A 112,693-nucleotide genomic window follows, 5' to 3' on the forward strand; every position below is an offset into this window, starting at 1 on the left:
GACGGCGCGGTACCCGGTGTCGGCGAAGAGCGCGCGGCTGTGCCGTTGCTCCGCGCCGGCGTCGAGCCGCACGCGGGCGTAGCCGAGCTCCCGCGCCGCGTCCTCCAGCGCCGCCAGGAGCGCCCGGCCCACTCCGCGCGACCGGGCACCGGGGACGACGTACATCCGCTTGATCTCGGCGACGTCCGGCCCCAGCGGACGCACCCCGCCGATCGCCACGGCCTCCCCGTCGTCGTACCCGACGAGGAAGCGGCCCCGGGGCGGCGCCATCTCCTCCGGCGTCGTCACCGACCCCGGGCGCGCGGAGCGCCCGGGGTACTGGGTGTCGAGCAGGGCGTTGAGCTCGGCGAGCAGCTCACGTCCCGGGGAGCGGTCGGAACGCCCGGCCCGGAACTCCAGGGTCACGGCTCAGGAGACCCCGAGCTTCTCGGCCGCCATCCGCGTGCCCTCCACGCGGTTGGTGATCTTCTGGAACGCGACGTCGCGGGCGTAGTCGGGCGACCCGTGGTTCGGCTTCTCGTCGATCGAGAAGGGCGAGAACCCGCAGTCGTCGGTGGACCCGAGCTGCTCCTTCGGGATGAAGTCCGCGGCGCGGACCAGGCGGCCGGCGACCTCGTCGGCGCTCTCCACCCGCGGGTTGCCCGGGTTGATCACGCCGATGTAGGCCATCTGCGTCACGCCGTCGGCGTCGGTGCGCAGGTTCTTCCCGATCGAGGAGTACACCGGGTCCTTCTCCCGCTCGCTCGCGAGCTGGATGAGGAAGTAGCCGGCGTTGATCTTGAACATCTCGGGCAGCAGGTTGTTGTAGGGCACGTCGGCGGAGTGCACCGAGTCGCGGTCGCCGCCGGGGCAGGTGTGGATGCCGATGGACGTCCGCTCCTCGGCGCTGAACCGCGCCATGACGCGGTTGTTGAGCTCGATGAAGTGCGGCAGCAGCCCGGCGCCGGTCCAGGGGTTGCGCGGGTCCTCGCGGGTGGCGAGGCGGCCCTCGGTGAAGTCGACCGACACGCGGGCCGCGCCGGCGGCGAAGGCCTCGCGGATGTCCTTCTCGCACTCGTCGATGAGCTTGGCCTCGAAGTCCTCGCGGCTGTAGCCCTCCACCGGCTCCTTGAGCGGGTAGAGCAGCGCCAACATCGAGGGCGCGATCACCGCCTGCTTCATCGGCGCCTTCGCCTTGCCGATCGACTTCTTCAGCGAGTCCGCGGCGTAGTTCTGGTACTCGAACGGGCCCTTCACCAGCTTGGGCAGCTGGCGGCCGTGGCCGTCGGCGAAGATCGCGAAGAACTGGCCGCCCGGGCCGAGCGAGGGCGCCAGGCCGGTGCCGGCCAGCGTGTCGGTGATCGGGTAGGTGGCGAACGAGGACCAGCGCTGCTCGCCGTCGGAGATGATCGGCGCGCCGGTCGCCTCGTAGCGGTCGATGGTGTCCTGGACCGCGGCCTCCTGCTCGGTCTCGAGGGCCGACTTGTCGATCTTCCCCTCGTCGTAGGCGGCGTAGGCGTCCTGGAGCTTCTGCGGGCGGGGCATCGAGCCGACCGGTTCTGTGGGGATGCCGGTGGCGGTGCGGGGGTCGTAGGTGGCCATGGTGACTGGCTCCGAATCTCTGGTGAATCGGGCGAACACCCGGGGATCCGACGCTATGGCGTGACCCAGATCACGTCAACGCGGTGGCACAGCGCAGAGGGACCGGCGGGCCGGAGGGCGGGGTCACGAACATGTTCGTCACGAACATGTTCGTGCTAGGGTCGAGGCATCGTTCCCCGACCTCCGGAGATCACCATGACCGTCGCCGCACGCCCCGTGATCGTCGTCGTCGGCGCCGGACTCGGCGGCCTGGCCTGCGTCGGCGTGCTGCAGCGTCACGGCGTCGAGGTCGTCGTCCTCGAGCGGGACGAGGGACCCCGTGCCCGCCCGCAGGGCGGGATGCTGGACCTGCACGAGGAGTCGGGGCAGGCGGCGCTGCGCGCCGTGGGGCTGGAGGACGCCTTCCGTGCGTCGGTGCTGCCCGGCGGCGAGGCGATGCGCGTTCTCGACCCGCGGGGCCGGGTCCTGGTCGACGAGGACGACGACGGCGACCGCCCGGAGATCCCGCGCGAGACGCTGCGGGACCTGCTGCTCGCCGCCCTCCCGGCCGGCACGGTGCGGTGGGGGTGCACGGTCCGGACCGTGCACCCGCTCGCCGGCGGCCGTCACGAGATCACGCTCGCCGGTGGCGAGGTGCTCGTCAGCGACCTCCTCGTCGGCGCGGACGGCGCGTGGTCACGGGTCCGGCCGCTGCTTTCCGACGCCCTCCCCGCCTACAGCGGTGTCACCTTCGCGATCACGCGGCTGCGGGACGTCGAGGTCCGGCACCCGGGCGCCGCGGCCGTCGTCGGTGGTGGCCTGATGTTCGCGCTCGGCGAGGGTCAGGGTCTCATCGCCCACCGCGAGCCCGGGGCGACGCTCGAGGTGTACGCCGCGCTGCGGCTCGCCGACCCCGGAGAGATGGCGGGCCTCGTCGTCGACGGCCTGCTCGGGCGCTTCGCCGGCTGGGCGCCCGAGCTGCGGGCGCTGATCGCCGAGGCCGACGAGCGGTTCGTGCCGCGGGCGATCCACGCCCTGCCGGTGGGGCACACGTGGGAGCGGAGGCCGGGGGTGACGCTGCTCGGGGACGCCGCGCACGTGATGTCGCCGTTCGCGGGGGAGGGGGCGAACCTCGCCATGCAGGACGGCGCCGAGCTCGCGCGGCTCCTGCTGGAGCACGGGATCACCGGTGCCGAGGGCCGCGAGCGGGCCGTGACGGCACACGAGGCCGCGATGGTGGCGCGGGCCGCCCCCGCGGCCGCGGAGTCGGCCGCGAACCTCGACGTGGCGTTCGGCCCGGACGGCGCCCGGGCCCTGCACGAGGTCATGCTCGCCCACCAGCCCTGACCGGGTGGCTAGCGTGGGCCCGTGACCGGTGCACGAGCGACCCCGGTGAGCCGGCGCGACCGTCCCGCCAAGCCCGCGCTGACGCGTGAGGGCGTGATCGCCACGGCAACGGCCCTCGTCCGCGAGGAGGGCGCGGGACGGCTGACGATGCGTCGGCTGGCCCAGCGTCTCGACACCGGGCCCGCGTCGCTCTACGTCTACGTCCGCGACACCGCCGAACTGCAGGCCGCGGTCCTGGGCGAGTTCCTCGGTGCCGTGGACCTCACGCCGGCGGCGACGGCCGGGGAGTGGACCGGGCGGGTGCGGCGGATCGTCGACTCGTACACCGGCGTCCTCCTCGCCCACCCCAGCCTCGCCCGCGTAGCGGTGGTGACCCGCCCCAGCGGGCCGCACTATCTCGCGCTGATCGAGAGCCTGCTGGTGGTGCTCGGCGAGGGCGGGATGCCGGACGACCGCGCCGCCTGGACCGTCGACCTGCTGCTGCTCGTGGCGACGGCCTCGGCCGCCGAGCACGGCACGCGCCGGGAGGAGGACGGCGCGGAGGAGGCGGCGGACGACGCGCTCGCCGAGAGCCTCCGCGGAGCGCCCGCCGACCGGTACCCGCGCCTGGCGGCGCTGGCCGGTGAGCTCCTGTCCGGCGAGGGGCCGGACCGCGCCGGCTGGTTCGTCGATCTGGTGCTCGTCGGCGCCGCAGGGACACCGCGCCCGTAGCCGTCAGTCCGCCGGACGACCCAGCAACGGGCGGACGAGCCCGCGGATCGCGTCCGACGGCGGCAGGCCGAGCTCGGCGCGCAGCAGCGTCCGGAAGGTCTCGTACTGGGTCAGGGCCTCCGCGCCGTTGCCCTCGGCGAGGTGCACCTCGATGACGCGCCGGTGGGCGCTCTCGCGCAGCGGCTCCTGCGCCACCGCCTCGAGGCCGGCGCGCAGCGCGTCGGCGAACCGGCCGGCCGCGCACGCCCGCGCGCAGCGGTCCTCGAGCGCGTGCAGGCGCAGCTGGCGGTGACGCTCGCGCTCGACGAGCACCCAGTCGTCGCCCCACCCGGGCAGGAGCTCGCCGCGCGGCATCGGGGCGTCGACCACGCCCCCGTCGTCGGCCGGGGCGTCGTCGTCGAGGGCGTAGAGGTCCACGTCCGCGTCCCGGTGCAGCGACACGTTCGTCGCGTCGGCCTCCACGAGCGCGGCGCGCTGCGGGGCGGGGACCTTCCAGAGCGTCGAGCGCAGCCGGGTCAGGGCCTGCCGGTCGGTGACGTCCGGCCACAGGGTTCCGGCGAGCTGGTGCCGGCGGACGGGTCGCCGGGCGAGGGCCAGGAACGCGAGGACCCGCTCGGCGGTGGGCGTCAACCGCACGTCCTCGTCGCCGACGCGGCACGCGAACCGGCCGACGAGATACAGGTGTGCCGCCCGAGGGGGCATCGGCACGTCGAGCGCCATTCGCCGCCGTTCCCGCCGGACCTCCCACAACGGGTCCGGCTGTTCGAGGAAGTGGCCGGCCCGCACGGGACCGGGGAGGGCGGCGCGACTGTCGGCCTCAACGCGCACGGCTCACGGTAGGGACACCTCACCCGACCGGCGACTCGGACGGACGTACCGGGCGGGCAGGAGTCGGGTGCCCACCGGAGACGTGATCGAGACACCGGGGAGACGGTGCGGGGACGGTGCGGGGACGGCGGGGCGACGCAGCGGGGTCGGTCCCGGCGACGCCGAGGGGCACGGCCGGGGGACGGGGGGCTCGCAAGGTGCGGCAGGCACCGATCGACCCGCGAGAGGATCCCCGTGTTCTTCCATGTGCAGCGCCTGATCAACGAGATCGTCCCCGACGAGCCGGACCCGGCGGCCGCGAACGCCCTGCAGGAGGGGCTGGGCGGTCAGTTCGGCGAGATGCGCACGATGATGCAGTACCTGTTCCAGAGCTTCAATTTCCGCGGCGCCACGGCCAAGCCGTTCCGCGACCTGCTCTACGGCGTGGGCACCGAGGAGATCGGCCACGTCGAGCTCATCGCCACGACCATCGCCCGTCTCGTCGACGGCTCGCCCCGCTACCAGGGCAACCCCACCCACCTCGACGAGCCCGGCGAGGGCGGCGCGACGCCGCTGTCGGTGGCGCTCGGCGGCGGCAACATCCACCACTGGCTGGTCGGCGCCCAGGGCGCACTGCCGGTGGACGCGCAGGGTGACCCGTGGACGGGCAAGTACGTCTACGACAGCGGCAACCTGCCGCTGAACCTGCTCTACAACCTCATGCTCGAGTCGACCGGGCGCCTGCAGAAGTGCCGGCTCTACGAGATGACGGCCAACAAGACGGCGCGGTCGACGATCGCGTACCTGATCGTGCGCGACCAGGCCCACGAGAACGCGTACGCGAAGGCCCTCGAGGCGCTCGGCGTGGAGTGGAACAAGCTCCTGCCGATCCCGAAGACCAACGCGGAGCGCTTCCCCGAGGTCAAGACGCTGCTGGAGCAGGGCCTGCACTCCAAGCAGTACACGTTCAACATCGACCAGCTCAACGAGGCCGCCAAGGTCTTCAACGGCCCCTCGCCGTCGAAGGACGGCACGGAGCTCTCCACCGAGCAGGCCCCCGAGGGCGCGCCCATGGAGATCGCGGTCGAGCGTCCGGAGGAGTTCGGGCCCGGGCTGGACAGCGAGCTCATGGAGCTCGTCCAGGCCACCGCGGACATGGAGATGTCCACCCCCGCCGGCCAGTACGGGCCGACCGGCAGCTGATCAGCAGCTGACGTCCCCCGTCACCGGCCCGTCGCCGGGCGGCCCGAGCCCCTCGTGGGCCCGGGTCGCCCGGACCGGCCGCCCTCCCGGAGAGGTCGATGACCGTCGCCCCACCGCACGTGACGCCCGCCCCGGACGTCGGGACCCCGACCACCGACGCGAGCCCGGTCACCGATGCCACCCGGACCCCGGCCCCGGCCCCCGGTCGGGTCCGCCGGCTGCTCCCGCTGCTCGGACCCGCGGTCGTCGCGGCCACCGCGTACGTCGACCCCGGCAACTTCGCGACGAACACCCTCGCCGGCGCGTCCCACGGCACCCTGCTGCTCTGGGTGGTCGTCACGGCGAACCTCATGGCCGTCCTCGTCCAGTACCTCTCCGCGAAGCTCGGCGTGGCGACCGGCCGCAACCTGCCCCAGCTGTGCCGCGAGCACTACCCGCGCCCGGTGACCCGGATGCTGTGGGTGCAGGCCGAGGCCGTCGCGATCGCCACGGACCTCGCCGAGGTGGTCGGCGGCGCGATCGCGCTGAACCTGCTGTTCGGCGTACCCCTGCTGCCCGGTGGCATCGCCGTCGGTGTCGTCGCGTGGGCGCTGCTCGCGGTGCACCAGCGCCGTCCCCGGCGCTTCGAGCTGCTCGTCGTCGCCCTCTTCGTCGGCGTCGTCGTCTGCCTCCTCACGACCCTCGGGCAGACCTCGCCCGACCCCGCCCTCGTCGCCGGCGGCCTCGTGCCGGGTCTCGACGGCACCGGCAGCCTCGTGCTCGCGACCGGCATCCTCGGCGCGACCGTGATGCCGCACGTCATCTACCTGCACTCCGACCTCACCCGCACCGCCCGCCGGCGCGCGGGCGGGACGCGGGCCGCGCTGCGGGGCCAGCGCGTCGACCTCGCCGTCGGGATGGGCACCGCGGGCGTGCTGAACGCGGTGATGCTCGTCGTCGCCGCGACGGTGTTCTTCCGCCCGGGGGTCGAGGCCCCCGAGGACCTCGAGGGGGTGCACGCGGGACTCGGCACCCTCGCGGGGCCGCTCGCGGCCGGGGCCTTCGCCGTCGCGCTGCTGCTGTCCGGCCTCGTCTCGTCGGGCGTCGGGACCTACGCCGGGCAGGTGATCATGGACGGGTTCCTGCGCCGTCGGGTGCCGCTCTGGGTGCGCCGCGCGGTGACGCTCGGGCCTGCGCTGCTCCTGCTCGGCGTCGGTACCGACCCGACGCTCGTGCTGCTGATCTCTCAGGTCGTCCTGTCGTTCGGGATCCCGTTCGCCCTCGTCCCGGTGCTCGAGCTCGGCAGGCGTCGCGCCCTCATGGGCGCGCTCACCACCCGCCCCGCGGTCACGGCCGTCGCCGGGGTCCTCGCCGTGGTGGTGATCGGCGTCAACGCCCACCTCGTCGTCACCGTCCTCGCCTCGGGGCTGTCGTGACGCCCCTGGTGTCGGGAGAACCGTCGGGAGAGCCGTCGGGGATGTCCCCGGGCGTGCCGCCGGGCGCCGCGCTGATGGTGCGCGTGTGGTTCGACGAGGGCGAGCTGCGGGTGCGCCTCACCGCCACCGACGACCTCGAGGGCCCGGCACGCACCCTCGGCGTCGCCGGCGACGTGGACGGCGCGTGCGACCTCGTCCGGACGTGGCTGACAGCCGTCGCGGCGGCCGGGCGCGGAGCGTGACTCCGCCGGTCGGCGTTCTCCCAGCTCAGCGGGGGTGCGGTCGGCGGAGGGGGCGGGTGATGGCCGACTCAGCGTCAGGGGCACGGCAGGATGGGTACCGATATGCCATGACCGGCATGCCGGAGGAGGCGACGATGCACACCGACGAGACGCGTACCGACGCCGAGGGTGGGACCACGATGGGCCACGACGCGACCGACGGCGGGACGACCACCGCCACGATGCCCGAGCTCGTGGGCCTGCCGGCCGCCGAGGCCCACGACCGCGCCCTGGACGCCGGCGTGCTCGCCGTCGGCCGCAACGCGGTGCACACGGGCGCCGGGCGCGCCCACGTGGCCGATCAGGAGCCTGCGGCGGGCGAGGAGCTCGAGCGCGGCGCCGAGGTCGGCATCTGGATCGCGGGCGGCGCCGCACGGCCCGCCACGGGTCCCGACCCGGACGACGGCCCCGAGGGCGGCGGCGGTGGCGGCGGTGTCCGCCCCGAGCCGAGCCCCGTCGGACCCGCCGGGGGCGGGTTCAACGGCTGACCGTCCCCTGGTGGGGTCGACCACTTGCTGCGCTCGACCAGGGGATCGGCGGCCTACGATTCAATCGTGTACCACGTATCTCTGAGCTACCGCGGTCGGCGCGCGCTGGGAGCCTTCGTGCGGCCCGGGGAGCTCGACCTCATCCGTGCCCTGCGGGCCCAGGGTCGCGCCGGCACGGTGTCGGTGCTCGACTCGCGGGCGCGGCCGATCGTGGTCCACGTCGAGCGACTCCTCTGCGACCCCGAGGTCCTCGGCTACGGTGCCGATCCGCTGGGTGACGCCGTCGCCCCGCAGGCTCCGCTCGTGCGGAGCTGATCGAGGAGACGACCCCGGGGGCGCCCGTGCACGCCGACGACGTGATCGAGGGCGTGCGCGGGTCCGTCGAGGCGGGCCTCGTGCCCGGGGCGATCGTCGGGGTCCGCCACCGCGGTGGGACGAGCCTCGCGGCGGTCGGGACCACCCGTCCCGGCGGGGACACCCCGCTGCGTCCCGACGCGGTGGTCCGGCTCAGCTCGAACACGAAGCCCCTGGTCGCGGCGCTGGCGATGCAGCTGCTCGCCGACGGTGCCTTCGCGCTCGACGAGCCCGTCGACCGTCTGCTGCCCGAGCTCGCCGATCGCCGGGTGCTCCGGAGCCTCGACGTCTCGCCCAGCGATCCCGCCCGCGACACCGTGCCCGCGGAGCGCCCGATCACCGTCGAGGACCTGCTGACGATGCGCATGGGCTTCGGCTTCGTCACCGAGGGCCCGTGTCCCACCCTCGACCGGGCGGCGGCCCTCGGGCTCGGCTTCGGCCCGCCCGACCCGCACGGTCCGCCCGCTCCCGACGAGTGGATCGCGCGGCTCGCGACCCTGCCCCTGCTCGACCAGCCGGGTCGTGCCTGGCGCTACGAGCTGTCCGCCGCGGTGCTCGGCGTCCTCGTGGCCCGCGCCGGTGGTCGTCCGCTCGGCGACCTGCTCGCCGACCGGCTCCTCGCCCCGCTCGGCGCCGACGCGACCGGGTTCGTCGCCGACCCGGCCCGTCTCGTCCCGGCGTTCGCGCGCGACGAGGACGGGGTGCTCGTCGACTTCGACGGCGTCACCGACAGTCGCTGGCTCACCCCGCCGGCGTTCCCCGACGGGCGGGGCGGGCTGGTCGGCACGGCCGAGGACCTGCTGCGCTTCGCGGGCATGCTCCTCGACGGCGGTGCCGGGATCCTCGATCCCGCCGCGGTCGCGGCGATGACGACCGACCGCCTCACGCCGGAACAGCGCGCCGCGCCCGCGGCCGCCCCGTTCCTCGACGGCGGCGGCTGGGGATTCGGGGTCGGGGTCGTGGACTCGCCCGCCGGGCCCCGCTACGGCTGGGCCGGGGGGCTCGGCACGCTCTGGTACTCCTGGCCGCGTCACGACCTGGCGGCGGTCCTGGTCACGCAGGTCTTCCCGCCCACGGGCCCGGTGTTCGAGGCCTTGACGCGGACGATCGAGGAGGGGCTGGCGCGGTAGGTCGAGGCGCGTCGTTCTCGTGGTCAGTGCGCGCCGACGAGGGCCGGCCACGGCCGGGGGTTGCGCCACGGCACCGGGTCCGGGCGCGCGGGACGCCAGCCCCAGGGGCCCGTGCCGCGGCGGGTGGCGGGCGAGGGGCGCCCGTCGCCGCCGTCGCGCGGGACGGGGGAGGGGCGGCGCGGCGCCCGGGGTACGGGGACGTCGTCGACGACGGGTTCCGGGACGGCCGGGACGGCCGGGTCCTCCGCGGGCTCCTCGGCGGGCTCCTCGGCGGGCTCCTCGGCGGCTTCCGGGATGAGCTCCTCGACGAGCTCCTCCGCCGGGGCGGGTTCCGGAGCGGGCGTGGGCTCCGGGACAGGCGTGGGCTCCGGTACCGCCTGTGGGGCGGGCGCCGGCATCGGCATCCGGGCCTGCAGGCGTTTCGGCTCGGTTCGGCGCCCGGGGTGGCGCTCGGGCTCGGATCGGCGGGGAGCCGGGATCGGGGCGTAGGTCGTGCCCGGGGCCGCGCGGCCGGGGGCGCTCCGGCGGGCCGGGAGGTCGTCCTCGGCCTCGACCACGCCGAGCGGGCCGGCCGAGGCCGCGGGCGCCGCGGCCGGCACGACCACGGTGCGGGCGACCTCGCGTCGCCCGCCCGGGACGGCGCCGCGTCCGTGACGGTTGCGCAGGCGCCGGCGCGTCTCGGCGGCCGAGGGGCCCCGCGTGCCGTCGAGCGCCGCCGCGAACGCGAAGACCAGCCCGTTCGCGAGCCCCAGGGCGAGGAGCCCGAGACCCATGAGGCCACCGGGCTCGATGAGGTCGCCCGGGTCGGGCCGCTCGAGCTGGCCGCCGTAGGGCAGCGGGAGCGTCGCCGGCTCCGCACCGGCGGGCGTCCGTCGCGGCGCGTCCTCGGTGACCGCGTCCGCGAGGAGGACGAGCAGCGTCCCGACGCACACGCCCATCCCGAGCACCGTGAGGAAACCCGCGGCGAGTCTGCGCAAGCGTGAGCCACGGTCGGAAGCTCGCTCGCCGAGCGGCACGGCGTACGCCATCGATCCCCCCTGGACAGGTCGTTGCCCAGGCTCTACCCCGTGATCCACAGCCCGCGATCCCTCAGCCTCTAGTTCACCCTGATGGTGGCTCGATGCTCGGCGTGTCTCTCGGCGTGTCCATTCGCGCGCACGGAGTGGCCGATCGTCGTGCCGTCACCTGCGACCGTTCGAGTGACCTCGTCAGGCTGCGACCGCGGCCGCGCGGGCCTCGGCGATCTCGAGGAAGTGCGGGTTGTGCATGACACCGAGGACGTTGCCGAACGGGTCGACCACCGACGCGGTGACGAACCCGCCGTCGCCGTGCTCGGTGAGCGGCTGGTACTCCGTGGCCCCGAGCGCGAGCAGGCGCGCGATCGTGCCGGGCAGGTCGTCGACGTGCCAGTGGACGACCGCGCCTGCGGGGCCCGTCGCGTCGCGCGACCCCGACGGGGCGAAGCGGCGGTCGATGATCCCGAACTCGTCGGCGTCGTCCCCGACGCGGAACTCGACGTACGCGGGCGCGGCCGGGGCGGGCGGCATCGCGTAGTAGGCCTCGGCGTCGAACACCTGCGCGTACCAGTCGCGCGCGGCGACGACGTCGTCGGCGAACACGTTCACGGTGGCGAATCCACGGAACACGGCTTCTCCTCGGGGTGCGATGCGGTGGTGTGACCGCCCAATGAACGTAGCCGGTCACACAGTGACCGGTCAACGCACTTTGCTGGTAACTTCTTCGTCGTGGACCCACGACTGGCCGTTCTCGGCCGCACGCCGCCCCCGGCGCCGCTGGGCCTCGTCACCGACCTTCTCGACACCTGGTTCGGGCGTACCGCCGACGGCGTGGGGGAGGACGGCCTGCGGACCCCGGCCGACCTCGCCACCTGGTGCCGGGCTCGCGGCACGGCGGTCGCCGATGACGCGGTGGGGTGCGACGATCTCGACCTGGCGCGGACGGTCCGGGCCGGTCTGCGCGCGGAGCTCGCGCGGCACACCGATCCCGAGCTGCCCGTGGACGCCGAGGCCGTGGAGCGGTTCGACCACGCCGTGGCGGGGCTACGGCTGCGCGTGCGGGCCGACCCGTTCCGCCTGGAGCCCGACGAGGAGCGCGTCGTCCGGAGACTGCTGGCGACGGTCGTCGCGGCTCCCCTGGCGGTGGACGAGCGCACGTGGGCGCGCCTCAAGGCCTGCCGCGACCCGCTGTGCCGCACCGCGTTCTACGACGGCTCCCGCAACGGCTCGGGAGTCTGGTGCTCGATGAGCGCCTGCGGCGCGGCGGCCAAGCAGCGCGCCTTCGTCGAGCGGCGGCGGGTCAAGCGGGCGGGGGAGCGGGCCGAGTCGTCGGAGGTTCGAGGCTGAGGGCACCCGGTGACCGGGCGAAGGGCACCTTCGGACGGATCGCTGGTCGATTCTCTCCCTTTGCGAATCCGGGGTCGCTGTTTCTCCGTGAACCGGCCCTTCGGTGTCGGGGGTCGGTTCTAGAATCGAACACATGAGCGAAGGTGGTGTCGGGCTGGTCGAGCGGGAGGCGCTCGACGCTGCTCGCGCGGAGCAGACCGCGGCTCACCAGGCCTACTACCGGCGCCTGGAGCGGATCGCTCACCTGGACCGGCTCGGCGTCGCGCACCTGACCGGTGATCGGAGCACGGCGCGGCTGCTGCAGGAGAACTGGCGGGTCGACCCGGCGACCGCCGGCCGGTGGTGCGACGAGGCCGAGGACCTCGCTCCGCGGATGACGCTGCAGGGCCAGCCGCTGCCGCCGCGGTTGCCGTGCACCGCGACGGTGCTGGCCTCGGGGGAAATCTCCCCGGAGCACGTGGCGATCATCCGCCGCACCATGACCAAGATCGACAGGATGGAGCACGTCGACCCCGCCGAGGTCCCGGCCGCGGATGCCTACCTGGCGAAGAAGGCGACGCTGTTCCCGCCGGCGACGCTGCGCCGGCTCGCCGAGGCGCTGCTGGCCAGGCTCGATCCCGACGGTGCGGCGCCGGATGAGGACGCCGACCTGTTCGACGACCTGAAGATGACCTCGGGCCAGGACGGCACGTTGGAGATGCGGATCCGGATCCACGACGCCGTCGACGCCGAGTCGATCCGCGAAGGCATCCAGGTGCTCGCCACCCCCACCGGGGCCGATGACCACCGCTCGTTGGGGAACCGGCAGGCCTGCGCGTTCAAGGAAGTGTTCGCCGACGCCCTCGGACCGAACGGGCTGGTCACCGACACCCGCCAGAACGAGGCCGAGGACGCCGAGCCGGATACCGGCACAGACCCCGAGCCGGCGGGCGAGCCCGACCTCGAGGACGCGCCGCTCGAGGACGCGTTGATCCCCGAACCCCGCCGCCCCGAACCCGCCGCGCCCGCAGCAGAGACCGCCCGCGGGCCCGGGCGGGCGCTGCTGACGATCACGATGGACCACCGCTGGCTCCAGCTCGCGACCGGGCACGGCACGCTGGACTCCGGCGCCCTGGCCGACCCGGCCACCGTCCGCCGCTGGGCCTGCGACGCCGACATCGTCCCCCTCGTCCTGGGCTCCAAGTCCGAGCCGCTGGACATCGGGCGCCGCTCCCGGTTGATCCCCGACGCGATGCGCCGAGCGCTGAACTTCCGCGACGGCGGCTGCGCCTTCCCCGGCTGCACCCGCCGACCCCGGCGTTGCCACGCCCACCACATCGACCACTGGGGCAACGGCGGACCGACCTCCCTCGACAACCTCACCCTGCTGTGCCGACACCACCACCAGGTCATCCACCACGGGCACTGGCGAATCGACATGATCGACGGCCTCCCGTGGTTCACCCCGCCACCCTGGATCGACCCCGACCGACAACCCAGACCCGGCGGACGATCTGCCATGGTCACAGCGTGATCGGCGCGCCCAACAGCTCGCGGCACGGCCCGAGGCCGCCGACCTCGGCCGTCCACGTGGGGCGCCGCCACGTCTCCGGCGTGAGCCGGCTGCGCAGCAGCACCGCCGCGCGGCCACGCCGGACGTGGTGCTCGACGCCGTCGGGCACGTAGCCGAGGCGTTCCGACACCCGACGGGAGGCGACGTTGTCGGCAAAGGCACTCGTCCGCGCCGTGCGGGCGCCGAGGTGGTCGAAGGCAAGACCGATGACCGCGTGGCGCATCTCGGTGCCGAGGCCTCGACCCTGCACCGAGCGGGTCAGCCACGAGCCGCTGCGGACCTCGCCGAGGACGGCGAAGTCGGTCGCGGCGAGCGTCTGCATGCCGATGACGCGGCCGGCGTCGCGGACGAGGAAGTTGACCGACCAGCGGGTCGGTCCGATCTCCGCACGACAGCGCCAGGCGTACTGCATGATCCCCCGGGCGAAGCCAGGATCGCCGGCGTCGTCGGTCCACGGCTCGAGGAACGGCATCTCGTCGGCCGGGTGCACCCCGTCGAGCGCGCGGTCGGCGAGCGCGGCGAGCCCGGCGTCGTCGTCCGGACGCAGCTCGAGCCGGGGGGTGCGCACGACGAGCTCCGCGAGGGGCCAGTGCCGGACGGGATCGGCCGGGTCGGTCGCGGACATCCCGCCCATCCTGACCGTCCGGGGGACACGGGTGTGGCTTTCTCGCGCGAGGTCTGGCATCACGGGGACTCGTGCCTGATCACGTGTGGCCCGGCGAGGTCGTCCGCGACGCCCTCGGTCTCGTGCTCGGACCCGACGAGGGGGCCGTGCCGGTGCAGGACGTGGTCGGGCTCGCCCTGCGCCGCAACCCGCGGCGGGCCCACCTGCCCGTGTCCCGGGTGCTCGGCAAGCATCTCCCCACCGAACCACGGCGGACGCGGGCCGCGGGCGACGACCTCGCCGACACGATCCGGCGATGTCTCGCGGAGACCGCGACGCCTGCGGGGGGCGCACCCGTCGTGCTCGGGTACGCCGAGAACGCCACCGCCCTGGCCCACCTCGTCGCCGACGGGCTGGACGCCGACCACGTCGTGCACACGACGCGGCGGGTCGTCGCGGGAGCGTCCGTGCTCGTCGCCCTCGACGAGCAGCACAGCCACGCGCCGCAGCACGTGCTCGTGCCCGACGACCCGGGGCGCTGGACCCCCGACCGACCGCTGGTCCTCGTCGACGACGAGCTGACCACGGGCCGGACCGCCGCGACGACCCTGCGCCTCCTGCACCGCCTGCTCCCGCGCCGGCGCTACCTCGTCGCCACCCTGGCCGATCTGCGCGCGCACTCCGACGACGCCGTCGAGCGGGTCGCCCACGAGCTCGGCGTGCGGATCGACGTCGTCGCCTCCGCGCGGTCCCGGCTCGACCTGCCGGCCGACGTCCTCGACCGCGCCGCCCGCCTGCTCCGCACCTGGGAGGACGGCATCGCCCGGCCGGAGGGGCGGGCCGAGACGGTGACCGTGCACCTCCCGCTCGACGGCGCGGCCGAGGGCGCGCGACACGGGCTCGACCGCGACGGACGAGCCGCGCTGGAACGCGCGGTCCCCGGAGCCGCCGCCACCCTCGCCGACGCCCTCGGCCCCCGCCCCGGCCGCGTGCTCGTCCTGGGCTGCGAGGAGCTCCACTACCTGCCCCTGCGCCTCGCCGAGGCCCTGGCGGCGGACGGCGTGGACGTCCACCTCGGCGTGACCACCCGCTCGCCGCTCGTGGCCCACGACGTCCCCGGCTACCCGGTGCGCTCCGGCCTCGCGTTCGCCGCCCACGACGTCGCGCTCGGACACGCGCCGGAGCGCTACGTCTACGGGCTCGGCGCCCCCGGGCGGGGGCGCTACGACGCCGTCGTCCTCGTGGTCGACGCCGCCGCCCGGACGCCGGTGCTGCGTCGTCCCGACGGCCTGCTGTCCCGCCTCGGCGCGGTGACGACGCGCATCGTCGAGGCCGTGGTGCCGTGCCGGGGCCCCGGGCCGGGAGGACCACCGGTCCGCCCGCGCGCGGCCTCCGCGCGCCGCGGCCCGGAGTTCGGCTCGTTCGCCCGTGACGAGGTGGGCTGGCTGCTCAGCGACCTGTCGGCGGTCGCCCTCGAGACGCCGACGGCCGAGCGGGAGGCGGCGCTCGGCAGCGGCCGGCTCCACTACTCGGAGAGCCTGCCGCAGGAGCCCGCGCCCGCCCCGGCGTACGAGCGGGTGGTCGCCCGGGCGCTCGAGCGGTCCGCCGCACCGGTGGCCGAGGCCGTCGGTGTCCTCGCCGACCGCGTGCTCGCGCTCCGCGGGCGTGGGGCGGTGCTGGTGTCGCTGGCGCGGGCGGGCACGCCGGTCGGGGTGCTGGTGCGCCGGTGGGCCGCGCGGGTCCGGGGCGTCGTGCTGCCGCACTACGCGATGAGCGTGCTGCGCGGGCGGGGCCTCGACCGCGCGGCCCTCGACGCACTCGTCGCGGCGCACGACCCGGCCGCGCTCGTCCTCGTCGACGCCTGGACCGGCGCGGGCGGCATCGTCGACGAGGTGGCCGCCGACCTCGCCCGCTACGCCCGGGAGACCGGCGTCGTCGTCGACCCGACCGTCGCGGTCCTCGCCGACCCCGCCCACCGGGCCACGCTGTTCGGCTCTCGCGACGATCTCCTGGTGCCGCAGGCGTGCCTCAACGCGACGGTCGGCGGCCTCGTCTCGCGCACGGTCGACCGCCCGGACCTGCTGCCGCCCGGCAGCTACCAGGGCGCCAAGTCCTACCCCGGGCTCGCCGGCGTCGACCGGACCGCGACCTTCCTCGACGCCGTGAGCGCGCACTTCCCGACCGGGCGGCCCCCCGCCGCGACCCTGCCCTCCGACCCGGGCACAGACGGCCGGGGACCCCGGTACCTGGCCGCGCTCGCCGTCGACCTCGGGGTGACCGACCCGCGCCGGCTCCGTCCCGGCATCGGCGAGACGACCCGGGCGCTGCTGCGTCGCGACCCCGGAGCGGTCCACCTCGCTCCGGACGCCGGGCCGGACCTCGACCCCGTGCGCCACCTGTGCGCCGAGCGCGCCGTCCCGATCCGTCCCCTGCCCGACCCGGTCGACGACCTCCGCTCGCCCTACCGCTGTGTCGGCGTCCTGCGGCCGTGGCGGGCGGGGTGAGCACGCTCGTCGCCACCGACCTCGACCGCACCCTCGTGCACTCGGCCCGCGCGGCCGGGCCCGACGTGCCGGGCGACGTCCTGTGCCTCGAAGGCCGGCGGGGCGTGCCGACCGCGATGCTCACCCGCCGGACCGCCGCGACGCTGGGCGAGCTCGCCCGCCGCGCGACGTGGGTCCCCGCCACCACACGTTCGGTCGCCGAGTTCCGGCGCCTCGGCCTCGGGTCGGCGGTCGGGACCACCCCGCGCTACGCGGCCTGCGCGAGCGGCGGTGTGCTGCTGGTCGACGGTGCGCCCGACCCGGAGTGGGAGGCGCGGGTCCGGCACCTGCTCGCCGACGGTGCGCCCGTCGCCGAGGCCGCCGATCTGTTCGCCCGCCACCTCGCGCGCCTCGACCCCGCGACGACGGGACCGGTGCGCGACGCCGACGACGTCCTGCTCGTCGCCCGCGTCGCCGACCCGGACGCGGGCTGGCTCGACGAGCTCGCCGCGGACTGCGGCGCGCGGGGGTGGCGGGTCGCGACCCACGGCGCGAAGGTCCACCTCCTGCCAGCAGGCCTGGACAAGAGCGTCGCGGTGGCCGAGGTCGGGGAGCGGGTGGCGGCCGCGCGACTGCTGGCCGCCGGCGACTCGCCCCTCGACGCGGAGCTGCTCCTCGCCGCGGACGCCGGCGTCCAGCCCGCCGACGGGGCCCTGCACGGCGCGGGCTGGCACGCCCCGCACGTCGCCGTGACGCGCGGCGTCGGGCTGGCGGCGGGGGAGGAGATCGCCGCCTGGCTCCTGGCGCGGGCAGCCCAGGTGTGACCGAGGCGGGACCTCAGGCGAAGTGCGTGCGCGGCCGCTCCTGCGCGACGCCGTCGACGCTGACGTCGACCCGCTCGTCGTAGAACGCGATCAGGCCCGCGATCCGGGCGACGGCGGCCGCGGGGTGGTCGTAGGACCAGGCGAGGTCGTCGTACCGGCCGACGGGGGTGCGCACCGACCAGTACCGGCTGGTCACGCCCTTGTACGGGCAGGCGGTCGAGGTCGGCGAGAACTCGAGACGCGTCATGTCCACGGCCATCGGGTCGAGGTAGGCGCGGGTCGGCAGCGCGGTCTCGAAGAGCAGCACCGGCGCGTCCGACTCGGCGAGCAGCACGCCGTCGAGCTCCACCCGCACCCGCCGCCGGGAGCGCAGCGCGTCCACGCGCGCGTACGGGTTGCGCGGGTGGACGTGGACCTCCTCGTCCTCCTCGAACCACGCGTCGAACGCCGACCAGGTCAGCGCCAGCATCCCGTCGACCTCCCGGTGCTCCGGGTCCGCCGCGAGCGCCGCCGGGGCGACGTCCGCGGCCGGCACGAGCCACCGCGGGTACCAGGGGTGCTCCCAGACGTAGTGCGCCTCGAGGGTGTCGACGACGACCTGCCCGTCCAGCCGCGCCCGCACCCGTCGCGGGCACGGCTCGACGTGGCCGACGTCCACCGCCGGGCCGGGGTAGCCGGTCACCGTCGCACCGCCAGGCTCGTCCCCGGGAAGCGCGCCTCCACGATGCCGCCCGGGGCCAGCGGGACCGCGCGGGTCAGTCCGCCCGTGATCACCAGATCGCCCTCCTCCAGCGCCTCGCCGCGCGCGGCGAGCCGGCCCGCCAGCCAGGCGACCGCGGTGTGCGGGTGCCCCATCGCCGCGTCCCCGCGGCCGGTCGCCTCGAGCGTCCCGTCCCGCCACAGCTCGACGGGCATCGCGGCGAGGTCGGTGTCGGATTCACCGTCCAGGAGGTCCCCGACGACGACCCCCGCGGCCGAGGAGCCGTCAGCGGTGTTGGTCGCGAGGGTGAAACGGTAGTCGCGCCACACGGAGTCGACGACCTCGAGCACCGCCCGTGCGCCGGCCGGGCGGCCGTCGGCACCGATGACGATCCCGATCTCGGGCTCCACGCGCGGCTGGACGAGGTCGGGCGGCACCGCCGTCCCGGGCGGGACGACCATCGAGTCCAGGAGCGGGCCGAGGTTGGGGGAGTCCACGCCCATCTGCTCGCGCATCACCGACGACGTGTAGCCGAGCTTCCACCCGATCCGCCGCGCGCCACGGCCCTCCCGGAGGCCGGTCAGCGCGCGCTGGACCGCGTAGGCGGTCGGCAGGTCCAGCTCGTCGGGGGACGGGGCGTCGAGCAGCTCGCCGGCCCGGTGGGCGTCGTCGAGCCACGCCGCCCACGCGTGGACGTCCACGGCCCGGACGGGATCGGTGTGCGGCGCCACCGGCCGATCGTCGCACCGCAGCGCCGGATCGTGCGGCGAGTGCGGCGAGCCGGTCGCACGACCACCGTCCCCTCACCCGCCCGGGCGACGATCTCCGGTCGTGCACGGCCGATCGTGAGAGGCTTCCCCGGTGAGCACCCCGGGCCGACGTTCCGGCCCGGACGAGGGGCGGTCGCCGGGTCTGGACGACGAGGCCGACCGCTGGCTCATCGGCAAGGTCCGGGCCGGCGACCGGGGCGCCTACGAGGAGCTCGTCCGCCGGCACCGCGACCGGATCTACCGGATCGCGCTGCGCATGCTCGGCAGCTCCGCCGACGCCGACGACGTCGCCCAGGACGTCGTCATCCAGCTCTGGACGGCCCTGTCGGGCTTCACCGGCGGCGCCGCCTTCACCACCTGGCTCTACCGCGTCGTCGTCAACCGGTGCCTGAACCACCGCCGTGGCCAGCGGCCCCACCAGGAGCTCCCGGATGCCGACCACGCCGCCGACCACCCCTCGGTGCCGGGCCCCGAGCGACAGGTCCTGGCCGGTGAGGAACTGCAGGCCGGGCTCCGGGCGATCGCCACCCTGCCCGAGGACCAGCGCGTACCGCTCGTGCTCGTCCAGCTGGAGGGGCTGTCCTACCGGGAGGCCGCGACGGTGACGAAGACGACCGAGGCCACCGTCCGGGGGCGGCTCGCCCGTGCCCGCGCGACGCTGATGTCCGAGATGAAGGACTGGACATGACCCAGGAGCGCACCCCCACCGGTGCCACGATGCCGGCCTCGGGCCGTCTGCCCTGCGGACGGGACACCGACGCCCTCGTCGCGCAGGTCGCCGACGGCGCGGGCGACCAGCGCGACGCCCACCAACGCACCTGCCCGCACTGCCAGGCGGCGCTCGCCGAGTTCGACCGGCTCTGGGCCCCGGTGCGCGCGGTGTCCGACCACCGCCCGCGCGCCCCCGAGGGCCTGCTCGACGAGGCGCTGCGCAGCATCCGCGGCGTCGCGGCCGACCCCGAGTTCGGCCGCATCGAGAGCGACCGCGGCCGCACGCGGGTCAGCGCGCGGGTCGTCGTGGCCCTGGCGCGCCACCTCGCCTCCCGGGTCCCGGGTGTGCGCGTGGCGCTGAGCCGCCTCGTCGCCGCCGGCGAGGGTCCGGAGACGAGCGTGATCGACGGGCCCGGGCCGGAGGTGACGGCGGGCGTCGTCGGCGGCTCCACGGTCGTCGCGATCACGCTCGCCGCCGACTACGGGCAGGACCTCGAGGCGCTCGGGACGCGCATCCGGGCCGTCGTGGCCGACGGCATCCGCGCCGTCACCGGCCTCGAGCCCGTCGCGGTGCAGGTGCACGTCGACGACGTGCTGCTCTAGCCGATCAGATCTGGTCCGAGGGGCCCGCACCCGGGTTGTGGCACCGGTCGCCCACCGGACCGAGCACCGGCTTCACGTCCACCACCGGCGTGCCGTCGATCGCCTCCAGGTCGGACACCCGCAGCACGTCCCCGTCGACCGCGAGGACGCGGACGTGGTGCAGCCCGAGGGGGTTCGGGCGGTCGGGGGAGCGGGTGGCGAACACCCCGGTCACGGGGAGGGAGGGGTCGCTGCGCGGGTGCACGGCGAGCACGTCCCGGTCGGCGCGGTCCAGCCAGGTGATCAGCAGGATCTCCTGGCCGACGACGAGGTCGCGCAGCGCCGGCACGAGGTCGGGCGCGAACCGCACGAAGGCCTCGGGGCCGCCCTCGTCGCCCTGGCACGGGGCCTCGCGGCGGTCGGTGAGGGTCGAGGAGACCCGGCCGAGCACGCGCAGGACGGGCGCCGTCCCGTCCTGTTCCACAGCGTCACCGCTCACCCGAGCACCGTAGGCCGGACGGCCCGCGATCCGTACCCTGCGCAGGTGCCCCGCCCGACCTCACCCCGCGCGGAGGCGACGGCTGCGACGCGGGCGGGACTGGTCGAGGCGGCCACCGAGCTCTTCGCCGCCCGGGGCTTCGCCGAGACGTCGATCGACGACGTCGCCGCCGTGGCTGGCATGACCAAGGGCGCGGTGTACCACCACTTCGCGGGCAAGGCGGCGCTCTTCGAGGCCGTGTTCTCGGCCCAGGAGACGGCGGTGCACGAGCGGCTGGGCGCGGCCCTCGACGGCGCGCCCGACCAGCTCACCGGCGCCCGCGCCGCGCTCACGACGTTCCTCGAGGCCTGCACCGAGCCCACGTACGGCCCGATCGTCTTCCGCGACGGGCCGCTGGCGCTCGGGTGGCAGCGCTGGCAGGAGTGCGAGCGGGACTACGCCTACGCGCTGATCGCGCGGGTGCTCGACGGGCTCGCGCGCGAGGGTCACCTGGCCCGCGCGCCGGGGGCGTCCTACCCGGCGGTCGTGCTCGGGATGCTCTCCAGCGCCGGCCAGCTGCTCGGCCAGGCGCCACCCGAGCAGCACGCGGCGCTGCGCGAGGAGCTGCTCGGCTTCTTCGACCAGGTGCTGGCCGGCCTGACCGGCGGCCGGCCCTGACGAGGGCCGGTCCTGAGGGCGTCCGGCCCTGACGACATCTACGGGTGCGGCTCGCGCTCCTGGCGCAGGGCCACCGTCGTCCCCGCCGCCGTGTGCCGGATCGCCACGCTGTCGACGCTGCGGTGCATGAGCACGAAGCCGCGTCCCCGCGTCGCGTGCGATCCCGGCTCCGCGGGCACGGATCCCTCGGACCAGTGCCCGTTGTCGGTCACCCGGACGTTCACCGCGTCGGCCTCGGCCCACAGCGTCAGCTCGACGGTGCCCTCGGCGTCCTCCGGGTAGGCGTGCTCGACGGCGTTCTCCACGGCCTCCGACACCGCGGTCAGCACCCGTTCCCGGGCCTCCTGCTCCAGGTCCAGGCCGGCCAGCCAGTCCCGTGCCTCGTGGCGCATCCGTTGTGCCTCGTCGGCCCGCGCGGGATGCACCACCCGCGCGAACTCCACCGCATCCGTCATCTCGCGTCCCCCGCCCGAGTCGTCTCCTGCGAACCGCAGGCAACCGTTCGATCACCACGTGTCATCGCGGCTCGGCATGCCCACCGTGACGGGCCGATCACTCCGAGGTCGACCGTCGATCTCGCGAGCGGTGCGTGCCGCGCGATCGGCGGGTGAACGGTCGGGAATGCCCGGCTCCGGGACGCCGACCGGGGGAAACACACGCTCGGCATCCGGGCGTACGGATCGCGCCCATCCGGGCTCAGGGCTTCAGGAGCGCGTCCGAGATGATCTTCCGCTGGATCTCCGAGGTGCCCTCGAAGATGGTCGTGAGGCGCGCGTCGCGCCAGTAGCGCTCGACGGAGTGCTCGGTGGTGTAGCCGTTGCCGCCGAAGATCTGCAGGGCGTCGCTCGTGACGCGTTCCGCGGTCTCCGAGGCGAACAGCTTGGCCGACGACGCCGCCACGTCACCTCCGGGCGCGCCCTCGTCGAGCAGCCACGCGGCCTGGCACCACAGCGTCCGGGCGGCGTCGACGGCCGCGGCCATGTCGGCGAGCTTGTGCCGCAGCGCCTGCTGGTCGGCGATCGGGTGGCCGAACTGCTCGCGGCGGCGGCTGTAGGCCACGGCGTCCTCGAGGGCGCCGCGCGCCAGCCCCACGGCCCGGGCCGCGGTCTGCACCCGCGCGGTGCCCAGCCACCGGAGGCTGTCCTTGAAGCCCTGGCCCTCGTCCTGGCCGGTGTCCTGCAGCGCGTCGGCCGCCAGGCGCAGGCCGTCGAGCTGCAGCTCCCAGGTCGTCAGGCCGAAGTAGCCGATCTTGTCGATGGGCGTGCCGGTCACGCCGTCGGGGAAGCTCCCGCGCTCCTTGGGGACGAGGAAGAGCTCGAGCCCGTCGGAGCGGCTCTCGCCCTCGCGCGGCGGGCGGGTGCGGGCGAGCAGGTGCAGGAAGTCGGCGGACAGGGCGTGGCCCACCCAGCGCTTCGTGCCGTCGACGACCCAGCCGTCACCGTCGCGCCGCGCGGTGCACTCCACGCCCGCGAGGTCCGACCCCGCGTGCGGCTCGGAGAAGGCGATCGCCCCGATGTAGCGGCCGGCGGCGCTGGCGCGCAACAGCTCGGCGCGGCGCTCCGGATCGGGCGAGGCGCAGCCGGTGCCGTTGCCGCGGGCGATGATGCTGCCGACGCTCATCCAGGCGCGGGCGAGCTCCTCGGAGACCAGGCAGTACTCGACCACCCCGAGGCCCAGCCCGCCGTGCTCGGCGTCGACGAGGATCCCGAAGAACCCCAGCTCGCCCATCCGGTCGAGCAGCGACTGCGGGATGTCCTCGCGGCGCGGGTCGAGCTCGTCGGCGACCGGCAGGACCTCCTCCATCGCGAACGCCCGCGCGGTGTCCTGCAGGGCGCGGCGCTCCGGGGTGAGCAGCGGCGCCGCCACCGGCGCCTCGGTGCGCACCTCGTCGAGACCCCGGCGCTTCCAGGTGGGCCGCTCGCTCACGCCCACACCCGTCGCCCTATCGGTGTGCTGCATGGGATACGCACAGCGTCCAGAGCGCGGCCCGGGCCTGGGGGCTCTCGCCGCCGCGCGGCAGGTAGTGCGTCGGACGGGGGGCGCGGTCGTGCCAGAACACCCCGGTGCTGTGTCCGGGCTCGGCGGCCGCCTGCAGCCACACGACGGTGTCGGCGCCCTGGGCCTCGGTGCGCAGCAGGGGACCGGTGACGCGGTGGAAGCCGGGCATGGAGCTCGCGACGCCGGGGGTGTCGGCCCAGCCCGGGTGCATGCTGTGCACGACCGTGCCGTCACCGGCCAGGTCGTCGGCGAGCAGCTCGGCGAGCACCACCTGCATCCGCTTGGTGCGGGCGTAGGCGGCGCCGCCGGAGTACGTGCCCCGGCGGAACTCCGGGTCGTCGATGTGCAGGGCGGCGGTGTACATCCCGCCGGAGGAGACGAACACGACCCGCGACGGGGCGGTGGGGCTCGCGCCGGCGCGCAGCACGGGGCGCAGCTCGCGGGTGAGCAGGAAGGGCCCGAGGACGTGCGTCGCGAGCGCCGTCTCGTGGCCCTCGGCGGTCTCGGTGCGCTCGGGGGGCATGACGCCGGCGTTGTGGACGAGGCCGTGCACCGCGGCCTCGCGGTCGCGCACCTCCGCCGCGTAGCGCCGGACGTCGGCCAGGGAGGACACGTCGCACGCGGCGACGTCGACGGCGGCGCCGGGGTGGTCGGCGCGCACCGCGGCGGCCGTCTCCTCGCCCCGCTCGGGGTTCCGCACCACCATCTCCACGCGCGCGCCGAGGGCGACGAGGCCGCGGACCGTGGCCGCGCCGAGGCCGCCGCCGGCACCGGTCACGAGGATCGTGCGCCCGGAGAGGCACCCGGTCGGCAGCGTCGACCAGCCCGCCCGCCGGACGGTGTACCCCAGTCGGGAGTAACCAGGCACCACCAATCGGTCCAGCGCGGCGTCGACGAGGCGGGGGAGTTGCACGACGCGCAGGTTACGCAGGTGAACCGTGCACGGCCCGGAAGGTCACGAACCTCTCAGGGGGGACAGACCGTCCCCGCCTGGGGCAGGACGCCGTCGCGCAGGTAGCCACCCACGGCGTCGCGGATGCAGGGCGTGGCCGGGTAGGCGCCGTGGCCGGCCCCGAGCCAGGTGACGAGCGTGGCCGAGCCCAGCTGCGTCGTGACCCGCTCCGAGCCCGCGAGCGGGGTCACCGGGTCGCCGCGGGTGCCGACGACCAACGACGGCGGACCGGTCGCGGGGCCCACCTCGGGCGCCTCGGTGGGCACCGGCCACGACCCGCACAGCAGGGCGTCGTGGGCGAAGTACGCCCCGAAGAGCGGGTCGGCGGCGCGGGCCCGTTCGGCGTCCGTGGCGACCTGGTCGGGCGTCGGGCGCTCGACGGTGTCGTTGCAGGTGAGCAGCACGCCGGCGTCGAAGCCACCGCCGTCGACCTCGAGCGGCGCGAGCAGGCCGAGGATTCCCGCCGGATCGCCCTGACCCGCCGCCGCGATTGCCGTCGCGAGCCCGGGCCACCGCGCCGGCTCCGCGAGGCCCGTGACCAGCGCCCGCGTGACCGTGCCGTCCGTGACGCGCCGGCCGTCCGCGCCGGTCAGGGGCGCCGCGTGCAGGTTCGTGAGGATGCCGCTGACGACGCTCACCGGGTCCGGTCCGAGCGGACAGTCCGGTCGCGCGGTGCAGTCGGAGGCGAACGCGGTGAGCGCCTCGCGGGCGGCGGCGGCACGCTCGCGGGCGCGCTGGGAGAACGTCGTGGTGGGGTCGGCGACGCCGTCGAGCACCGTGCGGCCCACCGACGCCGGGTACCGGCGCGCCCAGGTGGCGAGGACGCCTGCGCCGTCGCCGACCCCGACGACGTGCAGCCGGTCGACCCCGAGCGTGATCCGGACCTCCTCGAGGTCCTCGGCGTCGACGCCGGTGCGGTAGTCGGTCAGGGCGTTCTCGAGCACCTGGGTGCAGGTGCGCGCCGCGGTGGTCGCGGCCTCGCGCAGTGGGGCGAGGGACACCGGGTCGGCGGCGAGCGGGTCGGCGTCGACGAGGGCCTCGCGCGTGCTGGGCGTGATGCAGTCGACCGGCTCGGAGTTGCCGGTGCCGCGCAGGTCCACCCCGTAGAACGCGGTCCCCGCGAGCATCGGGGCGGGCGCGGTCGCGGCGAGCCGCACGGCCCGTTCGGAGCCGGTCGGCCCGCCGGCGTCGCCGACCACCGCGACCGGGACCGGCCCGCCCGGGGGCACGGGACCGACCGTCACCTGCAGGACGCCGACCTCGGCGCGCGACGAGCCCCCGCCGCGGCCGCCGACCGGCACGCTCTGGCACCCGAAGCGCAGGTCCCGCCCGCCGAGGGCGGCGGCGCCCATCGAGCTCCGGATCTCGGAGGTGCAGTCGGTGAACCCGGCGGGCGCCGCGGGTGCGGGCAGCAGCGGGGGGAGCAGGGACGGCGGCGGTCCGGGCAGCGCGGTCTCCGGGGCGGGCACCGGCGTCATCGGGTCGTCCACCCGGGTGGCGACGGGCGGGCGCTGCGACGGCCCCACCGCGCACGCCCCGAGCAGCAGGGCGGCGGCGAGCACCACGAGGACGATCTTGGGCGCGCGAGCGACGGCAGCCCGGGTCGTCGGACGGGGCACGCAGCGCTCCTCGCGATCTGATCTCCGGATCGGACCCCGGGAGTCTGACCCCCGGGGGCGGTGCCCGGTGTGAGGGGGCGACCTGCGCGGCATGATGCCCTCGTGGACCTGCCCGTCATGCCGCCCGTGTCCCCGATGCTGGCCAAGGCCGTGGCGGAGATCCCCGCCGGGCAGCGGTACGAGCCGAAATGGGACGGCTTCCGGTCGGTGATCTTCCGTGACGGCGACGAGGTCGAGATCGGCAGCCGCAACGAGAAGCCGATGACGCGCTACTTCCCGGAGCTCGTCGAGGCGTTCACCGCGGCGCTGCCGCCGCGCTGCGTCATCGACGGCGAGATCGTCGTCGTCGACGCCCAGGGGACAGGGCTCGACTTCGAGGCGCTGCTGCAGCGGGTGCACCCCGCCGCCTCGCGGGTGCGCAAGCTGGCCGTCGAGACCCCGGCGCACTTCGTCGCGTTTGACCTGCTCGCGATCGGCGACGACGACCTCACCGGGCGGCCCTTCACCGAGCGCCGCGAGCGCCTGGCGGAGGTCGTCGGCGGGCTCGAGCGCCCCGACGTGCACCTCACCCCGATGACCGAGGACATCGACACCGCCCGGGACTGGTTCGAGCGCTTCGAGGGCGCGGGCCTGGACGGCCTGATCGCGAAGAAGGCCGATCTGACCTACCAGCCCGACAAGCGGGTCATGAGCAAGATCAAGCACGAGCGCACCGCCGACTGCGTCGTCGCGGGCTACCGGGTGCACAAGTCGGGGCCCGACGCCGTCGGCTCGCTGCTGCTCGGGCTGCACACCGAGGACGGGTCGCTGCAGAGCATCGGCGTGATCGGGGCCTTCCCCATGGCGAAGCGCCGCGAGCTCTTCGCCGAGCTCCAGCCGCTCGTGACCTCCTTCGAGGGCCACCCCTGGGCGTGGGCCGCCCAGGAGGAGGGCACGCGCACGCCGCGCGAGGCCGAGCACAGCCGGTGGAACGCGCAGAAGGACCTGTCGTTCGTGCCGCTGCGCCCCGAGCGTGTGGTGGAGGTCAAGTACGACCACATGGAGGGTGTCCGCTTCCGCCACACCGCGCAGTTCAAGCGCTGGCGCCCCGACCGCGACCCGGCGTCGTGCACGTTCGAGCAGCTCGAGCGCCCGGTGCGGTTCGACCTCGCGGAAGTCTTGACGGCCCGCTGAGCTACTGCACCCGCGCCGGTGTCGGCGCCGAGGTGGCGTCGAGCTCGAGGCGCACGGCCGTGGGCAGGGCGGACACCGCGAAGGCCTCGCGGGCCCGGGCGAGCACCCGGCCGTCGAGGTCGGCCCACACGTCGCGGACGTCGGTGCCCTCGACGAGCGTGAGGGACAGGCGCAGCGCCGGCTTCTGCGGCGTGCCGACGAGGCGGGCGCGGGCGCGGCTCACGCCGTCGATGAGCTCGGCGTCGTGCCGGACGGCGTCGCAGATCGCGGCGTGCTCGACGGTGAGGCGCTCACCGGGCAGCTCGGAGAGCGAGACGTCCGGGCGCGGCTCGGGGCGCAGCGAGCGCAGCGTCCACCACAGGCCGATCAGGAAGAGCACGACGCCGATGCCGATGGCGATCCACCGGGCGGCGGTGGCGTGCGTGGACACCCACTCGACGATCATCGGGTCGATCACCGGGCGCTGGGCGCGGAAGCTCCCGAACACCCCGAAGCCGACCAGCAGGGCGAGCACCGACGCGGCGACGAGCACGAGGCCGAGGACCGTGGTCAGGGTGCGGTCGCCGCCGGCCGAGCGGGCGACGGCGGCACGCGAGCGGCGGCTCACTTGACCCCCTTGGTGGTGGTGACCGACACCGCGACGCGCGGGCGCCGGGCGAGCGGCAGGCGGGCCAGCGTCGTCTCGACGAGCTCGCGCACGGTGTCGCGCACCTCCGCGGCGGGGTCGAGGGTGGCGGCCTTGACGGTGACCTTCTTGGCCGACGCCACGACGGAGGCCGACACGACCTCGTCGTGGGCCCGCACCTCGTGGCCGACGGCCCGGGCGATCGAGCGCGGCGACGTCGTCACCGTGACCTCGGGGACCGGGTCGGCCAGGAAGACGTCGTGGCGGCGGGCGACGAGCCCGAGGATCAGCACGAACAGGCCGATGACGCCGATGACGATCGCGGCGGCGCGGACGCCGCCCGACTGCCAGGTCAGGCCCTCGGCGGCGGTCAGCCACGTCGGCCACGGCACGATCAGCGGGCTGGAGGCCGGCGAGACCCAGAGCGTCACCGTCTCGACCACCACCGCCAGGCCGACGACGGCCAGCAGGAGGCCGAGCAGCGGCGCGAGCACGCGCAGGAGCAGGCGCACTTCTCACTCCGTCCGGGAGGTCGGGGCCCGGGGGGTCGCCCGGGCGGCGGGGTCGGTGAGGGCGGAGACGCCGATGTCCAGCGAGCGGACGCGGTAGGGCGTGAGGGCCTGCACGCGCTCTCGGACGTGGTCGCGCACCGCGGCGGCGCTCTCGGTGATGCGGGCCGGGTAGGCCAGCGGCACCTCCAGGCGCAGGTCGACCTGCTCGCCGTACCCGGACACCTTCGCGCTGGCGCCGGACTCGCCGAGGTCCAGGCCGGCCAGGCGGCGCTGCGTGCGCACGGTCCCGGCGGTGTGGTCCGCGGCGTACTCCGCGATCTTGCGGACGACGGAGAGCGCGACGTCCAGGCGTCCGCGCTCCGCGGCCTCCTCGTCGTCGGCCAGGGCGCCGGCCGGAGAGCCGGCCGGAGAGCCGGTGCGGGCCACGGCGGTGCCGGGCGCCGGGTCCGTGCCCCGCGTCGTCTCGGTGAGGGGCACCGTCCCGGCGCGCGACACCGGGGTGGTGGGGGCGTCACCCCGCGCCTGGTCCGGCGTCGTGCCCGGGGCCGCCGGACCGTCGGTCGGGGTGCTCATCGGTCGCGGCCGCGCCCGACGAACTGGTTGACGTCGAGCTCGCCGTCGAGCACGCGGCCCACGACGAAGCCCAGGACCCCGAGCACGAGGGCGATGAAGAAGCCCTGCAGGCCGCCGGCGGCGGCCGCCACGCCCAGGATGAGGCCGACGAACATGCCGGCACGGGTGGCGCTCATGACCACTACCTCCACGGTGTGCGCCGCCCCGCGCTGCGCGGGGCGGGAACGATCTAGAGCACGCGGGCGGACCCGCGGCGGGGGTCGTACCGGCGTGCGAGGCGACGGCCCATCCGCCCGAGGCGGGCGAGCCGGCGGTCGGACACGGCGACGATCGGCGCGTCGAAGCGGGGATCGTCGTCCCCGCCCGGCGCCTGCCGCAGCCTCGCCCGGAACGCGGCGAGGCCCTCGCGGAAGGCGACCGGGTCACCGCCGACGTCGGGGTGGTGCATGCGCACGAAGGCGCGCAGCTCCGCCCGGACGCCGACGGACGACGGGACGTTCATTCCGGCAGCTCCACGTCGGTGACGATCACGTCGACCCGCCGGGACCCGTGGGCCCGGGCGACGATGCGTCGCAGCTCGGCCGCCGTCCTCTCGACCGGGGCGCCGAAGTGCAGCACCACGGCGATCCGGTCGGGCTCGTCGCCCTCGCCCAGCACGATGCCGGGGAGGCGACGTCCGGGCAGGTAGCTCGCCACCGTCCCGTACGGACCGCCCGAGAGGGCCGCGACGCCCGGGTGGGCGAGCAGCTCCTCGGCGATCCGTTCGGGCAGCGGCCCGAGACCGGGTGCCTCGGGGGTCCCCGGGGCGACGGCGGTACCGCTCGGGTGGGCGGTCCGCCGGGGGTCGGGAGTGCTCACTCGACGCGGGTGCTGGGCTGCGCCGGCGCCTGCTGCCCCGAGTCGTCGTCGCTGTCGTCGCCCGGCATGTGGATGTCGTTGACGGCGATGTTGACCTCGATGACCTCGAGGCCCGTCATCTGCTCGACGGCGGCGATGACGTTGCGGCGCACCGCGCGGGCCAGCTCGACGATGCCCGCGCCGTACTCCACGACGATGTCGAGGTCGATCGCGGCCTGCTTCTCGCCGACCTCGACCTGCACGCCGGCGGCCTGCGAGGTGCCGCTGCCGCCGGGGATGCGCTCGCGGATCGCGCCGAAGGCGCGGGAGACCCCGCCGCCCATCGAGTAGACGCCGGAGACGTCGCGCGCGGCGATGCCGGAGATCTTCTGCACCACGCCGGAGGCGATGGTGGTCTTGCCCTGCCCCGTGTCGTCGGCGAGGCGGGCCGGGGTGCTGCTGGTCCCGGTCCGACCGCTCGACACGGCTGCGGCCTCGGAGCCGGTGGCGGTGCTGGGGCTCTGCGTCATGGTGGGGCGCTCCCTGGTGCGCGTCGCTGGGAAGGATCTCTGGAGGGATCTCCGAGGAGATCTCTACGAACCGGAGGACCCGATGGTCTGCCGATCCGATACCCGTGGGACCCACCAGCGGCCGGGTCGTCATGGATCGTCACCCGAAAGAACCACAAAGGTGACCGGCGTCTCCTACGGACGAGGACCGCCGACCTGGTAGCGCAGGAGCAGCCCGTCGTCGTGGGCGACGACCGACGCCAGGTGCAGCGGGCGGGGACCACCCGATCCGGCGCCGGCGACGATGCGCCCGGCGGTCCCGCCCTCGAGCTGCGGCGCGAGGCTCAGACAGAGCTCGTCGACGCAGCCCGCGTCCAGCAGCGCGCCGAACAGCGCCGGCCCGCCCTCGCACAGCACCCGGGACAGGCCCCGGTCCGCGAGGGCGGCGACCACCGCGGCGGGGGTGGAGTCCGGGGCGCCGCCGACGTCAACCACCTCGGCCCCCGCCCCGGTCAGGGCACTGCGCGCGCTCTCCGGCGCGGGGCCGGTGAGCAGCACGAGGGGGGCGATGGCGGTGTCGGTGAACAGGGGCGACGCCGGGTCCAGGTCCCCGCGGGTGCTGACGACGGCGATCGGCGGCACCGGCGCCCGGCCGCGCGCCCGCCGCCGGGCCTCGCGCTCGGGGGAGGTGCGCGCGCCCCGGTAGCCCTCGGCGCGCACGCTGCCCGCCCCGACCAGGATCACGTCGGCGAGCTCGCGCAGCAGGCCGAACACCGTCCGGTCCCCGGGGGCCTCGAGCCCGGAGGAGACGCCGTCGACGGCGACGGCCCCGTCCGCGCTGGCGACGAAGTTGACGCGCAGCACGCCCTCGGGGTGGGCGTAGAGCTCGGCGAGGTCGTCGCGGTCCAGCTCGCGCTCGGGCGCGGCTCGGGGGCTCGTGCCCTCGAGCGGCCAGACCAGCCTCACCGGGTCCGCCTCACTGGGTCTTCCTCACTGGGTCTTCCTCACTGGGCCTTCTGCCTCAGCTCGTCGATCGCCCGCGAGGCCTCCGACTTGTTCAGTCCCTTCGGCGGCTCCTCGCCCGCCTGCTGGGCCAGGGTCTCGAGGTAGCTGGCCTGCGGACCGGTCATGGGCTCGTCGCCGGTGACCCAGTCGGTGGTGGGGCGCTCCTGGCGCGAGAGGTCGGGCTGCCCGTCCCCGCCGTCGCCGTTGCCGTCGCCACCGGACGGGGTCACCGAGCCCTGCAGCCGCTCGATCTCGTCGGAGGCCTGCGCCTTGGCCAGTCCGGTCGGCGGCTCCTCGCCGGCCTGGTGGGCGAGCGTCTCGAGGTAGCTGGCCTGGGGACCGGTCATGGGCTCGTCGCCGGTGACCCAGTTCGCGTTGTCCTTCTCGGCGGAGGAGGTGGTGGACGGGTCGGTGCCCTGCTGCTTGACCTCGTGCGGGTCGGTCACGGAACTCTCCTCGGTGAAAGTGGAGCCATCGAACACGCGTTCGACCTCCATCGGTTACCCCGTCGCGACACGCGAACACCTCGGGCGCGTGTCCCACTAGGGTCCGGATCATGACCGGCCCCGCCGAACGGGACGAGCTGCGCCCGGTGTTCTCCCGCCCCGCCGAGCTCGCCGGTCAGCCGCGCGACCGGCTGGGCGACGACGAGATCCTGCCCGCCACCGCGTACCAGATCGTCCACGACGAGACGATGCTCGACGGCAACGCCCGCCTGAACCTGGCGACGTTCGTGGGCACGTGGATGGACGACCACGCCGGGCGGCTCTACGCCGAGTCCGCCGACAAGAACATGATCGACAAGGACGAGTACCCGAGCACCGCGGCCATCGAGGAGCGGTGCTGGCGGATCCTCGCCGACCTCTGGCGGGCGCCGTCGCCCGAGGCGGCGATCGGGACCTCGACCACCGGGTCGTCCGAGGCCTGCATGCTCGGCGGCCTCGCGTTCAAGCGTCGCTGGCAGCACGCGCGCCGGGCGGCCGGCGCGTCGACGGAACGCCCCAACCTGGTGATGAGCTCGGCGGTCCAGGTGTGCTGGGAGAAGTTCTGCAACTACTTCGACGTCGAGCCGCGCTACGTCCCGATCACCGATGAGCACCCCGTGCTCGACGGCCACGACCTCGCGTCCCACGTCGACGAGAACACCATCGGCGTCGTCGCGATCATGGGCGTCACCTACACCGGCATGTACGAGCCGGTGGAGCAGATCGCCGCCGCGCTCGACCGCATCCAGGCCGACACCGGCCTCGACGTCCCGATCCACATCGACGGGGCGTCCGGCGCGATGGTCGCGCCCTTCCTGCAGCCCGAGCTGCGGTGGGACTTCCGGCTCGAGCGTGTGCACTCGATCAGCACCTCGGGCCACAAGTACGGCCTCGTCTACCCGGGCGTCGGCTGGGTGGTCTGGCGCGAGCGCCGGTGGCTGCCCGAGGACCTCGTCTTCGACGTCAGCTACCTCGGCGGGAGCATGCCGACCTTCGCGCTGAACTTCTCGCGACCCGGCGCCCAGGTGGTGCTGCAGTACTACCTGTTCCTGCGGCTCGGCCGGGCCGGGTTCACCGAGGTCCAGCGCGGCTCCCAGGCCGTCGCCCGCCACCTCGCCGCCGGCATCGCGTCGATCGGGGCGTTCGAGCTGTGGAACGACGGCTCGGACATCCCGGTGTTCGCGTGGCGGCTGAAGCCGGGGCACACGGACAGGTGGACGCTGCGCCACCTCTCCGACCGGCTGCGGATGCGCGGCTGGCTGGTGCCGGCCTACCCGCTGCCCGACGCCCTGTCCGACCGCACGGTGCAGCGGATCGTGGTCCGCAACGGCCTGTCCGGCGACCTCGCCGACCGCCTGCTGGATGACATCACCACCGCGACCGCCTACCTCGACCGGCTCTCGTCGCCCATGCCGGCGGAGGGCCAGCAGCCCTCGTTCCACCACTGATCCCGACCCGGAGCCAGCCCCCGATCGGCCCCTGATCGGCCCCGACGCACCCGTGATCGGGTGTCACCCGGACGGGGGCAGCGTCGTACCCCTCGGTAACGCCCCTTGGCGTCCCGGTGTGTCGCCCGGCAGACTGACCGGCGTGTCGGGATCGATCACGAGGGCAGCGCGCTCAGGAGGTCACCAGGCCTCGCCGCGCTCTCCGGGCGACGTCGCCGCGGCCGGGATGCCCGGCCGCGACCCCTACGGCGCCACGGACAGGCGTTCCAGACGCTGAACGGCGTCACGGGGCAGCCGACGACGTAGCGTCGTAGGCACCGTGACGACGTTGTGACGGTCGGTTGCTGCCACGTGGCGATGAGCACTCTTTCGGAGGCGTCCACCCCGTGCGCTGCGGCGGCGGCGGAGGTTAACGTCAGGTTGCCCCTCCGGTCGTCCACCGCCGACCGGTGCGCCGGGCTGTCTCCGGGGTGAGCGTCACGCTCCCCACCCATGTCCACCCCCGCCGGGCGACCGGCGACCACCACCTGCACGCGAGAACGATGGGAGGGGCCACGTGGCTGAGACCGGACGCGTTGCGCAGCGGACGGGGACCCTCGCGAAGGGTCGTCCGGCCGAGGGCCTCTACGACCCGGCCTTCGAACACGATGCCTGCGGCGTCGCCTTCGTCGCCGACATCGCGGGCCGTCGCGACCACCGGACGGTCAGCCGTGGCCTCACGGCCCTCATCAACCTCGAGCACCGGGGTGCCCGCGGCGCCGAGCCCAACACCGGTGACGGCGCGGGAATCCTGATCCAGGTCCCGGACGGGCTCTACCGCCCCCTGCTGGCCGAGGCGGGCGTCGAGCTCCCGCCCGCCGGGCGCTACGCGGTGGGCAACGCCTTCCTGCCCGCGGACGCCGACCCGGCCGACCTCGAGGTGATCGTCGCGCACGTCGCCGCGGAGGAGGGCCTCGAGGTCCTCGCGTGGCGCGAGCTGCCCGTCGACCCCGACGGCGCCGGCATCGGCCCGACGGCGCGGGCGGTCATGCCGCGCTTCCGCCAGCTCTTCGTGGGCCTGCCGCCCGAGGTGGACCACGTCGTCGACACCCCGAACGCCGGCGACGACGACGCGGGCATCGTCCTGACCCTCGAGCGCCGCGCCTTCGCCCTGCGCAAGCGCGTCGAGCACGAGTCGCGCACCGCGGGCGTCGAGACCTACTTCCCGAGCCTGTCCGGGCGCACCGTCGTCTACAAGGGGATGCTCGCCGAGGAGCAGGTCGAGCCGTTCTTCGCCGACCTCGCCGACGAGCGCACCACCAGCTCGATCGCGCTGGTGCACAGCCGCTTCTCCACCAACACGTTCCCGGCGTGGAGCCTCGCGCACCCGTACCGCTACCTCGCGCACAACGGCGAGATCAACACACTGCGCGGCAACCGCAACTGGATGGCCGCGCGCGAGTCGATGCTCGCCACCGGTGCCTTCGGCGAGGCCGGGTCCGACCGTGATCTGGGCATCGACCGGCTGTTCCCGATCGTCACCCCGGACGCCAGCGACTCGGCGACCTTCGACGAGGTGCTCGAGCTGCTGCACCTCGGCGGGCGCACGCTGCCGCACGCCGTGCTGATGATGATCCCCGAGGCGTGGGAGAACCACGCCGAGATGGACACCGCGCGCCGCGCCTTCTACCGCTACCACTCGACGCTGATGGAGGCCTGGGACGGCCCGGCGCTCGCGGCGTTCACCGACGGCTCGGTGATCGGCGCGGTGCTCGACCGCAACGGCCTGCGTCCCGCCCGCTACTGGGTCACCGAGGACGGGCTGGTCGTCCTGGGTTCCGAGGTCGGCGTGCTGGACATCGACCCGGCGACGATCGTGCGCAAGGGCCGCCTCGAGCCCGGTCGCATGTTCCTCGTCGACACCGTCGGGCGCCGGATCGTCGACGACGACGAGATCAAGGGTGAGCTCGCCGCCGAGCACCCCTACGACGAGTGGCTGCACGCCGGGATGGTCGAGCTCGCCGACCTGCCGTCGCGGTCGCGCGACAAGTTCGACCGCCACGTCCTCGTGCGCCGCCAGCAGACCTTCGGCTACACCGGCGAGGAGGTCTCGCTGCTGCTGCGCCCGATGGCGCAGGGCGGGGCCGAGGCCACGGGCTCGATGGGCAACGACGCCCCGCTCGCCCCGTTCTCGTCGCGCAGCCGCGTGCTGTTCGACTACTTCATCCAGCTCTTCGCGCAGGTCACCAACCCGCCGCTGGACGCCTACCGCGAGGAGCTCGTCACCTCGTTGCAGGTGCACCTCGGGTCGGAGACCAACCTGCTCGACGCCTCGCCCGCGTCGTGCCGTCGCGTCGTGCTGCCGATGCCCGTGGTGGACGACGACGAGCTCGCGCAGCTCGCCGGCATCAACGACGACGGCGACATGCCCGGCTTCGCGCCGTACCTCGTCTCCGGGCTCTACGACGTCGCGGGCGGCGGGGACGCGCTGCGCGCCCGGCTCACCGAGATCCGCCAGGAGGTCTCCGCGGCCGTCGAGGACGGCGCCCGCGTGATCATCCTGACGGACCGCCACTCCGACGCCGACCACGCGCCGATCCCGTCGCTGCTGCTCACCGGCGCGGTGCACCACCACCTCGTCCGCGAGAAGACCCGCACGCGCGTCGACCTCGTCGTCGAGGCCGGCGACGTCCGCGAGACCCACCACGTCGCGCTGCTGCTGGGCTACGGCGCGAGCGCGGTGAACCCCTACCTCGCGCTGGACACCGTCGACGACCTCATCGACCGCGGCGTGATCACCGGTGTCACGTCCGGCACCGCGACCCGCAACGTGGTCGAGGCGCTGGCCAAGGGCGTGCGCAAGGTGATGAGCAAGATGGGCGTCTCGACGGTCGCGTCGTACGTCGGCGCCCAGATCTTCGAGGCCATCGGGCTGGGCACCGAGGTCGTCGAGGACTGCTTCGCCGGCACCACCTCGCGCCTCGGCGGTGTGGGCTACGACGTCCTCGCCGAGGAGGTCGCGATCCGCCACCGCCAGGCCTGGCCGGCCGACGGCGTGCGCCCCGACCACCGCGAGCTCGCCGTCGGCGGCGAGTACCAGTGGCGCCGCGAGGGCGAGCTGCACGTGTTCAACCCGCACACGGTGTTCAAGCTCCAGCACTCCACGCGCACCCAGAACTACGACACGTTCAAGGAGTACACCCGCGCCGTCGACGAGCAGAGCTCGCGCCTGATGACGCTGCGCGGGCTGTTCGGCTTCAAGGACGGCGCCGACACCGGCCGCACCCCGGTCCCGATCGACGAGGTCGAGCCGATCTCCGAGATCGTCAAGCGCTTCAACACCGGCGCCATTTCCTACGGGTCGATCTCGCAGGAGATGCACGAGGTCCTCGCGATCGCGATGAACCGTCTCGGCGGGCGCTCGAACACCGGCGAGGGCGGCGAGGACCCCGGTCGCTTCACCCGCGACGCCAACGGCGACTCGCGGCGTTCGGCGGTCAAGCAGGTCGCGTCCGGGCGCTTCGGCGTCACGAGCGAGTACCTCGTGAACTCCGACGACATCCAGATCAAGATCGCGCAGGGCGCCAAGCCCGGCGAGGGCGGCCAGCTGCCCGGTCACAAGGTCTACCCGTGGATCGCGAAGACCCGGTTCTCCACGCCGGGCGTCGGGCTGATCTCGCCGCCGCCGCACCACGACATCTACTCGATCGAGGACATCGCCCAGCTCATCCACGACCTCAAGAACGCCAACCCGCGGGCGCGCGTGCACGTCAAGCTCGTCTCGCAGGTGGGTGTCGGCACGGTCGCGGCGGGGGTGTCCAAGGCGCACGCCGACGTCGTCCTGATCTCCGGGCACGACGGCGGCACCGGCGCCTCGCCGCTAAGCTCGATCAAGCACGCGGGCGGGCCATGGGAGCTCGGCCTCGCCGAGACCCAGCAGACGCTGCTGGCCAACGGCCTGCGCGACCGGATCGTCGTGCAGACCGACGGCCAGCTCAAGACCGGCCGCGACGTGGTCATCGCCGCGCTGCTCGGTGCCGAGGAGTTCGGCTTCGCGACGGCGCCGCTGGTGGTCTCGGGCTGCATCATGATGCGCGTCTGCCACCTCGACACCTGCCCGGTCGGCGTCGCGACGCAGAACCCGGTGCTGCGCCAGAAGTTCGACGGCAAGGCCGAGTACGTCGTGGCGTTCATGGAGTTCATCGCCCAGGAGGTGCGCGAGCACCTGGCGGCGCTGGGCTTCCGGAGCATCGAAGAGGCCATCGGGCACACCGACGTCCTCGACACCCGCGCCGCGGAGTCGCACTGGAAGGCCGAGGGGCTCGACCTCTCGCCGGTCCTGCACCGCCCCGACGTGCCGGCGGCCACCGTGCTGCACCAGGCGGTGCCCCAGGACCACGGCCTGGAGAAGGCGCTCGACCACACCCTGATCCAGCTCGCCGAGGGCGCGATCGCCGACGGCACGCCGGTGCGCCTGGAGCTGCCGGTGCGCAACGTCAACCGCACCGTCGGCACCATGCTCGGCTCCGAGGTCACCCGGCGCTGGGGCGGCGCGGGCCTGCCCGACGACACCATCGACATCACGTTCACGGGGTCCGGCGGGCAGTCGTTCGGGGCGTTCCTGCCGCGCGGCGTGACCATGCGCCTCATCGGCGACACCAACGACTACTTCGGCAAGGGCCTCTCGGGCGGGCGGCTCTCGGTGCGCCCGCACCCCGACGCCCCGTTCGTCGCCGAGCAGAACATCGTGGCCGGCAACGTCATCCTCTACGGCGCCACCGCCGGCGAGGCCTACCTGCGCGGCAAGGTCGGCGAGCGCTTCTGCGTCCGGAACTCCGGCGCGGTCGCCGTCGTCGAGGGCGTCGGCGACCACGGCTGCGAGTACATGACCGGCGGGCGTGCGGTGATCCTCGGGCCGACCGGGCGGAACTTCGCCGCGGGCATGTCCGGCGGGATCGCCTACGTGCTCGACCTCGTCGAGGGCCGGGTGAACCACCAGATGGTGGAGCTCGAGGTCGTCGGCGAGGAGGACCTGGCCGAGCTGCGGACGATGGTGGAGCGGCACTACGCGCTCACCGACTCGGCCGTGGCGCACGCCCTGCTGACCGACTGGGACGCCGCCGGGCCGCGCTTCACCAAGGTGATGCCGACCGACTTCAAGCGGGTCCTCGAGGCCACCGCCGACGCCGAGCGCAACGGCCGCGACGTCAACGAAGCGATCATGGAGGCCGCTCGTGGCTGACCCCCGTGGATTCATGACCACCGGCCGGGAGCTCCCGCGTCGCCGGCCGGTCGACATCCGGATCCGTGACTGGCACGAGGTCTACGAGGAGCTCAACCCGACGACGCTGCGCAAGCAGGCCGGGCGCTGCATGGACTGCGGCATCCCGTTCTGTCACCAGGGCTGCCCGCTCGGGAACATGATCCCCGAGTGGAACGACCTGGTGTGGCGCGACGACTGGGCCGAGGCCATCGAGCGCCTGCACGCCACCAACAACTTCCCGGAGTTCACCGGCACGCTCTGCCCGGCCCCGTGCGAGTCGGCCTGCGTGCTCGGCATCAACTCCGACCCGGTGACGATCAAGCAGGTCGAGATCGAGATCATCGACCGCGCCTGGGACGAGGGGTTCGTCCGCCCGCAGCCGCCCGAGATCAAGACCGGGAAGTCGGTCGCCGTCGTCGGCTCCGGGCCCGCCGGGCTCGCCGCCGCGCAGCAGCTCACGCGCGTCGGGCACGACGTCACCGTCTACGAGCGCGCCGACCGCATCGGTGGGCTCCTGCGCTACGGCATCCCCGAGTTCAAGATGGAGAAGAAGCGCCTCGACCGCCGTCTCGAGCAGATGGTCGCCGAGGGGACGCGGTTCTTCGCGGGCGTCGAGGTCGGGGGCCCGGCCGAGGGCGACCTCTCGGTCGAGAAGCTGCGCGCCGACCACGACGCCGTCGTGCTCGCCGTGGGCGCCACCGCCTGGCGGGATCTCCCGATCACCGGTCGCGAGCTCACCGGCATCCACCAGGCGATGGAGTACCTGCCGCCGTCGAACAAGGTCCAGCAGGGCGACTACGAGCGCTCGTTCATCGACGTCGAGGGCAATCACGTCGTGGTCATCGGCGGTGGCGACACCGGCGCCGACTGCGTGGGCACCGCCCACCGCCAGGGCGCCGCGTCGGTCACCCAGCTCGAGATCATGCCGATCCCGCCGTCCGAGCGGCCGAACACCAACCCGTGGCCGACCTACCCGATGATCTTCCGGGTGTCGTCGGCCCACGAGGAGGGCGGCGAGCGCCTGTTCTCGGTGAACACCGACGAGTTCCTGGGCGACGAGCACGGCCACGTGCGCTCGCTGCGGCTGGTCGACGTCGAGCGCGTCGACGGGCGCTTCGTCCCCGTCGGGAACAGCGAGCGGGAGATCCCGGCCGACTTCGTCTTCCTCGCGATGGGCTTCCTCGGCCCGCAGAAGGAGGGCCTGCTCGACAGCCTCGGCGTCGAGTACGACGACCGGGGCAACGTGCGTCGCGGCGACGACTACCAGAGCTCGGTGCCCGGCGTGTTCGCCGCGGGCGACGCCGGGCGCGGCCAGTCGCTGATCGTGTGGGCGATCGCCGAGGGGCGCTCCGCCGCCGCCGGCGTCGACGCCATGCTCACCGGCCGCGACGTCCTGCCCCGCCCGATCGACCCGACCGACCGCCCGCTGGTCTGACCCTCAGGCCACGACGAGCGCCGGGGCAGCCCGGGTTCCGCAGCGAACGCGCGGTTCGCTGCTTCTACGCGCACGAACTCCCCGTTCGCGGCGGGCGGGGACGGCTGCGGGGACGGCTCCCGAGGCGATCCGGGCGATCACGGCGGGGTCCTTGAGCAGACCGCAGTGACCGAGGCCGTCGACGACGACGGGCTCGGCGCCCTCCGGCACGGCGCTGTGCACGTCGACGACGACGTCGGCGCGCGAGGCGACGGCCAGCCACGGGACGCCGGCCGGCACGGCGGGGGAGCCGGCGCGCAGGTCGCGCACGGCGCCGACGGGGAACAGGTGCGCCCAGCGGGTGCCCCGCAGCGGCGCGGCGACAGTGACGACGCGGGTGACGACGCCGTCGAGGCGCCCGCCGGCGAGGCTCGCGGCCACGATCACGCCGCCGAGGCTGTGGCCGACGAGCGTGACCGACCGGGCGCCGCTGCGCCGCGCCATGTCCGTGACCTCGTCCGCGAGCTGCGCGCCCAGGGTCTCCACGCTCGAGGTCCACGTGTAGCGGTGGGTGACGACGGCGACGCCGGGCCCGCCGAGCGCGGGGATCGTCGCGTCCCAGCAGTCCGGGCCCGCACCGAAGCCGTGCACCAGGACGACGAGGGAGCGGGCCGCGGCGACGGGGGTCGCGGGCGTCGGGCTCTCGGTGCCCACGGCCGCGAGCAGCAGGGTGCTGGACACGGCGGTGACCACCCGCAGCGCCGCGCGGACCTCGCGGAGATGGCCGCGGAGGTGATCGTGTACCGACGGACCCATGACCCACCTCCGTGTCCAGGAGCCGGGTCCTTCGCCCGGCATCTCTCCTGGTCACGATCGTGATCGGCGGCGGGCCACGCGTCGGGAGGGCCTACCCCTCTTCGGGGTGGGGTCCTCCCTAGAACCTCGCGACGACCGGCGCGGTCAGGCGGGTCGCGGCGTCCGCGTCGCGGCGATGGCCGGGATGGTGACGCGCAGGCGGTGCGGGGCGACCTGCCAGTAGCGGCGCTCGGGGTCGGCCCGGCGCCAACGCTCGGCGAGCTCGGTGACGCGCTGCTCGTCGGCCGGGGCCGGACGGGACCGCCAGCGGCGCGAGCGTCCGCAGACCAGCGTGTCGAGGGCGGCCCAGGCCTCGTCGGCCGAGCCGTGGACGCTGACCGCCGCGGGGCCCTCGCCGTCGCCGAACAGCACCGTGTAGGCACTGACCGCGTCGTAGGTCACCTGAGCTCCTCCCGGAGCCGTCCGACGGCACCGCGGACGCGGGACCGGTGTGGGGCGGCTCCGCTCCATACAAGCCGTCCGGGGTCGCCCCGACGAGCGGGACGGGCGGTGTCGCGCCGAGCTGAACCGATTCCGCGTCGGGTGGTCCGCCCACCCGTGTGTCCCCCGTCCGGACGTGCCGCCTGCCGCAGCGGGAGCACAGGGGACCAGGGCGGGGTTTGCGGCGCCGTCAGACAGCGGTCGTGCGCAGCAGGTGCATCGTGATGAGGCGATCGCCCATGAGCCGTCCGATGATCCGGTCCTGCTCGGCGGCCTGCTGCCACGCCGGGTGGTCGCGGTGGTGGCGCGCGATGTACTCCTCGACGCGGTCCGCCCGCTCGCTCCAGGCGATCGGGGCGCCCGGCAGGCGGGCGGCGTCGACCTCGTCGTCCACCCGGAACCCGGCGTCGACGATCTGGCCCTCCAGCTCCTCGTGGGTGGGGAAGTCGTTGCCCTCGGGCTCCTCGGGCAGGGGCCGGCCGGCGTGGAGCAGCACGAGCAGCCCGAGACGCCCGCCCGGCACGAGGACGCGGCGGAGCTCGGCGAGCATCCGGGCGCGCTCGGCGGTGACGCAGAGGACGCCGAGCGACCAGGCCACGTCGACACTCGCCGTCACGATCGGCAGGTCCTCGGACGCCGCCGCGGCCACCGGGAAACCGAACAGGCGGCGCGCCGACTGCGCCGCGTGCACCATCGGCTCGGTCAGCACGGGGCGGCCCGACCAGCGGCCCTCGAGGTGCTCGGACAGCCACGCGGCGGGTCCGCCGAGCCCGGCACCGGAGTCGAGGAAGCGCTGGTCGCCGTGGAGGTCCAGCCCGCCCGCGATCCACGCGAGGTCGGCGGGCGAGCCGCTGCCCCGGCAGCCCGCGGGGATCGCGTGGTCGTGTCCGAGCGCGCGCACGGCCTCCTCGGTCCAGGCCGCGACCGTGTCGAACTCGGCCTCCATCGCGGAGTCGCGCGCCGACCCGAGGACGTCGTCGCTGCTCACGAGCGCCGCCCCGCGAGCCGGGACGCGATCTCGGCCTTGACCTCGGTGCCGACGCGCCAGCCCCGCGCGGAGGCGCGGCCCGAGAGGTTCACGCCGACCACCCCGGGGACCGCGAGCATCGCCTCGGCCTCGGCGACCGCGGCGTCGATCCCGGCGGCGAGCGGATCGGGAGCGTTCAGCACGGCGGCGACCGCCTCGGGATCGAGGGCGAGGCCTGGGAACGCGGACAGCACGGCGGCGGTGTCCTCGTCGGTGTAGACGGCGACGCCCGCGATCACCGGCAGGTCGGCGCCGGCGTCGCGTGCCTCGGCGAGGAAGGACGCGAGGTCCTCCGGCGACCCGACGTGGTTGGCGACGGCGAGGGTGGCGCCGGCCCGCTGCTTCTCCGCGAGCGCCTCGGCGCGGCGCACGGCGGGCGGGGCGGCCGGGACGACGGCGACGGCCGCAGGGACGCCCGCGGTGGCGGCGAGGTGCGCGAGGCGGGTGCTGTCGAGGTCGAACACCTGGGTGATCTCGGGCCGCACGTCCGGGCCCCGCGCGTCACCGGTGACGCAGAGGACCCCGGCGACCCCGAGCTCGGCGAGCCCCGCGAGCTCCTGCTCGAGCACGGCGCGGTTGCGGTCGCGGCAGGTCAGGGTGATCCACGGGGCGCCGCCGGCGGCGAGGATCTCCGAAGCGATCATGGTCGGCGGGAAGTCGGGGGAGTGCTGGTCCTCGCCGATGAGCAGGCCGTCGGACACCGGCGCCAGCGTCTCGAGGATCGCGCGCGTGGCCCGCAGGTCGTAGGGCGGGGCGGTGAGGTCGGTGAGCACGACCGGCGCCGGGTCCGGGGCCGGGGCGGCGGGGACGGGCTCCGGCCACGACCGGATCGCGGCCGGCCCGGACGGGTCGCACCACGGGCACGGGAGGCCGGCGTCCAGCTCGCAGGACCCGTCGCCGCGGACCCCGCCGCAGGGGCCGAAGACCATCCGTTTCGGACAGCCCGGGGTGGGCGGGTCGATCAGCGTCGGGGTCATCGCGGTCGATGTACCGCCGCATGACCCGGGACAAACCCGCGGCGCGGGAGGACACACGGGCCGGGAGATCCCTGCGCCGTCTCAGCGGAGGTAGATCACCCCGGCGGCGACGAGGGCGGCGAGCACGAGCAGGGCGACGACGGTGATCACGACGGTCCGGGTGCGCCGCGAGCCGGCCTGCGGTTCGGCGCCTCCCGGCATGCGCGTCACCATCGTCGGCGCGTCGGGGGGCTGCGGTCCGGGCGCCGGGGCTCCCGTCGGGATCGGACGGGACCCGACGGGACCGGGGGGGCGGGGCGGACCGGCCCGGAGGTCGGGCGGGGGACGCTGTCCGGGAGGGGGTCCGGAGACGGGCGAGCCGGGCGGGGGCATCGGCGGACGGGCGCCGGGGCGCGCGGGGCCACCACGGTCCGGGCCGGCGTGTCCGCCCGGACCGGGACGCGGGTGGTAGCCGCTGTCGACGCCGCCCGGGGGCCGGGCCGGTCCGCCGGGTCGTCCGGGCGGCGGCGCCCCCGGGCCTGCGGGGATCCAGGGCCCGCGGCCCGGTCCCGGCCGCGGCGGGGCCGGCGCCGGGGCCGGGGCCTGCAGTGCCGCACGGACGGCGGCCGGGTCACGGGGCAGCGCGCGCGTGGCGGCCATCGGGTCGGGGGAGTGCACGACGGTGGGGTTCGGGGCGTCGGTGACCGGCAGGGCGGCCGGGGACGGCGGCGGGCTCGTGGGCCGGGTCCTCCCGTCGGCACCGACGGGGCGGGCCGCGGCGAGGCCCCCGACCGCCGCCGACCCGCGGGCCGCGACGACGGCGGCGCCCAGGGCGACCGCGTGCTTGGGGTGGCTGTCGACGACGGTGCGGCAGCCCAGCGCCTCGCCGACCATGCGGGCGACGAGCGGGATGCGGGAGGACCCGCCGACGAGCAGCACCGCCGTGAGCGCGTCCGCGCCGACGCCCGCGGACTCCAGCGCCCGGCGCAGCGCATCCACCGTCGAGGTCAGCGGCGCGCGGATCATCGCCTCGAACTCGTCGCGGGTCACGGTCACCTCCTCCTGCCGCGTGGGCAGCAGGACCGGGACGTTCGCGCGGTCGTCGACCGACAGCGTCTCCTTGGCCACGACGCAGTCCTGCCGGACGCGGGCGGCGGCGGCGCGGGCCCGGGAGTCGTGCGCGTCCAGCTCGCTCACCGCACCGCCGCAGGCCTGGTCGACGCGGCCGACGACGGCCTCGTCGAAGTCGACGCCGCCGAGGTGCTCCATGCCCTCCGGCACGCCGAGGATCTCGACGCCCGCCGCGCGCCCGCGCAGGACCGCGGCGTCGAAGGTGCCCCCGCCGAGGTCGTAGACGCCGAGCAGCTCGCCCTCGGCCAGACCGCGTGTGACGCCGAAGTGCACGCCGGCCGCCTCGGGCTCGGTGAGCATCGGCGGGTCCTCGAGACCGGCCTCAGCGGCGACGTCCTCGAACAGCCCGCGCCGGTAGGGACCCCAGTTCGCCGGGTGGGTCAGGACGACCCGCGACGGCGGCTCGCCCTCCTCGGCGGTGATCCTCGCGAGGACGTCGCGCAGCATGGCGGCGAGGAGCTCGCCGGCCGGGCGGGCCTCACCGCCCAGCGCGACCGGCGTCGGGTCGCCCAGCCGGCGCTTGACCCCCCACGCGACGTCGCCGGGACGGCTGCCCGCCTGCCGCGCCGCGGCGTCGCCGACGGCGAGCGACCCGTCGTCGCGGCGCAGGACGACGGAGGGTTCGGTGACCGTGCGGTCACCGAGCGGCACCATCTCGACCCGCTGCCCGTCCCGGGAGATCGCCGCGGCCACGAAGGTCGTGCCGAGATCGATCCCGAGGCTGTACGACACGTCCCCTCCTCCGGCAATCTTGACGGATAGTAACGTCGCGGCCCGTTCACCGGCGACGGATCGACGGTCGGTGACCAGCATGGGGGTCGGGATGGGCACGCGCCGTGATCGGCGACGACGGGGGACGGGGCGTCGTCCCCGCGTCCGTGCGGGGTCCTCCCTCTGGCGCAGCACCCGGTCGCGGGACGAGGCTTCCCCGATGACCCCGGGGCGTGACGACGCTCGCCGGAGCGCGGAGCGGTGGCGCGACCGGCAGACCCTCGAACGACGGCTGCACGACGGACCGGCGCAGCGCCTCTCGGCCCTCGCCCTGCGTCTCGGGGTGCTCCGCGCGGGCGCGCCGGGCCGGAACGGTGACGACGCCTGGCGCCGGGGCCTGGACGTGTTCCAGTCCGAGCTCGAGAGCGCGCTCCAGGAGCTGCGCGAGGTCGCCGGCGCGCTCTACCCCCCGCTGCTCGACGAGGCCGGCCTCGGGCCAGCGCTGCGCGAGCTGGTCACCGCCACCGGGGCGGTCGCCCGCGTCGACGTCGCCGACGTCCGGTGCGGGACCGCCGCCGAGGGCGCGGCCTACTTCGCGGTGGCCGCGTGCCTGGCCGCCGCCGACGACCCCACCCCGGGCCGCCCGGAGATCGGTATCCGCGTGCGCGTGGAGAACGACGACCTGGTCCTCACCCTGACCGGGGTCGACCCCGACCAGCGCCGGCCGGTGCTCGACGAGGCCGCCCCCCTGGGCGGCTGCGCGGAGCTCACCGGACCGGCCGAGATCACCGCGAGGTTCCCGTGCGCGTAGCCGTGGCCGAGGACGGCGCCCTGTTCCGCCAGGGGCTCGTCCTGCTGCTCGAGGCGGCGGGGCACGAGGTCGTGGCCTGCGAGGCGGGCGGCGACCCGCTGGTCGCGCAGCTCTCGACGATCCCCGCCGACGTCGCCCTGCTCGACATCCGCATGCCCCCCGAGCCGGACGGCGGGCTCGTCACCGCGGAGCGGCTGCGGGACGCGCACCCGGACATGGGCCTGCTCTTCCTGTCGCACTACGCCGAGTCGCACTACCTCATGCGCATCCTCGAGATCGGGACCGACCGCATCGGCTACCGCCTCAAGGAGAAGGTGGGCAGCGTCGACGTCCTCTCCGACACGCTGACCCGCATCGCCGACGGCGAGATCGTCATCGAGCCGGAGCTGGCCAAGCGGCTCGTCGAACGCCCCCGCAGCGAGAAGCGGGACCTCGTCGCGTCGCTCTCGGAGCGCGAGCGCGACGTGCTCAAACTGATGGCCGAGGGCCGGTCCAACAACGGGATCGCCTCGACGCTGTTCGTCAGCGCCAAGGCCGTCGAGAAGCACGTCGCCAACATCTTCGACAAGCTCGGCCTGCACGCCGACACCTCGGCGCACCACCGTCGGGTGCAGGCCGTCCTGACCTACCTGCGCTCGCAGCGCGGCGACGCCTGATCACCATGCGCACGGCCGGACGACTTGCGCGGCCGGTGCTGCTCGGCGGCGTCGTCGCGGTCGTGCTGGCGGTCGTCGCGGCGCTGGGGGCCCTGCTCGCCGGCCCGGCGCTCGCCACCGTGGTCGGCCCGTTCGTCGCCGCGGCGGTCGCCGTCCCGGCGGCGCGGGCGGCCCGGCCCTGGGCGGACCGCGTCGCCGGGCGTCTCGGCCGGCGCCCGGCGCCCACGCCGTACACCGTGCTCGCCGACACCGCCGCCCGTGTCCGGGAGGGCTCGCTGACCGACGCCCTGCCGGGCCTCGCGCGCGTGCTGGGCGAGGGCACCGGCGCCGAGCGGGCGGTCGTGTGGCTGGTGGTCGGCGACGTCCTGGTCGCCGAGGCCGCGTTCCCGCCGGACCAGGAAACGGGCGAACGGGTCGCCTCGCTGGGCGCGCTGCTGGCCCGCCCGGGCGTCGACCACGCCGTCCCGGTGCTCGACGGCGAGCGCCTGCGGGCGGTGCTGACCATCGGCAAGGCCGGGCGCCCGGTCACCGCCGGCGACCGGCGCCTGGTGCGCGACGTCGCGGGCGGCGCCCACCTGGTGCTGCAGGGCGTCGCGCGGGGCGCCGAGCTCGCCGCCCGGGTCCGCCGCGTCGACGAGCTGGCGGCCGAGACCGCCGCGTCGCGCCGGCGGCTGGAGGTCGCGCGCGAGGTCGAGCGCCGGCGCCTGGTCACCGAGCTGCAGGGCGCGACGGCCGATCGTCTCGCGGCGTTCCGGCAGTCGATCACCGACGCCGCCGAGGCGCTGGAGGACGCCGAGGACGAGGACGGCCCCGAGATGGCGCGCCACCACGTCGGGGAGGCCCGCGAACGGCTGACGGAGCTGATCGACCGCTTCCGCGTCATCGCCCGCGGCGTCCACCCCGCCGTCCTGCGCGAGCAGGGCCCGCGCTCGGCGCTGGAGGAGGTGATCGCCGACCTGCCGCGGCCGGTGCACCTCTCCGGCCGGCCGGCCGAGCGGCTCCCGTGGGAGATCGAGTCCGGGCTGTACTACGCCGCCGCGTCGGCGATCTCGCTGCTCGCGGCGCGGGGCGGGCGCCCGCCGCTGGAGGTGCACCTCGACCGGCACGGCGACGTCGTCGAGGTCCGGGTGACCGATGACGACCCCGACGACGCCGAGGAGCTGCGCGAGGCCCTCGCCGACGACGTCGACCGCCTCGCCGCGCTCGGCGGCGCACTGGACCTCGTCGACCACGGCGGGCGCCTCGAGCTCCGGGCGTGGCTGCCGGACCGGTTGCGGCCGGTCGTCCTGGACACCGGGGAGCGGCGCCGCGGGGCGGAGCCCGACCGGGGTGGGGGTGTCGCATGACGGGGACCCTCGCGCCGCCGACCTCCCCGGCCCCCGACGACGCCCGCGGGGAGGCCGGAGCCACCTCCCGGTGGACGGTGCCGGCGTGGTGGGTGGCCCTGGTCGCCTGTTCCGCGCTGACGCTCGTCTGGCTCGCCCTCGGGGCGCTGGTGGCGCTCGCCGCGACCGTGCCCGCCGTGGGCGACGCGGTCGGCGCCGCCGCGAGCGCGGGCAACGCCTGGGCCGGTGGCGTCGTCGCGGCGGGCGAGCTCGGCGAGCCGGCCGGGCAGGCGGTGCTGGACTACCTCGCGAGCGCGGTGAACCTCGTCGTCGCCGTCGTGCTCTGGCGGCGCGGCGGGCGCACCTGGACCATCCGTCTGCTGATCCTCGCCATGATCGGGTCGGCGGGCGCGTTCAACCTCCAGGCGCACGCCGCGACGCTCGTCGTCCGGCGCGGCTCCGGGCTCGAGATCGGCGAGCTGCACCAGATCCTGCTGCACGGCGTCGCGAGCGCGGCCTACGTCGGCGCGCTGCTGCTGTTCCCGGCCGGCGTGGCGGCCGTCCGCGGCGGCCAGCGCCTGCTGGTCGCGCTCGCGGGGATCGCGCTGTTCGTCGCGGGCATGGGCACCGCGTTCCTCCCGCACACGGTGAGCTGCGTGGTGTTCTTCGGGTTCGGGGTGCCGCTGGTCGGCGCGCTGGGCGTGTCCCGCCACCTGCGCACCGGATCGAGCCCCGAGCGTCGCGACCAGGCACGGCTGCTGATCACCGTGCTCACCGGCGTGCTGGCGACGGCCACCGTGCTCGCCCTGGTCACCGTCGTCATGGCCCTGCTCGGCCAGCCCGGGCTCACTCTCGACGACCCGACGGCGCGCCACGACGGGGGAGGCGGGGCACCGACGGCGCTGCTCTTCTGGTTCGCCCGGCTGTCGGCGGCGGCGCTCGCGCTCGCCGTCCTGGCCGCCTACCGCCCGTGGGTGCGCTCCGCCGCCGACCGCCTGCACCGCGCGCTGACCACCGTCGTCGTGGTGGTCGCGGTCGGCGGGGCCGTCGCGCTGGTCCTCGCGATCGCGCGCGGGGGACCGGTCGCATGGGTGGCCGGCGCGGTCGTGGGCGCGCTGGTCTACCTCGCGGTGTCGGCGCGTGCCGACCGGCTCGTCGAACGCCTGCTGCACGGACGCCGCCCGACCCCGTACCGCGTCCTGCTCGAGATCGCCGAGCTCACCCGCACCGCCGCGCCGGGCACCGAGCTCGACCGCCTGCCCGAGGCGATCGGCCGGCACCTCGGCGCGCGGACCGTCGAGCTCACCGCACATCGCCCCGGCCTGCGCGACCGGGTGTTCCGGTGGCGACGCGAGGACGCCGGCGAGGCGGACGCGTCGGTGGTCTTCCCGATCCGCCACCGCGAGGACGAGGTCGGCGTGCTGGCCGTCGACGGCGAGGCGGTCGCGGGCGGCAGCGAGCGACGGCAGCTGCTCGCGGACGTCGCGGACAGCCTCGGCGCCGTGCTCCAGGCCCACCGCGTCGAGATCGAGCTCGAGCGCCAGCTGCGCGCGGCGGTGGCGCACGGGGAGCAGATCGCGACCTCGCGGCGAGCCGCCGTGGCCGAGATGGACGGCGAGCGCCGGGCCCTCGAGCGCAACCTGCACGACGGCGCCCAGCACCACCTGGTGTCGCTGCGACTCGCGCTCGGGCTCGCCGAGCACCAGGTCGGCGCGGGGCAGCTCGACGCCGCCCGGGACCGGCTCGCCCACATCCTCGAGCAGATCGACACCGCCGAGGCGGTGCTCGCCGAGACCGCCACCGGCGTCTCGTCGGTGACCCTCGCCGAGCGCGGGGTCGTCGAGACCCTGCGTCTCGAGACGGCGGGCGCGGACAGCACCGTCGCCGTCGACGCCGCGGGCGTCCCGCCCGGACGCCGCTACGGCACCGACGTCGAGGCGGCCGTCTACTTCTGCTGCCTCGAGGCGGTGAACAACGCCCGCAAGCACGCGCCGGGCGCCGCGATCACGATCACGTTCGCCGAGGTCGACGGCGTCCTGCGCTTCTCCGTGCGCGACGACGGCCCGGGATTCGCGATCGACCCGTCCGCCGCCGGCCACCAGCGGGGCATGCGCAACGTCGCCACCCGCATCACCGCGGTCGGCGGCACCGTCGCGCTCGACTCCGCCCCGGGGCGGGGGACGACGGTCGCCGGCTCGATCCCGCTGGCCGACGCGACCCCGAACGCGACCCCGGACCCCGACCCCGCCACCGGACCGATCACCCTGCCCGCGCCCGCCCCCGAGGTGGGAGCGAGGGACGCCCCGGCTGCGTCCGACGCAGCGAGGGACGCCCTCGCTCCCGAGACCCCGGACGCGGCGCCGGAGAGCAGCGCCTTCCTCGACACGGTGCGCGACCTGCTCGACGGGCTCGAGGTGCCCCCGCCGACCGCTCCGCGGATGCGGGAGATCGTGGCCGAGCTGCACACCGCGCCGGAGCCCGGCACCCCACGCCTGCCCGCCCCCCTGCGCGCCCGCCGCGCCCTCGACGGCCTCGAGGCCCTCGCGCGCCGGGGCACCGGGGGCCGGGACTGGTCGTGGCAGGTGCTCTACGCCGTCGAGCGCGCCCGGCTGGCGGGCGCCCGGGAGCTCGCCGAGGGCGAGCTCGCCGACGCGTTGCGTCGCGGGACGGTGGTGCTCCCGGCGGGCGAGCAGGCCGCCGCGGAACGGCTCACGGGCGCCGCCGGGACGTCCGCCGCCGCCCGTCTCGGGCTGGCGGACGACGCGGGGCCCGAGGACCTGCGCCGCGCCGCGCAGGAGCAGATCGCCACGTGGAAGGCCCGCGCCGGGCACCCCGCGTCGTCCCGCGCGGTGCGCGAGGCCGCGCTCGTCCTCGCGGGGGTGTGCGAGGCCGTGCTCGCGGAGACGGCCCCCGCCAGCGCCCGGGACTAGCCCGTGTTCCGCATCCCCGCCGAGATCCCGTTGACCGTCAGCAGCAGGGCCCGCTGCAGGTCCGGGTCGGGCTCGTCGACCTTGCGGCGCTCCGCGAGCGTGTGCACCTGCAGGTGGTGCAGCGGCTCGAGGTAGCCCTCGCGGATGTCCAGCGTGCGGCGCAGCAGCGGGTTGCCGCCGAGCAGCTCGTCACCGGGGGTGAGCTTGAGGACCTCGCGCTCGGTCGTCCGGTGCTCCGCCTTGATGATCTCGAAGACCTCCTGCAGCTCGGGGTCGACGAGCTCGGAGACGTAGAACCCGGCGATGCGCATGTCGGTCTTGGCCAGCGTCATCTCGACGTTGGAGATGAGGTTGGCGAAGAAGGCCCAGTCCCGCATCTCGTCGATGACCTCGGAGTAGCCGGCGTCGTGCGCGGCCTTCAGACCGCTGCCGAGCCCGAACCAGCCGGGCACGATCATGCGGGTCTGGGTCCAGCCGAACACCCACGGGATCGCGCGCAGGTCCGCCAGGGACGTCTGGCCGCCGGCACCGGGGCGCTTGCCCGGCCGGGAGCCCACGTTGAGCATCGAGAGCTCGTCGACCGGCGTGGCCTGGGTGAAGAAGTCCGGCAGGCCCTCGTGCTCGATGAGCTTCGTGTAGGCGTCCTGGGCGGCGTCGGAGATGACGTCCATCGCCTCGTCCCAGCGCTTGAGCGTCGCCGCCTCCACCCGCGAGGTCTGGTGCAGCAGCGTCGCGTCCAGCACCGCCGAGAGCATGATCTCGAGGTTGTCCTTCGCGAGCGCGGGCAGCGAGTACTTGTCGGAGATGACCTCGCCCTGCTCGGTCACCTTCATCACCGCGTCGACCACGCCGTGCGGCTGGGCCGCGATCGCCTCGCCGGCCGGGCCGCCGCCGCGCCCGACCGAACCCCCGCGGCCGTGGAACAGGCGCAGCCGCACGCCGTGCTTGGCGGCGACGTCGCGCAGCTGGCGCTGGGCCGTGTGGATCGACCACTGCGACGTGGTCAGACCGGCGCCCTTGTTGGAGTCGGAGTAGCCCAGCATCATCTCCTGGACGTCGCCCCGAGCCGCCACGAGCGCCCGGTACGACGGGTCGGAAAGCATCCCGTCGAGCAGGTCCCCGGAGATCTTCAGCTCGGTCGCGGTCTCGAAGAGCGGGACGATGTCGATCGACGCGGCGGCCTCGACGGAGTCGCCCTCCCCGCCGGTGATCTCGACCAGGCCCGCCTCCCGCGCGAGCACCGCGACGGCGAGGATGTCGTCGACGTTCTGCGCCATCGAGATGACGTAGGTGTGCAGGGCCTCCTCGCCGTAGGTCTCCTGCACCGTGCGGATGCAGTCGAAGACCTCGAGCGTCTCCTTGAACGAGTCGTCGCCGATCTGCTGCCAGTTGCGCCGCGGGGTCAGCGCCCGGCGCCCCGCCAGCTCCTTCGAGAGCACCTCGGTGCGCCCGGCGTGGTCGAGCTCGCCGTACGGGGTGTCCAGCTCGCCGAGGCGGTCGAACAGCGACTGCAGCGCCGTGTGGTGGAAGTTCGTGTGCTCGCGGACGTCGACGCTGGCCAGGTGCAGCCCGACGGCGTTCGCCGAGCGCATGACGTCGCGCAGGCCGCCGTCGGCGATCCGCTCGCCCTGGTGGGCGCGCAGCGAGCGGTCCATGACGACGAGGTCGCGCAGGTACTCGTCGGCCCCGAGGTAGTCGCGCCCCGGCTGGTGCGGGGTGCCCTCGACGTAGCGGCGCCGGGTGTTCTCCAGCCGCGCGTGGACGTAGGAGCACTTGAGCCGGTAGGGCTCCTCGGCGTTGAGCCGCACGAACCGGTCGTAGACCTCCGGCAGCGCGCGGCGGTCGCGGGCGAGGCTGCGCCGCAGGTCCTCGCTGACCCCCACCAGCCGCGTCGACACCGACAGCTCCTGGACGAGGTCCTCGAGCAGCTCGGACTGGATGCGCACGCCGCGCTCGCCGTAGATCCGCATCGTCTCGAGCGTCAGCTCGGCGGTGACGTTGGGGTTGCCGTCGCGGTCGCCGCCGACCCAGCAGCCCAGGACGAGGGGCCGCGAGCCCTCGGGCAGGTGCAGGCCCACGCGGGCGAGCTGCTCATCGAGCTCGTTGAGCACCTCGGGCACGGAGCGGCGTCCGAGCTGGTCGAGGTAGTAGGACACCGAGCGGGCCTCGTCGAGCACCGTCGGACGCTCGGGGCGGATCTCGTCGGTCTGCCAGATGAGGTCGACGAGGCGGTGCAGCCGGACCTCGGCCTGCTCCTCGGGCAGGCCGCGGGCCAGGACGTCCGCGATCGCCCGGAGCTTGCCGAGCACCGACTGGCGCTGCGCCTCCGTCGGGTGCGCGGTGAACGTCGGCTTGACCTCGAGGCGCGACAGCGCCGTGTCGAGCTCGTTCGGGTCGGCGTCGGCGACGAGCCGGTCCACGACCTCGTGCAGGGGGCCGCGGCCGTCCGCGTGCACCGCGGCGCGCTCCTCGGCACGGTGCAGCTGCTCGGCGAGGTTGGCGAGGTGGAAGTACGTCGCGAACGCCCGCCCGAGCACCGCGGCGGTGCCCGGGTCGAGCTCGCCGAGCAGGTCACGGATCTCGGTGTCGCCCCGGCCCCCGGAAGGATCATGGCTCGGGACCTCGCGCACCAGCCGGCGGACCTTCTCGACCAGCTCCAGCATGTCGTCGCCGTGCTGGGCCGCGACCGTGCGTCCGAGCAGCGTGGAGAGCAGGCGGATGTCCGCGCGCAGCGCGGAGTGCTCGGATTCGGAGGCGACGGTGCCCTCGGTGGAGACGCGGTCGGCTCGCGCGGAGCGCTGTCCGGTGTCGCTCATCGATCGTCCTCCTGATCGGCGTTCCCTCCTGGTGGGTCCGCGACGGTGGGGACGCCGACAGATTGTGCCCCCGATCGGCCGCGCCGACACCCCGAGGGTCACCCCGCGCCGGCGACCTCCGGGAGGAGCCCCAGACCGGTGAGGAGACCGTGGTGGTCCCACAGCGTCCGGTACTCGGTGATCCGCTCCTTGCGCACGGCGACCACCGAGATCGCGAGGACCTCGACGTGCCGGCCGGTGGGGGCGACGCCGGGCAGCAGCCACGGCAGCTCGCGGTCGTGGGTGAAGGCGACGCGTGCCTCGTCGACCACCCGGAACCGGTCGCCGGTGCGGGAGACGCGGGTGGTGGTGAGGTCGGCGGGGCGGTGGGGGAGGACGTCGTCGGCGAGGTGGCGGCGCAGGGCGTCCGCGCCGCGCGCGCCGGTGCCCGCCGGCAGCGTCGAGAACGCCACGTCCGGGGCGACCCGTGCCATCGCGGCCTCGAGGTCGCCGTCGCCGAAGACGGCGGTGGCGAAGGCGTCGCGGGCCCGCTCGACCGCGACCATGAGGTCCTGGACGGCCTTGGTCACCTCCCGATCGTCGCACCCGGACCGCGGGTCCGGCAGCGGATGGCTCAGGTCGGGACGGTTCAGGTGAGGGGTTCAGGTGAGGGCCTCGAGCCGCCGGGCGAGCAGGTCGCGCTCCACGTCGTTCGCCGTGAGCATCGCCGCCTCCCCGAGCGCGACCCGGGCCTCGTCGGACCGCCCGGCCCGGCGCAGCAGCTCCCCGCGGGCCGCGGCGAGGTAGCCGTACCCGGCGAGCCGGGGCTCGTCGGCGAGGGCGTCCAGCGCGGCGAGGCCGGCATCGGGGCCGTCGGCGAACCCCAGGGCGACCGCCCGGTTGAGCGCCACGACGGGCGACGGCCAGCGCGCGGCGAGCACGTCGTAGAGCCCGACGATCTCGACCCAGTCGGTGTCGTCAGCCTCCCGCGCGTCGGCGTGGACGGCGGCGATGGCGGCGAGCACGGCGTAGCGGCTCACGGGCCGCGCCGGCAACGCCTCGAGGACCAGGGACCGGCCCTCGGCGATCATCGCGGCGTCCCAGCGGGACCGGTCCTGGTCGGCGAGCAGGACGAGCTCGCCGTCGGGGCCCGTGCGCGTCCCGCGACGTGCGTCGGTGAGCAGGACGAGCGCGAGCAGCCCGGCGACGGCGGGGTCGTCGGGGAACCGCGAGCGCAGCAGGCGCGCCAGGTCGTGGGCCCGGTCGAGCAGGTCGTCGCGGACGAGCGTCGCCCCGGTCGGCGCCGTGTGGCCGGTGGTGAGCACGAGGTGCACCACGCTGAGCACCCCGCCGAGACGGCGCGGCATCTCGTCCACGCCCGGGACGCGGAACGGCACCCCGGCCGCCGCGATCTTCTTCTTCGCCCGGGTGAGCCGGGCGGCCATCGTCGGCTCGGTGACGAGGAACCCGCGCGCGATCTCGGGCGTCGAGAGCCCGCCGAGCAGGCGCAGGGTCAGCGCGACCCGTGCCTCCGGGGTCAGCGCGGGATGGCAGCACGTGAACAGCAGCGCGAGCAGGTCGTCGGGCGGCGCTCCGAGGGGTTCCGGGGCCGCCTCGTCGACCACCAGAAGCGGCAGCGCCCGCTCGGCCACGGCCGCCCGGCGGTGGAGGTCGAGCGCGCGACGCCGGGCCGCGGTGGTCAGCCACGCACCCGGTCGCGCCGGGACACCGTCGCCCCACGCGACCAGCGCCTGGGCGTAGGCCTCCTGCACGCACTCCTCGGCGAGGTCGAGGTCGCGCGTGACGCGCACCGTCGCGGCGAGCACGGAGGCCCACTCGCGACGGTGCGCGTCGGCGACGGCCCCGGCGGGGTCGACGCTCATCGCGATCTCACATGTCCCGCAGCGGTCGCACCTCGACGCCCCCGAACGGCGCCGGCACCTCCCGGGCCAGCGCCAGCGCGGTGTCGAGGTCGGGGACCTCGACGAGGTAGAAGCCGCCGAGCGCCTCCTTGGTCTCGACGAAGGGTCCGTCGGTGACCAGGGCGTCCTCGCCCGCGGCGAACCCGTCGCGGTCCTGACTGCCACCTCCGCCCGGGCCTCGCACCGTCGTGGCGGTCGCCGTCGGGTGGAGCCATCCGCCGCCGCGCAGCACGTCCCCGTGCGCCGCGGCGAAGCGGCCGTGGGCGGCCAGGATCTCGCCGGCCTCGTGCTCACCGACCGCCGCCCAGGAGGCCTCGTCCTCGTACAGCAGGATCAGGTACTGGCCCATGTCGTCTCCTCGACTCCGGGGCCCCGCGGCGGGGGCCCTCATCATGACGTCGCGGAGCGGTCCCGGGAATCGACAGGTCCCCGCTTCCGGCTCACCGCCGGCGGTGGTGGGTGACGACGGCGCCGGTCGGGACGGTCGCCACGGACTCCGTCGACCACGTCGACGCCGGGAGCGGGCCGTCGAACATCGGCAGACCGGCCCCGAGGATCGCCGGCACCCGGATGATGCGCAGCTCGTCGAGCAGGTCGGCGGCGAGCAGGGCCCGGATCACGCTGACGCTCGAGAGCACCGCGATGTCGCGGCCCGGCGCTTCGCGCAGCGCGCGGACCTCGCCCTCGAGATCGCTCGCGACCCGGGCGTTCGACCAGGTCGCGGTGGTGAGCGTGCGGGAGACGACCACCTTCTCGACGGCGTCGAACCAGCGGGAGATGTCGCGGCTGCGCGGGTCGGCGGCGGGGTCGTCGGCCACCGACGGCCAGTACCCGTGGAAGCCCTCGTAGTTGGTGCGTCCCAGCAGGACGGTGTCGACGCCGCGGTAGAAGCCGGCGAAGCCGGACGCGCACTGCTCGTGCAGGGCGGTCTCGATCAGCCAGGACATGTCCCCGCCCGGTCCGGCGGCGTAGCCGTCGAGGGAGAGGGTGATGTTGGCGGTGACGGTGCGGGACATGCGGGGTGTGCTCCTCGGGTGGCGGACCCCGGTGCGGGTCGATCACCACGACGTCGAGCGGGGGCGTCGCCGTCGGTCACGGTCGCCGGACCTCGGACGATCGAGCATGAGACCTCGCACTGGCCGCGCCGATCGTCCCGCGTCCTCTCACGAGGGGCACCTTGCGCATGATCGACCGGCGCCGGGGCCTGCGGAACGTGCCCCTCGCCGCGGGTTGCCGGAGGCGGCGGGCGGGGCATACAACGCCTGATGAGCACCACCGTGGGCAACAGCCCGTACGCCGAGTCCAGCGGGTCCTTCAAGCGGCGCGGACCCCGGTTCACCGACCGGATCGTCGCCTCGCCGTCCTCGGAGCAGGAGTGGCAGGCCGAGCCCGGCCGCTACCGCCTGGTCGCGTCCCTGGCCTGCCCCTGGGCGCACCGCTCGGTCATCGTGCGGCGCCTGATGGGGCTCGAGGACGCGATCTCGCTGGCGATCGTCGACCCGCTGCAGGACGACCGGTCGTGGCGCTTCTCCCTCGACGAGGACGGCCGCGACCCGGTGCTCGGCTACCGGTACCTCTCGGAGGCCTACCTCGCGCGCGACCCGGAGAACGGCACCGAGAACGGGGTGTCCGTCCCGGCGATCGTGGAGGAGTCCAGCGGGCTGCTCGTCACCAACGACTACCCGCAGATCACGATCGACCTCGGAATCGAGTGGGCGAAGTACCAGCGCCCCGGTGCGCCGACGCTGTACCCGGAGGAGCTGCGCGAGGAGATCGACGCGGTCAACGAGGGCGTCTTCCACGACGTCAACAACGGCGTCTACAAGGCGGGCTTCGCGACGAAGCAGGCGCGCTACGAGGAGGCGTACGCGGCGCTGTTCGCCCGGCTCGCCGAGCTCGACGAGCGCCTGGCCGACCGGCGCTACCTCGTCGGCGACCACATCACCGAGGCCGACATCCGGCTGTTCACCACGCTGGCGCGCTTCGACGCCGTGTATCACGGCCACTTCAAGTGCAACCGGCAGAAGCTCTCCGAGTTCGAGAACCTCTGGCCGTACGCCCGCGACCTGTACCAGACCCCCGGTTTCGGGGACACGGTCGACTTCGACCACTTCAAGCGGCACTACTACCAGGTGCACACGTCGATCAACCCGACGCAGATCGTGCCGCTGGGACCCGAGCCCTCGGTGTGGCTCGAGCCGCACCACCGCGAGCACCTCGGTGGGACGCCGTTCGGCCCGGACGGCACCCCGCCCGAGCCGCTCGACGGCCCGCTGCGCCCGCTGCCGCCTCTCGACATGTGAGCGAAGTTCCCGGCTATGGCCGGGAACTTCGCTCACGGGTCGTCAGCCCTTCGACGCCACCTCGTCGGCGTACTTGTTGGTCATGTGCTCGACGGCGGCCATCTGGGAGGCCGAGTGGCCCTCGCGCGCCGCGGCGGCGCGGGACTTCGCGGCCAGCGTCGACTCCGCGTGGGTGCGGCCGGACCCCTGGAAGTGGGGGACCACCTGCTCGGCGACGAGCTCCCAGGAGCGCTTCGTCGCCTGCGGGTTGGCCCACTCGTGGCCCATGAGCAGCATGCAGCCGAAGCCGCCCGACTGGTCGGCGAGCCGCTGGACCTGCGCGCGGCCGTCCTCGGGCGTCCCGATCGCCCCGATGCCGGCCTCGTTGACGAAGTCGATCATCTCCTTGACGTCGCCGCCCTCGACGGCCATCTGCGGGAAGGCCGCCGTCTTCTGGAAGTAGCGGAACCACTCCTCGATGCCGAACTCCACGTCGCGGTAGGCCTGCTCGCGGGTCTCGGCGATGTGCATGAGGCCGACGAGACGCCAGCCCGAGCGGTCCGGGGTCGGCTGCCCGAAGTGCGCCGCGCGCTCCTCGACCACGCTCCAGTGGTGGGCCAGGGCGTCGAACCCGTCCTGGGTCAGCGTCGCGCCGATCGAGAGCAGCCCGGTGCCGTGACGGCCGGCGAGCCGCGGTCCGGTCGGCGAGGCCACGGCGGCGACGGCCATGTCGAAGCGCGGCTCGGTGTAGGGCCGCAGCTGCAGCTGGGCGTCGACGAGGTTGTGGGTCTTCGTCTGCTCGGTGACGCTCTCGCCGGCGAGCAGCCGCATGATGATGTCGAGGTTGACGTCGAGCAGCTCGCGCGTGTCGGTCGGGTTCAGGCCGATCATCGCGGAGTCCGACGGCAGCGAGCCCGGCCCGACGCCGAGCATCGTGCGGCCGCGCGTGAGGTGGTCGAGCAGCACCATCCGGTCGGCCACCCACAGCGGGTTGTGATAGCTGACCGAGGTCACCCCGGTGCCGAGCTTGATGTTCTTGGTGCGCTCCGCCGCCGCCGCGATGAAGATCTCCGGCGAGGCGATGATCTCGGTGCCGGCCGAGTGGTGCTCGCCGATCCACGCCTCGTCGATGCCGAGCCGGTCGAGGTGCTCGACCAGCTCCAGGTCGCGCTGCAGCGCGAGCGTGGGATTGATGCCCGCGGGGTGGAAGGGGGCCAGGAACGTGCCGAAGCGCAACCTGCTCACCGGTGCGTCTCCTCTGCGATCGGGGTGTCGTGGGGGGTCGACACGATGACGCTACGCATGACTCGTGTCACACGTCGATGCCTGCGCCGCCCCCACATGCCGCCGTGCCGCACCGGGGAGCCTCGGGGCGTGAGTGCACCCAAGAACGTCGCAGAGCACGTGCTCGACCGTCTGGCGCAGTGGGGCGTCCACCGCTTCTACGGCTATCCCGGCGACGGCATCGGCGGCATCTTCACGGCGCTGCCCGAGCGGGCCGACGCGGAGTTCGTCCAGGTCCGGCACGAGGAGACCGCCGCGTTCGCCGCCTGCGCCGACGTGAAGTACGGGGGCTCGCCGATCGGCTGCTGTGCGGTCACCAGCGGGCCCGGCGCGATCCACGCGCTGAACGGGCTCTACGACGCGAAGCTCGACCACCAGCCAGTGGTCGCCCTGCTCGGGCACACCGCGCAGACCGCGCAGGGCGGCGGCTACTACCAGGAGGTCGACCTCGGGGCCCTGTTCTCCGACGTCGCGGGCTACCTCGCCGAGGTGAAGGACCCGAGCCAGGTCCGGCACGTCGTCGACCGCGCGTGCCGCACCGCGCTCGCCGACCGCACCGTCGCGGCGATCATCCTGCCCTCCGACGTGCTCGAGCAGGACGCGGTCGTCGAGCCGCCCGACGCCCACGGCTACTACCACACCTCGGCGGTCCCCAGCTCCGCGATCACGACGCCGCCGGAGGCCGCGCTCGACGCCGCGGCGGAGGTGCTGAACGCGGGGGAGAAGGTCGCGATCCTCGCCGGCGCGGGGGCGCTCGGTGCCTCCACCGAGCTGACCGAGGTCGCGAACGCGCTCGGCGCCGGGATGGCCACGGCGCTGCTCGGCAAGGGCGTCGTCGACGAGCGCTCACCCTGGAACACCGGTGCGATCGGGCTGCTGGGGACGACGGCGTCGTACCACCTGATGCGCGAGTGCGACACGCTGCTGATCGTCGGCTCGACGATGCCCTACACCGAGTACTACCCGGCGCCCGGCGATGCGCGCGCGGTGCAGATCGACGTCGACGGCTCCCGCTGCGGCATCCGCTACGACACCGAGGTCAACCTCACCGGCGACGCCGCCGCGACGCTCGCCGCGCTGCACGGGCGCCTGCGCGAGCGCACCGACCACTCCTGGCGTGCCCAGGTGGAACGCTGGACCGCGGCCTGGGACGACTACTCGGTCCAGCGGGCTCACGCCCACACCAGCGCGCTCAACCCGGAGCTCGTCGTCCGCGAGCTCTCCGACCGCCTGCCCGACGACGCGCTGCTCGCCGTCGACTGCGGCACCGCGACGTCCTGGTACGCCCGCGACGTCACGCTGCACGGGCGCCAGTGCGGGTCGCTGTCGGGGACGTTGCTGTCGATGGGCGGCGGCATGCCGTACGCGATCGCGGCGAAGAACGCCCACCCCGACCGTCCCGTGGTGGCCCTCATCGGCGACGGCGCGATGCAGATGAACGGGGTCAACGAGCTGATCACCGTGCAGCGCTACTGGGAGAGCTGGAGCGACCCGCGGTTCGTCGTCCTCGTGCTGTCCAACGACGATCTGTCCTACGTGTCCTGGGAGACCCGCGGGATGCTGGGTGAGGCGCCCGACCCGCAGTCGCAGGCCATCCCGGACGTGCCGTACGCGCAGTGGGCGATGCTGCTCGGGCTCGACGGGATGGAGCTGCGGGCCCGCGAGCACATCGGCCCGGTGTGGGACCGCGCGCTCGCGTCGGATCGGCCGTTCGTCGTCGACGCGAAGGTCGACAAGAACATCCCGCTGGTGCCGCCGCACGTGACCATCCAGCAGGCCCTCAACACCGCCCGTTCCCAGCTCGCCGACGGCGACGCCCTCTCGATCATCGCCAACGGCGTGAAGGAGACGGTCGGCGCCAAGGCCCGCTCCGTGCTCGGTCTTCCGCCCCGTGAGTGATATTCCCGGCTATAGCCGGGAACATCACTCACATGGCCAGCAGGGGTAAGGCGTTCGTCGCGTCCTTGTCGGGGACGTCGCTGGAGTACTACGACTTCGCCGTCTACGGCACCGCCTCGGCGCTCGTCTTCCCGCAGCTGTTCTTCCCCGGTTCGGACCCGCTGACCGGGACGCTGCTGGCCTTCACGACCTTCGCCGTCGGCTACATCTCGCGACCGGTCGGCGGCTTCGTCTTCGGGCGCCTCGGCGACACGCTCGGGCGCAAGCGGGTCCTGGTCACCACGCTGCTGCTGATCGGGATCGCGACGGTCCTCATCGGTCTGCTGCCGACCTACGAGACGATCGGTGTCACCGCGCCGATCGTGCTCGTGCTGCTCCGCTTCGCGCAGGGCGTCGGGGTCGGCGGCGAGTGGGGGAGCGCGGTCCTGCTCTCCGGGGAGTTCGGCGATCCCCGCCGGCGCGGGTTCTGGTCGTCGGCCGCCCAGATCGGCCCGCCCGCGGGCAACCTGCTGGCCAACGGCGTGTTCGCGGTCCTCGCCGCGACGCTCACCGGCGACCAGCTCCTCGACTGGGGCTGGCGGGTCGCGTTCCTGCTCTCGGCGCTGCTCGTCGCGTTCGGGCTCTGGATCCGGCTCACGCTCGAGGACACCCCGGTGTTCCGCGCGCTGCAGGCGTCGGGGGAGACGTCGTCGGCCCCGATCCGCGAGGTCATCAGGACCCAGTCGCGCGGGCTGGTCGCGGCGATCCTCTCGCGCCTCGGGCCCGACGTGTCGTACTCGCTGCTCACCGTCTACGTGCTGACCTACGCGACCCGTACCGCCGGCTTCGAGCGCGCGCAGGTGCTCTCCGCGGTGCTCATGGGCTCGGCGCTCCAGCTCGGCCTCGTGCCGGCGTTCGGCGCCCTGTCCGACCGGATCAACCGGCGCCTGGTGTCGGCGGTCGCCGTCATCGGTGCCGGGGTGTGGGTGTTCGTGCTCTTCCCGGCGGTCGCGTCGGGGTCGTTCGGCCTGCTGGTGCTCGGCGTCGTCGGCGGTCTCGTCCTGCACGCGGCGGCGTACGGGCCGCAGGCGGCGTTCATCACCGAGCAGTTCTCCCCGCGCCTGCGCTCCTCCGGCTCCTCGCTGGGCTACACCGTCGCCGGCGTCCTCGGCGGCGCGGTCGCCCCGCTGCTGCTCACCTCCCTGCAGGCGGACCTCGGCTGGGCGGCCGCCGCGGGCTACGTCGCGTTCGCGTGCCTGCTGTCGGTCGTCGGCCTCGCCCTCGGCCGCAACCACGACCCGCGCGAGGACGAGGAGCTGGCCTCGGCGGCCGCCCCTGCGGAGGCGTCGGCCGATCGCCCGTAGGGTCGCCACCATGGCGGTCACCGTGGACAACACCGACGACCTGACCCGCGCCCCGGGCGCGGCGGTCACCCCCGACACCCTGCCGAACGACCTCGACATCACCGATCTCGTCATCGGTGGCGGGGCCGAGGCCGGACCGCGCGACACCGTGCAGGTCCAGTACCAGGGCATCCGCGTCTCGGACTCCGGCGAGTTCGACTCCTCGTGGGGCCGCGGCGGTACTCCGGTCGAGTTCCCGCTGAACGGGGTGATCGACGGCTTCAAGCTCGGCATCTCCGGGATGCGCGAGGGCGGCCGGCGCGTGCTCGTCGTCCCGCCGCACCAGGGCTACGGCGCCCGCGGGGTGCCGCCGGTGATCCCGGCGAACGCCCACCTCGTCTTCGTCGTGGACCTGGTGAAGGTCAACTAGTCCCGAGCACGGACGCGAGCAGCGCCGCCGCCCGCGCGGCGCCGTCGCGCGCGAAGGGCGCGGACCGGACGGGCGTCGCGAGCGCCTGCGCGATCGCCGCGGCGATCGACTCCGGGGTCGCGGTGGCGTAGTCCATCCGCGTCCCCGCGCCGAGCCGGTCGAGCCGGTGCGGCACGTGGATCTGCTGCTCGAAGTGGTGGGCCAGCGGGAAGTACAGGAACGGGCGGCCCGCCTCGGCGAGCTCCATCGTCGTGGTGAGCCCGCCCTGGACGACGGCGACGTCGCAGGCCGCGAGCTCGCGTTCGAGGTCGGGGACGTGGCCGCGCACCTCGACGCCGTCGGGCACGGGCACCCTCGCCGGGTCGATGCGGGGCCCGGTCACGAGCACCATCCGCAGCCCCGGCACCCGCTCCCGGGCGCACGGGAACGCCGCGGCGACGCGGCGCAGCAGGGCGGTGCCGACGCCCGAGCCGCCGACGGTCACCACGCAGACCGGCTCGTCGTCCCGCCACCCGAGCTCGGCCCGCAGCCGCTCGCGGTCCCGCGGCGGACCGCCCGTCGACACCCACCCGGCGAACGCGAAGTGCTCGCTCGTCCAGTCGCGGACCGTCGGCAGGCCGGGTCCGAGGGGACGGGTCACCAGGTCCTCGGGCTCGCCGACGAACACCGACCGGTCGCGCAGCCGCGGGTAGCGGGCGACGTGCTCGACCATCTCGGCGTTGTAGTCGGCGGTCAGCGCCGCCTCCTCGACACCGCCGTCGGGCACCGGGAGCCAGCCGACGACGTCGGTCAGCCAGGCGTAGGGCGACCGCTTGAGCTCGGGGTTCTCGTGCAGGAAGTGGTCGATCTCCCAGCCCTCGTCGGCGATGACGAGGTCGTAGTGCTCGGCGTCGACGACGTCGTGGAAGACGTGGAAGTTCGCCAGCAGGATCTCGTCCATCCGCCGGATCGCCCGGAACGCGTGCAGGTCGTGCTCCCCGGCCTCCGCCTCGATGTGGGCGCTCTCCGTGGCGAGGTCGGCGCTCGCGGGGTGGAGCCGGTCGCGGGGGCCCAGCACGGTGGTGACGGGGTGCTGGGCGAGCCAGTCGACCGCGACGTCCGGGCACCGCTCCCGCAGGGCCTCCGCGATGGCGACGTCCCGCCGCGCGTGCCCGAGGCCGATCGGCGAGCTGACGAGCAGCACCCGGCGCTCCCGCGCGCGAGCCGGGACCCAGCTGACCCGCCCGGGACGGGCCCCGGCGAGCGACCGGACGAAGTCGCGGATCAGCAGGTTGACCCGCACCGGGTCCCGCACGGTCGGGGCGTGGCCGCCGCCGGGGATCGAGACGAGCGACCCGCCCGTCCACGCGGCGACGGCCACACCGCCGGAGTACGGCGTGACGGCGTCCGCGTCACCGTGCACGACGAGCACCGGGCAGCGCACGGCGCGGCAGATCGCCTCGGCGTCGGCCTCGGTCGGCTCGGCGATCCCCGGCACCGTGTCGATCAGGGTCTCCGCGTCGGTCTCGAGGCCCCACCCGACGAGGTCCTCGACCTGCTTCGTCGAATGCGGGTCGGTCACGACCCGGGACATGAAGAACTCGACCCAGCCCCGGAAGTCGGCCCGCCAGTAGTGCGCGTTGGCCTTCTCCCACCCCTCGTGGGTGTCGCGGACCTCGTCGAACCCCGGCGGCAGCGGCCACGGCAGCGCCGCGCCGATCGCGACGACACCGGTGACCCGCCCGGGATGCCACGCCGCGAGCTGGAGCGCGTGGCGCGCGCCCATCGAGACCCCCACCGCCACGGCCCGCTCGGTCCCGGTGGCGTCGAGGACCGCCACGGCGTCCGCGATGTGCTCGCGGTCGAGGTGGGCGGCGGCACCGCGCGGGCGGTCGGACGTCCCGTTGCCCCGGCCGTCGGCGGTGACCACCCGGAAGTGCCGCGCCAGGAACGGCGCCTGGAGCTTCCACTGCCGCATGTGGACGATCGCCCACGACGTCAGCAGGAGCACCGTGGGCGCCTCCTCGGGACCGTCGAACACCTCGTAGCCGATGGTCACGCCGTCACGGACCACCGCGCCGGCGTCGTCCGGTTCCCTCGCGCGCACGTCGTCCCCCTCGGCCCGTGCCTACGGACGGATCTCGTAGACGTGGTTGAACGGGGTCTGCGCGGCGATGCGGAACCGCGTGAACCCCGCGTCGGTGGCCACCTGGCGCAACGCTGCCGGACCGGCCTGGGCGCCCAGGCTGTAGCCGCCCGGCTGGGAGCGGCCGGCGGCGACGCAGATGAAGGAGGAGAACCCGTAGTAGACCCTGCTGACCGGGTTCAGGTTCTCCGCGAGGGAGTCACCGGCGATCGGCTCGATCATCAGCCAGGTGCCGTCCGGGGCGAGGGTCTCCCGCACGTGGCGCGCGGCGGTGAGCGGGTCGCCCATGTCGTGCAGGCAGTCGAAGAACGTCACGAGGTCGTAGCCGGAGCCCGAGAACGTCTGGGCCGGCGCGGTCTCGAACGTGACGCGGTCGGCGACCCCGGCGTCGGCCGCGCGCTTGCGGGCGGTCTGGATCGACGCGTCGTGGTAGTCCGAGCCGATGAACGTCGACGTCGGGTAGGCCTGCGCCATGAGCACCGTCGACGACCCGTGGCCGCAGCCGACGTCGGCGACGCGCGCTCCGGCCTGCAACTTCGCCTCGACGCCGTCGAGGGCCGGGATCCACTCCGCGACGAGGTGGGCGTTGTAGCCGGGACGGAAGAACGTCTCGCAGCCGACGAACACGTCGTCGTCGTGCTCGTGCCACCCCATGCCCGCGCCGGAGCGGTAGATCTCGGTGACACGCGGCTCGGCCCGCAGCGCCCCGAGGGCGAGGACGAACGCCCCGGGCAGGTAGACGGGCCCGTCGGGGTCGGTCAGGGCGAAGGCCTGCTCCTCGGTCATCGAGAAGGTCCCGGTCGTCGGCTCGTACTGGACGTAGCCGCCCGCGGCCTGCCCGGCGAGCCACTCGCTGATGTAGCGGGGCGTCGTGCCGGTCCGTTCGGCGAGCTCCTCGGCCGTCGCCGGCCCCTCGGCGAGCGCGCGGTAGAGCCCGAGCCGGTGGCCCACGACGATCCCGCCCGCCGCCATCGTGGCGCCGAGGTCGCCGACCACCTTGCCGATGAACTCCATCGCCTTGTCCATGTCCACGGCCATCGCTCGGCCCTCCCTCTCGCCCGGGGCTCCTCCCCGGGACGCGGCCACGATGACCGGGACCGTTGCGCGCTCGTTGCGCCTGCCGCCCGCGCCTACACCCGCGCCGGCGCCGTGGTCCCGATCCGGTCCACCCGCTCCGCCAGGTGGCGCCACCCGTGCGCCCGCGCCGCGGCGAGCAGGGGTGCGAGCGTGCGGCGCGCGCGAGCGGGCCGGTCCCGCGCGATCCAGGCCCGGGCGACCGAGACGTAGGCGTCGGCGCCGAGCAGCCAGGCCGCCGCCGGCGGTGCCGTGACGCCCGCGAGCAGGCTGTCCGCCTCGACGAGGGGCGTGTCGTCGCCGTGTGCGGCCGCGATCTCGGCGAGCGGGGCGAGACAGCGGACGCGGCAGGCCGCGGCGCCGTCGCGCCCGGCGAGCGCCAGACCGCGCCCGGCCACGGTCCGGGCCTCGGCGACGTCCTCGGTGCTCCCGCGCTCCAGGAGCGTCGCGGCGAGCAGGGAGCAGGCGGTGGGCGTCCACCACCGGTGCCCGGCCTCCCCGCCGCGCGCCACCGCCCGCCGCCCGACATGCAGGGCCTCGTCGAGGTCACCCTGCAAGCGCGCGACCCACCCGAGGTGGGCGTGGAACCAGACGTCGTGACCGCCGTACCCCGAGTGCTCCGTCACCGCGACCGCCTCCGCGATGCGCGCCCGGGCCTCGTCCCACCGGCCGGCGGCGACCGCCGGGAACGACCCCTCGAACACGGCCCACTGCAGGAGCCCGCGGTCCTGGAGGCGCCGGGCCAGCGGCTCGAGCTCGTCGACCACCCCGGCGAGCTCGTCGACCATGCCCGCGTAGGCGTAGGCGGTCTTGAGGCCGTCGAGTCCGAGGAGCAGCGCCCGGTCCCCGCCGGTCTCGCGGGCGACGGCGAGCGCCCGCCGGCCCTGGTCGAGGGCCTCGCCGAACCGCAGATCGTTGGCCGCCAGCACCGCGAGGCGGCCGCGGAGGTCGGCCTCGGCCACGCGGTCCCCGAGCGTCGCGGCCCGCCGGAGGCCACCGCGGAGGTACGTGACGCACTCGGCGGGCGGGATGCCGAGCGCGATCGGCACGTCGCCGCCGAGCTGGCGCAGCACCGCCATCTCGAGGCGCCGGTCGCCGGCCTCCCGGGCCGCCCGCGCCGCGCTCCGCAGGTCGGTCCACGCCTCCTCGGGACGCTCGAGGCCCTCCCGGGCGCCGGCGCGCGCCAGGAGCACCCGGCCGACGATCTCGAGGTCGGCGACGCGCTCGGCCGCGGCGAGGGCCCGGTCGTGCAGCGACTCGGCGTCGCCCATCGCGCCCCGGCGCGCGGCGGCCTCGCCCGCGAGGAGCAGGGCGCGCGCCGCCCGCGGCCAGTCCTCGGCCGCCGCGGCGTGGGCCCCGACCGCCTCCGGTGTCGCGGACAGCAGGTCGGCCGCGCGCCGGTGGTGCAGGCGGCGCACGGGATCGGGCGTGCTGGCGTGGAGCACCTCGTGCACCAGGTCGTTCGCGAACTCGTACGCGGCCCCGGTCGGGATCAGCAGGCGTGCGTGGGCGGCGCGCTCGCACCGGCGGGCGATCTCCGGCACCGGGAGCTCCAGCAGGCCCGCGGCCACCTCGGGGTCGAGGGACGCGCCGAGGACCGCCCCGGCCCGCAGCAGCTCCTCGACCTCCGGCCCGAGACGCCGGACGCGCGCGAGCACCGCGGCCTGGAGGGTCTCGGGCACGCCCACCTCGCCGGAGTCGAGCCCGCGCAGGGTCTCGACGACGAACAGCGGGTGCCCGCGGGTACGCCGGTGGATCGTCGGGGCCAGGTCGCGACGCCCGACCCGGTCGGCGAGCGCGACGACCGCGGTGGGGTCCAGCGGGCCGAGGTCGAGGCGCTCGGCGACGTCGTCGAGGTGCGCCAACACCGTCGCTCCCTCCTCGGCGCGCACCGTCGCGCACACGAGGAACCGGGCGCCCCCGGGACGCAGGGCGAGGAAGTGCAGCAGCTCCACGGTGGCCAGGCCGGCGTTGTGCAGGTCGTCGACCACGAGCAGCAGGGGCGCGGTCGCGGTGACGTCGACGAGCAGAGCGGCGAGCGCGGCGAACACCCGGCGCGGCTCGGGGCGCTCGAGCGACGACGACCCGTCGGGCACGAGGTCCGGGAACAGGGCCGCCAGCACCTGCGCGCGGGGGCCGTTCACCGGCCAGGGCCCCGGGAGCGCCGCGAGCACCGGGCCGAGCGCGTCGACCACGGGCTGCAGGAACAGCGAGCGCTCCGCGGCGTGGCAGCGCGCGGACGCCACCCGCCCGCCGGTGGCCGCGGCCAGCTCCGTGACCTCGGTGGCGAGCCGCGTCTTGCCGATCCCCGCCTCGCCGGCGAGCAGCACGAGCCCGGACCGCCCGCGGGCCGCGGCGTCCCAGCGCCGGGTTAGGCGGGCGATCTCGTCGGTGCGCCCCACGCAGTGGCGCGCGGAGGGCGGACCCGCCCGGGGCGCGGGCCCGTCCCGGCCGGCTTCCTGGTCCCGCAGGAGCGCGAGGTACTCCGCGCGCGTCCGTGGTGCGGGCTCGAGGCCCAGCTCGTCGGCGAGCTCGATCCGCAGCCGATGGTAGTGCTCGACGGCGCGCGAGGGCTCGCCGGCGAGCTGGTGGGCCCGCATGACCAGGCGGTGGGCCGTCTCGTCGAACCGGTCGGCGCCCACCGCGTCGGCGCCGGCCCGCCGGGCCCGGTCGGCGTCGCCCGTGCCCAGAGCGGCCCGGGCGTCGGTGTGGCGGGCCCGCCGGACCAGCTCGCGCCACTCCGCGCGGGCCGCCACGACCCAGGGCTCGTCCACCTCCTCGGGCAGGGGCTCCCCGGTGCCCAGCAGCTCGAGGGCCCGGGCAGCGGTGCTCGCGGCGAGCCCGGCGGCCCCGTCGGCGAGCCGCCGGTCGGCCTCGTCGAGCAGGCGCGCCGCCTCGTCGAGGTCGACGGTGACGCCCGGGGCCGCGCCGAGGCGGTAGCCGCACCGGTCACCCAGCAGGATGTCGGGGTCCAGGCGGCTGCGGAGCCTGCTGACGAGCGTCGCCACGCCGGCGGCGGGGTGCCGCGGCGACCGCCCGGTGCTTCCGTCCCAGAGCTCCTCGGCGAGCTGGTCGCCGGTGAGCACCGCCGGACGCCGCGCGGCGAGCAGCGCCAGCAGCCGCCGCTCCTTCGGGCTCCCGATGCGCAGCGCCTCGGGCGGCGAGCCCCGCTCCACGCGCAACGGACCGGCGAGCCGGACCGTGACACCCATCACGACACTATGCGACCGCCGGCCCGCCGTGGCAACGGCTGGGTCGCCCGTTCAGCGCAGCGATCGGGCGAAAGTCTGACTCCGAGTGACGGTCAGGCCCCGAACGTCGCGGGCTGGCCCGTCGCCTCGATCACCGACATCCACAGGTCGCCGTCCGGGTCGACCTGGTTGCGGTGCCCGGTGATCAGCGCCATCGGGATGTGCACGAACCGGCGGCGCCAGCGGACCACGACGGTCTCGGTGCGGCCGGCCATCCCGGCGTGCACGGCGGCGTGGGCGAGGCGGACGCAGTAGACGCTGTCGTAGGCGTTCGCGGCGACGCTGCGGATCGCGTAGCTCGGGTCGAGGTAGCGCACCGTCGGCGGGAGGTCGACCGCGGTCAGGTGCTCGGTGATCTTCTCCTTGAGGTAGAGCCCGATGTCGCCGAGCTTGGCGTTGCCCGACGCGTCCGTCGTCCGACCGTCCTGCTCGAGCAGCTCCTGCCCGGCGCCCTCCGCGACCACGAGGACGACCTGGCCGTGACGGCGGACGTGGTCCTCGACGCGGCGCAGCACCCCGTCCGGCCCGTCGAGCACGAAGGGCACCTCGGGGATGAGCACGAAATCGGCGTCGTTGTTGGACAGCGCCGCGTAGCAGGCGATGAAGCCGGAGTGCCGGCCCATGAGCTTGACGATGCCGACGCCGTTCTCGGCGGCCTGCGACTCGACGAACACCGACGCGATGAACTCGGTGGCCTGCGCGAACGCCGTCTGGAACCCGAAGCTCTGGTCGGTGTAGGGCAGGTCGTTGTCGATGGTCTTGGGGATGCCGATCACCGCGATGTCGAGGCCGCGCTCGTCGATGACGCTCATCAGCTTCATCGCGCCGCGCATGCTGCCGTCGCCGCCGATGACGAACAGGACGTCGATCCCGAGCTCGACGAGGGTGTCGACCATCTCGCCGGGGTCCTGCTCGCCGCGCGAGCTGCCCAGGATCGTCCCGCCGTCGTTGTTGATGTCCCGGACGGCGTGCAGGTCGAGCTCGACGACGCGCTCGCGGTGCTTCCGCGTCAGGCCCGCGTAGCCGTTGCGGAAGCCGTAGATGTGCGCGACGCGGTAGTGCTCGGTGAGCTCCTGGACGATCCCGCGGATCACGTCGTTGAGCCCGGGGCACAGGCCGCCGCAGGTCACGATGCCGACGTTCGTGGCGTCCGGGTCGAAGTAGACCTTCCGGCGCGGCCCGGCCGCCTCGAGGCTGGGCAGCTGGTCGATGGGCACCCCGCGCTCCAGGAGCACGGAGACGGTGTCGTCCACGAGCACGCGGTCGTCCTCGTGGACGTAGTGCGGCGACGTGCGCTTGGTGGCCAGCATCTCCGCGAACGGCGAGTCGTAGCGGCAGTCACCGAGGCTGCGGACGCGCAGATCGTCGAGCTCGAGCGTCACGGCGGACCCCCCGGGGTCGTCAAGAGAACGGTCGGGACGGACTGCCCGCCACGCCGCGGGGCGTCCTCACGCTAACCCAGGACCGGGATCGATTCCGGCGCCGGGGAACAACCTCACGAGATCGCTCCTCGACCGCATCCCGAGCTTGCGGTAGACGCGGGTGAGGTGGTTCTCGACGGTCTTGCGGGAGACGAACAGGGCTGCCGCGGCCTCGTCGTTCGTCCGCCCCTCGGCGACGACCCGCGCGACCTGGAACTCCTGGGGCGTCAGGGCCGACCAGACCGTCTCGCGACCCGCCCGCCGCGGCGGGGGAGCTCCGGCGGCCGCGAGCTCGGCCTCGGCGCGGGCGATCCAGGGTCGGGCACCGAGGCCCACGAACAGCGCGTACGCGTCGCGGGCGGCGGCGCGGGCCACGGCGGGCCGCCGCAACCGTCGCAGCGACTCGGCCTCGGCGAGCAGGGTGCGGGCCCGTTCGAACGGCTGGTCGCTCCGGGCGTGCGCCTCGTGGGCACACGCGAAGGCGTCCGCCGCGTCGTCGTCGCAGGTGGCCAGGATCCCGCGGCAGCGCGCGGCGGTGGCGGCGGGGAAGGCGAGGCCGGTCCCGGCCTTGTCCTCCCACCACGCGAGCACCTCCCGGGCGCGCTCCGGCGCACCGCTGCGGACCAGCGCCTCCACGAGGTCCGGTCCGTAGGGCACGACGTTGCTCGCGCCGAGGCCGTCGGCCGTCGCGCGCCGATGGGCGCGCTCGAGGTGCCCGACGGCGTCCTCGGCCTCCCCGACGGCCAGCGCGGCGAGGCCCTCGACCGCAGGGACGTAGGTCAGCAGGCAGTCGACGCCGTGCGAGCCGATCTCGGCGAGGACCCGTCGGGTGCGTTCGCGACTGCGGTCGACGTCGCCGACCATCGCGTCGAGCCGGGCGAGGATCAGCAGCGCGACCGCCGCGGTCCCGCGCTCCCCGCGCTCCTCGGCCCACTGCAGGCCCTCGACGGCGTCGGCGCGCGCGGCGGGCCAGCGGCCGCGCCAGAGCTCGACGTCCGCGCGGACCGCGTGGGCGAACGCGAGCATCGCGCCCACGCCGTGGCGCCGTGCGGCGGCGAGCAGCGTGTCGATCCGCCGGTGCGCGTCGGCGTAGCGCTCGACGTAGACCTCGGTCTGGGCGCGCAGGGCCTCGTCCTGGAGGTCCCAGGGTGTCGCGCCGAGGTGGCCGAGGCCGTCGAGGATCGGCAGGGCCGCCGACGGGTCCCCGCCCAGGACCAGGGCGTGCGCCTCGGGCGCCCGCCGGACCGGTGTCCCGGTCGGCGTGAGCGACGCCGCGGTGCGGACGAGGGCGAGCACGTCGCGGACGCGCCCCGCCATGGCGGCGGGCGCCGTGGCCTCGGTGTAGATAGCGGCGGCTGCGGCGGGGTCCTCGGACGCCACGCGCTCGGCGGCGCGGACGAGGTCGTCGACGGCCCGCCCGGGGTCGCCGAGCCAGGTGGTCGCCCTGCTCCGCACGATCTCGGCACGCGCGGCGAAGGCGTCGTCGTCGTCCAGGGCGAGGGCCGCCTCCGCGTGGCCGGCGGCGAGGTCGAGCGACCCGGCGAGCAGGAACTCCCGGGCGGCCGCGAGCAGCCGGTCGGCGCGGTCCCAGCGGTCGGTGCTCAGCTGCGCGGAGCGTGCCCACGCCTCGGCCGCACTGCCGTGCCCGCCGCGCTCCGCCGCCGACCGCGCCGCCGCCGCGAGCCGCTCTCCGACGACGTCGTCGGTGCCCTCGATGCGCGCCGCCTCGTGCCAGGCGCGCCGGATGCCGGTGGTGCGTGCGGCGAGGGCCTCGTGGACGCGACGCGTGAGGGGCGGGTCCGCGGCGAGGAGGACCGGACGGAGCAGCGGGTGGCGCAGGTCCGGGCGTCCCTCGTGCGTCCGGAGCAGGCCGGCCTCCTCGCCGGGCTGGAGGTCGTGGGCGGCGAGGCCGAGGTCGGCGAGGACGAGGTCGACCTCGTCGGCACCCGCCGAGCCGGCGGCGGCCAGCACCGTGACCGCGGTCCTCGACGACTCCGGCAACGCCTCGAGCGCGCCCGTCCAGAGCGCTTCGAGGGCCGGTCCGGCGCGCGGGGGGACCGCCGGGCCGAGGTGACGGGCGTTCTCCACCAGCGCGAGCGGATGGCCCGCGAGGCCGACGACGAGCCGGTCCACCGCGACCGGCGCCAGCTCCCCGGTCAGTCGGCGCAGGAGCTCGCGGCTCTCCGTGCCCGACAGGCGTCCGACGTCGACGACCACCGCGCCCGGCACCACGCGGCGCTCGTCGCGCGTGGCGAACACCAGGGAGACCCGCGGCGACTGCAGCCGCCGCGCCACGAACAGGAGGACCTCCGTCGACGGCGGGTCGACCCACTGCAGGTCGTCGACGACGACGAGCAGCCCCTCGTGCTCGCCGACGGCCTCGAGGAGGCCGAGGACCGCCGCGCACACCGCCAGGGGACCCGACGGACGTCCGGCGCGGCGGGCGACGCTCACCTCGAGCGCCTCACGCTGCACCTCGGGGAGCGCGGGCAACCGGTCCGCCACGGGGTGCACGAGGTCGGCCAGGGTCGCGAACGGGAGGTGCGACTCCTCCTCGCTGCCGGCGACCCGCACCGTCCGGACCGCGGCGCGGGCGGCCACGCGCTCCAGCAGCTCGGTCTTGCCGATCCCCGGCTCGCCGCGCACGACCGCGACTCGCTCCGGCCCGCCCGCGACGAGCCCGCACAGCGCCTCGAGCTCGGCATCGCGCCCGACGAAGGGCGGTGCGTCGGTAGCTGTCATCGGTTCCCCCTCGGTGGTGGTGACACCGGGGCGTGCGTGGTGCGTGGGACACAGGATGACGGGCGCGGCGTGGGGAGCAGTGCCGCCTTTCGGGTCGAACCGGGGGATTTCCCCTGTGCCGGGGGAAAGGCTTTCTAGGCCGTTCGCAGGAAGGTGCGAGGAACGAACAACCATGCGCAACTGATCGGTGACCCGGAGTTGGAATCGGTCGATCGGTCGGTGACGGCGCGCATTCGTGCGGTAGTCGCTCGGCCACTCCCCGATGACCTGTTTCTGCAGGTGGGGGAGATCTCCCCTCTGCCCTGGGCGTGCATGACGAGGAATCGTCGGTGTCACCGGAAAAGGGGGAACCACCATGGCCATTCCCGGCAAGGGGACGCGCGTCCTGACGAACCTCAACCACGGCGGGCACGCGCTCTCGGAGGAGCTGTTCCAGGCGACAGCGAACGCGGAGGCGCGGGAGGACATCGCCCGATTGCGGGAGGTGACCCGCAATGCAGCGATCGACACGGCGTCAAAGGACGACACGACGCCGTTCCACTACCTGTTCGTGAATCTCGCGGACCGCTACCCGACCGCGCACCTGCCGAACACGACGCCGGAGGCGGTCGTCGTCGCGCTCAAGGCCCTCGGCTCGGCGATGATCGACCAGGACCCGGTGGACGGAGCCAATGTCAATGCGCCCATCCCGCCGGTGTTCACGTACTGGGGCCAGTTCATCGACCACGACCTGACCGCGAACACGGATCGGGACAAGGACCTGAGCATCGTCGATGCCGTGTTCGATCCCGAGCACCCCGACGACGTCGTCGCCCAGCTCGGCAATCTGCGTCAGCCCGCTCTCAACCTCGACTCGCTCTACGGCGACGGACCCGCCGCCAGCGGGCAATCCGGCGCGGTGCCGTACGTGGACGGGAAGCGGTTCAAGCTCGGCAAGTTGGCGCCGACCACCCCGGGCGGGCCGGTGCGCACCGAGCCCGTCCCCCCGCTCCTCGACACGCGGGACGTGCCCCGGGTCGAGGCCCCGGGAACCGCCGACCTGCCCACCGGGACCGCGCTGATCGGCGATGGGCGCAACGACGAGAACCTCGTGGTCGCCCAGCTGCACGTCGCGTTCCTGCACTTCCACAACAAGGTCGTCGACTGGGTCGAGGCCCACGACCCGCAGCCCGACGCGCCGGCGACCTTCGAGCGTGCCCGCCAGCTCGTCCGCTGGACCTACCAGTGGCTCGTCGTGAACCAGTTCCTTCCCCAGCTGGTCGTGCAGGAGGCGCTGGACGCGGTCGACGCGAACCCGCTGTTCACGGCAACGAGCAGCGGGACCTACATGCCGCTCGAGTTCTCGGTGGCCGCCTTCCGGTTCGGGCACAGCATGGTCCGGGGCGCCTACGACTGGAACCGCAACTTCGGGCGGCTGGCCGGGCAGCAGGACACCCATGCGTCGTTCGACCTGCTCTTCGCGTTCACCGGGAAGGCGAGGCCGATCTTCTTCGGGACCGGCGCCGCCAGCTTGCCCGACAATTGGCCGGCTGAATGGGACCGGCTCGTCGACGACCCGCCTCTCTTCCAGGACCGCCTGGCCCGGAAGATCGATACGCATCTCGCCTTCCCGCTGAACCAGATGGTGAACGAGGGGAACGATCCCCATCTCGCGGAGCGCGTGCGGCGGCTGCTGAAGCGGTTGGCGGTCCGGAACCTCCTGCGGGGCTACAAGCTCGGCATCCCGACCGGCCAGGCGGTAGCCGCCGAGCTCGGGGTCCCTGCGCTCACCAAGGCCCAGCTGAACTCGGGCGCAGGGACGATCCTCGGGGACGCCCTCGCCGACGGCGGCTTCCTCGACGCCACGCCACTGTGGTTCTACATCCTCAAGGAGGCCGAGATCGGCGGTGGCGGCAAGCTCGGTGTGGTGGGCGGCCGGATCGTGGCGGAGACCCTCCGCGGGCAGATTCGCCTCGACCCGGACTCCTTCGAGAACGCCGGGAACGGCTGGACCCCGGATGCCGGGGTGAAGGACGCGAACGGAAACCCCGTCCGCACCATCGCTGATCTCTTCCGCTTCGCCGGCGTCCTCTGATGGCCACCACCCTGCGAGAACAGCAGGAGCTCGCCGCGTCCCGGTACAAGCGCCGGGCACCGGAGAGGGCGGAGACGGAACGCAAGCAGGAGGCGTTGGGCACGCTCGTCGCCGACGACCCCGACCAGATCGAGGCCCGGGCGGAACGGCTCCTCGGGGACGCCGTCGGGTCGCGGGCGGTGCGGCAGGCCGCCCGGCACGAGGGCGTTCTCGAACGGATCATCGCCGAGAACGACCTGCAGCCGAGCCTCTTCCTCGGGCGCGGGACGGCGATCGCCGAGTCCGTCGGCCGGATCTCGCTCGCGGACGGCGGGGCGGGGACCGGCTTCCTCGTCGGCCGACGGCTCCTGCTGACGAACAACCACGTCCTGCCCGACGCCGCCTCCGCGGCCGGGGCGTTCGTGGAGTTCGACTTCGAGCTGGGGCCGGACGGCAGACCGGAGGCGCCGGCCGCCTTCGACCTGGACCCCGGCACGCTGTTCCTCACCGACGCCGAGATCGACGCGAGTCTCGTGGCGGTCGCGCCGGCGAGCGGTGTGGCCGCCGGCGACAAGTACGGGTGGAACAAGCTGCTCAAGCAGCAGGGGAAGATCGTGATCGGCGAGGCCGCGAACGTCATCGGTCATCCCTCGGGGCGCCGGAAGGAGATCGCGGTCCGCAACAACCGGCTCCTCGACCAGCTCCCGGACTTCCTCCACTACGAGGCGGACACCGAGCCGGGCAACTCCGGATCGCCGGTGTTCAACGACCAGTGGGAGGTCGTCGCGCTCCACCACTCCGGCGTACCGCGGACGAACGACGCCGGCCAGTGGCTCACGACCGACGGCGCGGTGTGGGACCGCTCGATGGGCGACGCCGCGGTCGCCTGGGTGGCCAACGAGGGCGCGCGGATCTCGGTGGTGCTCACGCGGCTGCGGGCGCTGGCGCGCACGCCCGCGCAGACGGCGCTCCTCGAGGAGTTCGGCGTCGAGGCGCTGGTCGGCGCGGGGCCGACGGAGGGCGCGCTGCGTACGACGAGGACGGCCCGCGAGATCACCGGCCGCACCGGCATCCGGGCCGTCCCGGAGACGCCACCGCACCTCGTCTTCCTCCACGGTCGATCCCAGCAGGGCCGGGACCCGCTGGTGCTCCGGGCGGAGTGGGCGGGTGGCCTCGCCCGCGGGCTCGGCGCGGTCGGGCGCGCGCCGCTCGACCCGGCGCGCGTCTGGTTCCCCTTCTACGGCGACGTCCTCGCCGAGCTGGCCGGACCGTCCGCGGTCGAGCGCACGGTCATCGAGGACGACGGCGCGCCGGCGGCCGTGCGCGCGGCACCGTCGACCACGTCGGCCCGCGCCACCTACGCCGCGCTGATCGAGGACGCGGCGGGCCTGGCCGGTTTCCGCGCGCAGGCGTCCCGCGAACGGGAAGGCCTCGGCGACCTGGTCGCCGGGCTGCAGCCGGCCCTCTCCTGGCTGGCCGACAAGAGCCGTCTGGACGACCTGTTCATCGCCGTACGGTTCCGCGACGTGGCGCTCTATCTCGAGGACGACGCGACGCGGAACCGCATCCTGAGTACCGTGCTCGAGACGATCCCGGCGTCGGGACCGGTGACGCTGGTGTCCCACAGCCTCGGCACGGTGGTCGCGATGGACCTGCTGACGCGCCTGCCGGCCGGCGTCGAGGTCCGGCTGCTCGTCACCGCGGGCAGCCCGCTGGGCATGGACTCGGTGAACAAGAGGCTCCTGCTCGGCGGACCGCGCCGTCCGGACGTCGGCCGCTGGATCAACGCCTGGTGCCCGGCGGACGCCGTCGCGATCGGCGCACCCCTGGCTCCCGTCTGGGACGGGGTCGAGGATGTGCAGACCGCGAAGACGGGCGAGAGCGCGCACTCGATCGTCGAGTACCTCGCCGACCTCCGGGTGGCGTCCGCGATCGGCGAGGAGGCGTAGCGACCCACGACAGGTACCGACGAACACCGGCACGCCGCCACGGGCCGCCGTGGCGGCGTGCCCTCACCAGGGGGAGATGTCGCCGTGCCCGACGAGACGGAACAGGGTCGCTGGGACCCGGTCTTCGGGCTGCCGGACGTCGCGATCCACGTCACGGTGCTGCCCACCGGGAAGGTCCTCGCCTGGGGGCGCCGGAAGGACCCGCACGGCGGAATGGATCAACAGGGCTGCGCGCCGTTCGTGTGGGACCCGGTGACCGGGACGGCCACGCCCACCGAGGAACCGCGCCGCGGCGACGGCACGACGCCGGTCAACCTGTTCTGCTCCGGCCACACCCTCCTCGCCGACGGACGCCTCCTGGTCGCCGGCGGTCACATCAGGGACGGCGACGGCCTCGACCAGGCCTGTCTCTACGACGCCACGGGCGACTCGTGGACGGCCCTGCCTCCCCTGCGCAGCGGGCGCTGGTATCCGAGCGCCATCACGCTCGCCGACGGGCGGGCGCTCGTCATCTCGGGCAGCCACCAGGACGGTCCGAACCAGCCCGTCGAGCCCGTCCCCGAGATCTGGGACGGGACGTCCTGGCAGCCGACACGGGACTTCATCGGTCTGCCGCTCTACCCACGGATCCACCTGACACCGGACAACCGGATCGCCATGTCCGGCTCGAACCCGTTGACCAAGCTGCTCGACACCACGGGCCCGGGGGAGTGGACGCCGCCCCCCGGACCGGACATCGCCCGCGCGAAGAGCGAACGTCAGTACGGGCCGGCGGTCATGTACTCGCCCGGCCGGATCCTCTATCTGGGCGGCGGCAACGACCTCGGTGACGACCGCCCCACGGCCGACTGCGAGAAGATCGACCTCACGGCACCGTCACCGGCGTGGGAACCGGCGGCGAGCATGGCCTTCCGGCGTCGCCACCACAACGCCACGCTGCTGCCCGACGGGACGGTGCTGGTCACCGGAGGCACGAGTGGCCCCGGCTTCAACGACCTCGTCCCCGGCGCGCCGGTGCACAGCGCCGAGCTGTGGGACCCGGGGACGGACACCTGGACGACGCTCGCGGCGGAGGACGTCGACCGCTGCTACCACTCGACGGCGATCCTCCTGCCCGACGCGACCGTGCTCAGCGCGGGTGGCGGAGAGTTCGTCATCGGCGTCCAGCCCAACGATCCGGCGGACACCCACCGCGACGCGCAGATCTTCCACCCGCCCTACCTCTTCCGCGGTCCGCGCCCGGCCATCGACGCCGCTCCCGACGACCTCACCCCCGGGCAGACGTTCACCCTCACCACGACCGGAGCGCCGACCGACACCGTGACCCTCCTGCGGCTCGGGTCGACGACGCACACCCTCGACGCCGACCAGCGGTTCCTCCGGCTCACGTCGTCCGGCACCGGGCAGGAGCGCGTTGTCACGGTGCCCGAGAACCCTGCCGAGTGCCCCCCGGGCCACTACATGCTCTTCGCGCTCAGCGCCGACGGGGTCCCCTCGACGGCCCGCATCGTCCGGGTCGGCGTGGTCACGCCCACCGAGGCGCCGACGGAGGACCGGCGTGAGAGGTCGCCGGCAGGACGGCGCGCCCCGCGGGCCGAGAGCGCCGGGACCGGCACCGTCGTGACGATCGGGCTCACGGCGCAGTGCCCCTACGGTCTCGGCCCGTGCTGGGGCGGCGCGTACTCCGCCCTGAGCCACCTGGAGGACGTCGTCCACGTCGATCCCGTGCCGAACCAGACCGACCAGACCGCGCAGGTGTCGCTGGCCCATCAGGGCCTACCCGACCTCTCCCAGTGGCCGGAGCAGTTCGCGAGCTGGGCGAACGCGAGCTACGTCGTACGGGGCGTCGAGGTGTCGATGACGGGCACGCTCGTCGCGACCACACACCTCGGCGTCCCGGCTCTCGACCAGCCGCTGCCGCTCCGACCGATGGTCCGCGGGAGCCAGCTGGCGTGGGATCTGCGTCGCCGACGGAGACGTCCCCTGACACCCGACGAGCGAGGGGCCTACGAGCGACTCGTCGCCGAGCGCCCCCGCGGTGAGGTCACGGTCACCGGCCCCCTGCGCCTCGTGCGAGGCCGCCCGGTCCTCTCGGTGCGCGTCGTCGACGCCGGGTCGTGAGGCCGGGCGGCAGCGGGGCGATCGTCCGACTACGGTGCGACCGTCCCGCTGCCGCCGTCTGGAGGAACCCCATGGCCGACGACGTCGTCGTCACCCGCACCGTCGATGCGCCGCCCGAGCGGGTGTGGGAGCTCGTCGGGGACCCGGCGCGGATCGGGGACATCTCGCCGGAGTGCCACCGCGTCGACTGGGTCGGCGGCGCCACCGGGCCCGAGCCGGGTGCGCGGTTCAAGGGCCACAACCGCAAGGGGCTGCTCCGCTGGTCGACCGACGGCACCGTCGTCGAGTACGACCCGCAGCGGGCGATCAGCTGGGACGTCTCGCTGCTCGGGCAGCCGGTGGCCCGCTGGGGCTTCCGGCTCGTCCCCGAGGGCGGTCGGACGCGCATCGAGCAGTACTGGCAGGACCGTCGCAGCCCGATCGCCAACGTCGTCGGCCGTGCCCGCGCCTGGGACGTGCCGGGGGCGAACCGCCGCGGCATGGAGCGGACGCTCGACACGGTCCGTCGCTCGGTCGAGAAGGGCTGAGCGGGGAGCGGCTCAACCGTCGAGCGCCGCCACGCCCTCGAAGCCCGAGAGCTGGAGCACCCGCCGGGTCAGCGAGCCCGGCGGGGCCAGCACGGTCATCTCGATCTGCAGCACCTCGAGCCGGGCACCCAGGGCGAACAGCACCCGCAGGCCGGCGCTGTCGAGGTAGGCGAGGTCGGCCAGGTCGAGCGTGACCGCCGAGGTCTCGTTGGTGATGGCCGCGGTCAGCTGCTCCTCGACCTCCAGCGCGTTCTCGAGGTCGATCTCGCCGCCCATGACGATGCGGACGGCCGAGCCCTCCGGGTGGACGACGACGGACGCGGCGGTCATCGGCTGCTCCCCGTGAGGTGACGTCGGAAGACGACGGTGGTGCCGCCGGGCCCGGGGGTCACGTCCATGTCGTCGCTGCACTGGCGGATCAGCGCGGTGCCCCGCCCGCGTTCCTGCCCGCGTGCCGGGCGCCATCGCCCGTTGTCGCGCACCGTCCCCACGACCGTCGCCCCCTCCAGCTCCATCTGCACGACCAGGGTCCCGCCGGCGGGCCCGTACGCGTGCTCCACGACGTTCGAGCACGCCTCACCGGTGGCGACGAGGATGTCGGCCGCGTCCTCGGGGGACGCCCCGGCGGCCGCGAGCCACCGGCGGACCGAGGAGCGGACGTCGGACAGGGTGCGCGTCACCGCCGGCACGACGATGCTCAGCGGCACCACCGACGGTGTGCCGAGACGGTGGGCGACGAGCATCGCCACGTCGTCGCCGACCGGGGTGGCGCCGATCATGCGGTGCAGCACCCCGCCGCACACCGACTCGGCCTCCTCGGCCCGCACGACCTCGCACAACGCGTCGAGGCCGGCGTCCAGCGGGCTCCCGCGCCGTTCGACGAGACCGTCGGTGTAGAGGAAGAGCAGCCCGTGGTCCGGGAGATCGATCGTCGTGGTGCGGCGCGGGGGGCCGACGGACACCCCGACGGGCAGGTCGATCGGCAGGTTGAGCAGCGCCGCGCGCTCGCCGGGCTGCGCGATGATCGGCGGCAGGTGGCCGGCGCTCGACAGGGACACGCGCTCCAGCGACGGCTCGAAGATCGCGTAGAGGACCGTCGCCATGACGTTCTCCTCGAAGTGCTGCACGTTGCCGTCCAGGCGCTCGAGGACCTCCGCGGGGTCGTCCTCCTCCAGGGCGAACGCACGCAGGGCGCTGCGCAGGCGACCCATGATCACGGCGGCCTGCAGCCCACGCCCGACCACGTCCCCGATGACGACGCCGAGGCGCCCGGACGGCAGGGAGAAGACGTCGTACCAGTCGCCGCCGAGACCGCCCGCGTCGCCGGGGATGTACCGCGCCGCGAACTCGATGCCGGTGACCCGCGGCAGCGCGCCGGGCATGAGGCTGCGCTGGAGGGCCGACGCCGCCGCGCGGTCGAGATCGGACAGGCGGGTGCGCGTGACCAGGGCGATCCGGTCGGCGGCGGTCTGCAGCAGGTCCGCGTCGTCCATCGTGAAGCGCCTCGGTGTGAGGGTGCCGACGTGCAGGACACCCAGGACCTCGCCCTGGGCCACCAGGGGCACGCCGAGCAGCGAGCGGATGTCCTTCTCCCGCAGGATCGGGTTGAGGACGTTCGAGTGGTCGACCTCGTCGATGATCACGGGCCGGCGCTCGGCGGCGATGCGCCCCGCGAACCCCTTCCCGACGGGGATGCGGACGCCCTGGCGGACCTCCTCCTCGATCCCGCGCGCGGCGGTGGCGACCAGGTAGGTCGAGGAAGGGTCCAGCAGGAGGACCGCCGAGGTGTCGGCGTCGAGCAGGGCACGCACCCGGTCCAGGAGCTCGTCGAGGAGATCCGCGACGTCCAGGTGGGCGAGCGTGGTGTCGGTGATCTGCTCGATCCGCCGCAGCCGGTCCTCGTTCGTCACGGGGGTGGTCGCGGCCATGCGGGAACGCTAGTACCCCGTCCGATCGCACGGAACGCACACCGTCCGGGTTCCCCCGCTCGCCGTCGGGGGTCCCGGCTAGCGTGGCGGGCGTGCGACTGGCCACCTGGAACGTGAACTCCGCCAAGGCCCGGGAGCCCCGGCTGCTGGGCTGGCTCGACGAGCGAGCGCCCGACGTGGTCTGCCTCCAGGAGACCAAGCTGTCGGACGAGGCGTTCGCCGAGAGCTTCGCCGCCCCGCTCGCCGAGCGCGGTTACGCCGTGGCCCACCACGGGGAGGGCCGCTGGAACGGCGTGGCCCTGCTGTCCCGCGTGGGTCTCGACGACGTCGTGGAGGGCCTGCCCGGCGCCCCCGGCTACCCCCACCAGGAGGCCCGCGCGGTCTCCGCCACCTGCAGCGGGCTGCGGGTCACCTCGGTCTACGTGCCCAACGGGCGTGACCCGGACGACCCGCACTACCTCTACAAGCTCGAGTGGCTCGCGGCCCTGCGCGACCTCGTCGAGGCCGGCGACCCCGACGCGACGGTGGTGGCGGGCGATTTCAACATCGCTCCCACCGACGAGGACATCTACTCCGTCGAGGCGTTCGCCGGGTCCACCCACGTCACCCCGCCCGAGCGCGAGGCGCTGGCGACGCTGATGAAGACCGGCCTGCACGACGTGATCCGCGAGCGCTGGCCCAACGACCGCGCGTTCAGCTACTGGGACTACCGCGGCGGCGCCTTCCACCAGGACCGCGGCATGCGGATCGACCTCGTGCTGGCGGGCGGCCCGGTCGCCGGGCGCCGGGCCGCCGCCTGGGTGGACCGCAAGGCCCGCAAGGGCACCGGTCCGTCCGACCACGCGCCGGTGATCGTCGACCTCGACGAGGCACCGAACGGCGACCTCGGACCGGTCGTCCCGCCGCCGTCGCTGGGGCGCACCCGCAAGAAGTAGGCCGGTCACGCCACCGGGACGACGCGGCGGGCCCACTCCTCGATCGTCGTGGGGGTCTCCACCACACCGACCCCGTGGCGCCGCACGACGCCGCGGTTGAACGCCGCGTTCATCGCGAGGTTCTCCTCGGTGAGGTCCGCGGGCAGTCCCGCCTCGACGAGCACCGCGCGCATGACGTCCTCGGGCGGGCACTCGTAGCGCAGGCCGGGCCGGCCGATCGCCGCGCCGAGCCGCGCGACGGCGTCGGGCACGGTGAGCTCCTCGGGTCCGGGCAGCTCACGCACGCCGGCGGCGTCCGGGTCGCGCAGCAACGCCGCGGCGGCGTCGCCGATGTCGGCGGTGGCCACCATCGGCAGCGCGACGTCCGGGTTGATCGTGTCGTGGTGCACGCCCGTCGCGAGCATCGACGCCAGCGCCGGCAGGAACGACTCGAAGAACAGGCCGGGCCGCAGGAGCACCACGGAGGCGTCGAGCGCGGCGAGCCGCTGCTCCTGCTCGTGGAGGGTCTCGAGGAAGCCGGTCCCCGAGGAGAGCTCGGCGCCGAGCGCGCTCAGCCCCACCACGTGGGGGACGCCGGCGTCGGCCAGCGCGCCCGCGATCGCGGTGCCCACCTGCTCCTGCTGGGCGCGGTAGCCCGGCGCGGCGAGGTCGAGGGGCATGAGGACGTAGGCGGCGTCCGCGCCGCGCAGGGCCTGCGTGATCGCGGCCCGGTCGGTGATGTCCGCGACGTGCGGCTCGGCGCCGTGCGCGGTGGCGTCGGCGAGACGGCCGGCGTCGCGCCCGACGGCCCGCACCGCCACCCCGCTCTCGCGCAGGCGGCGCACGACGCGTCCGCCGGTGTTCCCGCTGGCTCCCAGGACAGTGATCATGATGGCTTCTCCTCCGTGCTCGGTGATCCGGTGCGTCCAACACTGGGCCGGTCCTGCCGGACGAACCATCGCCGTGGCGCCGGTTCTCCTGCTCGATCGTCCGATCTCGTGGACGATGCGCTCCGCGATGCCGGAGGCTGGGCACCGTGACCGTCGTCGACCATCCGCCCTGGACCCCGTCCGACGCCGTGGGCGCGGCGCTGCACGTCCTGCGGATGAGCGGGACCTTCTACTGCTCGTCCGACCTGCGCGGGCCCTGGGGGCTGCGGCTGCCCGAGACGCCGGGCTGCCTGTGGTTCCACGTCGTGACCTCGGGGACCGCGACGATCGTCGTCGGCGACAAGGTGGTGACGCTGTCGCCGTCGGACGTCGTGCTCCTGCCGCGCGGTGAGGGGCATGAACTGCGCTCGACCGACCCGCCGCCCCGCTCGCCCGCGCCGAACGTCCTGACGCTGCCGCACACCTGGTACGGCGAGCGCTACGCGACGATCAGCTACGGCGGCGACGGCGCGCCGACCACCATGATCTGCGGCGCCGTCCGGCTCGAGCACCCGATGGCCGAGCGGCTCGTCGCGCTGATGCCGGACATCGTCCACGTGCCGGTCTCGCCGCTCACCGCGCGCCTGCACGACACGCTGCGGCTGATCGCGCTCGAGGTGGAGGAGACCCGGCCCGGCGGCGAGGCCGTGATCACCCGCCTCGCCGACGTCCTCGTCGTGCAGATGCTGCGGGCCTGGCTGTCGCACGACCCGTCCGCGCGCACGGGCTGGCTCGGCGCGCTCGCCGACCCCGACATCGGCCGCGCGCTCGCCCTCGTCCACGCCGACCCCGCCCACGAGTGGACCGTCGCCGGCCTCGCCCGCGAGCTCGCCCTGTCCCGGTCGACCTTCGCCGCCCGGTTCACCGCGCTGGTCGGCGAGCCGGTCATGGCGTACGTGACGCGCTGGCGGATGCTCGTCGCCCACGACCGGCTCCGGGCCGGCGACACCACCGTCGCCGCCGTCGCCGGCGCGATGGGCTACCGCTCCGAGGCCGCGTTCAGCCGAGCCTTCCGCCGCGTCGTCGGCACCTCGCCGGGCTCGGTGCGTCCGCGGGCCCGCGACGAGGTGGAGCTCCTCGGGGCCTGACCCCAAACTCGGAGACCGTGTCCTGGGGACACGGTTCGACGTCGTCGTCACCGAACCCGGCGACACCGTGTCCTGAGGACACGGTTCGTCTTCGTCGGAACCGACCCCGGAGCGACGGCGGGTCGGCGACGCTGGACGGCGTGGGTCGGGCGGCCGAGGAGGAGGACGCGACGGACGAGCTCGTCACGCTGCTCCTCGACGACCTCGGTCCGGCCCTGCAGTGGTACCGCGACGAGGTGGCCCGGACCCTGGGGCTGTCGCCGGGCGAGGTGCTGTGCCTCGAGGTGTGCCGGCGGCACGGCTCGATGAGCAGCGGGCGCCTCGGCGAGCGCCTGGGCCTCACACGCAGTGCAGTCGCCAAGATGCTGCGCCGGCTCGAGGAGGCCGGGCACGTCGCCCGGTTGTCCTCGCCGGACCACGAGCAGGAGATCGAGGTGGAGGTCCGGCCGCACCCGGCCCGCGACGCCGTCCTCGACGCGCAGCGCCGGGCGTTGCGGCGCTCCCTGCGCGAGATGGTGGGGAACCAGGCGCTGCACGGCCGGAAGCACGCGGTCGCCGCGACGGCCGTCGCCGGGCTCGCGACCGTCGTCTTCGGGCGCGCTCGGGCGATGGCCGACGCGACCATCGAGCGTCGGCTGCTCGCCGACCGTCGCCGGGCCCGCGAGGCCGGGAGCCCGACGCCGTGGTGGGCCCGCTGACTACACCGTCGACATCGGCCCCACGGCCGTGACGTGCACGGCGGCCGCGCCGAGCTCGTCGGAGGCGTCGAGGTCGACCTCGGCGGTGATCGCCCAGTCGTGGTCGCCCTCGGGGTCGTCGAGGACCTGGCGCACGTGCCAGGTGCGCCCCTGCACGGTGACGCGGTAGAACGCCGGGCCGCGTGCGTCGGGGCCGGAGCCGAGGGTCGGGTACTCGGCGAAGTAGGCCTCCATCGCATCGGCCCACCGGTCGAGGGAGGGACCGTCGTCCTCGAGCGCCGCCAGGTCGGCGGGGGAGCGCCGGGCGAAGAGCTCCACGCGTCGGAACATCTCGTTGCGGACGAGGACGCGGAACGCGCGCTCGTTGCGGGTCACCGGCGGCGGGCCCTGGTCGACGGGGCGCGCGTCGTCGCCGGCGGCGTCGAGCTCACTCGGGTTGGCCAGGTTCTCCCACTCGTCGAGCAGCGACGAGTCGGTCTGGCGCACGAGCTCGCCGAGCCAGGCCACGAGGTCGTCGATGTCCTCGGTGCGAGCGGCCTCGGGGATCGTCTGGCGCAGCGCGCGGTAGGCGTCGGTGAGGTAGCGCAGGACGAGACCCTCGGACCGGGCGATCTTGTAGTACGAGACGTACTCGGTGAAGTTCATGGCGCGCTCGTAGAGGTCGCGCACCACCGACTTCGGCGAGAGCTCGTGGTCGGCGACCCAGGGGTGGCCCGTGCGGTAGGACTCGTAGGCGGCACCGAGGAGCTCGGCCAGCGGCTTGGGCCAGGTGACGTCCTCGAGGAGCTCCATGCGCTCCTCGTACTCGATGCCCTCGGCCTTCATCGCCTGCACGGCCTCGCCCCGGGCGGAGTTCTCCTGGGCGCGGAGGATCTGCTTCGGGTCGTCGAGGGTCGACTCGACCACCGAGACCATGTCGAGCGCGTAGGTCGGCGACTCCCGGTCGAGCAGGTCGAACGCGGCGAGCGCGAACGGCGAGAGCGGCTGGTTGAGCGCGAAGTCGACCTGGAGGTCGTCGACGAGCCGCACGGTCCGCCCGGACGCGTCGGGCTCGGGCAGGCGCTCCACGACGTCGGCCTCGAGCAGTCCGCGGAACAGCGCGATCGCCCGCAGGATCAGGCGGCGCTGGGTGGGGCGGTCGGCGTGGTTGTCCTCCAGCAGGTGGCGCATCGCGGCGAAGAAGTCCCCGGGCCGGGAGGCGACCTGCAGGAGCATCGCCGTCGACACCCGGAACTGGCTGGTCAGCGCCTCGGGCTGCGCCTCGATGAGCTTCTCGAGGGTCTTCTCCGACCACGAGACGAACCCCTCGGGCGGCTTCACCCGCACGACGCGCCGCTGCTTCTTGACGTCGTCGCCGGCCTTCGCGAGCCGCTTGGCGTTCTCCACCTCGTGCTCGGGGGCCTGGACGACGACGTAGCCGGCGACGTCGTGCCCCGCCCGTCCCGCGCGCCCGGCCACCTGGTGGAACTCGCGGGCCCGTAGGTGGCGCACCCGCTGGCCGTCGAACTTGGTCAGCGCGGTGAAGAGCACGGTGCGGATCGGGACGTTGATCCCGACGCCGAGGGTGTCGGTGCCGCAGATGAGCTTGAGCAGCCCGGCCTGGGCGAGCGTCTCCACGAGGCGCCGGTACTTCGGCAGCATCCCGGCGTGGTGCACGCCGATGCCGTGGCGCACCAGCCGCGAGAGCGTCTTGCCGAACCCGGCGGTGAAGCGGAACGCGCCGATGAGCTCGGCGATCCGCTCTTTCTCGGCCTTCGAGGAGACGTTGAGGCTCATCAGGGCCTGCGCCTGCTCGATCGCCGCGGCCTGGGTGGTGTGCACGACGTAGACCGGCGCCTGCTGCCCGGCGAGGAGCTCGGTGATCGTCTCGTGCAGCGGCGTGCGCGCGTAGCGGAAGGACAGCGGGACGGGACGTTCGGTGTGCGCCACGACCGCGGTCTCGCGCCCCGTGCGCCGCGTCAGGTCCTCGGCGAAGAACGAGACGTCGCCGAGCGTCGCCGACATCAGCAGGAACTGCGCCTGCGGCAGCTCGAGGATCGGGACCTGCCAGGCCCAGCCGCGCTCCGGGTCCGCGTAGTAGTGGAACTCGTCCATGACGACCTGGCCGACCTCGGCGCCGGGTCCCTCGCGCAGCGCCCAGTTCGCCAGCACCTCGGCGGTGCAGCAGATGACCGGCGCCTCCGGGTTCACGGCTGCGTCGCCGGTGAGCATCCCGACGTTGGCGTAGCCGAGCTGGGCGCCGAGGGCGAAGAACTTCTCCGAGACCAGCGCCTTGATCGGCGCCGTGTAGACGCTGCGCTCGCCACGGGACATCGCGGTGACGTGGGCGCCGAGCGCCACCAGCGACTTCCCCGAACCGGTGGGCGTGGAGAGGATCACGTTCGATCCCGAGACCAGCTCGATCAGCGCCTCGGACTGGGCCGGGTAGAGGTCGAGCCCGCGCTCGGAGGCCCAGCCCGCGAACCCCTCGTAGAGATCGTCGGGATCCGCGCCGGGGGCGGGCAGGAGCGCCGTCGAGGTGGTCACCGGTCCATTGTCCGCGATCGCACCCCCACTCGGCGGACGGTGGCCGGGTTACGATCCGTCACCGCGGGATGGCGACCAGGGGGCCGGCCGTGGGGCGAGGAGGAACGCGGCACGTGACCGAGGGTGGCGAGGTGGCGGCTGCGGCACCCCTCGGGCGACGCGCAGCGACCAAGGCCCGGACCCGGGAGGCGCTCCTCGAGGCCGCGCGCCGGGTGTTCGCCGAACGCGGGTACGGCCCGGCGTCGGTCGAGGAGATCGCGAAGACGGCCGGTGTGTCGGTCGGGTCGGTCTACGTGCACTTCGCGAGCAAGGAAGCGCTGTTCACCGCGCTGGTCGAGGACCAGACCTCGGTGGCGGTCGACCTGAAGTCCACGATCGTCTCGGGCGACCCGGGGGAGACCTTCGCCGCGCTCGACCGCCTCGTCTCCGACGTCGCCGACTCGCGCGAGGAGGCCCTGCTCGACGCCGAGGTCTGGCTCTACGCCGTGCGCCACCCCGAGTTCGCCGACCGTCTCGCGGAGCACGAGGTGCGCCTGGCCCGGTTCGCCACCGACGTGCTCTCCCGCGACTGGGAGAACCTCGACCCGGCGGTGCGCGATGCCGTCCGGGACGACGAGTTCGTCGTCGTCGCGGCCGCGCTCTACCACGGGCTCATCCGGCTGCGGCGCGTCCTCGGCGAGGACGCCGTGCGGGCCGACCTCTTCAGCCGGGCCCTGCGCCTGATGCTGCGGCTCCCGTCCGCCGACGAGTCCCAGCGCTAGCGCGACCCCGGCAGGACCGACCGCAGCACGGGCTCGAAGGCCACCGCGTCCTCGGCGAAGCCGATGTGGTCGCCGGGGAACAGCGTCGGCTCGAGGCCCAGCGCGTCGGCCAGGGCGCGGGAGCTCCGGTCGCAGAGCTGGCCGGCGGAGTCCCGGCCGATGCCCACGACGATCCGCGTCCGCCCGGCGCGCAGGGCGTCGATGTCCGGCCGGAAGTGCGTCGTCGGCCGCAGGAGGTGGGCGTTCTGGTAGTCGCCGTCGGCCTGGGCGGCCGGGTCGGGCTCGCTGCCGAAGACCATCTGGATCATCTCCTCGGGCATCTCGATGGCCGCGTTGGCGAGGAACGCCCGCCAGGAGCCCAGGTGGTCGCCCGCGAACCAGCGCTCGATGACGACGTCCTCGCCGGCGTGGCGGTCGTCGCGGTCGGGGAGGAGCTCGACCAGGGGCGGTTCGTGGGCGACGACGGTGTCGACGAGGTCGGGATGGCCCTGCGCCAGCGCCAGGGCGGTCACGGCACCGCCACTGGAGCCCAGGACGGTGACCGGTCCGCGCGCCCCGTCGGGGTCGACGTGCCGGACGAGGGCCGCGACGTCGTCCGCCCGCGTGGCCAGCGTCGGGGTGGCGTCGGGGTCGTCGACCGGGCTGCGCCCGATCCCGCGGGTGTCGGTGGTGAGCACCGTGTGGTCGACGGCGAGCAGCTCGGCGAGGCCCGCGAAGGCGTCGGCGCCCATGGGTGTGCCGAGCAGCACCACGAGCGGGCCGTCGCCCCGGACCTCGTGGTGGAGCCGGGCACCGGGGACGTCGAGGGCGGCGGTGAGGGTGGGCACGGGTGTCCTCCGGGGGTGGTTGCGGACGGCGGCGTGGGGACGTTCGTGGAGGAGACGGACGCCGCGCCCGGAACTCATCGGCGGGTGCCGATGATCGACGAGGGGTACACGACGCCATGCCCTCCTCCCGCTCGCGACGTTCCCGCGACCTGACCTGGTTCCCCCGCCTGCTCGGCGTGGCCACCGCCGGCTACAGCGTGGCGATCATCGCCCGCCCCGAGCTGTTCACGAAGCCCACCGCGCTGCAGGCCGATGGGGCGCCGCTGCCGACGGCCACCGCGATCGGGGTGCGTGCCCTCGGCGGGCGCGACCTCGCGTGCGGGCTGGCGATGGCCCTCGCCCCGGCGGGCAAGGCGCTGCGCACCGCCGTGGCCGTGCGGGTCGGGTCCGACGTCGTCGACCTGGTGCTGCTCGGTACGTCGCTGCCGGAGCCCACCGCGCGAGCCAAGGCGGCCGGCGTCGCGGGGGCGTGGGGCACGCTGTGCGCCCTGGGCTACCTCGCCGCGGGCGACTGATCGGCCGGCACCTCGCTGAGCCGCAGGTGGTAGACGCCGGCGGAAGGGGTGAGCGGATGCAGGTCGTAGACGTGGACGACCTTCGGCCCGTCGTGGAGGTGGGTGTGCGTCACCGTCGGCAGCGGGGTGCCGTGGCGTGCCTCGCGCACCTCGACGCGTCCGTCGAGCGGACCCCCGACGTAGAGCAGCACGGCGTCCTCGTCGGCCGGCTCACCGGGCGGAACGGTCATGAGGACCTCCTCGGACGGCGCGTCGGTCGGCGGTGCGGCTGTGAAGCCCGGGGCTGGGACGCCTGTGTCGGCGTGGCGTTCAGGGTAGGGAAAGCACGGCCCCTTGCGCAGCGTCTGCGCGGCGTCACTTTCCGGAGCCAACGATGACCGCCGGTGACGGCATCCGGAACTGGACGACGCCCGGCCGTCCTCCGCTCGTCCCCGAGGTCACCCTGCTGCTCGCCGAGGACATACACCGCACGTGGTCGGCGATCGACGAGGAGGCGCCGCCGTTCTGGGCGTTCGCCTGGGTCGGCGGCCAGGCCCTCGCGCGCCACGTCCTCGATCACCCCGACCTCGTCCGGGGCCGCCGGGTGCTCGACCTCGCCTCGGGGTCGGGGCTGGTCGCGATCGCCGCCCTGCGCGCCGGCGCCTCGGGCGCGGTCGCCTCGGACACCGACGCGCGGGCCCGCGCCGCGATCGTGCTCAACGCGCAGGCCAACGACGTCGAGATCGACGTGGTCGGCGACGTCCTGGACGCCGACGAGCCCCTCGACGTCGACGTCGTGCTCGCCGGCGACGTCTTCTACGAGCAGCCCATGGCCCGGCTCGTCGAGCGCTTCTGCGACGAGGCGGTCGCGGCCGGTGTCGACGTCGTCGTCGGCGACCCCGGCCGCGAGTACCTGCCGCGGCGTCGCGTGAGCGCGCTCGGGAGCTACGACGTCGTCGGGACCCTCGACCTCGAGGGCGGCGAGACCACCCGCACCACGGTCTACCGCTTCACCTGACATCCCCGCCGCGCTCCTGTAGAACCGTCACGGCTGACGGTCCGGTCGGCCGGGAACGGGAGGTCGCGGTGCGCGCGGTACAGGTCGTCCGGCTCGACGGGCCGGACGCGGTGGAGGTCGCCGAGGTCGACGAGCCCACGGTCGGCGACGGCCAGGTGCTCATCGACGTGGAGGCGGCCGGCGTCGTCTTCCCCGACCTGCTGCTGTCCCGCGGCGAGTACCAGATGAAGCCCGACCTGCCCTTCCTGCTCGGCAGCGAGGTCGCGGGCACGGTGCGCGAGCCGCCGGACGGCTCCGGCTTCGCCGCCGGCGACCGTGTGGCCGCGATGCCGGTGCTCGGCGGGTTCGCGACGACCGTCGCCGCCTCGACCGAGCTGGTGTTCCCGCTGCCCGACGCGGTGTCGTTCGACATCGGCGCCGGCCTGCCGATGAACTACCTGACCGCGCACTTCGTGCTCGAGACCCGCTGCCACCTCGCCGAGGGCGAGACCGTGCTCGTGCACGGCGCCGCCGGTGGCGTGGGCGTCGCCTGCATCCAGTTCGCCAAGGCGCGCGGGGCGACGGTGATCGCCGTCGTGTCCTCCGAGGGCAAGGGCGAGGTCGCCCGGGCCGCCGGGGCCGACCACGCGGTGCTCGTCGAGGGGTTCAAGGACGCCGCGAAGGAGATCACCGGGGGCGCGGGCGTCGACGTCGTCGTCGACCCCGTCGGTGGCGACCGGTTCACCGACTCGCTGCGCTCGCTCGGCGACGACGGCCGTCTCGCGGTCGTCGGCTTCACCGCGGGCGACATCCCCACCGTCAAGGTCAACCGGCTGCTGCTGAACAACATCTCGGTCGTCGGTGCCGGCTGGGGGGCGTACGCCTCCAAGCGGCCGGGCTTCATGCGCCGGCAGTGGGACGCGATGCTCGACGACATCGCGGCGGGGCGTCTCGCCCCGCCGATCAGCGCGACCTACCCGCTGGCCGAGGCCGCGTCGGCGATCAACGAGCTGGCCGAGCGGCGCGTCACCGGCAAGGTGATCGTCCACCCGCGGGAGCACTGAGGCGCCGTGGAGCTCGCGCACACCCGCACGGGGACCGGGGAGCCCGTGCTGCTCCTGCACGGGATCACGCACCGGCGCCAGGGCTGGGACCGCGTGGTGCCGCTGCTCGCGCAGGAGCGGGAGCTGTGGGCGGTCGACCTGCCCTCCCACGGCGACTCGCCCGACCTGCCCGGCGACTACGCCGGCGACATCGCCCCGCTCGCCGACGCGGTCGAGGCGTTCTGCGCCACCCACGGCCTCGACCGTCCCCACGCCGTCGGGAACTCGATGGGCGGCCTGGTCGCCCTCGAGCTCGCGGCGCGGGGCACGGTGCGCTCGGCGACCGCGCTCTCGCCCGCGGGGTTCTGGTCGCGGGCCGAGCGGGTGTACGCCCGCGCGATCCTCGGCGGAGCCCACGCCGCGCTGGCCGTGATCCCCTCGCAGCGGCTCGAGCAGATGCTCGCCACGCCGATCCTGCGCACCGCGCTGCTCGGCCTGCTGCTGGCCCACCCGTCGCGGATCGACCCCGCGGAGGTCGGCGCCGATCTGCGAGGCCTGAGCCACCCCCGCTCGTCGTTCGCGACGATGCTCGCCCACTTCGACACCTGGGTCGCGCCGTCCCGTTCGGCGGTGCCGACGACGGTCGGCTGGGGCTCGCGGGACATGCTGCTGCCCCGCTGGCAGTCCGGGCGGCTGCGCCGCGCCCTGCCCGACGCCGCGGTGTACGTCCTGCCGGGCTGCGGGCACGTCCCGATGGGCGACGACCCCGCGCTCGTCGCGGACTTCATCCTCGCCGCGACCCGCCCGCGGGCGAGCCGCGCCGCCTGACGGGCCCCGCGGTGTGCCGACCCTCTACCTGACCCGCGGGCTCCCGGCGTCGGGCAAGACGACCTGGGCGCGGGCGCTGGTGGCCTCGCGGCGACCGGGGCGGATCGTGCGGGTCAACCGCGACGACCTGCGGCGCAGCATGGTCGACCCCGACTACGCGGCCCCGGTCGACGCGGTCGAGCGGGTGATCTCCGCGGCGGAGCGCCGGCTCGTGCAGGGCATGCTGCAGGACGGGGTCGACGTCGTCGTCGACGCCACGAACCTGCGCGCGGCGGTGGCGCGGAGCTGGCTGGCGCTGGCCGAGGAGTGCGGGGCGGAGTGGCACGTCGAGGACGTCGTCGCCGACCTCGAGGACTGCGTGCGCCGCGACGCCGCCCGTCCGGAGCGCGAGCGCGTGGGGGAGGAGCGGCTGCGCGACCTGCACGCCCGCTTCGTGGATCCCACGACGGGGCTCCTGGCCCCGCTCGCCCCGCCGCGTCGTCCCCTCCCCGAGGCCGAACCGTGCCAGCATGGACCCGTGGCCCACGAGAACGAGTGGTACTTCTGCCTCAAGCACCATCAGGTGGAGCCGTGGGACGGCTGCCGCGCCGCCGATCGCCTCGGTCCCTATCCCGACAAGGAGACCGCCGCGCACGCGCTCGAGATCGCCGAGCAGCGCAACAAGGCGGCGGACAAGTACGACGAGAGCTGATCTCCGCGCTGCCGGCTACCGGTACCAGCCCCGGTGGGCGACGCGGGCGACGTCGGTGACGTCGGTCGTGAGCCGATCGAGCTCGTCGCGCAGGCGCGCGGCGGGCAGCGACACCGCGATCGCGGCGCTCACCCGGCCGCCGGGGTCGGCGATCGGGGCGCACACGCACGCGAAGCCCGTGGCGTACTCCTCGCGGTCGACCGCGAACCCGTCGCGCCGCACGCGCGCGAGCTCGGCGTCGTAGGCGTCGGGCGAGGTGATCGTCGCGGGGGTGTAGGCCCGCCAGCGGCGCGGGTCGAGGCGGGCCCGGCGCCCCGGCCGGTGCGCCACGAGGACCTTGCTGACCGCCAGGGCGTGCGCCATCGACGGCGGGACCCGCGGCGGCAGCTCGGGGACGAGCCCCAGACCCTGGTGCCCGCGGATGTCGACGACGTCGATGTGGTCGTCGTCGGCCCACTCGACGAGGTAGGTCCAGGCGCGGGTGCGCCGGTAGAGATCGCTGACGGCGTCCGAGAGGATCTCGGGCAGCTCGCGCCGCGGCGCGGTCGGGACGGGCCGCAGGCGGTAGCCGCCGGAGGCCGTGCGCTCCACGTGGCCGGCCCCGAGCAGTCCCTGGACGACCGGGGTGCTCGACCGCCCGAGGTGGCCGCTCAGATCGGCGAGATCGACACCTTCGGGGTGGGCCGCCAGCATGCGCAGGACACGGAGCGTGCCGGGCGCGACGAGACCGGAGGTCCCGGTGGCGGGCCGTTCGCTCCGCATGTCGCCCGACCGGGGGAGCGGCACATCGATCGTCACGTCGAGTGACTCTAGAGAATCGGACATCGAGAAGGAACCGAGCTTCCCTGAGGGAACCCTGGCACGTCCCGAGCTAATCGGCCTCGAGCTAATCGGCCTCGAGCTGGGCGCCGCAGGACGGGCACCGCGTGGGTGGGTCCTCGTCGGCCAGCCGCCCGCACTCGCCGCAGACCCGGTGCATCCAGCAGGCCGGGTCGCCGCCCAGGTCGTCGTCGGGCACGTCCGTCACGGTGACCTCCCCGGAAATCGGCCCAGGACATGCAGAAAGCCCTGGCCGTCGACCATTCCAGGTCGCTGACCAGGGCTTCTGGGGTGGGCGATACTGGGATTGAACCAGTGACCCCTACCGTGTCAAGGTAGTGCTCTCCCACTGAGCTAATCGCCCGAGGCGCAGGCGGGAATCGAACCCGCGTACAGGGCTTTGCAGGCCCTTGCCTAAGCCACTCGGCCACTGCGCCAGGCATCCGGAGGTCGTCCGGCTCACCCTGGAGAAGTTGATGCCGAGGAGCCCTCCCGAGCGGACGACGGGACTCGAACCCGCGACCCTCACCTTGGCAAGGTGATGCGCTACCAGCTGCGCTACGTCCGCGTGTGGCCGGCGGGTTTCGGGGTTCCGACCCGCCGTTGCCGACGAAGAGAACACTACTGCACCGTGCGCCCCCGCTTCCCGCGGGGGGGTCTGTCAGCTCGGATCGCTCGAGAGCAGCAGGCCCAGCGCGTGCTCCAGATCCAGCCAGTCGTCCTCGGCGCCCGGGGCGACGATCTCGTGGGTGCGGGCGAGGAACTCCGACACCTCACGGCTCGCGGCGCGGAAGGTGGCGTGGCCCGAGGGGGAGCTGAGCTCGATCTCGATCGACTCGGCATCACCGTCGGAGGGGCGGATGCGGACGTCTCCCGCGCCCGAGGCGCCGAGCAGTCCCTCGGTGAGGAGGTCCCGCGAGAACACCCACTCCACCCATCCGGCGCGGCCGGTGCGGAACGCGGCCTGCACGGCGTACGGGTCGCGAGTGTCGTAACGCATCTCGACCTGGACGGGCACGGGCGGGTTCGGCGGACCGACGAGGTCGAAGACCGCCGTCGAGCGGATCGTCGTGTGGTCGTTGAGCATGTGGCTGCCTTTCGCACGCTGCTGTCGTTCGGGGAAACGACTGGCAAGCGACCCTGTGACGGCGGTTCACCCGGCTCACGCATGCATCACACCGGACGGGCAACCACAGGGCGACTTACCCGGTTCGGTTCCGTAACGAACCACCCACCCCGGCCGGGCGTTCGTGCCTGCCCCGGGAGCACTAGCCTGACGCCTGTCTGACCCGGCCATACACACCCGAGGAGAGGGTCGACCAGTGACGGAAGCGTCGCGAGGAGTCCCAGAGGCGGCTCCGGAGCGTGACGACGACGGCCTAGCTGGTGTGACCGATGCCACACTGCTCGAACAGATCGGCGAGCGCAGTGCGGACGCCCTCGCGCAGCTCTACGACCGGTTCGGGCGCCCCGCGTACTCCCTGGCCCGGCGTATCTGCGTCGACGAGTCGCTGGCGGAGGACGTGGTGCAGGAAGCGTTCCTCGTGGTGTGGCGGGACCCCGGACGGTTCGACCCGGACCGCGGCGCGGTCTCGAGCTGGCTGCTGACCCTCGTGCACCACCGCGCCGTCGACGCGGTGCGCCGCGAGGCGACCCGTCGCAAGCGGACCGTGCCGCCCAGCGCCGACGGCGAGGAGTGGAACGTCCCGCCCGGGCCGGGGGCCGACCAGGCGGCCCTCGGGGCGGTCGTCGCCGGGAAGGTGCGTGACGCGCTCGGTCAGCTGCCGGCCGACCAGCGCGAGGCGCTCGCCCTGGCGTACTTCGGCGGCTACACCCAGCGCGAGGTGGCGAGCCTCGTCGGGATACCCCTGGGAACGGTGAAGTCCCGGATGTTCGCCGGGACCCAGAAGCTGCGGGCCCTCCTGGGCCCGCACGTCGAGGTGGACGAGGAGGGACGATGAGCGACCGGGCCGTCCCCGACTCCCACACCGGCGCCCACGACGCCCTCGCGGTGGGCTGGGCGCTGCACACCCTCGACCACGACGAGGAAGCGGACTTCGCCGCCCACCTCGAGACCTGCCCGACCTGCCGGCAGACGGTCGACGAGACGCTGGAGACGCTCGGCGAGCTCGCCGAGGCCGTCGTCCCGGTCACCCCGCCGCGCCACCTGCGTCGCCGGCTGCTCGACGCCGTGGCGGCCGAGTCGGCGGCGTCGGGCGAGGGCATCGATCTGCCCGAGCTGACCGGGGCCCCGGCGGCGGAGCCGGCCGCTGCCGACGCCGCGCCCGCGCCCGCCGCCGAGGAGCGGGACGCGACCGTCGTGCCGCTCTCGCCCCGGCGGCGGGCCTCCCGCTGGCTCGCGGTGGCCGCGGTGGCCCTGGTCGTCGCGGCGGTCGGGGGCCTCGCGGTGGCCAACCAGTCCCTGCGCACCGAGCGCGACGCCGCCGCCGCCGCGGCGGCCCAGGCCGAGCGCGACGCCTCCGTGGTCGACGTGCTCCGGGACGCGGGCACCCCCGGTGTCACGCACGCGACGCTGGCGAGGCCCGACGGCACGCTCGTCGGGCTCGTCGTCGACGACGGCAGCGGCGCCCGCGTCCTCACCAGCGGGCTCGACGCCAACGGGGCCGACGAGGTCTACGTGCTCTGGGGCCTCGCCGACGGGACACCGCGGCCGCTGGGGACCTTCGACGTCACCCAGCAGACCCCGGCCGTGAGTTCCGTACCCTCGACCACGGCGGCGGTCCCGTTGGCCGGTTTCGCGGTGTCGATCGAACCGGGCCGGACGGCGCCCGCCACGCCGACCCGAGTCGTCGCGAGTGGACAGGTGGGAACGTGAGCGAACCGGCCGAGCAGTCGACCGCCACCGCTGACAAGGCGCCCGCCGAGGGCCCGACCACCGCCACCGCGCCGCCCCGGCACCGCACCCTCCGCACGCGGCTGCGGCACTTCCGCGCCCGCGTGCGCGGCAACCCGCGCGCCAACCTGATCTGGCGCATCGTCGTCGGCGTCCTCGGCGGACTGGTCCTCGTCGCCGGCATCGTCGCGATCCCGTACCCGGGCCCCGGCTGGCTGATCGTGTTCGCCGGCCTCGGCATCCTGGCCACCGAGTTCACCTGGGCCGGCCGGGTCCTGCGCTTCGCCCGGCACCACTACGACCGCTGGATGGAGTGGGTCGGACGGCAGAGCATCGTCGTCAAGTGCCTGCTCGGGCTGCTCACCTGCGCCATCGTCCTGGCGACGCTCTGGCTGCTCGGCGCTCCGTATCTCGTGGCCAAGCTGGTGGGCCTCGGGCACTGGACCTGGCTGCAGAGCCCGCTCTGATGATGGTCTAGGCTCGTCCAGGCCGCGGGCGATTAGCTCAGGGGTAGAGCGCTTCGTTCACACCGAAGAGGTCACTGGTTCGATACCAGTATCGCCCACGCACCAAGGCCCTGGTCACAGGCTCGCACGAGCCGCCGACCAGGGCCTTCGTCGTCCTCGTCGTCGCGCAGGGCCGTGCGCGGAGTCGTTGCCGCAGGATGCATCGGCAGCCTTCCTCCGGTGACGGGCGCGCTGCTGGCCGCCAGGGAGTGCTGTCGAGCGGTACGCTGCGTGCTCGGTCGACCGCGCGGCCGTGACCCGGACACGGGGCGCCGTGGTTGTCATGGCGTTTCCGTCAGTCCCGTTGTTCATGTGCATCCCCGACCTCCGTGTATCGGTGGGGAGGGCAGATCGCCGCGCATGTCGCTTCGGCTCTGCCTGAACAGTGCGCCCGGCGCGCTGGTCTCCGTGCCCTCCGCGCCGCGAGCAGTGGGGAGCACGACCATGAGCACCGAACAGGACGATCAGGTCCTCGTCGCCCTGCGCAACGCCGCCCGCGATCTGACCCGGCGGCGCAGCATCCGCGACCTCGAGGAGACGCTGGGCCAGATCGTCGCCTCGGCTGTCGAGACCGTCCCGGGAGTGGATGCGGGCAGTATCTCGATCACCGAGCACGGCCGGATCGAGACCCGCCACCCCACCAGCGAGGTGATCGGCAAGCTCGACGGCACCCAGAGCGAGCTGCGTGAAGGGCCCTGCATCACCGCGATCGAGAACCCCCCCCGAACGGTCTCGTCGTCGCCGGGGATCTCGCCGGGGCTGACGCCCAGCGGTGGCCCCGGTTCGCGCCCTACGTGGTCGAGGCCGGATATCGGGCGTTGATGTCGACCCAGCTGGCCACCGGCGCCGGCCTGCGCGCGGCGCTGAACCTGTACTCGGCCACCCCGGATGCCTACGACGACAACGCGCGCACCATGGCCGGCCTGTTCGGTGTCCAGGCCTCGTTGCTGCTCTACGGCGCCGAGACCGCCGCCCACCTCCAACGCGCGGTGGACAGCCGCGATGTGATCGGGCAGGCCAAGGGCATCCTCATGGAGCGCTTCAAGGTCGACGACGAGGACGCCTTCAACATGCTGGTCAAGTCCTCCCAGGACACCAACATGAAGCTCACCGCGGTCGCCCACTGGCTCATCAGCGAGGCCCGCGGGTCGGTGTCCACCGCCCGACCGACCACCCACTGAATCCACCGGAGCGGACACCCCAGGCTCGACATCCTCATCGGTTCGTCGTAGCTTACGGTTCGTGTCAGCTTACGGAGATGCGGGACTCGGGTTGCTCGGCGACCCGATGCGTCGCGCGATCTTCGAGACGCTGGCACGCCGGCCCAGCTCGGTCGGCGACCTGGCCGAGCGGCTCCCGATCAGCCGGCCGGCCGTGTCCCAGCACCTCAAGGCGCTCAAGGACGGCGGTCTGGTCGTCTCGCACGCCGAGGGAACGCGGCGCATCTACCGGCTCGACCCGCAGGGCGTGGCCGCGCTGCGGAGCTGGCTCGACGGCGTCTGGGAGCACGCTCTCGCCGACTTTCACAAGTTCGCCGAGCAAGCCGCCGCCGACGAGACCGCCGGCACCGACCACGCAGATCCGTCTTGCAAGGAGTAGCCATGACCACACCGATCCCGGCGATCGAGGGCAAGACCACCGTCAACGTCAGCCGTGACCGCGCCTTCGAGCTGTTCACCGGCCACTTCGGCGCGTGGTGGCCGCGGCAGTACCACATCGGGTCGTCCGAGGTCGCCGACGTGATCCTGGAGCCCCACGAGGGCGGGCGGTGGTTCGAGCGCGGGGTCGACGGCTCCGAGTGCGACTGGGGCCGGGTGCTGGCCTGGGAGCCCACGGAGCGGGTGCTGTTCACCTGGCAGATCGGCGGGGACTGGCAGTTCGACCCCGATCCCTCGCACGCCAGCGAGATCGAGGTCCGCTTCCACGCCGACGGTCCGGAGCAGACCACGGTCGAGGTCGAGCACCGCCACTTCGAGCGCCTCGTCGGCGGCGAAGGTGTCCACGGTGCCATCGAGCACGGCGGTGGTGGCTGGGTCGCGCTGCTCGCTGCCTACGCGCAGACGGTGGCCGGGGGAGGGACGTCGTGACGGGTGCCGACGCGACGCGCCTCGCGCACAGCGAGGGCCTGCTGCGCTGAGCCGTTCGACGTCGTGGTGCGACGAGACGTGCCCGGCCGGCCCCTGCGCGTCTACCAGGCCCCGGGCTCGAACTCCGCGGTCATCTCCCGCCAGGCGATGGGCTCCGCGCAGTGGCTGCAGGTCACGCGCGCCTCGGCCGGGTGTCCGCAGGCTCGGTGGATCAGGCGCACCGGCGCGACGTCGTTCTTGTACGTGTCGCCCCAGCTCATCAGCGTCACGAGGACCGGGTAGAGGTCCGCGCCCTTGCGGGTGAGGCGGTACTCGTGGCGCGCCGGGCTGTCCTGGTAGGGGACGCGGTCCAGCACGCCCTCGGCGGTGAGCAGCCGGAGCCGGTCGTTGAGGACGTTGCTGCCGATGCCCAGCTTGTCGCGGAAGTGGTCGTAGCGGCGCTCGCCGCGGAAGCACTCGCGCAGGATCATCATCGTCCAGCGCTCGCCGATCACCGACCACGTCCGGGCCACCGAGCAGTAGACGTCCTGCAGATCGTCGTGCTTCACGAGCACCAGGGTAGGACACTTTTCGAGTCCCAGCAGGTTGCGCCCCTGCGGGACCTCTGTCACGGTCAGACTCGAATCGAGTCCGACCCGTGGAGGATGACGTGCCCTTCTACCAGTTCACCGTGCCCACCGGCGGAGCGACGCTGGACCACAAGGCCGAGGTGGCCGCCGCGATGACCAAGGTCCACGCCGAGGTCACCGGCGCCCCGGGGACCTACGTGCAGTGCTCGTTCACCGAGGTCGCGCCCGGGAGCGTATTCGTCGCCGGCGAGGCGGTGGAGGGGCCCCGGATGGTCGGGCTGATCCGGTCCGGACGCTCGCCCGAGGTGCGCGCCAAGCTCATCAGCGGTCTCGCGGACGCCTGGTGCGCGATCACGGGCGACGCCAAGGAGGACCTCGGCATCTTCATCGTCGAGATCCCGGGCGCGAACGTGATGGAGGCCGGCGCGATCCTCCCCGAGAGCAGCGAGGACGTCGGCGCCATCCTCTGAGTCGTTGACAGGCAAGTCGCGACTTGCCTAATGTTCCGGCCGTGGGCGACGTCTTCAAGGCCCTGGCCGACCCCACCCGGCGCACGATCCTCGACGAGCTGACCGACCGGGACGGTCAGACGCTCTTCGAGCTCTGTGGCCGCCTGACGATGAAGCACGGGCTCAGCTCGACGCGGCAGGCGATCTCGCAGCACCTCGACGTGCTGGAGGCCGCCGGCCTCGTCGAGACCACGCGCGAGGGCCGGTACAAGTTCCACCACATCGACACCGGGCCGTTGCGGACGATCGTCGAGCGCTGGCTCGCGGGGGACAGGGGAGAGGAACCGACGTGAGGATCCACATCGCGAGCGTCTTCGTCGACGACCAGGAGAAGGCGCTGCGGTTCTACGTCGACGTCCTGGGCTTCACGACGAAGCACGACATCCCGCTGGGCGGCGAGGACCGCTGGCTCACCGTGGTGTCCCCGGAGGACCCCGACGGCACCGAGCTGCTGCTGGAGCCCGGTGGGCACCCGGCGGTGCAGCCCTTCAAGGACGCGCTCCTCGCCGACGGCATCCCCTTCACGCAGTTCGCGGTCGACGACGTCGAGGTCGAGTACGACCGGCTGCGCGCGCTCGGCGTGACCTTCACCCAGGAGCCCGTCGACATGGGCCCGGTGACCACCGCCGTGCTCGACGACACCTGCGGCAACCTCATCCAGATCGTCCACCAGTCCGGCTGAGTCACCAGGAGAAGTCCGCGCGAAATCCGCTCGTCCGCCCGGGCCTGTGCTGCCACCCTCGGGCGGACGATGGACATCGACTGGAACGCCGAGATCGCGGCGCAGCTGCAGACGCACTGGTCGCGCCAGCTGCGCCCTCGGCTCGACGGGCTGACGGACGCCGAGTACTTCTGGGAGCCCGTCGCCGGAGCGTGGACGGTGCGGTGGAGTCGTGACGACGCCCGGTTCGTGTGCGACGTCGTGATCCCGCCGCCCGAACCCCCGCCGGTGACGACGATCGCCTGGCGGCTCGCCCACGTCAGTGCGCTGCTCGAGATGGGGCTCGAGAAGTTCGGTGGTCCCGCCGTCGCCTGGACCGCGGTGACCCCGCCGGCCGGGACGGCGAGCGGGGCGCTGGATCACCTGGATGACGTGTTCGGCCGGTGGATGGAGGGTCTCCGCGGCGTCGGGACCGCCGGGCTCGCGGCGCCCGCCGGACCGCCCGGAAGCCCCCTCGAGGGGTGGACCACCGCCGCCATCGTCCTGCACACCCAGCGCGAAGTGATCCACCACGGCGCGGAGATCGCCCTGCTCCGCGACCTGTACGGGGCCGGGTGACGGCGCTCGTCGTCCGGGCCGTGTCCCTCGGTGACCGTCACACGCTGTACCAGTAAAGTAGCGGCGCCGCGGTCGAGCAGACGGCCGCTTCGTGGATCGGGGCGCAGGCGAGGCCGGCGCTTGCCAGGTCTCTCCGCGCCGACGGTCCCCGGTACCCCGCCCGGGACGGGTCGTCGGTGCGCGCGTGAAGAGACCGGCAGTGCGGCACATCGTCCGGTTGCCGCCCCGCCTCTCGTAGCGACCGCAAAGGTGGGGACAGCACGGTGCACCCGGGGCAGGCCGATCAGCTCGTCGTCGCTCTGCGCAGAGCAGCCCGGACGCTTCTGGACCGACGCAGCATCCGGGATCTCCAACAGACGCTGTCGGAGATCGTCTCGGCGGCCGTGGAGACGGTGCCCGGCGCGACCGCCGGCGGCCTGTCGGTGACGGAGGACGGGATCGTCGACTCCCGCAACCCGACCAGCCGCGGCATCTCGGAGCTGGACCGGCTGCAGGGCGAGCTCCACGAGGGCCCCTGCGTCACCGCCCTCGAGTCCCCGGCCGAGGACGGCGCGGTGATCGCGGAGGACCTCGCCGGGGTCGACGCGCAGCGGTGGCCCCGGTTCGCGCCCGCGGCGGTGGCCGCGGGCTACCGCTCGATGCTCTCCACCCAGCTCACCACCAACGGGCGGATGCGGGCCGCGCTCAACCTCTACGCCGCCGAGCCGGGTGTGTTCGACTCCGAGGCGCGGCAGCTGGCGGGCCTGTTCGGTGTCCAGGCCGCGATGCTCCTGCACGGCAGCGAGCAGGCCGTCCACCTCGGCCGGGCCGTCGACAGCAGGGACGTCATCGGCCAGGCCAAGGGCGTCCTCATGGAACGCTTCGGGGTCGACGAGACCGAGGCGTTCCAGATGCTCGTGGAGTCGTCCCAGAGCACCAACCTCAAGCTCATCGACGTCGCCCGCTGGCTCATCGGCGAGGTCGCGCGACGGGGCACCCACCGCGGGTCCGCGGATGCCGCCGGGCTCGACGCCTCGTCGGTCGGGCCGAACCCGCCCGGCAGCTAGCTCTCCAGCACCACGGGGCCGTCGGGCGTCCGGAGCTCGGCGCGCAGGAGCGGCGGCCCGTCGGCGACGGTGACGCAGCCCGAGAGTCCGAGACCCGCGAGCCGGCGGCGCAGCGCGTGAGCGTCGGGTGTGGCGAGGACCAGGCGCTCGAGCCGGACGCCGGCGTCGGGCATCCCGCTGGTGGGGTGGGGCCCGTCCCAGGTGATGAGGCTCGGTACGAGTCCGCTGCCACCGCCGGGGAGCGCACCGTCGGCCGGCACCGTCAGCGTCCACGACAGCGCGTCGCGGGAGAGCCGGAGGCGTTCGCCGTGGTCGTCGGGGCCGGGCGGGAGGACGCCGGGGCGGGCGACCCAGTGCAGCAGCCGCGGGCCGTCGGCGAGGCGCGCCCGGACGGCGGGCTCGTCGAGCCCGAACCAGCGGGGGCGATCCGGCGCGGGGGCGTCGGGGTCGACGGCGATCAGCTCGAGATAGGTGCTCCCACCCAGGGCGAGCAGGGCGTTGTGGGTGCCGAAGCCGGCGTGCCGACCGCCCGGCCCGAGCCGGACCCCGAGCTGCTCCTCGAGGGCCGGCACGCCGTGGGCGAGGTCGGTGGCGGCCACGACGAGGTGGTCGACGGCGGGTGTCGGGGGCACGGGTGCGACGGTACGGCGGCCGCCCTGGTAGCATCGCAGGACTGCTCGGTTGTTTTCTAGGATCGAACGCTGCTAGCGTCCTCCCCGTTCCCACCCGAGGAGGACCCGATGGCCCCGCCCGCGACGACCGGACGCCGAGCGTGGATCGGGCTCGCCGTCCTGGCGCTGCCGACGCTGCTGCTCTCGCTCGACATGAGCGTGCTCTACCTGGCGCTGCCCGCCCTGTCCGCCGACCTGGGCCTCGGGCCGACCGCCCAGCTCTGGGCGATGGACGTCTACGGCTTCATGATCGCGGGCTTCCTCGTCACGATGGGCACGCTCGGCGACCGCATCGGGCGTCGCCGGCTGCTGCTCATCGGGGCGGCGGCGTTCGGTGTCGCCTCGGTGATCGCCGCGTTCTCGAACGGCCCGGCGATGCTGATCGCGACGCGGGCGCTGCTCGGGGTCGCCGGGGCCACGCTCATGCCCTCGACGCTCGGGCTGATCCGGACGATGTTCCCCGACCCGCGGGCCCGGGGGACGGCGATCGCGATCTGGATGAGCTGCTTCATGGGCGGGATGACGATCGGTCCGCTGATCGGCGGCGTGCTGCTGGAGGCGTTCTGGTGGGGCGCGGCCTTCCTCATGGGCGTGCCGGTGATGGCGCTGCTGCTCGTCCTCGGGCCGGTACTCCTGCCCGAGTCGCGCGACACGGGCGCCGGGCGGCTCGACCTCGTCAGCGTCGCGCTCTCGCTCGGCGCCGTGCTGGCCGTCGTCCACGGGCTCAAGTCGCTGGCCGCCACGGGTCCCGAGCTCGGGGCGCTCACGTCGCTGGTGGTCGGCCTCGGGGTCGGCGCCCTGTTCGTCCGCCGTCAGCTCCGCCTCGCCGACCCGCTGCTCGACCTGCGGCTGTTCCGCCACCGCGCCCCGGCGGGCGTGCTGGGCATCGGGCTCGGGGGCGGCGTGGTCATGGCCGGCACCTTCCTGCTGCTCACGCTGTACCTCCAGCTCGTCGCGGGCCTCTCGGTGCTCACCGTCGGCCTGGTGCTCGCGCCGCTGCAGGCGGCCATGGTCGTGGCCTCGCTGCTCGCGCCGCGGCTGGCGCAGTCGATCCGCCCGGCGCGGGTGATGGCGGGCGGCCTGCTGATCGGCGCCGTCGGCCTGGCCGTCGTGGGGCTGCTCGGCGCCGGGGAGGGCGGCGGCACCCTGGTCCTGCTCGGCGGCTTCCTGCTCGCCTCGGTGGGGATCGCGCTGCCGACGGCACTGGGCACGGACCTCCTCGTCGGCTCGGTGCCCGAGGAGAAGGCCGGCTCGGCCGGCGCGCTCTCCGAGACCAGCGGCGAGCTCGGCATCGCCCTCGGCGTCGCGACGCTCGGCAGCCTGGCCACGGCGGTGTACCGCGACGACCTCGTGGTCCCGCCGGGGACGCCGGCGCCGCTCGCCGACGCCGCGCGCACGGGCATCACCGAGGCGATCGCCGCGGGCCCGACGCCCGAGCTCTTCGACGCGGTGGCGACGGCGTTCACGGCCGGCCTCGGATGGGCGGCCACCGGCGGGGCGCTCGTGTTCGCCGGCCTGGCGGGGCTCGCCCTGGTCGCGTTCCGTCAGGTGCCGGTGACCGCGGCGCCGGAGGTCGAGGGCCAGAAGCCCCAGGAGGCCCGGGAAGCCCCCGAGCTCGCGTCGGCGGCCTGAGCGGGGTGCGGTCGGAGGCGCCGCGTACGGTGCTCCGCATGCCGGGCATCACGTGGCCGCCGAACGACACCGACCGGAACCGGTTCCTGTGTCGCCTGCAGCTCGCGGTCTACGTCGCGGCCGCCCTGTACTTCGGGGCGTTCGCGCTGGCGACCGGCGCCTTCGTGCCCTGGGCGATCTTCACGGTCGCGCTGGCCGCGGCTCTCGTGGCGGGCGCGGCGATGCTGCTGATGAGGGCGCAGCGCCAGGGTCCGGGGCGCTGAGCCGGACGGATCAGCCCGGAGGCCCCGCGGAGGCGACGGTCTCCCATCGCCGGGACAGGGCGTCCAGGTGGACGAGGAGCTGGTCGACGTCGATGGCGTGCTCCGCCATCAGCTCCTGTTCGAGCTCGCGTGCCCGGCGGTGCACCCGGGCCAAGGCCTCCCGTCCGTCGTCGGTGAGCCCGAGCAGCTTGCGCCGCCCGTCCGCAGGCGCCTGCGTGCGCGCGATGAGTCCGCGGTCCTCGAGCCGCCGGCACACGTCCGCCATGGTGGAGCGGTCGAGCGCGACGGTGTGGGCCAGAGAGCCCTGATCGAGTTCCGGGTGGGCGTCCACCGTGACGAGCACGGAGTACTGAGGTCCGGTGAGCACCGGATCCACCCTGCGGGCCCAGGCGGCCGTGTAGGCCTGGTGGAGGCGCCGGGCGAGATAGCCCGGCGCGTGGCGTATGGCGTCAGGGGTGGCTGGGCCACCCTCCGGAATCGTCCCGTCCCCCTCGCGTGACATTCGTCCACTCTGACACAACCGAGTGACACACAACTCGGTATGACGTGCGAGGAGGGCGACGAGCGGTCGACCGATTCAGTTCACCGGACGTTCGGTCGGTTTTTCCTCCGTACGCAGAGTAGCGCCGGGTGAGAGGGTCCCATCCCGTGGACGGCATCGCGGAATGGACCCGCGCGCAGGAGCGCGTCATCGACCTCGCGGCGGGCCTGCCCGCGGCCCGGGCGTCGGCCACCGTGCTCGCCTGCCCGGACTGGACGGTCCGTGACCTGCTCTCGCACATGGTGGGGCTCGGTGCCGACGTCGTCGCCGGGGACGAGCCCGAGGACCACAACGAGGCATGGACCGCGCGGCAGGTATGGCCGCGATGCGCGAGCGCTTCGTCGCGCGGTTCGCGGGCCGGCTCGACCCCGGGCTGCCGCCGATCGCGCTCGTCGGCGAGGGCTGGTCGTGGACGTCGGGGGAGGGCGAGCCGGCGGTCGAGGTCCGGGCGCCGGACTCCGAGCTCGCCCGCGCCCTGATGGCGCGGCGCTCCGCCGCCCAGCTGCGGGCGTGGACGGTGCGCGGTGACGTGGAGCCCTACCTCCACGCCTTCGCCACGCTCGGTCCGCTGCCGGACCGCGACCTCACCGAGTAGCCCACCGATCAGCTCAACGAATGGTGCGCGGCGCCTGGCTGGGGAAGAGCAGGCGCACGTCGTCGATCGTCACCAGCCTCAGGTGGATGACCTGCTCGACGACCGCGATGCGCCAGCCGCGCGTCTTGTCGTTGAGCCGGAGGCCGCGCAGCCAGCGCTGGGCGTGCCGGAACGCCTCGCTCTGCGTCTTGGGGCTGGGCGCGGGACGGCCCTCGGCGCGGTGCCACTCCGCGATCTGGTCGGCGTCGCCGTGCACCTCGCGCGACGTGCCCGCCCCGGCGGTGGCGGCGGCGATGAGCGTCGGGCCGCAGGCCGCGACCAGCACCGACCACCACGTCTCGGCCGTGGGCAGCGAGGTGTCGATGGTGCGGCCACCGGCGAGGCCCCCGCTGGTGGTGACCCCCGCGGCCGCGGTGGGGGCGAAGCGCAGCAGCGCCAGGGTGAGCTCCTGACCGTCCGGGAACCACAGGCCCAGCGAGGAACGGTCGTCGCGCACGAGCAGGCCGTTGCCGGTGCGGATGCGGTCCTTGCCGGGGACACCGGGCACGAACAGGGTCAGCAGGCCACCGTGTCGCTGCCGGTTGATGATCAGGTAGGCGTCGTCGCGGACCTCGATCTCGACGGCCAGGCGTGACACGCGGTCGTCGGGGACGGCGACGTGCCGCGCGGCGCCCGCGCCCTCGTCGCGCCGGCGACCGGTGCCGTCGCCACGGCCGATCGTGACCCGTTCGCCCCACGGGACCGACTGGGCCCGCTCGGTGCGGACGTCGAGGACGGTGAGCCCGCCGAGGGCCATGCGCGGGGTCCCCGGAGAGGGGGCCTGCGGAGCGCGGGCGACCGGTCGTGTCACGACACCTCCCGTCCAGCGTGGGCGGGAGGCCCGTGCTGCCCCTAGCCGCCCCCGTCGCGGCGGGGTCCCGCCGGCCGACCCCAGGATACGCGGGGACGGGCCCGGGTCTCCTCCTCGCGGGGACCGCCGACGGGGGTCGGGGCACGGCCGCGTGTGGCGTCCCGGGCGGCGTCCCGGGCCCTCTCGGCGACCCGCTGCACGAGCGTCGCGCCGCGTCGGGATCCGGGCCGGGGCCCCGCGGTCGGGGTGACCACGGTCGTCCGTGTCCCGGGCGCGTCGGTGTGCTTCTCGGTGTACGGGGAGCGGGCACCGCCTGCTCCCCGGGACCCCCCGACGGTGTCCCGGGGAGCCCCGGCCGGCCCCCGCGCCTGAGCCGGCCGAGGTGGGGGCGGAAGAGCCCGCCCGGGCCGGCCGCCTGCCCGCGGCACGGCCGGGCGAGGCCCGGGTGGGGACGGCGGACGGCCGGAGCCGTCAGCCGAGATGGGGGGCGCCGCCGGCGGGGACGACAGCGACGACGGGGTCGGGTCCACCGCCGAGGCCGTCGCCACGGGTGTCGCGGCGGGCCGGGAGAAGGCCGCGGTGACGAGCACGCGCCCGACCGGGACGTCGGCCCCCGCGAGCAGGTGCAGGAAGGTGCGCTCGGCGAGGCGGCGCGCGTCGGTGTCGCGGGCGTGCTCGAGGTAGCCCGAGAGCAGCTCGTCGGCGAGCACCTCGAGCGGCCAGCGGGCGGCCACGTCGGCGAGGTCGTCGGGGTGGAACTCCACCCACAGGTGCGGGGCCGCGACGCGCTGGCCGCGCGGCGTCCACACCAGGGACTCCTCGGACGCGAGCCGGCGGGCGGCGGCGCGGATGAGCCCGTCGCCGTGCACCCACGGCCGGCCGAGCAGCCCGCGCACGGCGCGACGCACCCGGTCCGAGGCCGTGGGCGGGGCGAGGTCCGTCGTCGGCAGCGCCTCGAGCACCGGGGACGAGCCGTCGCCGCCACGCGGGCCGCGTCCTGTGGAGGACACGACCATCCACGCCAACCCGGCGGTGCCGGCGACGAGGACGAGCACGAGCAGGGCCATGACGAACGAGCCGGAGCCGAGCCAGGTCAGGAACAGGAGGCCGACGGCGGCCGCGCCGACGAGCCGGGGCCAGGTGAGGGCGGAGCGGGCAGTGGTCGTCGGGGTCATCGCGCACCTCCGTCGGCGAGCGTGGCGCTCTCGGAGGGCAGCAGCGTGAGCGGGTTCGGCAGGTGCTGTGCGGCGGCACCGAGCACGGAGCTGTCGCGGGCCGCGTCGCCCAGCCCGGTGGGGCCGAACGCGGACACGACCCCGACGGCCAGCACGAGCAGCATGAGCGCGAGGGCGCCGTGGGCGACGACGCCGAGGGCGCGGTCGGGCAGACCGGGCCGGCGGAACCCGCCGCCGCGACGGGCGGCGAGGGTCTCGCCGAGACGGCGGCCCACGCCCCAGCCGACGAGGGCGCCGACGAGCGCGGCGCCGATGATGATCGCCCCGCGCGACACCGTCGCGTCGGGCGCGACGAGCAACGGGACCAGCCAGCGGGCGAGCGCGCCGGCGAGCAGCACGCCGGCCACGGCGCCGGCGGCGCGGAGGACGAGTCCGGTGCCGCCACGGCGCCAGCCGCGCAGCGCGGCGATCAGGACCACCGCGAGCACCACCAGGTCCACGACGGTCACGGGAGCCTCCTCGATGTCCGTGCTTGTCCCGGGGTCGCACACACGACTCCGGCTGACATCGAGTCAACCCCCGCGGACACCGGCCCGGCGGCGGACGATCGGGAACTAATTTCCCCCCGCGGGCCCGCCTATCCGGTGGCCGGGCCCTGCAGGGGCACGAGGACCTCCTGCATCCCGGGGCTGTCGACGGGACCGCCCGCGAGCCGGCTCAGAAAGCCGATCACCCCCGCGGAGCCCCAGTGCCACGAGGGCTCGCGGTCCAGGGTCCACGTCCCGTTCTGGCGGGTCGCGGCCCAGTGCCCCTCCGGGGTGGCGACGGCGAGCAGCCAGGCGCGGGCGTCGCGCGCCGCGGCGGCGAACTCGCCGTCGCCGGTCACGCGGCCCAGGGAGTCGAGGAACCAGCCGGTGCCCGCCGCGCCGCTGTTCGTCGAGGCGTGGACGGTCCGGCTGCCCTCGTACTCGGCCCACGCCAGGCCCACCGGCTCGTCCAGGGCGACGCTGACGAGCCACCGGCCCGCAGCACGCGCCCGCTCGAGGTGGCGGGGGTCGCCGAGGATCGCGTGGGCCTGCAGCGACACCCAGCCGATGCCCGCCGCGCCCTCCTCCATGCCCGTGGCCCTGTTCGGGTTGTCCGGCGTCAGTGCTCCCGACCCGGCGCCGAGCAGTATCGGCCAGGTGAGGCCTCCGCCGGCGGGCTGCGCGGTGCGGTCGAGGAAGCCGAGCGCGGCCTCCGCGTCCCGGCGCCAGCGTTCGTCGCCCGTCGCCTGGTACATCCGCAGGAAGACGAACGCCGCGCCGGCGGTGCCCGAGAGGAACCCGGTGTTGCGCCGCGGCTCGTCGGCGCGCTCGGGCAGCCCGCCGTCGTCGTCGAGGCGGCTGGAGAGGTAGGCCGCGCCGCCGGCGGCGTGCGCGGCGAGCTCCGGGTCGCCGGTGCGCTCGGCCATCACCGACAGCGCGTAGACGATCCCGGCCTGGCCCTCGCCCATGCCGTGGCGGTAGGAGGGCGGCTCGCTCCCGCCGTCGACCCAGGCCCACCGGCACATCTGCGGGCACGGCAGGCCGTCGACGCCCTCGGCGCGGTCGAGCACCCAGCGCAGCGAGTCCCGGGCGCCCGCGCGGTAGCGGTCGTCGCCGGTGGCGTCGCCCAGGCGCCACAGCACCTCGGCGACCCCGGCCGCGCCGTCGTCGAACGAGGTGTAGGCGCGGGCCGCCGGGCCGTCGGGGTTGACGTAGTCGGGCACCCGGCCGCCGCGCGAGGCGCCCAGCAGGAAGTCGCCCGCGGACCGGGCCCCGGCGAGGTGGCGCTCGCGGGCCGCCGGGTCGGGAGTGGCCGCGGCGAGCGCGAGCAGCCCGTGCGCGATCCCGGCCGCGCCGACGTCGCGGTCGGTCTGGCGGTTCGGTGCCTGGATGGCGCTGGTCCACGCGCGGGCGTCGGGCGGTCCGCCGGCCCCGAACGGGTCCGGCACACCGTCGGCGACGAGCCGGTCGGCGAACGCGTCCGGGAGCGGCGACGGCGTGGGCACGGACGTCCTCTGGCTGGCAGGGGCCTGCGCGCACGACACGGCGAACAGGGCGGCGGCGAGCAGGATGAGCAGTGCCCTCACCGGGGGACCACCGCGGCCAGCGAGCCCCGGTTGACCGCGGAGGGCACCGGCGACGGAGCGACCACGCCGAACGTGAAGCCCCGGGCGCGCAGCTCGTCGATGGCTCGCGGCAGGTACTCGAGCTGGTTCGGCGGGCACTCGAGCGTGTCGCCCGCGTCGTGGAGCAGGATCATCGCCTGGTCGGTGGCCTCGGTCACGAGGAGGTCGACGAGGGCCTGCGACCCCGGGCACTCGAAGTCGCCGGGCCGGTCGGAGGTCCACTTCCAGTGCACCCCGCCACCGAGACCGAGCCGGGCCAGGGCGGCGTCACCGGCGGCCGAGCCCTGACCGAAGGGGTACCGGAACAGGTTCGGCCGCTGGCCGGTGATCTCGGTGAGCACCTCGTCGGTCCGCACGATCTCGCTCTCGGCCTCCTCGGGGGTCAGGTCCGGGAAGTAGGCGTGGTCCCAGCCGTGGTTGGCGACGACGTGGCCCTCCGCCTGCACGCGGCGCACCAGGTCGGGGTACCGCTCGGACTGGTCGCCCTGCAGGAAGAAGGTGGCGGGCACCCGCTTCGCCGCCAGGACGTCGAGGATGTACGGGGTGAGCTGCGGCGACGGGCCGTCGTCGAAGGTGAGCGCGATCCGGGGCCCGGCTCCCGTCCCGGTCGTCGGCGGCAGCGCCCGGTCGAGCGCCGTCGGGACGTAGCGGGGGCCGACGAGCGCCTTCTCGCGCTCGGAGCTCGTCGCGACGACCGACGAGGCCACCGAGATCACCACGGTGCCGAGCAGCGCGAGGAGGAAGAAGAGCAGCGAGCGGACGTTGCGACGCCGGTCGTCGAAGGACACGCCTGCGCGACCTCAGCGGAACGGACGCAGGCTGCGGCGCACGATCCGCACCACCAGCAGCAGCGTGAACAGCACGGTCACCGCCATGAGTACCGCCGCGATGGCGTTGATGCCCGTGGCCGCGGCCAGCGCGAAGCCGGTGGTGCCGCCACCGACCGCGCTCGTGAGGTACATCGAGTGCTCGCCGTACATCCGTCCTCTTCCCGATTCTCTCGACGATCCCGATCCGACTACCAGGCCTGGCGGCGGGCGTTCAGACACCGCCACGCCGAGACCACCGCGCACAGCTCCAGGAAGAACCCGTAGAAGTCCTCGACCACCAGCACCGCGCACAGCACGACGTCGCGCCACCCGCGGTCGGGGACCCGCCACATGGACGTCATCCGCTCCAGCCACATCACGCCGAGCGGGATGAGCCCGTACAGCGCGTACCGGAACGGCACCGCGTAGATGATCATCAGCGCGAGCATCGTCAGGAACAGCACCCGGAAGAACACGCTGAAGCCGAACAGGACGTAGGACAGGCAGTCCAGCCGCGTCGAGGTGGACCAGCCGCGCTTGAGGCACTCGTCCATCCCGCCGCGTCCCCACCGCATGCGCTGCACCCAGAGCTCGCGGAACGAGGCGGGCGGGGTGGTGTAGACGTGTGCCTGGCGGGCGGCGGCGACGCGGTAGCCGCGCGCCTTGAGCTCCAGGGTGAGTGCGTAGTCCTCGATCAGGGACGTGCCGTCCCACGGCTCGCCGGCCTCGCGGTGGGCGGCGACGGCCTCGAGCGCGACGTTGCGGTACATCGCCGCGGCGCCGCTGGCGACCGAGACCCTCCAGCGGCGCAGGTCGCGCAGGTCGTCGTACCGGGTGTATTCGAGGCGCTGCAGCCGCCAGACCAGGCCGCGGCCCGGCGTCGCCCAGTACCGGGCGCAGACCGCGCCGAGCACGGCGTTGCCGCGCAGCTCGTCGGCCATCGCCGCCACCGTGTCCGGCAGCAGCTCGGTGTCGGCGTCCATGGTCAGCACGAGGTCGGCGCCGCGCGCGGTCTCGCGCCAGCCGTGGTTGAGCGCGCCGGCCTTCTTGTCCGGGTTGTGCGCCATCTCCACGACCGTCACGGGGTAGCGGCGGGCGATCTCGGCGGTGCGGTCGGTGCAGTTGTTGGCCACCACGAC

Annotated in this window: 112 protein-coding genes and 4 tRNA genes (1 of these 116 cut by a window edge); 56 read left to right on the forward strand and 60 right to left on the reverse strand. The window is 74.6% G+C overall.

Annotation, left to right across the window (positions count from 1 at the left end):
• Together PH191_RS23110 and PH191_RS23115 are read right to left on the reverse strand one after the other, a co-directional pair.
• A partial coding sequence (locus PH191_RS23110) for a GNAT family N-acetyltransferase (RefSeq protein WP_274196988.1) occupies positions 1–405 on the reverse strand: 405 nt, incomplete at its 3' end.
• 3 nt (positions 406–408) lie between these two features.
• Positions 409–1,581, reverse strand: coding sequence for a uroporphyrinogen decarboxylase/cobalamine-independent methonine synthase family protein (locus tag PH191_RS23115; RefSeq protein ID WP_274196989.1), 1,173 nt, complete (start codon positions 1,579–1,581; stop codon positions 409–411).
• Positions 1,582–1,776: 195 nt separating this feature from the next.
• On the opposite strand from PH191_RS23115, the gene PH191_RS23120 reads away from it, so the two are divergent.
• A complete protein-coding gene (locus tag PH191_RS23120) occupies positions 1,777–2,907 on the forward strand; it encodes an FAD-dependent oxidoreductase (RefSeq protein WP_274196990.1) in 1,131 nt (376 codons plus the stop codon).
• A 21-nt stretch (positions 2,908–2,928) separates the two neighbouring features.
• A complete protein-coding gene (locus PH191_RS23125; protein ID WP_274196991.1) occupies positions 2,929–3,618 on the forward strand; it encodes a TetR/AcrR family transcriptional regulator in 690 nt (229 codons plus the stop codon).
• 3 nt (positions 3,619–3,621) lie between these two features.
• Here PH191_RS23125 and PH191_RS23130 read toward each other — a convergent pair whose 3' ends face one another.
• On the reverse strand, positions 3,622–4,446 hold the full coding sequence (locus PH191_RS23130; RefSeq protein WP_274196992.1) for an AfsR/SARP family transcriptional regulator: 825 nt from the start codon (positions 4,444–4,446) through the stop codon (positions 3,622–3,624).
• 234 nt (positions 4,447–4,680) lie between these two features.
• Here PH191_RS23130 and PH191_RS23135 point away from each other — a divergent pair, with 234 nt between their 5' ends.
• From PH191_RS23135 to PH191_RS23160, 6 genes are all read left to right on the forward strand, one after another.
• Positions 4,681–5,628, forward strand: coding sequence for a manganese catalase family protein (locus PH191_RS23135; protein ID WP_274196993.1), 948 nt, complete (start codon positions 4,681–4,683; stop codon positions 5,626–5,628).
• 98 nt (positions 5,629–5,726) lie between these two features.
• Positions 5,727–7,043 carry an Nramp family divalent metal transporter gene (locus PH191_RS23140; RefSeq protein ID WP_274196994.1) on the forward strand — a complete coding sequence of 439 codons (1,317 nt, stop codon included), beginning with the start codon at positions 5,727–5,729 and terminating at the stop codon, positions 7,041–7,043.
• A 41-nt stretch (positions 7,044–7,084) separates the two neighbouring features.
• Positions 7,085–7,285: a hypothetical protein gene (locus PH191_RS23145; protein ID WP_274196995.1), complete on the forward strand. Its 201-nt coding sequence runs from the start codon at positions 7,085–7,087 to the stop codon at positions 7,283–7,285.
• 107 nt (positions 7,286–7,392) lie between these two features.
• On the forward strand, positions 7,393–7,812 hold the full coding sequence (locus PH191_RS23150) for a PASTA domain-containing protein (protein ID WP_274189308.1): 420 nt from the start codon (positions 7,393–7,395) through the stop codon (positions 7,810–7,812).
• Between the two features lie 66 nt (positions 7,813–7,878).
• Positions 7,879–8,127: a hypothetical protein gene (locus tag PH191_RS23155; RefSeq protein WP_274196996.1), complete on the forward strand. Its 249-nt coding sequence runs from the start codon at positions 7,879–7,881 to the stop codon at positions 8,125–8,127.
• Between the two features lie 26 nt (positions 8,128–8,153).
• Positions 8,154–9,296: a serine hydrolase domain-containing protein gene (locus tag PH191_RS23160; RefSeq protein WP_274196997.1), complete on the forward strand. Its 1,143-nt coding sequence runs from the start codon at positions 8,154–8,156 to the stop codon at positions 9,294–9,296.
• A gap of 23 nt (positions 9,297–9,319) precedes the next feature.
• On the opposite strand, the gene PH191_RS23165 is transcribed toward PH191_RS23160, so the two are convergent.
• Together PH191_RS23165 and PH191_RS23170 are read right to left on the reverse strand one after the other, a co-directional pair.
• Positions 9,320–10,273, reverse strand: coding sequence for a hypothetical protein (locus tag PH191_RS23165; protein WP_274196998.1), 954 nt, complete (start codon positions 10,271–10,273; stop codon positions 9,320–9,322).
• 231 nt (positions 10,274–10,504) lie between these two features.
• Positions 10,505–10,942 (reverse strand): VOC family protein, encoded by a 438-nt coding sequence (locus PH191_RS23170; RefSeq protein ID WP_274196999.1) that lies wholly within the window; start codon positions 10,940–10,942, stop codon positions 10,505–10,507.
• 99 nt (positions 10,943–11,041) lie between these two features.
• Here PH191_RS23170 and PH191_RS23175 point away from each other — a divergent pair, with 99 nt between their 5' ends.
• A complete protein-coding gene (locus PH191_RS23175) occupies positions 11,042–11,659 on the forward strand; it encodes a CGNR zinc finger domain-containing protein (protein WP_274197000.1) in 618 nt (205 codons plus the stop codon).
• A 133-nt stretch (positions 11,660–11,792) separates the two neighbouring features.
• Positions 11,793–13,172: an HNH endonuclease signature motif containing protein gene (locus PH191_RS23180; protein WP_274197001.1), complete on the forward strand. Its 1,380-nt coding sequence runs from the start codon at positions 11,793–11,795 to the stop codon at positions 13,170–13,172.
• Here the strand turns inward: PH191_RS23180 and PH191_RS23185 are convergent.
• Positions 13,162–13,836, reverse strand: coding sequence for a GNAT family N-acetyltransferase (locus PH191_RS23185; RefSeq protein ID WP_274197002.1), 675 nt, complete (start codon positions 13,834–13,836; stop codon positions 13,162–13,164). The genes PH191_RS23180 and PH191_RS23185 overlap by 11 nt on opposite strands.
• A gap of 71 nt (positions 13,837–13,907) precedes the next feature.
• On the opposite strand from PH191_RS23185, the gene PH191_RS23190 reads away from it, so the two are divergent.
• Both PH191_RS23190 and PH191_RS23195 read left to right on the forward strand, forming a co-directional pair.
• Positions 13,908–16,319 carry a phosphoribosyltransferase domain-containing protein gene (locus PH191_RS23190; protein WP_274197003.1) on the forward strand — a complete coding sequence of 804 codons (2,412 nt, stop codon included), beginning with the start codon at positions 13,908–13,910 and terminating at the stop codon, positions 16,317–16,319.
• Complete coding sequence (locus PH191_RS23195) at positions 16,316–17,122, forward strand: HAD family hydrolase (RefSeq protein ID WP_274197004.1); 807 nt, start codon at positions 16,316–16,318, stop codon at positions 17,120–17,122. The genes PH191_RS23190 and PH191_RS23195 overlap by 4 nt, the downstream gene beginning before the upstream one ends.
• 13 nt (positions 17,123–17,135) lie before the next feature.
• Here PH191_RS23195 and PH191_RS23200 read toward each other — a convergent pair whose 3' ends face one another.
• Both PH191_RS23200 and PH191_RS23205 read right to left on the reverse strand, forming a co-directional pair.
• Positions 17,136–17,804 carry a DUF427 domain-containing protein gene (locus PH191_RS23200; protein ID WP_274197005.1) on the reverse strand — a complete coding sequence of 223 codons (669 nt, stop codon included), beginning with the start codon at positions 17,802–17,804 and terminating at the stop codon, positions 17,136–17,138.
• Entirely contained in the window at positions 17,801–18,553 is a 753-nt protein-coding gene (locus tag PH191_RS23205; RefSeq protein ID WP_274197006.1) for a 2-keto-4-pentenoate hydratase, read from the reverse strand. The genes PH191_RS23200 and PH191_RS23205 overlap by 4 nt, the downstream gene beginning before the upstream one ends.
• Before the next feature lie 130 nt (positions 18,554–18,683).
• Between PH191_RS23205 and PH191_RS23210 the strand changes: the two genes are divergently transcribed.
• The gene (locus PH191_RS23210; protein WP_274197007.1) at positions 18,684–19,280 is read left to right on the forward strand and encodes an RNA polymerase sigma factor; all 597 of its coding nucleotides are present in this window, start codon (positions 18,684–18,686) and stop codon (positions 19,278–19,280) included.
• Positions 19,277–19,906, forward strand: coding sequence for an Asp23/Gls24 family envelope stress response protein (locus PH191_RS23215; protein WP_274197008.1), 630 nt, complete (start codon positions 19,277–19,279; stop codon positions 19,904–19,906). Before PH191_RS23210 ends, PH191_RS23215 begins: the two co-directional genes overlap by 4 nt.
• A 4-nt stretch (positions 19,907–19,910) precedes the next feature.
• On the opposite strand, the gene tsaA is transcribed toward PH191_RS23215, so the two are convergent.
• Complete coding sequence (gene tsaA, locus PH191_RS23220) at positions 19,911–20,384, reverse strand: tRNA (N6-threonylcarbamoyladenosine(37)-N6)-methyltransferase TrmO (protein WP_274197009.1); 474 nt, start codon at positions 20,382–20,384, stop codon at positions 19,911–19,913.
• A gap of 45 nt (positions 20,385–20,429) precedes the next feature.
• On the opposite strand from tsaA, the gene PH191_RS23225 reads away from it, so the two are divergent.
• Positions 20,430–21,041, forward strand: coding sequence for a TetR/AcrR family transcriptional regulator (locus tag PH191_RS23225; protein ID WP_274197010.1), 612 nt, complete (start codon positions 20,430–20,432; stop codon positions 21,039–21,041).
• A 38-nt stretch (positions 21,042–21,079) separates the two neighbouring features.
• On the opposite strand, the gene PH191_RS23230 is transcribed toward PH191_RS23225, so the two are convergent.
• From PH191_RS23230 to PH191_RS23245, 4 genes are all read right to left on the reverse strand, one after another.
• The gene (locus tag PH191_RS23230; protein ID WP_274197011.1) at positions 21,080–21,496 is read right to left on the reverse strand and encodes an ATP-binding protein; all 417 of its coding nucleotides are present in this window, start codon (positions 21,494–21,496) and stop codon (positions 21,080–21,082) included.
• 241 nt (positions 21,497–21,737) lie between these two features.
• Positions 21,738–22,967: an acyl-CoA dehydrogenase family protein gene (locus PH191_RS23235; RefSeq protein WP_274197012.1), complete on the reverse strand. Its 1,230-nt coding sequence runs from the start codon at positions 22,965–22,967 to the stop codon at positions 21,738–21,740.
• 16 nt (positions 22,968–22,983) lie between these two features.
• Positions 22,984–23,952 carry an SDR family NAD(P)-dependent oxidoreductase gene (locus PH191_RS23240; RefSeq protein WP_274197013.1) on the reverse strand — a complete coding sequence of 323 codons (969 nt, stop codon included), beginning with the start codon at positions 23,950–23,952 and terminating at the stop codon, positions 22,984–22,986.
• Between the two features lie 53 nt (positions 23,953–24,005).
• Positions 24,006–25,610, reverse strand: a complete 1,605-nt coding sequence (locus PH191_RS23245; protein ID WP_274197014.1) for an alpha/beta hydrolase — start codon at positions 25,608–25,610, stop codon at positions 24,006–24,008.
• A 102-nt stretch (positions 25,611–25,712) separates the two neighbouring features.
• Between PH191_RS23245 and PH191_RS23250 the strand changes: the two genes are divergently transcribed.
• Positions 25,713–26,783: an ATP-dependent DNA ligase gene (locus PH191_RS23250; protein WP_274197015.1), complete on the forward strand. Its 1,071-nt coding sequence runs from the start codon at positions 25,713–25,715 to the stop codon at positions 26,781–26,783.
• Between the two features lies 1 nt (position 26,784).
• Here PH191_RS23250 and PH191_RS23255 read toward each other — a convergent pair whose 3' ends face one another.
• The 9 genes from PH191_RS23255 to PH191_RS30145 form a co-directional block, all read right to left on the reverse strand.
• Positions 26,785–27,390 carry an Asp23/Gls24 family envelope stress response protein gene (locus PH191_RS23255; RefSeq protein WP_274197016.1) on the reverse strand — a complete coding sequence of 202 codons (606 nt, stop codon included), beginning with the start codon at positions 27,388–27,390 and terminating at the stop codon, positions 26,785–26,787.
• Positions 27,387–27,920: a DUF6286 domain-containing protein gene (locus PH191_RS23260; protein ID WP_274197017.1), complete on the reverse strand. Its 534-nt coding sequence runs from the start codon at positions 27,918–27,920 to the stop codon at positions 27,387–27,389. Before PH191_RS23260 ends, PH191_RS23255 begins: the two co-directional genes overlap by 4 nt.
• Before the next feature lie 3 nt (positions 27,921–27,923).
• Positions 27,924–28,493 (reverse strand): Asp23/Gls24 family envelope stress response protein, encoded by a 570-nt coding sequence (locus tag PH191_RS23265; protein ID WP_337994090.1) that lies wholly within the window; start codon positions 28,491–28,493, stop codon positions 27,924–27,926.
• Positions 28,490–28,669, reverse strand: coding sequence for a hypothetical protein (locus tag PH191_RS23270; RefSeq protein ID WP_274197018.1), 180 nt, complete (start codon positions 28,667–28,669; stop codon positions 28,490–28,492). The genes PH191_RS23265 and PH191_RS23270 overlap by 4 nt, the downstream gene beginning before the upstream one ends.
• Positions 28,670–28,722: 53 nt before the next feature.
• The gene (locus tag PH191_RS23275; RefSeq protein ID WP_274197019.1) at positions 28,723–28,995 is read right to left on the reverse strand and encodes a hypothetical protein; all 273 of its coding nucleotides are present in this window, start codon (positions 28,993–28,995) and stop codon (positions 28,723–28,725) included.
• Entirely contained in the window at positions 28,992–29,351 is a 360-nt protein-coding gene (locus PH191_RS23280; protein ID WP_274197020.1) for an Asp23/Gls24 family envelope stress response protein, read from the reverse strand. Before PH191_RS23280 ends, PH191_RS23275 begins: the two co-directional genes overlap by 4 nt.
• Entirely contained in the window at positions 29,348–29,860 is a 513-nt protein-coding gene (locus PH191_RS23285) for an Asp23/Gls24 family envelope stress response protein (protein WP_274197021.1), read from the reverse strand. The genes PH191_RS23280 and PH191_RS23285 overlap by 4 nt, the downstream gene beginning before the upstream one ends.
• A gap of 174 nt (positions 29,861–30,034) precedes the next feature.
• Positions 30,035–30,805 (reverse strand): pyrimidine reductase family protein, encoded by a 771-nt coding sequence (locus PH191_RS23290; RefSeq protein ID WP_274197022.1) that lies wholly within the window; start codon positions 30,803–30,805, stop codon positions 30,035–30,037.
• Between the two features lie 38 nt (positions 30,806–30,843).
• The gene (locus PH191_RS30145; protein ID WP_420791839.1) at positions 30,844–31,290 is read right to left on the reverse strand and encodes a DUF3072 domain-containing protein; all 447 of its coding nucleotides are present in this window, start codon (positions 31,288–31,290) and stop codon (positions 30,844–30,846) included.
• A 110-nt stretch (positions 31,291–31,400) separates the two neighbouring features.
• Here PH191_RS30145 and gad point away from each other — a divergent pair, with 110 nt between their 5' ends.
• The 3 genes from gad (at position 31,401) to PH191_RS23315 (ending at position 39,454) form a co-directional block, all read left to right on the forward strand.
• Positions 31,401–32,777 carry a glutamate decarboxylase gene (gad, locus tag PH191_RS23305; protein WP_274197023.1) on the forward strand — a complete coding sequence of 459 codons (1,377 nt, stop codon included), beginning with the start codon at positions 31,401–31,403 and terminating at the stop codon, positions 32,775–32,777.
• Between the two features lie 556 nt (positions 32,778–33,333).
• A complete protein-coding gene (gene gltB, locus PH191_RS23310) occupies positions 33,334–37,998 on the forward strand; it encodes a glutamate synthase large subunit (protein ID WP_274197024.1) in 4,665 nt (1,554 codons plus the stop codon).
• Positions 37,991–39,454, forward strand: a complete 1,464-nt coding sequence (locus tag PH191_RS23315) for a glutamate synthase subunit beta (protein ID WP_274197025.1) — start codon at positions 37,991–37,993, stop codon at positions 39,452–39,454. The genes gltB and PH191_RS23315 overlap by 8 nt, the downstream gene beginning before the upstream one ends.
• A gap of 3 nt (positions 39,455–39,457) precedes the next feature.
• Here PH191_RS23315 and PH191_RS23320 read toward each other — a convergent pair whose 3' ends face one another.
• The 5 genes from PH191_RS23320 to PH191_RS23340 all read right to left on the reverse strand — a co-directional run bounded on the left by PH191_RS23320 (position 39,458) and on the right by PH191_RS23340 (position 44,575).
• Entirely contained in the window at positions 39,458–40,249 is a 792-nt protein-coding gene (locus PH191_RS23320) for an alpha/beta fold hydrolase (protein WP_274197026.1), read from the reverse strand.
• Between the two features lie 144 nt (positions 40,250–40,393).
• Positions 40,394–40,690, reverse strand: a complete 297-nt coding sequence (locus PH191_RS23325; protein WP_274197027.1) for a hypothetical protein — start codon at positions 40,688–40,690, stop codon at positions 40,394–40,396.
• A gap of 229 nt (positions 40,691–40,919) precedes the next feature.
• Positions 40,920–41,717 carry a class I SAM-dependent methyltransferase gene (locus PH191_RS23330; RefSeq protein ID WP_274197028.1) on the reverse strand — a complete coding sequence of 266 codons (798 nt, stop codon included), beginning with the start codon at positions 41,715–41,717 and terminating at the stop codon, positions 40,920–40,922.
• Positions 41,714–42,733: a methylenetetrahydrofolate reductase C-terminal domain-containing protein gene (locus PH191_RS23335; protein ID WP_274197029.1), complete on the reverse strand. Its 1,020-nt coding sequence runs from the start codon at positions 42,731–42,733 to the stop codon at positions 41,714–41,716. The genes PH191_RS23330 and PH191_RS23335 overlap by 4 nt, the downstream gene beginning before the upstream one ends.
• A gap of 81 nt (positions 42,734–42,814) precedes the next feature.
• On the reverse strand, positions 42,815–44,575 hold the full coding sequence (locus tag PH191_RS23340; protein ID WP_274197030.1) for an Hsp70 family protein: 1,761 nt from the start codon (positions 44,573–44,575) through the stop codon (positions 42,815–42,817).
• A gap of 199 nt (positions 44,576–44,774) precedes the next feature.
• Between PH191_RS23340 and PH191_RS23345 the strand changes: the two genes are divergently transcribed.
• The 4 genes from PH191_RS23345 to PH191_RS23360 are packed head-to-tail and all read left to right on the forward strand — an operon-like array spanning position 44,775 to position 50,276.
• On the forward strand, positions 44,775–45,365 hold the full coding sequence (locus PH191_RS23345) for a histidine kinase (protein ID WP_274197031.1): 591 nt from the start codon (positions 44,775–44,777) through the stop codon (positions 45,363–45,365).
• Positions 45,356–46,021: a response regulator transcription factor gene (locus tag PH191_RS23350; RefSeq protein WP_274197032.1), complete on the forward strand. Its 666-nt coding sequence runs from the start codon at positions 45,356–45,358 to the stop codon at positions 46,019–46,021. Before PH191_RS23345 ends, PH191_RS23350 begins: the two co-directional genes overlap by 10 nt.
• Before the next feature lie 5 nt (positions 46,022–46,026).
• Positions 46,027–47,367 carry a sensor histidine kinase gene (locus PH191_RS23355; protein ID WP_274197033.1) on the forward strand — a complete coding sequence of 447 codons (1,341 nt, stop codon included), beginning with the start codon at positions 46,027–46,029 and terminating at the stop codon, positions 47,365–47,367.
• Positions 47,364–50,276, forward strand: coding sequence for an ATP-binding protein (locus PH191_RS23360; RefSeq protein ID WP_274197034.1), 2,913 nt, complete (start codon positions 47,364–47,366; stop codon positions 50,274–50,276). The genes PH191_RS23355 and PH191_RS23360 overlap by 4 nt, the downstream gene beginning before the upstream one ends.
• On the opposite strand, the gene ppc is transcribed toward PH191_RS23360, so the two are convergent.
• The 5 genes from ppc to PH191_RS23385 form a co-directional block, all read right to left on the reverse strand.
• A complete protein-coding gene (gene ppc / locus PH191_RS23365; RefSeq protein WP_274197035.1) occupies positions 50,273–53,092 on the reverse strand; it encodes a phosphoenolpyruvate carboxylase in 2,820 nt (939 codons plus the stop codon). The genes PH191_RS23360 and ppc overlap by 4 nt on opposite strands.
• A gap of 98 nt (positions 53,093–53,190) precedes the next feature.
• Complete coding sequence (locus tag PH191_RS23370) at positions 53,191–53,661, reverse strand: ester cyclase (protein WP_274197036.1); 471 nt, start codon at positions 53,659–53,661, stop codon at positions 53,191–53,193.
• 72 nt (positions 53,662–53,733) lie between these two features.
• Complete coding sequence (locus tag PH191_RS23375) at positions 53,734–54,954, reverse strand: RNA polymerase sigma factor (protein WP_274197037.1); 1,221 nt, start codon at positions 54,952–54,954, stop codon at positions 53,734–53,736.
• Between the two features lie 7 nt (positions 54,955–54,961).
• Positions 54,962–55,342: a YciI family protein gene (locus PH191_RS23380; protein WP_274197038.1), complete on the reverse strand. Its 381-nt coding sequence runs from the start codon at positions 55,340–55,342 to the stop codon at positions 54,962–54,964.
• A 91-nt stretch (positions 55,343–55,433) separates the two neighbouring features.
• Positions 55,434–56,009 (reverse strand): dihydrofolate reductase family protein, encoded by a 576-nt coding sequence (locus PH191_RS23385; protein WP_274197039.1) that lies wholly within the window; start codon positions 56,007–56,009, stop codon positions 55,434–55,436.
• A gap of 249 nt (positions 56,010–56,258) precedes the next feature.
• Here PH191_RS23385 and PH191_RS23390 point away from each other — a divergent pair, with 249 nt between their 5' ends.
• Positions 56,259–57,296: a glutathione S-transferase family protein gene (locus PH191_RS23390; RefSeq protein WP_274197040.1), complete on the forward strand. Its 1,038-nt coding sequence runs from the start codon at positions 56,259–56,261 to the stop codon at positions 57,294–57,296.
• Between the two features lie 42 nt (positions 57,297–57,338).
• Here PH191_RS23390 and PH191_RS23395 read toward each other — a convergent pair whose 3' ends face one another.
• On the reverse strand, positions 57,339–58,520 hold the full coding sequence (locus PH191_RS23395; RefSeq protein ID WP_274197041.1) for an LLM class flavin-dependent oxidoreductase: 1,182 nt from the start codon (positions 58,518–58,520) through the stop codon (positions 57,339–57,341).
• 96 nt (positions 58,521–58,616) lie between these two features.
• Here PH191_RS23395 and PH191_RS23400 point away from each other — a divergent pair, with 96 nt between their 5' ends.
• From PH191_RS23400 to PH191_RS23410, 3 genes are read left to right on the forward strand one after another with little or no spacing between them, the layout of a single operon-like run.
• Complete coding sequence (locus PH191_RS23400; RefSeq protein ID WP_420791843.1) at positions 58,617–60,458, forward strand: thiamine pyrophosphate-requiring protein; 1,842 nt, start codon at positions 58,617–58,619, stop codon at positions 60,456–60,458.
• A gap of 32 nt (positions 60,459–60,490) precedes the next feature.
• On the forward strand, positions 60,491–61,801 hold the full coding sequence (locus PH191_RS23405) for an MFS transporter (RefSeq protein WP_274197043.1): 1,311 nt from the start codon (positions 60,491–60,493) through the stop codon (positions 61,799–61,801).
• 10 nt (positions 61,802–61,811) lie between these two features.
• Positions 61,812–62,210 carry an FKBP-type peptidyl-prolyl cis-trans isomerase gene (locus PH191_RS23410; protein ID WP_274192091.1) on the forward strand — a complete coding sequence of 133 codons (399 nt, stop codon included), beginning with the start codon at positions 61,812–61,814 and terminating at the stop codon, positions 62,208–62,210.
• Here the strand turns inward: PH191_RS23410 and PH191_RS23415 are convergent.
• From PH191_RS23415 to PH191_RS23435, 5 genes are all read right to left on the reverse strand, one after another.
• Positions 62,203–64,296 (reverse strand): alpha/beta hydrolase, encoded by a 2,094-nt coding sequence (locus PH191_RS23415; RefSeq protein ID WP_274197044.1) that lies wholly within the window; start codon positions 64,294–64,296, stop codon positions 62,203–62,205. The two genes, PH191_RS23410 and PH191_RS23415, sit on opposite strands and share 8 nt — an antisense overlap.
• 21 nt (positions 64,297–64,317) lie before the next feature.
• Positions 64,318–65,373 (reverse strand): methyltransferase domain-containing protein, encoded by a 1,056-nt coding sequence (locus tag PH191_RS23420; RefSeq protein WP_274197045.1) that lies wholly within the window; start codon positions 65,371–65,373, stop codon positions 64,318–64,320.
• A gap of 92 nt (positions 65,374–65,465) precedes the next feature.
• A complete protein-coding gene (locus PH191_RS23425) occupies positions 65,466–68,621 on the reverse strand; it encodes an ATP-binding protein (RefSeq protein WP_274197046.1) in 3,156 nt (1,051 codons plus the stop codon).
• Positions 68,622–68,713: 92 nt separating this feature from the next.
• A complete protein-coding gene (locus PH191_RS23430) occupies positions 68,714–70,042 on the reverse strand; it encodes an ATP-dependent 6-phosphofructokinase (RefSeq protein ID WP_274197047.1) in 1,329 nt (442 codons plus the stop codon).
• 66 nt (positions 70,043–70,108) lie between these two features.
• Positions 70,109–72,823, reverse strand: a complete 2,715-nt coding sequence (locus PH191_RS23435; RefSeq protein ID WP_274197048.1) for a LuxR family transcriptional regulator — start codon at positions 72,821–72,823, stop codon at positions 70,109–70,111.
• Between the two features lie 355 nt (positions 72,824–73,178).
• Between PH191_RS23435 and PH191_RS23440 the strand changes: the two genes are divergently transcribed.
• From PH191_RS23440 to PH191_RS23455, 4 genes are all read left to right on the forward strand, one after another.
• A complete protein-coding gene (locus PH191_RS23440) occupies positions 73,179–74,897 on the forward strand; it encodes a peroxidase family protein (protein WP_274197049.1) in 1,719 nt (572 codons plus the stop codon).
• Positions 74,897–76,825 (forward strand): trypsin-like serine peptidase, encoded by a 1,929-nt coding sequence (locus tag PH191_RS23445; RefSeq protein WP_274197050.1) that lies wholly within the window; start codon positions 74,897–74,899, stop codon positions 76,823–76,825. Before PH191_RS23440 ends, PH191_RS23445 begins: the two co-directional genes overlap by 1 nt.
• Before the next feature lie 84 nt (positions 76,826–76,909).
• A complete protein-coding gene (locus PH191_RS23450) occupies positions 76,910–78,946 on the forward strand; it encodes a galactose oxidase-like domain-containing protein (RefSeq protein WP_274197051.1) in 2,037 nt (678 codons plus the stop codon).
• A gap of 71 nt (positions 78,947–79,017) precedes the next feature.
• On the forward strand, positions 79,018–79,473 hold the full coding sequence (locus tag PH191_RS23455) for an SRPBCC family protein (protein WP_274197052.1): 456 nt from the start codon (positions 79,018–79,020) through the stop codon (positions 79,471–79,473).
• A 12-nt stretch (positions 79,474–79,485) separates the two neighbouring features.
• On the opposite strand, the gene PH191_RS23460 is transcribed toward PH191_RS23455, so the two are convergent.
• Both PH191_RS23460 and PH191_RS23465 read right to left on the reverse strand, forming a co-directional pair.
• Positions 79,486–79,803 (reverse strand): STAS domain-containing protein, encoded by a 318-nt coding sequence (locus PH191_RS23460; RefSeq protein WP_274192100.1) that lies wholly within the window; start codon positions 79,801–79,803, stop codon positions 79,486–79,488.
• Positions 79,800–81,401 (reverse strand): ATP-binding SpoIIE family protein phosphatase, encoded by a 1,602-nt coding sequence (locus tag PH191_RS23465; RefSeq protein WP_274197053.1) that lies wholly within the window; start codon positions 81,399–81,401, stop codon positions 79,800–79,802. Before PH191_RS23465 ends, PH191_RS23460 begins: the two co-directional genes overlap by 4 nt.
• 83 nt (positions 81,402–81,484) lie before the next feature.
• Between PH191_RS23465 and PH191_RS23470 the strand changes: the two genes are divergently transcribed.
• On the forward strand, positions 81,485–82,336 hold the full coding sequence (locus PH191_RS23470) for an exodeoxyribonuclease III (protein ID WP_274197054.1): 852 nt from the start codon (positions 81,485–81,487) through the stop codon (positions 82,334–82,336).
• Positions 82,337–82,341: 5 nt separating this feature from the next.
• On the opposite strand, the gene PH191_RS23475 is transcribed toward PH191_RS23470, so the two are convergent.
• Entirely contained in the window at positions 82,342–83,205 is an 864-nt protein-coding gene (locus PH191_RS23475) for an NmrA family NAD(P)-binding protein (protein WP_274197055.1), read from the reverse strand.
• A gap of 146 nt (positions 83,206–83,351) precedes the next feature.
• Between PH191_RS23475 and PH191_RS23480 the strand changes: the two genes are divergently transcribed.
• Both PH191_RS23480 and PH191_RS23485 read left to right on the forward strand, forming a co-directional pair.
• Positions 83,352–84,332, forward strand: a complete 981-nt coding sequence (locus PH191_RS23480) for an AraC family transcriptional regulator (protein WP_274197056.1) — start codon at positions 83,352–83,354, stop codon at positions 84,330–84,332.
• A gap of 140 nt (positions 84,333–84,472) precedes the next feature.
• Positions 84,473–85,030, forward strand: a complete 558-nt coding sequence (locus PH191_RS23485) for a MarR family transcriptional regulator (protein WP_274197057.1) — start codon at positions 84,473–84,475, stop codon at positions 85,028–85,030.
• On the opposite strand, the gene PH191_RS23490 is transcribed toward PH191_RS23485, so the two are convergent.
• Positions 85,031–87,556 (reverse strand): DEAD/DEAH box helicase, encoded by a 2,526-nt coding sequence (locus tag PH191_RS23490; RefSeq protein ID WP_274197058.1) that lies wholly within the window; start codon positions 87,554–87,556, stop codon positions 85,031–85,033.
• A 113-nt stretch (positions 87,557–87,669) separates the two neighbouring features.
• Between PH191_RS23490 and PH191_RS23495 the strand changes: the two genes are divergently transcribed.
• Complete coding sequence (locus tag PH191_RS23495) at positions 87,670–88,317, forward strand: TetR/AcrR family transcriptional regulator (RefSeq protein WP_274197059.1); 648 nt, start codon at positions 87,670–87,672, stop codon at positions 88,315–88,317.
• On the opposite strand, the gene PH191_RS23500 is transcribed toward PH191_RS23495, so the two are convergent.
• Positions 88,314–89,144 carry an alpha/beta fold hydrolase gene (locus PH191_RS23500; RefSeq protein WP_274197060.1) on the reverse strand — a complete coding sequence of 277 codons (831 nt, stop codon included), beginning with the start codon at positions 89,142–89,144 and terminating at the stop codon, positions 88,314–88,316. The genes PH191_RS23495 and PH191_RS23500 overlap by 4 nt on opposite strands.
• Before the next feature lie 116 nt (positions 89,145–89,260).
• On the opposite strand from PH191_RS23500, the gene PH191_RS23505 reads away from it, so the two are divergent.
• Complete coding sequence (locus PH191_RS23505; RefSeq protein ID WP_274197061.1) at positions 89,261–89,659, forward strand: hypothetical protein; 399 nt, start codon at positions 89,261–89,263, stop codon at positions 89,657–89,659.
• Here PH191_RS23505 and PH191_RS23510 read toward each other — a convergent pair.
• Positions 89,638–89,889, reverse strand: coding sequence for a hypothetical protein (locus tag PH191_RS23510; RefSeq protein WP_274197062.1), 252 nt, complete (start codon positions 89,887–89,889; stop codon positions 89,638–89,640). The two genes, PH191_RS23505 and PH191_RS23510, sit on opposite strands and share 22 nt — an antisense overlap.
• A gap of 143 nt (positions 89,890–90,032) precedes the next feature.
• Between PH191_RS23510 and PH191_RS23515 the strand changes: the two genes are divergently transcribed.
• From PH191_RS23515 to PH191_RS29995, 4 genes are all read left to right on the forward strand, one after another.
• Positions 90,033–90,656 carry a class I SAM-dependent methyltransferase gene (locus tag PH191_RS23515; RefSeq protein ID WP_274197063.1) on the forward strand — a complete coding sequence of 208 codons (624 nt, stop codon included), beginning with the start codon at positions 90,033–90,035 and terminating at the stop codon, positions 90,654–90,656.
• Positions 90,657–90,724: 68 nt separating this feature from the next.
• Positions 90,725–91,699 carry an NADPH:quinone oxidoreductase family protein gene (locus PH191_RS23520; protein WP_274197064.1) on the forward strand — a complete coding sequence of 325 codons (975 nt, stop codon included), beginning with the start codon at positions 90,725–90,727 and terminating at the stop codon, positions 91,697–91,699.
• A 6-nt stretch (positions 91,700–91,705) separates the two neighbouring features.
• Positions 91,706–92,506 (forward strand): alpha/beta fold hydrolase, encoded by an 801-nt coding sequence (locus PH191_RS23525; RefSeq protein ID WP_274197065.1) that lies wholly within the window; start codon positions 91,706–91,708, stop codon positions 92,504–92,506.
• Positions 92,507–92,519: 13 nt separating this feature from the next.
• On the forward strand, positions 92,520–93,197 hold the full coding sequence (locus PH191_RS29995; RefSeq protein ID WP_337994091.1) for an AAA family ATPase: 678 nt from the start codon (positions 92,520–92,522) through the stop codon (positions 93,195–93,197).
• Between the two features lie 15 nt (positions 93,198–93,212).
• Here PH191_RS29995 and PH191_RS23535 read toward each other — a convergent pair whose 3' ends face one another.
• From PH191_RS23535 to PH191_RS23560, 6 genes are all read right to left on the reverse strand, one after another.
• Entirely contained in the window at positions 93,213–93,995 is a 783-nt protein-coding gene (locus tag PH191_RS23535; protein ID WP_274197066.1) for an IclR family transcriptional regulator, read from the reverse strand.
• A gap of 88 nt (positions 93,996–94,083) precedes the next feature.
• Entirely contained in the window at positions 94,084–94,224 is a 141-nt protein-coding gene (locus tag PH191_RS23540) for a hypothetical protein (protein WP_274197067.1), read from the reverse strand.
• Between the two features lie 84 nt (positions 94,225–94,308).
• Positions 94,309–94,380: transfer RNA gene (locus tag PH191_RS23545), tRNA-Val, on the reverse strand.
• A 1-nt stretch (position 94,381) separates the two neighbouring features.
• Positions 94,382–94,453 (reverse strand) — tRNA-Cys (locus PH191_RS23550).
• A gap of 58 nt (positions 94,454–94,511) precedes the next feature.
• Positions 94,512–94,584 (reverse strand) — tRNA-Gly (locus PH191_RS23555).
• A 93-nt stretch (positions 94,585–94,677) separates the two neighbouring features.
• On the reverse strand, positions 94,678–95,103 hold the full coding sequence (locus PH191_RS23560) for an SsgA family sporulation/cell division regulator (protein WP_274197068.1): 426 nt from the start codon (positions 95,101–95,103) through the stop codon (positions 94,678–94,680).
• 301 nt (positions 95,104–95,404) lie between these two features.
• Between PH191_RS23560 and PH191_RS23565 the strand changes: the two genes are divergently transcribed.
• The 8 genes from PH191_RS23565 (at position 95,405) to PH191_RS23600 (ending at position 99,463) form a co-directional block, all read left to right on the forward strand.
• Positions 95,405–95,977 (forward strand): RNA polymerase sigma factor, encoded by a 573-nt coding sequence (locus tag PH191_RS23565; RefSeq protein WP_274197069.1) that lies wholly within the window; start codon positions 95,405–95,407, stop codon positions 95,975–95,977.
• Positions 95,974–96,852 (forward strand): anti-sigma factor, encoded by an 879-nt coding sequence (locus PH191_RS23570; RefSeq protein WP_274197070.1) that lies wholly within the window; start codon positions 95,974–95,976, stop codon positions 96,850–96,852. Before PH191_RS23565 ends, PH191_RS23570 begins: the two co-directional genes overlap by 4 nt.
• On the forward strand, positions 96,849–97,337 hold the full coding sequence (locus PH191_RS23575) for a TIGR02611 family protein (RefSeq protein WP_274197071.1): 489 nt from the start codon (positions 96,849–96,851) through the stop codon (positions 97,335–97,337). Before PH191_RS23570 ends, PH191_RS23575 begins: the two co-directional genes overlap by 4 nt.
• A 26-nt stretch (positions 97,338–97,363) precedes the next feature.
• Positions 97,364–97,435 (forward strand) — tRNA-Val (locus tag PH191_RS23580).
• Between the two features lie 385 nt (positions 97,436–97,820).
• On the forward strand, positions 97,821–98,198 hold the full coding sequence (locus tag PH191_RS23585; RefSeq protein ID WP_274197072.1) for a hypothetical protein: 378 nt from the start codon (positions 97,821–97,823) through the stop codon (positions 98,196–98,198).
• Entirely contained in the window at positions 98,198–98,557 is a 360-nt protein-coding gene (locus tag PH191_RS23590) for an ANTAR domain-containing protein (protein WP_274197073.1), read from the forward strand. The genes PH191_RS23585 and PH191_RS23590 overlap by 1 nt, the downstream gene beginning before the upstream one ends.
• A gap of 61 nt (positions 98,558–98,618) precedes the next feature.
• Positions 98,619–98,975 carry an ArsR/SmtB family transcription factor gene (locus PH191_RS23595; RefSeq protein ID WP_274197074.1) on the forward strand — a complete coding sequence of 119 codons (357 nt, stop codon included), beginning with the start codon at positions 98,619–98,621 and terminating at the stop codon, positions 98,973–98,975.
• A gap of 2 nt (positions 98,976–98,977) precedes the next feature.
• Positions 98,978–99,463 (forward strand): SRPBCC family protein, encoded by a 486-nt coding sequence (locus PH191_RS23600; RefSeq protein WP_274197075.1) that lies wholly within the window; start codon positions 98,978–98,980, stop codon positions 99,461–99,463.
• A 101-nt stretch (positions 99,464–99,564) separates the two neighbouring features.
• Here PH191_RS23600 and PH191_RS23605 read toward each other — a convergent pair whose 3' ends face one another.
• Complete coding sequence (locus tag PH191_RS23605) at positions 99,565–100,011, reverse strand: winged helix-turn-helix transcriptional regulator (RefSeq protein WP_274197076.1); 447 nt, start codon at positions 100,009–100,011, stop codon at positions 99,565–99,567.
• Between the two features lie 101 nt (positions 100,012–100,112).
• On the opposite strand from PH191_RS23605, the gene PH191_RS23610 reads away from it, so the two are divergent.
• The 5 genes from PH191_RS23610 (at position 100,113) to PH191_RS23630 (ending at position 102,866) form a co-directional block, all read left to right on the forward strand.
• Positions 100,113–100,502: a tautomerase family protein gene (locus PH191_RS23610; RefSeq protein WP_274197077.1), complete on the forward strand. Its 390-nt coding sequence runs from the start codon at positions 100,113–100,115 to the stop codon at positions 100,500–100,502.
• A gap of 41 nt (positions 100,503–100,543) precedes the next feature.
• Complete coding sequence (locus PH191_RS23615; protein ID WP_274197078.1) at positions 100,544–100,834, forward strand: ArsR/SmtB family transcription factor; 291 nt, start codon at positions 100,544–100,546, stop codon at positions 100,832–100,834.
• Entirely contained in the window at positions 100,831–101,223 is a 393-nt protein-coding gene (locus tag PH191_RS23620) for a VOC family protein (protein WP_274197079.1), read from the forward strand. Before PH191_RS23615 ends, PH191_RS23620 begins: the two co-directional genes overlap by 4 nt.
• Positions 101,224–101,292: 69 nt before the next feature.
• Positions 101,293–101,820, forward strand: a complete 528-nt coding sequence (locus PH191_RS23625) for a DinB family protein (RefSeq protein ID WP_274197080.1) — start codon at positions 101,293–101,295, stop codon at positions 101,818–101,820.
• Positions 101,821–102,083: 263 nt separating this feature from the next.
• Entirely contained in the window at positions 102,084–102,866 is a 783-nt protein-coding gene (locus tag PH191_RS23630; RefSeq protein WP_274197081.1) for a GAF and ANTAR domain-containing protein, read from the forward strand.
• On the opposite strand, the gene PH191_RS23635 is transcribed toward PH191_RS23630, so the two are convergent.
• Positions 102,863–103,498, reverse strand: a complete 636-nt coding sequence (locus PH191_RS23635) for a VOC family protein (RefSeq protein WP_274197082.1) — start codon at positions 103,496–103,498, stop codon at positions 102,863–102,865. The two genes, PH191_RS23630 and PH191_RS23635, sit on opposite strands and share 4 nt — an antisense overlap.
• A gap of 108 nt (positions 103,499–103,606) precedes the next feature.
• On the opposite strand from PH191_RS23635, the gene PH191_RS23640 reads away from it, so the two are divergent.
• Positions 103,607–105,169 carry an MFS transporter gene (locus PH191_RS23640; RefSeq protein WP_274197083.1) on the forward strand — a complete coding sequence of 521 codons (1,563 nt, stop codon included), beginning with the start codon at positions 103,607–103,609 and terminating at the stop codon, positions 105,167–105,169.
• Positions 105,170–105,207: 38 nt separating this feature from the next.
• The gene (locus PH191_RS23645) at positions 105,208–105,432 is read left to right on the forward strand and encodes a hypothetical protein (protein ID WP_274197084.1); all 225 of its coding nucleotides are present in this window, start codon (positions 105,208–105,210) and stop codon (positions 105,430–105,432) included.
• Between the two features lie 10 nt (positions 105,433–105,442).
• On the opposite strand, the gene PH191_RS23650 is transcribed toward PH191_RS23645, so the two are convergent.
• A complete protein-coding gene (locus PH191_RS23650; RefSeq protein WP_274197085.1) occupies positions 105,443–105,799 on the reverse strand; it encodes a MarR family winged helix-turn-helix transcriptional regulator in 357 nt (118 codons plus the stop codon).
• 281 nt (positions 105,800–106,080) lie between these two features.
• Here PH191_RS23650 and PH191_RS30150 point away from each other — a divergent pair, with 281 nt between their 5' ends.
• Entirely contained in the window at positions 106,081–106,452 is a 372-nt protein-coding gene (locus tag PH191_RS30150) for a maleylpyruvate isomerase N-terminal domain-containing protein (protein ID WP_420791840.1), read from the forward strand.
• A gap of 129 nt (positions 106,453–106,581) precedes the next feature.
• Here the strand turns inward: PH191_RS30150 and PH191_RS23660 are convergent, their stop codons facing one another.
• From PH191_RS23660 to PH191_RS23690, 7 genes are all read right to left on the reverse strand, one after another.
• Positions 106,582–107,418, reverse strand: a complete 837-nt coding sequence (locus PH191_RS23660; RefSeq protein ID WP_274197087.1) for a hypothetical protein — start codon at positions 107,416–107,418, stop codon at positions 106,582–106,584.
• A gap of 41 nt (positions 107,419–107,459) precedes the next feature.
• Complete coding sequence (locus tag PH191_RS23665) at positions 107,460–108,593, reverse strand: hypothetical protein (RefSeq protein ID WP_274197088.1); 1,134 nt, start codon at positions 108,591–108,593, stop codon at positions 107,460–107,462.
• Positions 108,590–109,102, reverse strand: coding sequence for a CvpA family protein (locus PH191_RS23670; RefSeq protein WP_274197089.1), 513 nt, complete (start codon positions 109,100–109,102; stop codon positions 108,590–108,592). Before PH191_RS23670 ends, PH191_RS23665 begins: the two co-directional genes overlap by 4 nt.
• Positions 109,103–109,230: 128 nt before the next feature.
• Complete coding sequence (locus tag PH191_RS23675) at positions 109,231–110,706, reverse strand: lanthionine synthetase LanC family protein (RefSeq protein WP_274197090.1); 1,476 nt, start codon at positions 110,704–110,706, stop codon at positions 109,231–109,233.
• Entirely contained in the window at positions 110,703–111,533 is an 831-nt protein-coding gene (locus PH191_RS23680) for a polysaccharide deacetylase family protein (RefSeq protein ID WP_274197091.1), read from the reverse strand. Before PH191_RS23680 ends, PH191_RS23675 begins: the two co-directional genes overlap by 4 nt.
• Positions 111,534–111,545: 12 nt before the next feature.
• Positions 111,546–111,725, reverse strand: coding sequence for a hypothetical protein (locus PH191_RS23685; RefSeq protein WP_274197092.1), 180 nt, complete (start codon positions 111,723–111,725; stop codon positions 111,546–111,548).
• 38 nt (positions 111,726–111,763) lie between these two features.
• Positions 111,764–112,693 carry the 3' portion of a glycosyltransferase family 2 protein gene (locus PH191_RS23690; RefSeq protein ID WP_337994092.1) on the reverse strand. The gene runs 93 nt beyond the window's last position, so only the last 930 of its 1,023 coding nucleotides appear in the window; its start codon lies off the right edge, out of view — the gene reads right to left on this strand; the stop codon is at positions 111,764–111,766.

Origin of the sequence: Actinomycetospora callitridis (assembly GCF_028737265.1) — a bacterium.
GTDB lineage: Bacteria > Actinomycetota > Actinomycetes > Mycobacteriales > Pseudonocardiaceae > Actinomycetospora > Actinomycetospora callitridis.

What these genes read in the sequence shown, in the direction of transcription:
- PH191_RS23405 (WP_274197043.1), top strand. Translation starts at nt 60,491, where the DNA reads ATGGCCAGCAGGGGTAAGGCGTTCGTCGCGTCCTTGTCGGGGACGTCG.
- PH191_RS23505 (WP_274197061.1), top strand. Translation starts at nt 89,261, where the DNA reads ATGCCCTCCTCCCGCTCGCGACGTTCCCGCGACCTGACCTGGTTCCCC.
- PH191_RS23320 (WP_274197026.1), bottom strand. Translation starts at nt 40,249, where the DNA reads ATGGGTCCGTCGGTACACGATCACCTCCGCGGCCATCTCCGCGAGGTC.
- PH191_RS23375 (WP_274197037.1), bottom strand. Translation starts at nt 54,954, where the DNA reads ATGAGCGTCGACCCCGCCGGGGCCGTCGCCGACGCGCACCGTCGCGAG.
- PH191_RS23445 (WP_274197050.1), top strand. Translation starts at nt 74,897, where the DNA reads ATGGCCACCACCCTGCGAGAACAGCAGGAGCTCGCCGCGTCCCGGTAC.
- PH191_RS23665 (WP_274197088.1), bottom strand. Translation starts at nt 108,593, where the DNA reads ATGACCCCGACGACCACTGCCCGCTCCGCCCTCACCTGGCCCCGGCTC.
- PH191_RS23115 (WP_274196989.1), bottom strand. Translation starts at nt 1,581, where the DNA reads ATGGCCACCTACGACCCCCGCACCGCCACCGGCATCCCCACAGAACCG.
- PH191_RS23685 (WP_274197092.1), bottom strand. Translation starts at nt 111,725, where the DNA reads ATGTACGGCGAGCACTCGATGTACCTCACGAGCGCGGTCGGTGGCGGC.
- PH191_RS23335 (WP_274197029.1), bottom strand. Translation starts at nt 42,733, where the DNA reads ATGACCCCGACGCTGATCGACCCGCCCACCCCGGGCTGTCCGAAACGG.
- PH191_RS23275 (WP_274197019.1), bottom strand. Translation starts at nt 28,995, where the DNA reads ATGAACGTCCCGTCGTCCGTCGGCGTCCGGGCGGAGCTGCGCGCCTTC.
- PH191_RS23645 (WP_274197084.1), top strand. Translation starts at nt 105,208, where the DNA reads ATGCCGGGCATCACGTGGCCGCCGAACGACACCGACCGGAACCGGTTC.
- PH191_RS23640 (WP_274197083.1), top strand. Translation starts at nt 103,607, where the DNA reads ATGGCCCCGCCCGCGACGACCGGACGCCGAGCGTGGATCGGGCTCGCC.
- PH191_RS23145 (WP_274196995.1), top strand. Translation starts at nt 7,085, where the DNA reads ATGTCCCCGGGCGTGCCGCCGGGCGCCGCGCTGATGGTGCGCGTGTGG.
- PH191_RS23435 (WP_274197048.1), bottom strand. Translation starts at nt 72,823, where the DNA reads ATGACAGCTACCGACGCACCGCCCTTCGTCGGGCGCGATGCCGAGCTC.
- PH191_RS23360 (WP_274197034.1), top strand. Translation starts at nt 47,364, where the DNA reads ATGACGGGGACCCTCGCGCCGCCGACCTCCCCGGCCCCCGACGACGCC.
- PH191_RS23120 (WP_274196990.1), top strand. Translation starts at nt 1,777, where the DNA reads ATGACCGTCGCCGCACGCCCCGTGATCGTCGTCGTCGGCGCCGGACTC.
- PH191_RS23570 (WP_274197070.1), top strand. Translation starts at nt 95,974, where the DNA reads ATGAGCGACCGGGCCGTCCCCGACTCCCACACCGGCGCCCACGACGCC.
- PH191_RS23185 (WP_274197002.1), bottom strand. Translation starts at nt 13,836, where the DNA reads ATGTCCGCGACCGACCCGGCCGATCCCGTCCGGCACTGGCCCCTCGCG.
- PH191_RS23380 (WP_274197038.1), bottom strand. Translation starts at nt 55,342, where the DNA reads ATGGGCCAGTACCTGATCCTGCTGTACGAGGACGAGGCCTCCTGGGCG.
- PH191_RS23475 (WP_274197055.1), bottom strand. Translation starts at nt 83,205, where the DNA reads ATGATCACTGTCCTGGGAGCCAGCGGGAACACCGGCGGACGCGTCGTG.
- PH191_RS23345 (WP_274197031.1), top strand. Translation starts at nt 44,775, where the DNA reads ATGACCCCGGGGCGTGACGACGCTCGCCGGAGCGCGGAGCGGTGGCGC.
- PH191_RS23265 (WP_337994090.1), bottom strand. Translation starts at nt 28,493, where the DNA reads ATGAGCACCCCGACCGACGGTCCGGCGGCCCCGGGCACGACGCCGGAC.
- PH191_RS23440 (WP_274197049.1), top strand. Translation starts at nt 73,179, where the DNA reads ATGGCCATTCCCGGCAAGGGGACGCGCGTCCTGACGAACCTCAACCAC.
- PH191_RS23400 (WP_420791843.1), top strand. Translation starts at nt 58,617, where the DNA reads ATGCCGCCGTGCCGCACCGGGGAGCCTCGGGGCGTGAGTGCACCCAAG.
- PH191_RS23510 (WP_274197062.1), bottom strand. Translation starts at nt 89,889, where the DNA reads ATGACCGTTCCGCCCGGTGAGCCGGCCGACGAGGACGCCGTGCTGCTC.
- PH191_RS23625 (WP_274197080.1), top strand. Translation starts at nt 101,293, where the DNA reads ATGGACATCGACTGGAACGCCGAGATCGCGGCGCAGCTGCAGACGCAC.
- PH191_RS23140 (WP_274196994.1), top strand. Translation starts at nt 5,727, where the DNA reads ATGACCGTCGCCCCACCGCACGTGACGCCCGCCCCGGACGTCGGGACC.
- PH191_RS23515 (WP_274197063.1), top strand. Translation starts at nt 90,033, where the DNA reads ATGACCGCCGGTGACGGCATCCGGAACTGGACGACGCCCGGCCGTCCT.
- PH191_RS23150 (WP_274189308.1), top strand. Translation starts at nt 7,393, where the DNA reads ATGACCGGCATGCCGGAGGAGGCGACGATGCACACCGACGAGACGCGT.
- PH191_RS23230 (WP_274197011.1), bottom strand. Translation starts at nt 21,496, where the DNA reads ATGACGGATGCGGTGGAGTTCGCGCGGGTGGTGCATCCCGCGCGGGCC.
- PH191_RS23390 (WP_274197040.1), top strand. Translation starts at nt 56,259, where the DNA reads ATGAGCACCACCGTGGGCAACAGCCCGTACGCCGAGTCCAGCGGGTCC.
- PH191_RS23590 (WP_274197073.1), top strand. Translation starts at nt 98,198, where the DNA reads ATGTCGACCCAGCTGGCCACCGGCGCCGGCCTGCGCGCGGCGCTGAAC.
- PH191_RS23270 (WP_274197018.1), bottom strand. Translation starts at nt 28,669, where the DNA reads ATGAGCGCCACCCGTGCCGGCATGTTCGTCGGCCTCATCCTGGGCGTG.
- PH191_RS23385 (WP_274197039.1), bottom strand. Translation starts at nt 56,009, where the DNA reads ATGTCCCGCACCGTCACCGCCAACATCACCCTCTCCCTCGACGGCTAC.
- gad (WP_274197023.1), top strand. Translation starts at nt 31,401, where the DNA reads ATGACCGGCCCCGCCGAACGGGACGAGCTGCGCCCGGTGTTCTCCCGC.
- PH191_RS23600 (WP_274197075.1), top strand. Translation starts at nt 98,978, where the DNA reads ATGACCACACCGATCCCGGCGATCGAGGGCAAGACCACCGTCAACGTC.
- PH191_RS23560 (WP_274197068.1), bottom strand. Translation starts at nt 95,103, where the DNA reads ATGCTCAACGACCACACGACGATCCGCTCGACGGCGGTCTTCGACCTC.
- PH191_RS23180 (WP_274197001.1), top strand. Translation starts at nt 11,793, where the DNA reads ATGAGCGAAGGTGGTGTCGGGCTGGTCGAGCGGGAGGCGCTCGACGCT.
- PH191_RS23355 (WP_274197033.1), top strand. Translation starts at nt 46,027, where the DNA reads ATGCGCACGGCCGGACGACTTGCGCGGCCGGTGCTGCTCGGCGGCGTC.
- ppc (WP_274197035.1), bottom strand. Translation starts at nt 53,092, where the DNA reads ATGAGCGACACCGGACAGCGCTCCGCGCGAGCCGACCGCGTCTCCACC.
- PH191_RS23465 (WP_274197053.1), bottom strand. Translation starts at nt 81,401, where the DNA reads ATGGCCGCGACCACCCCCGTGACGAACGAGGACCGGCTGCGGCGGATC.
- PH191_RS23585 (WP_274197072.1), top strand. Translation starts at nt 97,821, where the DNA reads ATGAGCACCGAACAGGACGATCAGGTCCTCGTCGCCCTGCGCAACGCC.
- PH191_RS23460 (WP_274192100.1), bottom strand. Translation starts at nt 79,803, where the DNA reads ATGACCGCCGCGTCCGTCGTCGTCCACCCGGAGGGCTCGGCCGTCCGC.
- PH191_RS23425 (WP_274197046.1), bottom strand. Translation starts at nt 68,621, where the DNA reads ATGGGTGTCACGGTCCGGCTCGCCGGTCCGTTGCGCGTGGAGCGGGGC.
- PH191_RS23285 (WP_274197021.1), bottom strand. Translation starts at nt 29,860, where the DNA reads ATGACGCAGAGCCCCAGCACCGCCACCGGCTCCGAGGCCGCAGCCGTG.
- PH191_RS23215 (WP_274197008.1), top strand. Translation starts at nt 19,277, where the DNA reads ATGACCCAGGAGCGCACCCCCACCGGTGCCACGATGCCGGCCTCGGGC.
- PH191_RS23420 (WP_274197045.1), bottom strand. Translation starts at nt 65,373, where the DNA reads ATGGCCGTGGACATGGACAAGGCGATGGAGTTCATCGGCAAGGTGGTC.
- PH191_RS23410 (WP_274192091.1), top strand. Translation starts at nt 61,812, where the DNA reads ATGGCGGTCACCGTGGACAACACCGACGACCTGACCCGCGCCCCGGGC.
- PH191_RS23455 (WP_274197052.1), top strand. Translation starts at nt 79,018, where the DNA reads ATGGCCGACGACGTCGTCGTCACCCGCACCGTCGATGCGCCGCCCGAG.